Below are 114,029 nucleotides of genomic sequence, written 5' to 3'. Positions count from 1 at the left end.
GGCCGACCGCAACGGCGGGAACAGCGCGAAGACGAGCAGCGTGCCGTCGGGGGCGCTGACCGCGTCGTACAGGCGGGCCGCTTTCGGATCGGCCGTCAGGCCCGTCTCCTCGAACAGCTCGCGGGCGGCGGCGTCCTGCCAGGACTCGCCGTAGTCGATGAAACCGCCCGGCAGCGCGAGCGTGCCGGCCGCGGGCGGGATCGCGCGGCGCACCACGAGAAGGCCGCGGCCGACCGGCTGGACGGCCACCGCGACCGGCGTCGGGTTGCGATAGGACGTCTCGCCGCAGGCGCCGCAGCGGCGCGGCCAGAGCTGGGCCGGCGCGAACCGGGCCCCGCAGAACGTGCAGTGCTGGAAGAGGTCACGCATGGAGCGGCGAGTTGCAGGCCGCGACCAGGGCCTGCCGGCACGCGTTGAGCAGCGGGCGCAGGGCCGCGTCGCGCTGCTGGGCCTCGTAACCGTTGATGGCGCCGCCCGGCGCGTTCGTCTCGGCCAGCGCGAGCACCTGGTCGAGAATCGACGCGCGGGCGAACAGGCGGCGGGCGCGCGGATCGAACCCGGCGGGCAGGGTGGCCGTGCTCTCCGGGCGGCGCAACTGTTGCAGGGCGCCGGCCAGCTCCGGTTTCCACTGGGCCACGTCCAGCTTGGTCAGCTGGGTGGTCGTCTCGCCGAGGGCCACGGTCAGCTCGCTCTCGGCCTCGGCCGCGCCCATCTGGAACACCGGCCGGTAGTCCTCCACCGGGAAATAGCGCCACAGCACCGTCTCGAACTCCACGCCGGAGCCGGACACGTGGCGGCGCACCTCGGGCACGACGCCGAACGTGGGCGTCATGACGGCCTCGCCCGAGAGCATGGCCGCGCCGGTCAGCGGGCCCGGGCCGGGCAGGCCGCGCGGGTCGCCGGGGGCGGGCAGCACCAGGCGGATGTCGTCGGGATGCACCTTGGCGAACACCGGCAGGCCCTGCGGCAGCGGCACGTCGGTCCACGTGCCGGGCGCGTCGGCGACCAGGTGCTCCTCGTCACGGGCGATCTCGTCGGGCAGCTCGTCGAAGGGCACGAGACCGGCACGCCAGGCACGCACCCAGGCCACGAACCTGGTCGAGCGCCGCGCGACCAGGGTGGCGGCATCGGCTGCTGGGGACATGCGAGCAAGGGTACGTGCCCATCGGGAAGTCTGTCTCGGCCGGAGAGTCAGAAAGGCCGTGTCCCTACGCACGGGTTACCGTGCCTTGCATGTATGGGGAGGACGTGCTCAAGGGAGACTGGCGCCGCCGCCGCGTGGTGCCGGAGGTGGACGCCGAACGCGACCTGGTGGTCGAGGACGCCGGCTCCGGGTTCTGCGGGGCGGTGGTCGGGTTCGAGCTCGGCGCGGTCGTGCTCGAGGACCGGCACGGCAAGCGGCGCAACTTCCCGCTCGAGCCGGCCGGGTTCCTGCTCGAGGGCAAGCCGGTGACGCTGCGCCGGCCCACGGCCACCCCGCAGCAGGCCAAGCGGGTCACCGCCTCCGGGTCGGTCGCCGTCGACGGCGTGCGGGCCCAGGTCGCCAAGGCCAGCCGCATCTGGGTCGAGGGCATCCACGACGCCGCCCTGGTCGAGCGCATCTGGGGCGACGACCTGCGCATCGAGGGCATCGTGGTCGAGCCGCTGGACGGCATCGACGACCTGGCCGGTGCGGTCAAGTCGTTCCAGCCGGGACGGCAGCGCCGGCTGGGTGTGCTCGTCGACCACCTCGTGCCCGGCAGCAAGGAGAGCCGCATCGTGGCCGCCGTGACCCATCCCGACGTCCTGGTCACCGGTCATCCGTACGTGGACATCTGGCAGGCCGTCAAGCCCGAGCGGGTCGGGCTGTCGAAGTGGCCGGTCATCCCGCCCGGCCGGCCCTGGAAGGAGGGCATTTGCGCGGCCGTGGGCGTGCGCGAGCCCGCCGACATGTGGCGGCGCATCCTCAAGTCGGTCAACAGCTACAAGGACGTCGAGACCCCGCTGATCAACTCGATGGAACGGCTGATCGACTTCGTGACCGTCATGGACGACTGAGCGCCTTCCCCAGCCTCTTCGCGGCTTCGGCCAGCCGGTCCGGCGGATGGGCGGCGTAGCCCAGGATCAGCCCCGGCGGTCCAGGGGAGTGCCGGTGCCAGCTGAGCGGATGCACGAGCACGCCGCAGGCCGCCGCCTTCTCCGCCAGCACCGTGTCCGGTTCGCCGCCGTCCAGCAGGATCAGCAGGTGCAGGCCCGCCGCCACCCCGGTGACCTCGGCCCCCGGCAGATGGCGGCGCAGCGCCTCGATGAGCGCGTCACGGCGCCGGCGCTGACGGGTGCGGACGTTGCGCAGATGCCGCTCGTAGTCGCCGGTGGCCAGCAGCCGGGCCAGCACCAGCTGCGGCAGCGCCGGATTGCCGAGATCGCTGTCGTGCTTGGCCGTCAGCAGGTCGGTCTGCAGCCGGCGCGGCGCGATCAGCCATCCGAGCCGCATCCCCGGAGCCAGAGACTTCGAGACGCTTCCCGCGTACGCCACCTGGTCCGGCGCCGTGCCCTGCAGAGCGGCCACCGGAGCGCGGTCGTAGCGGTGCTCGGCGTCGTAGTCGTCCTCGACGACCAGGTTGCGCCCGGCCACGGCCCAGGCCAGCAACGCGCGCCGCCGGGCCGGGCTGAGCACGACGCCGGTCGGATACTGATGCGCCGGGGTGAGAACGGCCGCGTCCTGCGTCAGCCGGTCGACCACGAGCCCCTCGGCGTCGACCGGGACGGGCTCCGGGCGTACGCCCCAATGCGCCAGCTGATCCCGCGCCCCTCGCGAACCCGGATCCTCGACGGCGATGCGGTCCCGGCCCGCCGCGTGCAGCGTCTGGGCCAGCAGGGCCAGGGCCTGGGCGACACCGCCGACCACGATCACGTCGTCCGGTTCGGCCCGTACGCCCCGGGTGCGGGCCAGCCAGCCGGCCAGCTCGGCGCGCAGCCACGGCGTGCCGCCCGGGTCGCCGTAGCCCAGATCGGCCGCGGTGATCCCGTCGAGCACCGCGCGTTCGGCGCGCAGCCACGCCGTACGGGGAAAGGCCGAAAGGTCGGGAACGCCCGGAGAGAGATCGAAGTCGATGCCGTCGGCGGGCGGAAGCGGCAGCCGCAGCGTGTCGAGCGAGCGGCGGCGGTCCGAGGGCGAATCCCGGACGTGCGGAGCAGCGATGATCGTCGTCCCGGCACCGGTGCGGGCGGCGGCCAGCCCCTCGTCGATCAGCCGCTGATAGGCGTCGACGACCACACCCCGCGAGACCTGCAACTCGGCCGCGAGCAGCCGGGTGGCGGGCAGACGCGTGCCGGTCCGCAGCCGCCCGGAGGCCACGGCCGCCCGCAGCCCGTCGGTCAGCCAGGTGGTCAGGCCCTTGGCGGGCGCGTCGCCGGGCCGCAGCTGCAGGAAGTCCGAGCCGGGAATTGGTCCCCCTGAGAGCCGATGGATTGGTCCTTCCGACCGGACCATATCGCGGACAGCATCGAAGTCGTGAAGATGAGCATCCTGGCCGGGGCGACCGGCATGGTCTTCGTCGGCGGAAGCGTGGCCGTCTCCGGCTTCCTGGCCGACGCGCCGTCCCTGACCATCCAGTCCCTCCGGTACGCGGTGGCCTGCGCCCTGCTGCTGGCGTTCGCACGCTGGACGGGCCGCCGCCCGCTCCGCCCGCGCGGCGCCGAATGGCTCTGGCTGGCCGGCGTCGTCGTGACCGGCATGCTGATCTTCAACGTGGCCCTCGTGCAGGGCTCGCGGCACGCCGAACCGGCCGTGATCGGGGTGGCTGTCGCCTGCGTGCCGTTGCTGCTCGCCGTGGCCGGCCCTCTGCTGGAGGGCCGCACCCCCGCCGCCCGCCTGATCGTCGCCGCGCTGGTCGTGACCCTCGGCGCCGGGCTCGTGCAGGGCTTGGGCCGGACCGACGGCATCGGCCTGTTGTGGGCGCTGGTGACGTTCGCCTGCGAGGCCGGTTTCACGCTGCTGGCCGTGCCGGTGCTGGGCCGCCACGGCCCGCTCGGCGTCTCGGTCCACTCGACGTGGATGGCCGCCGCGGGCTTCGGCGCCGGTGGGCTGCTGCTGGAGGGCCCCGGGGCGGTCGCGCGGGTGCGGCTCGACGATGCGCTGGCCGGGGTGTACCTGGCCGTCGCCGTCACGGCCGTCGCCTTCGTCCTCTGGTACACGTGCGTGCAGCGGCTGGGGTCGGCCCGGGCCGGGCTGCTGACCGGTGTGGCTCCCGTCTCGGCCGCCGCCGTGGGGGTGGCCGTGGGCGGCCCGATGCCCGGCCTGCCGGTCTGGCTGGGCATCGCCGTGGTCGCGGCCGGGTTGGCCCTCGGTTTCCGCTCGCCCCGACCGGCGAACGCTCCCACTCCGCAGCCCGCAGCACCCCTGCCCGCAGCACCCCTGCCCGCTGCACCCCTGCCCGCAGCACTCGCGCCCGCAACCGTGCCCGTGCCCGCAGCGCCCGCACACGTGCCCGCAGCAGCCGCGCCCGCTGAGGCCCGGACGTAGGGCGCCGACCAATCGATCTTTCTGGGAGCAGCCGCCGCCTCCCCCACCCACCCGAGGGAAATGGCGGGGACGCTACCGCTTGTCAAGCGGCCGGCCCGGGTTGTCCACAGCGCTATGCGAGATGTTGCGGATCGCGCTTGAAAACGAAAGTGGCGATGTCCAGGCCCTCCACCGACCCGTCCTCGTCCCGCAGGATCTGCAGCACCTCGCCCTCGTTGTCGCCCTCGACGCCGCGCCAGCGGTCCGGGGCCTCGCGGACGAAGCGGGTCCGGTGGTTCGGCCCGGTCATCACGACCGCGTCCCCGGCCGGGGTGATCTCGTGCTCCCGGCCCATCCACCACCAGCGCCCGACCAGGGCGGCCGCCTCGCCGGTCGGCGGGACCGGGGGCTGCCACGGCGCGACCGGCGCCGGTTCGGCGTCCACCGCGGCGGCCAGCGCCGACAGGGCCACCTCCTTGATCGTGGTGCCGGTCAGCCCGTACGAGTTGGCGAAGACGATCACGCCGAGCCGGCTGCGGCGGTGGACCGCCAGCTGGGCGACGTAGCCGGGCATCGAGCCGCCGTGGCCGACGAAGATCCGCTCGCCGACCCGGAACAGCTGCGGGCCCAGCCCGTGCCCGCCGGTCCACGACTCGAGGTCGCTGATGACGACGGGCGCGCACATCTCGTCGACGGTCTCGCGGGCCAGCACGGCCGGGGCGGGGTCGGTCCAGAACGCGGCCCACTTGGCCATGTCGGTGATCGTCGACCAGAGCTGGCCGGCCGGGGCCATCGCCCCCGCGTCCAGGCGCGGCTCCTCGTGCAGCGAGCGGTCGAGGGCATGCACGACGTAGCCGCGGGCGAACGGCTCGACCGGCGCGTACGTCGTCCGCTTCATGCCCAGCGGATCGAGCACCCGCTTGCCCGCCAGCGCCTGCCACTCCTCGCCGGTGACCTTCTCGAGCACGGCCCCGAGCAGCCCGTACGCGAGATTGGAGTACCGGTAACGGCGGAACGGCGGGCCGACGGCCTTGTCGTAGCCGAGCTCGGCCAGCAGCTTGTCGACGTCCCCGCCCTCGGTGCGCTCCCACCACGCCCCGTCCGGCTCGCGCTGCAGCCCGGACACGTGGCCGAGCAGCTGGCGCAGCGTCACGCCGCCGATCGGGGTGCCGGGCAGGTGCCGGTAGAGCAGGTCGTCCAGCGCGAAGAACCCCTCGTCGCGCAGCTGCATGACCAGCGTGGCGGTGATCGTCTTGGTGATCGAACCCAGCCGGTACTGCGTCTTCGCGTCGGGCCGCGGGTGCTCGCCCGCGAACACCTGGTGCAGCACCGCGCGGTCCCGCACGATCGCCAGGGCCAGGGACGGCGTACGCCCCTCGGCCTGCGCACGAACGGCGATCTCCTCGACCCGTCGGCCGGTCTCCGGCAACAACGACGGCAGCAGCGACACGGTGGACCCTCTCGATATACGACTGATGGGTATAACTGCGCTCGGCCGATATGGCTACGCGGCCGGGGGCCCCGGCTTGCATGGCAGTTCGATGACATTTTCCGTGAGGGCGCACGCAGCGTCGCCGGACGTGCGCGGGCATGTCACGATCGATACGTGGAAGCGGTTCTGTGGATTGTGCTTGGCATCGCCTTGGCGATCGCCGAGGCCTTCACGGCCACGTTCTTGATCATTTTCTTCGGCATCGGCGCCTTCGCCGCGGCCGGCGCGGCCGCCCTGGGCGCGCCCCTGCTGCTCCAGGTCATCGTCTTTGCCCTGGTCTCCGGCCTGTCGGTGACCGCGCTGCGCCCGATCGTCCTCAAGCACGCCCGGCCCGCGCTCGAGTCGGGTGACACGCCGTTCGGCGTCGAGGCGCTCGAGGGCGGCCACGCGACCGTGCTGGAAGAGATCGACGGCGCACACGGCATGATCAAGATCGACGGCGAGCACTGGCAGGCCCGTTCCTTCGACGGCCAGGAGAAATACCTGCCCGGTGAGCGGGTTCGCATCATCAAGGTCGACGGCGCCACGGCCATCGTGTGGCGCGACGACATTTCGAACCTTTAACGCAAGACATGCCTCAGAACCCATAGAGAGGGTTGCCATGGAAGCTGTGATCGGCGTCCTCATCATCGTGATCGTGGTGTTCGCCATCGTCACGCTGCTCCGAAGCGTCCGCATCGTCCCGCAGCAGCGCATGGACGTGGTCGAGCGACTCGGCAAGTACAAGCGGACCCTGAGCCCGGGCCTCAACCTGCTGGTGCCGTTCGTCGATTCGGTGCGCAGCAAGGTCGACATGCGCGAGCAGGTGGTCTCGTTCCCGCCGCAGCCCGTGATCACGTCCGACAACCTGGTCGTCTCGATCGACACGGTCCTGTATTTCAAGGTCGTCGACCCGGTACGGGCCACGTACGAGATCTCCAACTTCCTGCAGGCCATCGAGCAGCTGACGGTCACGACCCTGCGTAACGTCATCGGCTCGCTCGACCTCGAGCGTGCCCTGACCAGCCGCGAGGAGATCAACCGGCACCTGTCGACGGTGCTCGACGAGACCACCGGCCGCTGGGGCATCAAGGTCACCCGCGTCGAGATCAAGGCGATCGAGCCGCCGCCCAGCATCCGCGACTCCATGGAGAAGCAGATGCGCGCCGAGCGGGAACGACGCGCCACGATCCTCAACGCCGAGGGTCACAAGCAGGCCCAGATCCTCACCGCCGAGGGTGAGAAGCAGGCCGCGGTGCTGCGCGCCGACGGTGACCGCCAGTCGCGGATCCTGCAGGCCGAGGGTCAGGCCAAGGCCATCCGTACGGTGTTCGACGCGATCCACACGGCCAACCCGTCGCAGAAGGTCCTGGCCTACCAGTACCTCCAGGCCCTGCCGCAGATCGCCAACGGCACGGCCAACAAGGTCTGGATCGTGCCGACCGAGCTGACCCGGGCCCTCGAGGGCATGGGTGGCGCGCTCGGTGGCCTGGCCAACATGGTCGGCGACGTCCCGAAGGCCGGCGTCAACTCGGCCGCGGTCGAGGAGGAGGCCGTCGCGGCCGCCGAGGCTGCCGCCGCCGAGGCGCAGAAGGTCAACGACCAGGTGCGCGAGGCGGAGCAGCAGGTCAGCGGCGACCCGGACAAGACGGCGGCGCTGCCGGCCCCCGAGCGGATTCCGCCGTCCGCGGCGCTCGGCGGCGCCGACTACAACGGCGTCGTGGACCGCGAACGCGCGTAACTCGCAGGCAAAAGGGCCGGCCCTCTTCGGGGGCCGGCCCTTTCACGTCTCCGGGTCGTCGCGGCCCAGCTCCCAGAAGGCGACCGCGGCCGCGGCGGCCACGTTGAGCGAGTCGACCCCGCGCCGCATCGGGATCTTGACCGGGATGTCGCTCGCGGACAGCGCGTTCTTCGACAGGCCGGGCCCCTCGGCCCCGAGCAGCAGCGCCGACCGATCGCGCCGGGCGACCTTCTGCAACGGCACGGCATCGGGCGCGGGCGTCAGGGCCAGTACGGTGAAACCGGCGTCGCGGAGTTGCTGCAGGGCATCCGGCCAGGGCTCCAGCCGCGCGTACGGCACCGCGAAGACCTCGCCCATGCTGACCCGCACGCTGCGCCGATAGAGCGGGTCGGCGCACGTCGGGGACAGCAGCACCGCGTCGATGCCGAGCGCGGCGGCGCCCCGGAACACGGCTCCGATGTTGGTGTGGTTGTTGACGTCCTCCAGCACGGCCACGCGCCTCGCCGGGGCGATCACTTCCGCGGCCGTACGCAGGGGAACGCGGTGGAACGAGGCGAGCACCCCCCGGTGCACGTGGAAGCCGGTGGCCTTCTCGAGCACGGCCGGCGTGGCGGCATAGATGGGGGCGTCACCGGGCAGGTCGAGAATCTGATCGGTGCGCTTCTCGTCGACCAGATAGGACCGGGCCCGATAGCCCGCCCGCAGGGCACGCCGCAGCACCAGCTCGCCCTCGGCGATGAACAGACCGTTGGGCGGCTCCCACTTCGTGCGGAGCTCCAGATCGGTCAGGGCGCGATAGTCACCGAGGCGGTCGTCGCCGGGGTCGGTGATCAGGTGAACCTCGGGCACGGTCATGGAGCATGCCACCAGAGCCGGTCGGGCCGGTGCGCGGGGACGAGCCGCCCAGTCCGGATCTGTGCCGCCCGGGGACGAGCCGGTCAGTGCTTGGGGATGAGCCGTCCGGCCGTCCAGGCCAGGCCGGTGCCCGCGGCGAGCAGCAGCAGCGCGCCGACGGTGGGCAGCGGGCGCTGGGCGTGGGCGCCGGCGCCGATCGCGGCCGCGGCCAGCATCAGCAGGACGCCGTCGGCCGGGTTGACCAGCCGGGAGCGGAAGACGGCCCAGCCCAGCAGCACCCAGCCCGCCCCGACCGCGGCCGAAGCGACCACCTCGGCCAGGCGCAGCTGGTCGATCGTGAGCGGGGAACCGGCGGCGGTGGCACCCTCCGGCAGGGCAGCCAGCGGAAGGGTGAGAACCGTGCCGGCCAGGCCGACGAGCAGGCCGGCGACCGCGGAACGGCGGGTGCGGGTGCCGGCCAGCAGACCGGCGAGGGCGATCATCGCGACGGCCGACAGCCAGGTCGCGGCCAGCGTGACCAGGAGCGGACCGGGCAGGGTGTCGATGCCCAGGGTGGTCCAGCCGTAGAGCAGGGCGGCGGCGGGCAGAGCCCAGAGGGCCATCCGCGCATACCTCCGGACGCTCCAGACCCAGACTGCTTCCCGTACGGGAAGAAGGTGTTCATGTTGTGCCGACCCGGCCCCGCCGACCCACGCCGGGGAAACCCGCAACGGCCGTCCGCTGGCCGTGTGGTGGTGGCTGATGCTCATGGCTCCGCCTCGTGTGGGCTCAAGCCGAGCGGCCCGGGGGCAACCGTCGGAATCCTGGTTGCAGCCTTCCAAACCCGACCCCGAATCGCAGCAAATTGCCAGAAAAGGCGTCTTCCGGGCACCCGCGAAAATGTCGGTGGGGGCGGGCAGGATGGGGACATGAACGCGGAACTGGTCGTCCCCCCGCTGGCCGAGCTGCGACTGCGGCGCAGCGTGAAATGGCGTGCCTTCCCCGAAGACGTGCTGCCGTTGTTCGTCGCCGAGATGGACTACGAACCCGCGCCACCTGTGTCCGAGGTGCTGCATGACGCCGTCCGCCGGGGTGACCTGGGCTATTACGCGCCGGGGCCCGAGCTGGGCAAGGCGTTCTCCGGGTTCGCGGGCCGGCAGTGGGGGTGGGAGGTCGACCCCGCCCGCGTCAGCCCGGTGACCGACGTCGGCGTCGGGGTGGTCGAGGTGCTGCGGCAGCTCATCCGGCACGGCGAGCCGGTGGTGATCAGCCCGCCGGTCTATCAGCCGTTCTTCGACTGGGTGCCCGAGGCCGGCGGCCGGGTGCTCGAGGTTCCGCTGACCGGCAACCGGCTCGACCTCGCGGGGCTCGAGGCGGCGTTCGCGACCCACCCGGCGGCGTACGTGTTGTGCAACCCGCACAATCCGGTCGGCCGCGTCCACACCGCCGACGAGCTGGCCGAGCTGGTGCGCCTGGCCCGGCTCTACCACGTCCCGATCATCAGCGACGAGATCCACGCCGCGCTGGTGCTGCCCGGGGCCACGTTCACGCCGCTGCTCACCGTGCCCGGCGCGGCCGGGGTCGCGATCACCGCGGTGTCCGCGAGCAAGGCGTTCAACCTGGCCGGCCTCAAGTGCGCCGCGCTGGTCACGGCCGCGCCCACGATGACCCGCGTGGTCGACGGCCTGGTCACCGAGGTCGGCGAGCGTACGGGGCATCTCGGCGCCCTGGCCTCGATCGCGGCGTTCACCGACGGCGACCCGTGGCTGGCGTCCCTGATCGGCACGCTGGCCGCGCGGCGCGACCAGCTGAGCGCGCTGATGGCCGCCGAGCTGCCCGAGCTGAGCTGGAGCCCGCCCGAGGCGACCTACCTGGCCTGGCTCGACGCCTCGGCGCTGGGGCGCGACGCCGAACCCCGCGACCGCTTCCTCACCGAGGCCAGGGTCGCCCTCGAGCCCGGCACCCGATACGGCGCCGCCGGCTCCGGACATGTCCGGCTCAACTACGCCACCAGCCCCGAGATCCTCACGGAGGCGGTGAGGCGCATGTCGGCTGTCGCGGCCGTCTAGCGGTAGAGCGACGAGGCGGCCCTGTCCGGCAGTACGGTTGTACTGCTCGGCCGATCTGCGAAGCGGGGGTGTTCCAGTGTCGTCCGGATCCGGTTCCGGGGCGGATCAGCATCTGCTCGCCCTGCTGCGGGCGATCCGCCTGAGGCAGGCCGCCCCCGACGCGGTGGCCGCCGGCATCGCCGACACGGTCGAGGCCCTGCGCGACCAGGAGGAAGCCGCCGCCCGCGCCCAGGCGTACCCCGCGCTGCCGCCCTCGGAGTCGCACGAGGCCTTGCCCCCACCCGGCCCGCATGAGGCCCTGCCACCCGCCGGGCCGCACGAGGCCCTGCCACCGCCGGCCACCCGTCCGGGCTTGCCCGCCGCGCCGCCACACACGGCGTCTCCGCACGCCGGGCCGCCATTTGCCGCGTCTCCGTATGCCTCGCCGCCGCACTCCGCCGATGACGCCGGCCAGTCGCTGCGGCCGCGCTGGGCCTCGGCGATGCCGGGTCGTCCGGGCGCCGGCGACGGCTCGGGACAGCCCGGCGACGGACCGCATCGGCAGGGCGAGGCCGGCGAGGAAGCTCGTCGGCCCGGGGTGGCCGGCGATGAAGTTCGTCGGCCCGGGGCGGCCGGCGGCGGACTTCGCGCGCGGGGATCGGCCGGCGATGAACTGCGTGGGCCAGGGTCGGCGGGCGATCAACAGCTGGGGACGGGCGCGGCCGGCGAGGCCGGGCTCAGGCCCGGAACGGCTGGTAGCCGGCGTTCGGTTGCCGGCGGTGCCGGCGGACCGGATCGGCCTGCCACGCTGCCGGAACCGCACGAGGCCGGCGGGCCGACGCCGGGGCGGTCCTTCTGGGATCGGAGCCCGATCAGGCCGGTGACGCCGACCGGCAAGAGGGACCGGCCGGGAACCGAGGGCCTCGGCCCCGGCGCCGGAACCGGCCAAGTCGGTGCGGAGATCGAGCCGCTGCCGGAGCGGGCCGGTCCAGGTCCGATTCGCCGGGGTGCGGGCGTCGGTGGGGTGGCGCGCGGAAGCGTCGTGCCGGGCGGCGAAGATGCGTACGCGCTGGAGGTTCCTGAGCACGGGCCTCTCCTGCGACCGGCCGGGCTGCCTCCGATCGACCCGGCGCCGGGCGCGGCGAAAGATCCGAGGCCTCCGGTGTGGACGCCCTTGATCGATCCGACGAGGTCGGTCGCGCGGCGAGAGGCGGATGAAGCGGCCGCTCGGTCCACTTCCGACTACACAGACGTTGAGCCCGCGCCGCCGGGGTCCGGGCCGTTCTTTGCGCGGGGACGCCGTGGCATCGCACGCCGCCCGGCCGGGCCGGGAGCTTCTGCCGGTTCCGTTACGCCCTCCGGCTCGGTGACGTCTGGTGGCTTCGGCGCGCCTGCCGGACCGGACGCTCCGGCCGGGTCGGGCACGTCTGCCGGCTCTGTCTCGTCCGCGGGCACCTTTGAGGGGGCCGACACGGCTGGGCTCGGCGACGCTGCCGGAGATGTGGCGGATGCGGCGGGGCGCGGTGGTGAAAGTGGGGCGCAGCCGGGTAAGGCATTGATGACGCCCGACGAAGCCGGGCGCTACGCGGATGTGGAAGCCGTGGGGCGGCCCAACCGGAACCAGTTCGCCGGGCTTCCGGGGCGGCGCGGGCCGGGTGAGGTGCGGCCGGTGGTCCGGCCTCATCGGCCGGAGGGTCACGAAGTGGAGGGCGGCGCCCGGCCCGAGTGGGCTTTGGGTGGCGGTCACCGCGTACGGGATGAGGGTGGGTCTTTGCACGGAGAGCCGCAGACGGAGACGGGAGCGCGGACGCCGGCGCCCCGGCTGCCGGGGTTCGACATGCCGCACGTCATGCCGCCGATGGTCTCGCGGGCGCGGGGCACGGCGGGGGACGGGATGGATCCGGCCGATGACGCGCTGCTGCGGGAGACGCAGCGGCTGCTGAGCACCAGCCTGACGTTCGCGGGTGGGCCCGACGAGGTGGCCGAGCGGCTGCGGGCGGCGTTGTTGCAGGCGCATCCGTCCTTGCTCACGGCTATTCCGGGCGGGGCCGCGACCCAGTCGGCGCAGTTGGCCCGGGCGCTGACCTGGCTCGTCCACCACCTCGACCGGCCGCCGGTCCTGGTCGAGGGGACCGGGCGGCTCGGGGCGGCGCTGGCCGCGTGCGGGGTCGAGCCCGGGCATCTTCAGCTGGTGGGGGCGGCCCTGGCCGAGGCGATGCGGGCGGGCATGGCGCCGGGGCAGTGGCGGCAGGATTTCGACCTCGCGTGGCGGTCGACGTGGCAGCACGCGTACGAGTGGATCGCCCACGGCTGGGCCCGTGCGGGCTACGAGCCGCCGGTCTGGGACGCGACCGTCGTCTCGCACGAGCTGCGCCGGCCCGACCTGGCCGTGGTGCGGTTGCGGCCGTCGCTGCCGATGCCGTGGCGGCCCGGGCAGTACGCGCGGATCCAGATGCCGGAGCTGCCCGCGATCTGGCGGCCCTACTCGCTGGCCGGTGCCCCCCGCCGCAACGACCTGATCGAACTGCACGTGCGGGCCAAGACGACGACCGGCGTGAGCGGCACGCTGGTGCACGGCACTCAGGCCGGTGATCCGGTACGCCTGAGCCGGGCCGAAGGCGCGATGACCCTGCCCCCGGCCCCGGGGCGCAACCTGCTGATGATCGCCGGGGACACCGGTGTCGCGCCCTTGAAGGCCCTGCTTACCGAGCTGGCCGACACCGGCGATCCCCGGTCGGCGGTCCTGTTCTGGGGCGTCCGCAACCTGGACGAGCTCTACGACATCGACGAGATCGCCGCGGTCGCCCGGTCGGCACGCCGGGCCACGGTCGTGCCGGTCGTTTCCGAGGGCGACCCCGGCCCGTACGCGTCCGGCCTGGTCACCGACGCGGTCGCGGCGTACGGGGAGTGGTCCGACCACGAGGTCTATCTGGCCGGCCCGCCCCTGATGCTGGCCGCCACGAGTCTCGCGCTGCAGCAACTGGGCGTGACCCTCGACCGCATCCACCACGACCCACCCGAATAGGCGGGCGCTCCTATTCGGGCAGGGGCACCTTGTAGCCGGCGACCGAGGGCCAGCGGACGGTCAGCACCACCGACTCCTGTTCGGCCAGCCACGAGTGGTCGACGCCTTTGCCCCAGACCACGTAGTCGCCGGGCTCGGTCAGCACGACCGTGCGGTCCGGCAGCTCGACGTGGAAGCGGCCGCTGATCAGGATCAGCAGGGCGGTGCGTTGCTCGCCGGTCACCCAGCGGGCGCGGCGCTCGCCTTTCGGGTGGCGGCCCCACTTGATCTCGACTTCGCTGCTGTGCCGGGGGTCGCCGGGCGGCCGGAAGTGCCCGAGCAGCCAGCCGTGCTCCTCGGGCGCGTCGAGATCGGCCTTCCCGACGTAGACGGCCGCGTCAAGGTCGGCCGCGGCGGTCAAGAGCGCCGCGTCGGGGTCAGCCGCACCGGACGAGAGCGCCGCGCGGGGGTCGGCCGCATCGGACGAGAGCGCCGCGCGGGGGTCGGCCGCATCGGACGAGAGCGCCGCGCGCGGGTCGGCCGCACTGGACGAGAGGGCTGCGGGGAGCGTTGGGCCGCGGTCGGCGGCGTGCGGGTCGGCGGGCATTTGGCTCAGAGGGCGTCGGTGAGGATCTTGGCGTAGGCGGGGGGCACGAAGGTCGGGCCGCCGGGGGTGAGGACGTCGTCGCGGGAGGCGGCCGACCAGGCCTCGGCCGGGACCGCCTCGCGCAGGGCGACCAGCACCGGCGCGTCGTCGTCGAGCATGGACAGGGCGACCAGCGACTCCTCGACCTCGCCGACGCACTCGAACGGCTTGTGGGCGTCGATGCCGAGCAGTTCGAGGAAGCCGGGCAGCTGGCCCAGGTCGGCGAACAGGTCGTGGCCGAAGATCTTGTTGAGGCGGGGACGGGGCATGGCGGGGGCCATGGCCAGATAGACGAAGCGGCACTTGGGGCAGTCGCCGCACCACCGGGCCGTCGGATCGTGCAGCTTGAAGGCCTTGTTACAGCTGGTCACGACGTCGTCGTACTGGGTGTGACGGGCGAACAGCTGCGCGATGTGCAGCTCGGAGAGGGACCGCAGCAGCGAGAAGTACGGCTCGGTCAGCCCGGCGTGTGCGGTCACCGCTGCCCGCAGCAGCCCCTCGGCCTCGACGCCCTTGGACCACTGGTGGTTGACCTCGTGACCGTTCCAGATCAGGTTGGGGTCGGAGGCCGAGCGCTCGTTGGACATCACGACCGGGCCCAGGCCGTGCGCGACGGCGGTGGCGATGGCGATCAGCGAGTTGATCGCGGTGACCGGGATGTGGCCGTTGAGCGCGCCCGCCTTGTTCAGCTCGAAGAGCCGCGGGTCGAGGCGGCGGCGCGCGGCCAGGGCGGGCAGGCCGGACGCGGCGTTGACGTTGACGATCACCGGGTTGGGGTTGACCGAGAACGGCACCGGGTCGAGCCCGGCGGCGCGCAGGATCTCCAGGGTGACGATCGAGTCCTTGCCGCCGCCGACCGCCGACAGGGGCCGGCCCTGGCTGTTGTCGACCGGGGTGGCCGCGGCCGGCGTGCCCTCCGGGATCTCGACCGTCAGCTCCAGGACGTGCGGCCGCTGATTGCGGTACGCGTACTCGGCCATGCCCTTGGTGTAGACCGCGGTGAAGAACGCGGCCACCTCGGGCGCGACCGGCTTGGGCGCGATCACGCGGGCGGGCGCGCCGACCTTGAAGTAGCTGACCCCGGCCACGACGTGCAGCAGGTCGAGCACGCGCGGCAGGGCCTCGGGCACCGGGCCGTCGAACACCGGCAGGGTGATCGTCTCGGTGAAGTGCAGCGGTGACGGGCCGTCCAGCACATAGTCGAACGTCGCCACCCCGGTCGTGGGATCGAAAGCGTACGAGGGGAAGCGCATGACGTCGAACTGCACCCGGGAACTCCTGTCATAAGGCCGACGGGCAATACTAGTGCGACTCGACGAGGAGGGGCGATCGTGCGTCTGGCAGACCTGAAGGGCCGGTCCGTGGCGGTCTGGGGCACGGGCCGCGAGGGCCGGGCCGCGGTGACGGCCATCGCCGCGCACGCGCCGTCGCGGCTGATCGCCGTGGACGACAGCGCGAACTTCCTCTCGGTGTCGTGGGAGGGCGAGCTGGCCGAGCGGGCGCCGCTGGCCGGCGGTGACCACGCGTTCCCGGCCCTGGTCACAGCCGATGTTGTGGTGCGCTCGCCGGGCGTGCCGCAGACCCACCCGTGGATGAAGGAGCTGCGCGACCGCGGTGTCACGGTCACCGGGGGCAGCGCTCTCTGGATGGCCGATCACGCCGCGCGCACGATCGGCGTCACCGGCAGCAAGGGCAAGAGCACCACGTCCAGCCTGATCAGCCATCTGCTGGCGGCGGTCGGGCGGCCCAACGTGTTCGGCGGCAACATCGGCGTCCCGCTGCTCGACATGCCCGGCGACGCCCCGCTCTATGTGCTCGAGCTGTCGAGCTATCAGTGCGCCGATCTGACCGATTCGCCCCGGGTCGCGGTGGTGACGTCGCTGTTCCCGGAGCATCTCGACGCGCACGGCGGCGAGAAGGAGTACTACCGCGACAAGCTCAACCTGCTCCGCCACGGACCGGAAATGATCGTGGTGAACGGCACCGACGAGCGGTTGCGCGACGAGATCCGGGGCGTGACCGATGCCAACGGGTTCCCGCCGATCCCGGCGGCCGCCGACGACTCGCGGTTCCGGGTCGAGGACGACATGGTCTTCTGCTCCGACGATGCGTTGTTCCCGCGCTCGACGCTCAAGCTCAAGGGCGCGCACAACGGCCGCAACCTGTGTGTCGCGCTGGCCGTGCTCGACGGGCTGGGCATCGACGTGCCCAGTTCGGCGTCGCAGCTCGCGGAGGCGGTGGCCTCGTTCGAGGGGCTGCCGCACCGGCTGACCGAGATCGCCGACCCGTCCGGGCTGACGTTCGTCGACGACACCCTCTCCACGAGCCCGTACGCGACGATGCACGCGATCGACGCCTACGCCGGCCAGCCACTCACCGTGCTGCTCGGGGGCACCGACCGCGGCCTGGACTACTCGGTGTTGCGCGACTTCCTGACCGGCCGTGAGCTCACCGTGATCGGCCTGCCCGACAGCGGCCCGCGGATCCTGGCCGCGCTGGCCGGGCTGCCCGGCATCCGGACCGTGCCGTCGGAAGATCTTTCCCACGCCGTACGCCTCTCGCGCGAGCTGACCCCGGCCGGTGGCGTGGTGCTGTTGTCGCCGGCCGCCCCGAGCTACGGGCAGTTCCGCAACTTCGAGCACCGTTCCGAGGCGTTCGCGGAGGCGATCCGCGCGACGGCCTAGATGTGCGGCGACGGCGTGGACGCGCGGTCTGTGCGTAGGAGGAAACAAAGCACCGCGGCGAGCGGGTCGTCGGTGACCGCCGGATCGAGGCCGGAAGCCGCCTGATCGGCTCTCGGGGCACACGCGTCTGCGCAGCCCAGAGAGCGGCCCCGGTGCGTCGTGGGAGTGGCCCGGGCGTACGGGATAAATATCTTGATCTTGTTTCGCCGGTAAAAACGGTGTTTCAAAGCCGCCAGGAGATCGCCCGTTCGGCCCATGGTGGCTAGTTCGAACGGGCAGTCCGACATGGGAAAAAGTGCCACGACAAATACGGGCAAACCCGGTCACGTGATGGCGGTCACGTCGTAAAGAACATTTCCGGATCGATGACCGTCAAGTGGTGCCGGCGTAACACGCGTTCATCGGCGCAGGTCAGGTAACGGTTTGAAAACTTCGCCCAACTCCTTGACACGGAGGGGCGGTTAGTAAGAACTTTTACCGCGACAGTAAACACTCCTTCCTGAAAAGGTGGCCCATGAACGAGCCGGAGATGGACGGCGCCGCGGGAACCGCGGTGGTCGACTCCCTGGTTCGTGGCGACCAGGCCACCACGGACCTGCACGTCGCGAACCACCAGGGCGTTCTGGCCCGGGTGCGCTCGTTGCTGCCGGAATTCACGGGGGCGCTGCGCCGGGTCGCCGAACAGGTTCTGACCGACCCGGCCGCCGCCTCGCGGGCCACCATCGTCGAGCTCGCCGAACGCAGCGGCACGTCGCCGGCGACCATCACCCGGTTCTGCCGGGCGCTCGGTTTCGACGGTTACGCGGATCTGCGGCTCGGCATCGCGGCGGAGACCGGGCGCGCCCGTTCCGCCGGGTGGACGGTCGACATCGGCCGCGAGATCCAGCCGAACGACCCGCTCGAGCGGGTTCTCGGCCAGATCATGGCGGCCGACACGCAGGCCATGCACGACACGGCCGAGCTGCTCGACCTGGCCGAGGTGGAGCGGGCGGCGGTCGCGATCGCCGCCGCGCCCCGGGTGAACATCTTCGGCGCCAGCGGATCCGCGCTGGTCGGCGAGGAGATGCAGTTCAGCCTGCACCGCATCGGGGTGCCGGTCTGGGCCTGGACCGACGTGCACAACGGTCTGGCCAGCGCCGCGCTCTCCCGGCCCGGCGACGTCGCGCTCGGAATCTCGCACAGCGGGGAGACCGGCGAGACGATCGAGCTGCTCGCGGAGGCGAGCAGCCGGGGCGCCACCACCATCGCCCTGACCAGCTTCCCGCGCTCGCCGCTGGCCGAGCTGGCCGACATCACCCTGGTTACCGCGACCCAAGCGACCACTTTCCGTCCGGACGCGCTCAGCGCCCGGCACCCGCAACTGGTCGTCCTTGATCTTCTCTATGTCGCCGTCGCGCAGCGGACCCACGAACGTTCGCACGCTGCGTTCCAGCGCACCGCACAGGCCGTACACGGCCACAAGGCGGCCAAGGACGGCAGCACCACCTGAGTTCCATCCGCACACACACCATCCCCAGCAAATAACTCCCCAGGAGGAAGCGTGAAGCGCAAGATTGCCGCCGTCGCGGCTATCGCGGCGACGCTGCTCGGCGCCGCGGCCTGCGGCTCCAACGACGAAGACGCCCCTACCACCTCGGCTTCCGGCAAGGTCGACGGCACCGGCAAGACCCTCAAGGTCTGGCTGATGGTCGACGCGCAGAGCGCGTGGAAGAACGTTGTCGACGACGCCAGCAAGCGGTTCACCGACGCCACCGGCGCCCAGGTCAACGTCGAGTACCAGCAGTGGGCCAACCACCTCACCAAGCTGGACGCCACCCTGGCCGGCAGCGACGTTCCCGACGTCGTGGAGCTGGGCAACACCGAGTTCCCGAAGTACGTCTTCTCGGGCGCGTTCGGTGCGATCAACCCGGCCGACTACGAGAACTCGGGCTCCTGGCTGCAGGGCCTCAAGGGCGCCTGTGACTTCGAGGGCCAGACCTACTGCGTGCCCTACTACGCCGGTGCCCGCGTGCTGATCTACCGCACCGACCTGTTCAAGAAGGCCGGTATCAACGAGGCGCCCAAGTCGTACGCCGACTTCCTGTCGGCCGCCGACAAGCTGCAGGCGGCCGAGAAGGCCAACAGCAAGTTCGGCGCCGTCTACATGCCGGGCCAGTACTGGTACGCGGCGATGAGCTGGGTCAAGTCGACCGGTGGCGACATCGCCAAGCAGGAGGGCGACAAGTGGGTCGGCCAGCTCTCGCAGCCGGCCTCGATCGAGGGCCTGCAGCGCTGGGTCGACCTGGCCAAGAAGTACTCGAAGGCCGACCCCACCAAGAACGAGAACGACCAGGCCAACACGTTCGCCCAGGGCACCGCGGGCATGTTCTACGGCAACGCCTGGGAGCAGGGTGCGGCCGAGGAGACCAAGAAGGACCCGAACAACCCGGACTCCCCGCTGGTCGCCACCAAGGTCAAGGGCAAGCTGGCCGCCGCGCCGATGCCCGAGGTTCCCTCGTTCCTCGGTGGCTCGAACCTCGGCATCACCGAGAAGAGCCAGAACAAGGAGCTCGCCGCCCAGTGGGTCAAGGCGTTCACCGACAGCACCTCGATGGCCGGGCTGGTCAAGGCCAACGCGCTGCCGAACGCGACCGCGCTGCTGGACAAGGCCGCCGCGGACAACCCGAAGATCGCGCCGGCCGCGCTGGCCGCGAAGAACAGCTGGTTCCCGCCGAACGCCGAGAAGTGGGCCGACGTCGAGAAGAGCGCGGTCCTGCAGACCATGCTGACCGACGTCCTGACCGGCAAGAAGTCGGTGGCTGACGGCGCCAAGTGGGCCGACGACCAGATCAACACCACGCTCAACGAGAGCTGACATCCGCCGAGCTGTCCGCCTCTTCGGGGGCGGGCAGCTCGCCCGCCCCCTTAGAGAGGGAAACGCCGATGTCCGTCGTCGACTCCCCGGCGACCCGACGGCCCCGCGATCCCGGCGGGCCGCAGCAGAACCGGGTCCCCGGTCACGCCGCCCCCAAGCGCCGCAAGCGCGACAGCGGCCGTACCCCGTGGCTGCTTGCCCTGCCCGCACTCCTGTTGATCGCCGGCCTGCTGGGTTACCCGCTGGTCCGGATGGTCATCCTGTCCTTCCAGAACATGCGCCTGCGCGAGCTGCTCAGCGGCCGCACACCCCCGTGGGTCGGCTTCGACCAGTACACCCGGGTGCTCACCGACGGGGTCTTCTGGTCGGTGGTCGGCCGGACGGTCGCCTTCACCTTCGTCTCCGTGCTGATCTCGGTGCTGGTCGGCCTGAGCATCGCGCTGCTGATGCGCCGGGTCAGCCGCGGCGTCCGGCTCTTCATGATCGTCGCCATGATGTTCGTCTGGGCCCTGCCGCAGCTGGTCGCGGCCCAGATCTTCCGGTGGATGACCGATTCCGACTTCGGCGTCGTGAACTACCTGATCGACCTGCTCCCCGGCGTGAACTACCAGAACCACAGCTGGTTCGTGAACCCGTGGCAGGGCTGGAGCGTCATCACCACGCTGGTGGTCTGGGCGGGCATCCCGTTCCTGGCGATCACGCTCAACGCGGGCCTGACCCAGGTGCCCAAGGAGCTGCTCGAGGCGGCAACGGTGGACGGGGCGACGCCCTGGCAGTCGCTGCGCAACATCACCCTGCCGATCCTGAAGCCGCTCATCATGATCGTCACGACGCTGTCGGTGATCTGGAACTTCGGCCTCTTCACGCAGGCCTGGGTGCTCCGTGACGGCCACCCCGAGCCCCAGTTCCAGACGCTCGCCACGTACTCGTACACGCAGGCCTTCGGTCAGTCGCGGTACAGCCTGGGCTCGGCCATCGCGGTGATCACCGTGATTCTCATGCTCGGCGTAATGATCTTCTATATCCGGCAGATGTTCAGGATCGGAGAGGTGGACTGATGGTCGCCCCCGCAGCGAGTCCCGCCCCCGCTTCCACCGTCCCGGTCCGGCGCCGCCGGGCCAAGCCCGACGACGGTGTCGTCACCGTCGGGCGCAGCCGGTCCGGCACCATCGCGGCCAACGCCATCGGCATCGTCTTCGGCGTGCTCATGCTCTTCCCGGTCTACTGGGTGCTGAACACGGCGTTCAAGCCGGCCGACGAGGTGCTCGCGCTGGAGCCGGGGTTCTGGCCCAGCAACCCCACGTTCGACAACTTCATCTCCGCCTTCAAGGCTCCGCTGTTCCTCAAGGACATGCTGAACGGCGTCATCGTCACGCTCCTGGCGGTGGCCGGCGCCCTGGTGGTGGGCTTCCTCGGGGCGTTGTCGATCGCGCGGTTCTCGTTCTACGGCCGCAAGGCGATCATCCTGGTCGTCCTGGTGGTTCAGCTCATCCCGTTCCTGTCGTTGCTCATCCCGCTGTTCCTCATGCTGCAGAGCGCGGATTTGACCAACAGTTTGATCGGTGTGAGCATCACCTACCTCGTGCTGATCCTGCCCTACACCGTCTGGACGCTTCGCGGCTTCATCTCCGGCATCCCCCGGGAACTCGACGAAGCCGCCATGATCGACGGCTGTACGCGGGCTCAGGTGTTCTGGCGCATCATCCTGCCGCTGACCGGTCCCGGTCTGGTCGCCACGAGCGTTTACGGCTTCATCCAGGCCTGGAACGAGTTCATCATCATCAACACCCTGAACAGCCCGGACAAGCAGAACCTGATGGCCTGGCTGTTGCAGAACCAGACAACGCGCGGTACCGCCTGGGGGCCCCTCATGGCCGGTGCGATCATCACCTCCATCCCGGTGGTGATCTTCTTCCTGATCATCCAGCGAAATATCGCCACAGGCCTCACGGCCGGTGCCGTCAAGGGATGATTCGGCAACACCAGTACCAAACAGCAAGCACTGAGGAGATGCTGTGACCGACATATTCACCAAGCCCGAGTTGGACCGCCGTACGCTGCTGCGTCGTGCGGCCGCCGTCGGTCTGCTGGCCACCCCCGCCGTGAGCATGCTCAGCGCGTGCGTCGGCAGCTCCGACGAGGGCACCCAGGATCAGGCGACCGGCACGAAGTCCGCGGACAACCCGCTGGGCATCGACCCCAAGTCCGGCGTCGAGATCGTGATCTTCAACGGTGGTCTCGGCACCAAGTACGCGACCGACGTCGACACCCCGCTGTTCAACAAGAAGTGGCCGGAAGCCAAGGTCACGTACTCGCAGACCGAAGAGATCTCCACGATCATCCAGCCCCGGATCAACGCCGGTAACCCGCCGGACATGATCAACAACTCGGGCTCGAAGCTGATGGACTTCGGCGCGATCGTGAAGGCCGGCCAGGCGGCCGACCTGACCGACCTGTTCGCCGCGCCGTCGCTCGACATCGCGGGCAAGACCGTGGCCGACACCCTGGTGCCGGGCGCGGTCGAGCAGGGCAGCTACGACGGCAAGCCGTTCGCGGTGAACTACTCGTACACGGTCTTCGGTCTCTGGTACAACGCGGCCCTGTTCAAGAAGAACAACTGGACCCCGCCGACCACCTGGGCCGAGTTCACCGCCCTGTGCGACAAGATCAAGGCCGCGGGCATCACGCCGTTCGGCTTCGCCGGCGCCAACGCGTCGTACTACATGGTCCGCGCCCTGCTGACCAGCGCCGGCAAGATCGGCACCGAGCAGGTTCTCAAGGACATCGACAACCTGAAGCCGGGCGCCTGGACCAACGACGCCATCAAGCAGGCGGCCGAGGCGTGGGCCGGGATCGGCAAGAACTACATCAACAAGACGTTCCTCGGCCTGCGTCACACCGAGGTTCAGCTCCAGCAGAACCAGGACAAGGTCGCGTTCTACCCGTGCGGCTCCTGGCTCGAGAACGAGCAGGCCAAGGACACCCCGTCCGGCTTCGAGTACGCGATCGCGCCGTACCCGAGCGTCACCGCGTCGGACAAGCTCCCGGCCACGGCCATCAACGCCGCCGCCGGCGAGATCTACTTCGCGGCCGCCAAGAGCAAGAACCCGCAGGGTGGCAAGGAATACCTGCGGACCATGCTCTCGAAGGAAGCCGCGCTGGAGTTCACGAAGCTCACCAAGTCCCTTACGGTGGTGGCGGGCGCCTCCGACGGCGTGACGATCTCGCCCGGTCTGACCAGCGCCAACGACGCTGTCACCAAGGCCGGCAAGGACGTCTTCATGGGCTACCTGTTCGACACCTGGTACAAGAAGCTCGACGACGAGTCGCGTGCGGCCGCCAACGACCTGATGTTCAAGGACTACGACGCCGCGAAGTTCTGCGACCGGATGGAGAAGGCCTCGCAGGCTGTGGCCAAGGACTCCTCCGCCACCAAGTTCACCCGCAGCTGATCAACTCGTAAGGCAGGACGGTAGGCGCCATGCGGCACGGCAAGTATCCCTTCATCATCGGCTTTCTTGTCGTGCCGGTGGCGCTCTACGCGGTCTTCGTGGTCTGGGCGTACATCCAGGCCTTCTACCTCTCGGTCTACGAATGGTCGGGGCTGGGGCCGGTCTCCGACTTCGTCGGCCTCGGCAACTTCCAGAAGATGTGGGACGACTCGACCTTCTGGCAGTCGATCAAACACAACATCTTCCTGCTGATCTTCCTGCCGATCATCACGGTGATCCTGGCGCTGGTCTTCGCGTTCCTGCTCAACGTGGGCGGCGGGTCGAAGGGCGGCGTGACCCGGGGCGTCTGGGGCTCCAAGGTCTACCGGATCATCTTCTTCTTCCCGCAGTTGCTCGCCCTGGCCATCGTCGCGGTGATCTTCGGACGGGTGTTCGGGCCGGACAAGAGCGGCATGATCAACGGCTTGCTCCCCGAGTCGTGGTCGCCGTGGCTGTTCCTGGCCGACGAGCGCTACGCCATGGGCTGCATCCTCGTGGTGCTGGTCTGGCAGGCGGTCGGCTTCTACGTCGTCCTGTTCTCGGCCGGCATGGGCAACATCCCGACCGAGGTGTACGAGGCGGCCGCTATCGACGGCGCCACCCGCATGACCCTGTTCTTCCGGATCACGATCCCGCTGCTCTGGAACACGATCCAGGTGGCCTGGGTCTACCTCGGCATCGCCGCCTTCGACGCGTTCGCGCTGGTCAACATCATGACCGTGGACCGCGGCGGCCCCGACGGCGCGACCTCGGTGCTCAGCCTCATGATCTATCGCAACGCCTTCGAGTTCTCGCAGGCCGGCTACGCCTCCGCGCTGGGCGTGGTGCTCTTCTTCCTGACCCTGACCTTCGCCTGGGTGACCCTCTCGGCCACCAAGCGCGAATCCGTCGAAGCCTGATCGGCGAGAGGCGAGACGATGACCAACCTGACAAGCACTCCCGGCACGGACGCCGTACCCGTGCCGCCCGCCGCTCCCAAGAGCGCCGGACGCAAGCCGGACACCAAGCGTGAATTCAAGATCGCCAACGGTCTCTCGCACGTCGCCCTGGTGGCCTGGGCCCTGATCACGGCCGGCCCGCTGCTGTGGGTCCTGCTCGCGTCGTTCAAGAGCAACACCGAGATCTTCCTCGGCAAGCCGTTCGCGCTGCCCGCGCAGTTCTCGCTGGACACCTACGTCAACGCGTGGAGCGACGCGCACATCGGGCGCTACTTCCTCAACAGCGTGTTCGTCGTGCTGATCAGCACGGCCGGCACCATGCTGTTCGGCGCGATGGCCGCGTACGTGCTGGCCCGCTACAGGTTCCCCGGCAACCGGGCGCTCTACTACCTGTTCGTCTCGGGCCTGGCGTTCCCGACGTTCATGGCGCTCGCGCCGCTGTTCTACATCCTCAAGGGCCTCGGCCTGCTGGGTTCGTTCACCGGCCTGATCCTGGTCTACATCGCGTACTCGCTGCCCTTCACGATCTTCTTCCTGGCCGCCTTCTTCAAATCTCTCCCGTACGAGATCGAGGAGGCCGCGACCGTCGACGGCGCGTCGCACGTCCGGAAGTTCTTCCAGATCATGATGCCGATGGCGCGCTCCGGCCTGGTCAGCATCACCATCTTCAACATCGTCGGCCAGTGGAACCAGTACCTGCTGCCGGTCGTCATCATGAGCGGCCCCGGCGCCGACCAGAAGCTGCTGCTGACCCAGGGCATCGCGCAGATCAGCGTGTCCGCGGGCTACCAGGCCGAGTGGTCCACGCTGTTCGCCGCCCTCGTCCTGACGATCCTGCCCATGATCATCGTGTACGCCATCTTCCAGCGTCAGATCCAGTCGGGCCTCACGGCCGGCGCCGTGAAGTAACTCTCCGGACTTCCCTCTGACGAAGCTCCTCCTCGCGGTCCGTCCCGCGGCGAGGAGCTTCGTCGTCTCCGGGTTTCGTGGCCCGGCGGCGCCACTCGGCCGGCGGGATCCCGACCACGCGGCGAAACGTAGCCGCGAAGGCCACGTCCGAGGTGTAGCCCACCCGGGCCGCCACCACCGCGACGGTCAGCCGCTCGTCGCGCAGCAGCCGGCGGGCGTGGTGCAGCCGCAGCGATTGCAGGTAGCGCATCGGCGCCTCGCCCACCGCCGCGCTGAAGCGGGCGGAGAACGCCGTCCGGGACAGTCCCGCCGTCGCGGCCAGCTCGGCGAGCGTCCACGGCCGGGCCAGATCGGCGTGCAGCGCGCCCAGCACGACGGCCAGATGCGGATCGCGCAGTCCCGCCAGCCAGCCCGGATGCTCGGTCGCCGTGCCGGTCTCACGCAACGCCCGGGCGATCAGCGCGTCGGACAGCCGGGCCATCACCACGTCACTGCCCGGCCCGGCGTCGAACGCCTCCTGCCGCAACACCTCGACGTAGGGCGCGAGCCAGGCCGGCGGCTGCCCACCCATCCCGGGCACGTGGATCACCCGGGGCAGGCCGAGCAACGCGGGATGTCCTGGCTCGCCGGCGATGAACGCCCCACAGACGATGGTCGTCCTCTCCGAGTTCACCGGCGGTGGCCGGTCCGCGCCCGCCCTCACCGAGCCCGAGAGACCGTCCCGCAGTTGTGCGTTCGAGTCGCCGTCCGGCAGTTGTGTGTTCGGGCCGCCGTCCCGTCGCTGTGCGTCCGAGCCGGGGTCCCGCAGTTGTGTATTCGGGTCGCCGTCCCGCAGCTGTGCGCCCGGGTCGCCGTCCCGCAGCTGTGCGCCCGGGCCGCCGTCCCGTAGCTGTGCGCCCGGGCCGCCGTCCCGCAGCTGTGCGTCCGCGCCGCCGCCCCGCAGCCGTGCGCCCGGGGTGCGGGCCGCCAGTTCGAAGCCGGAGGTGGCCGTAGCCGCGTGGCCCCGGCGCAGCTCGTGGTCGTCGCCTCGCGGCAGGATCACGGTGTCTCCGGCCGCGAGCGGTGTCACTTTTCCGTCGGCCAGCACCAGCTCACAGACGCCGTCGGCGATCAGGTGGACGCCGCGCAGCCCCGGCCGGTCGAAGACCAGGCGGAACGGCGTTGCCATCTCGATCCACCGGTAGGCCGCACTGGCGAAGCTGATCTCACGCAGCACCAGTCCCAGGACGTCCGGTGTGCTCTGCGGGACGGACACACATGGATTGTCCCGCCGCCCGTTCCTAGCGTCGAGAGCATGAATGACGTACTGGTAACCGGATCGACCGGAATCGGCGGCGCAGTGACGGCCGCGTTGGGGGAGCGGGCGCTGACCGTGGGCCGCGGCGGCATGATCCGCGCCGATTTGAGCCTGTTGAGCGAAACCGCCCGCGCGGCCGACGAGGTGGCCGCCCGCCAACCGTCCCTCGCGGCGATCGTCTGCTGCGCCGGAGTGTTCACTTTGCGCGCCTCGCACACGGCCGAGGGGATGGAACGAGCGTTCGCGCTAAACTATCTGTCGCGCTATCTGCTCGTACGCCGTCTGCTCCCGCTCCTGGAGCCGGGCAGCCGCGTAGTGCTGGTGGCCAACGCCGGCCGCTACAAGGACACGCTAGGCCCGATGGACGACTTGAACCTCCGTGCCGGCGGCCGGGGCCTTCGAATCGCCGGCCGCACCCAGTTCGCTTGCGACCTGTTCGCCGTCGAGCTGGCCACCCGTTCGCCCGGCGTGTCCGTGAGCTGCGTCTTCCCCGGCCTGGTGGCCACCCGCGTGTTCCGCGACGCCCCAGGCGTGCCCGCACCCCTGCGCTACCTGCTCGACGCCGTCCAGAACCGCATCGGCGCCACCCCCGCCCAGGCCGCCGCCACCCCGGTCACGCTGGCGACCACCCCGGCCAGCCCGGCCAGCCCGACCAGCCCGACCACCGCGACCGTCCGGGCCACAGAGGCCACCGCGGCCAGCCCGGGTGCGGCCGGCTTCTACGGCCCCGGCTGCGCGCCTCTACCCATACCCGGGCGCGTCCTCTCCGGCCGCCGGCGCGAGCTCTGGGAGGCCAGCGAGACTCTCGTCAAGACTTGGCTCTAGCCCCACACCTCCTCGGCCGTCTCGACGATCAGGGCGAGCTTCGCGACTTCCTCGTCGTACGTCAGGGTGTTGCCTTCCACAGTGGACGAGAAGCCGCACTGCGGTGACAGGCACAGCTGCTCGAGCGGCACGTAGCGGGCGGCCTCGTCGATGCGCCGCTTCAGCGAGTCCTTCGATTCGAGGGCGCCGCGCTTGGTGGTGACCAGACCGAGCACGACCATCTTGCCGGGCGGTACGAAACGCAGGGGAGCGAAGTCGCCGGACCGGTCGTCGTCGTACTCCAGGAAGAAGCCGTCGACGGCCAGCTCGCTGAACAGCGCCTCGGCCACGAAGTCGTAGCCGCCCTCGGCCGTCCACGACGAGCGGAAGTTGCCCCGGCACATGTGCGTGGTGACCGACAGCCCCGCCGGCCGGTCGGCGATGGCCGCGTTGATCTGGCGGATGTACCGCAGATGCTGGTGCTCGGCGTCGTCGCCCCGGTCGGTGAGCAGGCGGCGCTGGGCCGGATCGTTGAGATAGGCCAGGCTCGTGTCGTCGAGCTGCAGATAGCGGCAGCCCAGCTCGGCCACCCGGCGCACCTGCTCGGCATAGGCCGCGCTGAGGTCGGCCCAGAACTGGTCCTCCTCCGGATAGACGGCCGGATCGATCGCCGCCCGGCCGCCGCGGTAGTGGACCATGCTCGGCGACGGGATGGTCAGCTTGGCCGTGACCGACGGGTCCACGATGGACTGCAGGAACGCGAAATCGTCACCGAAGATGGTTTCGGTCAAGCGGATCGGCGCGTCGATGGCGAGCGCCGCCGACTCGAAGTCGAGCTGGCCCTCCGCGTTGCGGAAATGCACCTGGATCTTCTCGTCGGTCGGATGCACGCCGCCGAGGCGATAGATGAAATCCATGTGCCAGGACGTGCGGCGGAACTCGCCGTCGGTGGCCGAGCGCAGGCCGGCGTCGCGTTGCATGCGCACGACGTCGCGGATCGCGGCGTCCTCGGCGGCTCGCAACTCGTCGGCCCCGATCTCGCCGGTGGCGCGGCGCTCGCGCGCTTCGAGCAGAGCGGCCGGGCGGAGCAGGCTGCCGACATGGTCGGCCCGGAACGGTGGCGTCTCACGGATCGTCATCGGCTCACCGTAACTCCGGAAACGCGCCGCCACCGTTAAGGCTATCGATGAGACTCAATGCGGCATGCGGTCCGCCGTTCGCGTCGAGCCACCGCTGCACCCGGCACCCGGCCCGGGAATAGACCTGCTGATCGGCGCCGGCCGCCTCGAGCCAGGCCGGCAGCGTCTCGGGCAGCGGGCCGTCGTAGGGCCGGCAGTGCTCGCCCAGATAGCGCGGGTCACCCGAGACGACCACGGCCAGCCCCTCGTCGAACCACTGCGGCACCGCACCGTCGAGCCGCTGGTGCAGCTCGACGTGGGCCATCTCGTGCGACGCGATCACGGCGTCGAGCCCGCGCGGCGACAGCATGACCGCCCGGTTGAGCACCGCGATGCCCTTCTCACCGCCGCCGCCGATGCGGTCGTAGCAGTCGTCGGTGAAGCAGGCGACCAGCCGCGGGTCGGACTCGCGGCCGCCGTAGAAAGCCTCGACCCGCCGGCGCGCCTCGGCCGCCAAGCCCTCCAGCTGCTGTTTCTGTGCCGCGCTGAGGTCGCGTTCGCTGTAAAGGCCGTCGCCGACAGGGGCCAGCCCGTAGCAGCGGGGGCACGTCGTCGCGGCGGCCGACGGATAGGCGAACGCGAGCCCGCCGACCACCGCCACCACCAGGGCGGCGAGGCCGATCAGAATCCACCGGAGTCGTAATCTCACGTCGGCAAGTCTGCCGAGGGCGCTGCCTGGCCGCGTCAACCCGTGGTTTGATTTTGCGGGAGCCGGGAGCCGGGAGCCGGGAGCCGGGAGCAGGGAGCCGGGAGCAGGGAGCCGGGAGCCGGGAGCCGGCGGCGACGGAGCTGGCCGTTCCGTTGGACACGGCAACTTTCCCGTACGAGGGTGGAGGCGTGTCTACCAACTACACCGCCGACGCTGACCGTTACGCATCCATGGAATATCGCCGCACCGGGCGCTCGGGCCTCAAACTGCCGGCCGTGTCACTCGGCCTCTGGCACAACTTCGGGGACGACCGGCCGCTCGAGACGCAGCGCGCGATCCTGCGGCGGGCGTTCGACCTCGGCATCACGCACTTCGACCTGGCCAACAACTACGGCCCGCCGTACGGGTCGGCCGAGAGCAACTTCGGCCGCATTCTGGCCACGGATTTCGCGGGTTACCGGGACGAACTGGTCATCTCCTCGAAGGCGGGCTACGACATGTGGCCCGGCCCGTACGGCGACTGGGGCTCCCGCAAATACCTGACCGCGTCGCTCGACCAGTCGCTCAAGCGGATGGGCCTGGACTACGTCGACATCTTCTATTCGCACCGGCACGACCCGGAGACGCCGCTCGAGGAGACGATGGGCGCGCTCGACGCCGCCGTCCGGGCGGGCAAGGCCCTGTACGTGGGCATCTCGTCCTACTCGCCCGAGAAGACCGCGGAGGCGGCGGCCATCCTGCGCGACCTCGGCACGCCCCTGCTGATCTCCCAGCCGTCGTACTCGATGCTGAACCGCTGGATCGAGGAGGGCCTGCTCGACGAGCTCGAACGCGTGGGCGCCGGCTGCATCGCGTTCTCACCGCTGGCCCAGGGCATGCTGACCGACCGCTACCTCGACGGCGTGCCCCAGGGCTCACGCGCGACCGAGGACAAGTCGCTCACCCCGGACTGGCTGAACGACGACAACCTGGCCAAGATCCGCGCCCTGAACGACATCGCCCGGCGGCGCGGTCAGACCCTGGCCCAGATGGCGATCGCCTGGGCCCTGCGCGACCCGCGGATGACGTCGGTCGTGCTGGGCGCGAGCAGCGTGGCCCAGCTCGAGAACAACGTGGCTGCCCTCAACAACACCAAGTTCAGCCCGGACGAGCTGGCCGACATCGACAAGCACGCCACCGAATCGGGCATCAACCTCTGGGCCCGCTCCAGCGAGAGCTGAGCGATCCGGCCCGCGTGGGGCGCTGCTTCAGGCCAGCAGCGCCTCGCGCATCTCCTTGCCCGGGTTGAAGCCGCCGACCACCTGCGGGGTCTGCGGGTCGTACACGTTGATGGTGTTGTTGCGGCGCATCAGCTCGCGCACGGGGTCGGGCAGCGGGGGCTCGTCGCTCATCGCGGCCCGCAGGTCACGGGCGGTCCCGATCAGCCGGTGGGCCAGGCCGGCCATGTCGGTGTCGGGGCGGACCCGGGCGAACTCCCAGCCGACCACGGTGAGGTCGAGGATCTCGAAGACCTGGGCCGTCAAGGGGACGGGATCGGTGCGCCGCGCGGCCCGTTTGGCCTGCTCGCCGAGCACCGTGACGGCCGCGCTGACCTGGACGTAGGGGTGCAGGCGACAGGGCAGGGCGAACAGGTTCCACCGGGGGCCGCCGCGCGCGTCGCGCCATAGGGGGCGGTAGTTGCGGCGATCGACGGCGTAGCCGGCCTGCGCGCTCAGATCCCGGTGGGCGTCGTCGGCGAACTCGCGCACGATCGTCGCCGCGGCGACCAGCCCGTCCTCGTCGGCGGCGGCCAGCTGCGCGGCGCACGCGGTGGCCTGCTCGTGGAACGTCGCGTGCAGATGGGCCCCGTAACGCGCGCGGACGTCGTCGACCAGCGCCCGCGCCTCGGTGCTGTCTTTCTGCTGACTGGCCCCGCGCCGAAACCACCGCATGATGCCACGTCCTCGCTGCAGTCCATCGAATCGCGGCCATGCTAGTGCCTCCGGGTGGCGATTTCCTACCGGCTGGTCGATCTAGAAGCCGCGCTACTGGTTCCCAGCTCTTTTCTCTGTTGGACTCGCCCGCCCCGGGGTACCAGGGTGGTGTCGGGGACGATCTGGTCCCCGTACGCGAGGGAAGGTTTTTGATCATGCAGAGTCGCCGCATCGGTGACGTGACGGTGAGCGCGATCGGTCTCGGCGGCATGCCGATGTCGATCGAGGGGCGACCGGACGAAGAGCGTTCCATCCGTACGATCCACGCCGCGCTCGATGCCGGCGTGACCCTGTTCGACACCGCCGACGCCTATCACATCGGCGCCGACGAGGTCGGGCACAACGAGTCGCTGATCGCCCGGGGCCTGGCCTCCTACGGTGGCGACACGTCCGGCGTGCTGGTCGCGACCAAGGGCGGCCACCTGCGCCCCGGCGACGGCAGCTGGACCAAGAACGGTTCGCCCAACTACCTGGCGCAGGCGTGCGAGGCGTCCCTCAAGCGGCTCGGCGTCGAGGCGATCGGGCTCTACCAGTTCCACCGGCCCGACCCCGAGATCCCGTACGCGGAGTCCGTGGGCGCGATCCGCGACCTGCTCGACGCCGGCAAGATCCGCATGGCCGGCATCTCGAACGCCGACCCGTCCCAGATCCGCGAGGCTCAAGAGATCCTGGGCGGGCGGCTGGTGTCGGTGCAGAACCAGTTCTCGCCGTCGTTCCGTTCGTCCGAGCCCGAGCTGAACCTGTGCGACGAGCTGGGCATCGCGTTCCTGCCGTGGTCCCCGCTGGGCGGCATCGGCAAGGCCTCGGAGCTCAACGGCGAAGCCGGCAAGTTCGCCGCGGTGGCCGAGCGGCACGGCGTGAGCCCGCAGCAGGTCTGCCTGGCCTGGCACCTGGCCAAGTCGCCGGTGGTCATCCCGATCCCCGGTTCGAGCCGCCCCGAGACGATCCGCGACTCGGCCGCGGCCGCCGACCTGAAGCTGACCCCGGAGGACCTGGCCGACCTGCCCTGATCCCGCAGCGCCCGGCGATAAGCAGCGCGGCGCCCGGCGGCACGGCGACCCGCAGTCAGGCGCCCGGCGACGCGGCGGTCCGCAGTCGGGCGCCCCGCGGCGCGTCGATCCGCAGTCGGGCGCCTGGTAGCGCGGCGACCAGCAGCCCGGCGACCGGCAGCCCGGCGACCGGCAGCCCGGCATCCTGGGGCCGGGCTGCTGGTCGGAGCCGGCTACTTGTCGAAGCTGGCGTAGTAGGACGCGGCCATGTCCTTGTCGCCGTAGCCCTGCTCGGTGGCGCGGCGGAAGCGTTCGGCCCCGGCCTCGGCCAGGTCGAGCCGGACGCCGTGCTGCCGCCCGGCCTCGGCGATGAGACGCGCGTCCTTCTCGGCGGTGTTCACGGCGAAGCTGGCGGGCGACAGCTTGTCCCCCCGCACCAGGCCGACCTTGAGGCGCAGATAGGCGTTGTCGAGCGGCCCTCCCTCGATGAGCTCGAGGAACTTGTCCGGTTCCACGCCGAGCGCCTCGGCCAGCGAGAGGGTCTCGGCCCCGGCGTGGGTCAGGGCCAGCACCCAGCTGTTGGCGACGAGCTTGAGCCGGGTCGCCTCGCCGGGCCGGTCGAGCCAGACGGTCCGGCTGCCGACGGCCTCGAACACCGGCTGGACGGCGTCGCGACGGTCGGCCGGCCCGGCCGCCAGCACGGTCAGCTGCCCGGCCTCGGCGGGCTGCCGAGTGCCCAGCACGGGCGCGTCGAAGAAGCTCAGACCGTGCTGCCCGGCCTCCTCGGCCAGCCGATCGACGTCCTCGAGGCTGACCGTTGTCGACTGCACCCAGAGGGCGCCGCTCTTGACCGCCGGGTAGGCCTCGGCCATCACGTCCCGCACGGCCGCGCCGTCGTAGAGCATGGTGATCACCACGTCGGCGTCCCGGACCGCCCCGGCGACGCTGTCGGCCACCGTGGCCCCGTCCGCGGCCAGGGGAGCGGCCTTTTCCGCGCTGCGATTCCACACCCGGACGGCGTGCCCGGCCTTGATCAGGTTGCGCGCCATGGCGGCCCCCATGATTCCGGTGCCCAGAACCCCCACAACAAGTTTCTCGCTCATGCCCCCATCCTTCCCCGCCGGCTCCCCGGCCGCCCACGCCGCCGGACGGCCGGTGGGATCGGCCGTGCCGTTTGCGGGCGGGCGGTGTGATCGGCCACGCCATTCCTGCACGGCCGGTGCCACCGGCGGAAAAGTGTCGTACCCGCCAGCGAGAATCAGGGGGTGCTGACGGCGGTGGCGGTTGACGCGGACGGGCTGGGTGGCCGTCTGCAGGATCTGCACGCCGACGGGAGCCCGGCGGGCGACGTCCGGCATGTGCGGGATCTCGCCGCGGCCGTGGCGGAGCGGGAGGCCTCCGATCACCCGCGGTGGGTCTGGGCGGCCACCGCCGATCTCTACCCCGCGCTGCTCAGGGCGGGCGTCCGGGTGGCGCGCGGCCACGATCTCGAGCTCACCGAGGCCCTGCTGATGGGGCATGCGGGGTGGTGGGGGTCGCCTCGGGCGCTGCCGGCGGCCCGCGCGCGGCTGCGGGGTCTTCCGGTGCCGGCCGATCCACCGCCCCGCCACGCCGAGCCGCCGGGCTATGCGCAGGTGGCTCTGTTCGACACCGCCGCGGCCCCGCCCGGCAACCACGGGTTCGACGTGCTCGATGCGGTCCGCGAGGTTTACGCCGATCAGCTCCGTCGCATCGGGCAGACCGAGCATCCGGGGCGGTTCCGTCTGCTGGTGGCGGCCGAGTCGGCCGGGGCCCTGGTCGGGGCCGAGATGGGGCACACGGGGCTGCCGTGGCGGGCCGACCTGCACGATCAGTTGCTGCGGGAGCTGCTCGGGCCGCCGCAACCGGTGGGGCCGCCGCGGCGGCTGGCCGAGTTGTCGGCCGAGATCAATGCCGCGTTCGGCGCCTGGGGGCTGCATCCCGATTCGCCGGCCGAGGTGGTGCGGGCGTTCGCCCGGGCCGGCATCGACGTGCCCAACACGCGGGCCTGGGTGCTGCGCAAGGTCGAGCATCCCGCGGTAAAACCGCTGCTCGAATACAAGGAGCTTTACCGCATCTGGACGGCTCACGGCTGGTCCTGGTGCGACGCCTGGGTCATCGACGGGCGCTTCCGCCCCGAATACGTTCCGGGCGGCGTCGTCTCGGGGCGCTGGGCCACCCGGGGCGGTGGGGCGCTGCAGGTGCCCAAGGCCGTGCGCCGGGCCGTCGTCGCCGACCCGGGGTGGACGTTCGTGGTGGCCGACGCCGGACAGCTCGAGCCGCGGGTGCTGGCCGCCATTTCCGGTGACCGCCGGTTCGCGTCCGCGGCGGCCGAGGGTGATCTCTATGCCGCGCTGGCCGCCGACTCGTTCGACGGCGACCGGTCCAAGGCCAAGCTGGCCCTGCTCGGGGCCATGTACGGGCAGACCGGCGGGTCCGCGATCCCGGCGCTGGCCGTGCTGCGCAAGAGCTACCCGACCGCGTTCGAGTTCGTCGAGCAGGCGGCCCGGATAGGCGAGGCCGGTGGGCTGGTCCGTTCGTGGCTGGGCCGCACCTGCCCGCCCTCGTCGGGGGCCTGGCGCGACGCCGGCCTCGATCCGCCGGAGGAGGCGGGCACGGCCGAGCCGCAGGGCGGAGCGTCGGGCCGGGCCCGGGGCCGGTTCACCCGCAACTTCGTCGTGCAGGCGACCGCGGCCGAGTGGGCGCTCGTGCTGCTCGCGACCCTGCGCACGGCCTTGAGCGGCAGCTCGGCGGAAATGGTGCTTTTCGTCCACGACGAGGTCGTGGTGCACTGCCCGGTCGAGGAGGCCGAGCGGGTCGTCGCGGCCGTGCAGGAGAGCGCCGCGCAGGCCGGGCGGCTGCTGTTCGGGGACACGACCGTGCGCTTCCCGCTCGACGTCTCAGTAGTTGGCGCATACGCCGACGCGAAGTGAGAATCGGGTACCTTGGAGGGTCCGAAGCGAGAGGCGCTGCAACGGGGTGACACCCGCCACGCTCGCTCGGTGGAAACCGACCAAGGGCGCCTCCGTTGAACCGGAGGTGGTCGGTATGGGAAGAACTGAAGAGCTGAAGCGCCTGCTCGACGAGCGCGTCGTGGTGCTCGACGGCGCGTGGGGCACGATGCTGCAGGGCGCCAAGCTGACGCCGGAGGACTACCGCGGCGACCTGATCGGTCCCGATCATCCGCAGGACGTCACGGGCGACCCCGACCTGCTCATCCTCACCCGCCCCGACGTGATCCTCGACGTGCACCGGCAATACCTGGCCGCCGGGGCCGACATCACGACCACCAACACGTTCACCGCGACCAGCATCGCCCAGGCCGACTACGGTCTGCAGGCGTACGTGCGCGAGATGAACGTGCGCGGCGCGCAGCTGGCCCGGCAGGCGGCCGACGAGGCGGGCGGCAAGTTCGTGGCCGGCTCGATCGGCCCGCTCAACGTCACCCTGTCGCTCTCGCCCAAGGTCGACGACCCGGCCTATCGGGCGGTCACGTTCGACCAGGTCAAGGCGGCGTACGCGGAACAGATCTCGGCCCTGGCCGAGGGCGGCGTCGACATTCTGCTGATCGAGACGATCTTCGACACGCTGAACGCGAAGGCGGCCGTCGCCGCGGCCCGCGAGGTGGCGCCCGAGCTGCCGCTGTGGATCTCGGTGACGATCGTCGACCTGTCCGGGCGCACGCTCAGCGGCCAGACCGTCGAGGCCTTCTGGCGCTCGATCGAACGGGCCGAGCCGCTGATCGTCGGGGTCAACTGCGCGCTCGGCGCGACCGAGGCCCGCCCGCACGTGGCCGAACTGGCCCGGCTGGCCAACGTCTACGTCGCCGCCCACCCCAACGCGGGCCTGCCCAACGCGTTCGGCGGCTACGACGAGACCCCCGACCAGACCGCGGCGCTGCTCGAGGAGTTCGCCGACGCCGGCCTGGTCAACATCGTCGGCGGCTGCTGCGGCACCTCGCCCGCGCACATCGGGCAGATCGCCAAGGCGGCGGCCGGTAAGAAGCCCCGCGTGATCGACCCGCCGGCCGAGACCACCCGCTTCAGCGGCCTGGAGCCGTTCGCCATCGGGCCCGACACCGGGTTCGTCATGATCGGCGAGCGCACCAACGTCACCGGCTCGGCCAAGTTCCGCCGGCTCATCGAGGCCGACGACTACCAGGGCGCGGTCGACGTCGCGCTCGACCAGGTGCGCGGCGGGGCCAACCTGCTCGACGTAAACATGGACGCCGATCTGCTCGACAGCGAGTCGGCGATGACCACCTTCCTCAACCTGATCGCCACCGAGCCCGAGGTCGCCCGCATCCCGGTGATGATCGACAGCTCGAAGTGGACCGTGCTCGAGGCCGGCCTCAAGTGCGTGCAGGGCAAGGGCGTGGTCAACTCGATCAGCCTGAAGGAGGGCGAGGGGCCGTTCCTCGAGCAGGCCCGCCGCATCCGTGACTTCGGCGCCGGCGTGGTGGTCATGGCGTTCGACGAGCAGGGCCAGGCCGACACCCGTGATCGCAAGGTCCAGATCTGCGGGCGGGCGTACGACCTGCTGGTCAACGAGGCCGGATTCGCGCCCGGCGACATCATCTTCGACCCGAACGTCCTCGCCGTGGCCACCGGCATCAGCGAGCACAACGGGTACGCGAAAGCCTTCATCGAGGCCCTGCCGCTGATCAAGGAACGCTGCCCGGGCGCGCGCACCAGCGGCGGCATCTCGAACCTGTCGTTCTCGTTCCGCGGCAACGACGTGGTTCGCGAGGCGATGCACTCGGCGTTCCTGTACTACGCGGTCCAGGCCGGTCTCGACATGGGCATCGTCAACGCCGGCCAGCTCGCCGTCTATCAGGACATCCCGGCCGATCTGCTCGAGCTGGTCGAGGACGTGCTCTTCGACCGCCGCGAGGACGCCACCGACCGCCTGGTGACCTTTGCCAGCACCGTCACCGGCAAGGGCAAGCAGCGCGAGGTCGACCTGTCGTGGCGGGACGCCCCGGTGTCCGAGCGCCTGTCGTACGCGCTGGTCCACGGCATCGTCGACTACATCGAGGCCGACACCGAGGAGTCCCGGCAGGAGAAGGACCGGCCGCTCGAGGTGATCGAGGGCCCGCTGATGGACGGCATGAAGATCGTCGGCGACCTGTTCGGCTCGGGCAAGATGTTCCTGCCCCAGGTGGTCAAGAGCGCCCGCGTCATGAAGCGCTCGGTGGCCTACCTCGAGCCGTACATGGAGGCGGAGAAGGCGGCCAGCGGCAACACCCGCGGGCAGGGCAAGGTCGTGCTGGCCACGGTCAAGGGCGACGTCCACGACATCGGCAAGAACATCGTCGGCGTGGTGCTGGGCTGCAACAACTACGAGGTGATCGACCTCGGCGTGATGGTGCCGGCCGCCAGGATCCTGGACACGGCGATCAGCGAGGGCGCCGACGTGATCGGGCTGTCCGGCCTGATCACGCCGTCGCTCGACGAGATGGTGGCGGTCGGGGCCGAGATGCAGCGCCGCGGTCTCAAACTGCCGCTGCTGATCGGCGGCGCCACCACGTCCAAGCAGCACACGGCCGTACGCATCGCTCCCGCGTACGAGGGCTCGACGGTGCACGTGCTCGACGCGTCGCGCGTGGTCGGGGTGGTCAGCGACCTGCTCGAGCCGGCCCGCGCCGAGCGGCTCGACGTCGCCAACCGGGCCGACCAGGAGCGCCTGCGCGAGCAGCACGCCAACCGGCACGCCCAGCCGCTGCTGACGCTCGAGCAGGCCCGGGCCAACCCGGAGCGGGTCGACTTCGACGAGATCCCGGCTCCGGCCTTCACGGGCGTACGGGAGGTCCGGCCGACGATCGCCGAACTGCGCGAGATGGTCGACTGGCAGTTCCTGTTCCTGGCCTGGGAGCTCAAGGGCAAATATCCGGCGATCCTGGAGCAGCCGGTCGCGCGGGAACTGTTCGACGACGCCAACGAGCTGCTCGACCAGATCATCGCGGACGGGTCGTTCGAGGCCCGCGGCAAGTACGCGTTGTGGCCGGCCCACAGCGACGGCGACGACATCGTGCTGGACAACGGGGTGCGGTTCCCGATGCTGCGCCAGCAGACCGAGAAGCCGGCCGGCCGGGCGAACCGCTGCCTGGCCGACTACATTGCCCCGGCCGGAAAGGGCGACCACCTGGGCGGGTTCGCGGTGGCGATCCACGGCGCCGAGGAGCTGGCCGGCAAGTACGAGGCCGACAACGACGACTACCGCGCGATCATGGTGAAGGCCCTGGCCGACCGGCTGGCCGAGGCGTTCGCCGAGTTCCTGCACCTGCGGGTGCGCCGCGAGTGGTTCGAGCCCGACGCGCAGCCCGAGCTGGCCGACCTGCACGCCGAGCGGTTCCGCGGCATCCGGCCGGCGCTGGGCTATCCGGCCAGCCCCGACCACAGCGAGAAGAAGGACCTGTTCGAGCTGCTGGGCACGGACGAGATCGGCGTCGAGCTCACCGAGTCGTTCGCGATGATGCCGGCCGCCGCGGTGAGCGGTCTGATCTTCGCCCACCCGGAGGCGCGCTACTTCACGGTAGGCCGTCTCGCCAAGGACCAGATCACCGACTACGCCCGCCGCCGGGGCATGCCGCTCGACGAGGTCGAGCGCTGGCTGCGCCCCAACCTGGCGTACGAGATCGGCTGATCGGGCAAGATCGTCGGGTGACCACAGTCGACGACCTCCTCACCCGCGCCCGCGACGGCATGCGACGGCTCGACCCGGAACAGACCCGGGCGGCCGTCGCGGCCGGAGCACTGCTGATCGACACCCGTACGGACGTGCAACGCCGGTCCCAGGGCTCGCTGCCCGGCGCCATCGTCATCGACCGCACGGTGCTGGAATGGCGTCTCGATCCGGCCTCGCCGAACCGCATCCCCGAGGCGACCGGCCACGACGTGACCGTGATCGTGGTGTGCCGGCAGGGCTACAGCTCCAGCCTGGCCGCGGCCAGCCTGCGCGCCCTCGGCCTGGTCAACGCGACCGACCTGGCCGGCGGCGTCGAGGCCTGGCTCGCCGCGGGCCTGCCCACCGGCACCGGCCCCGAGGACGTCCGCTTCTGAGTGACCGGCGTTTGCCTCCCGGCACGGCGGGTAGCCGGACAGCCCGGCAACCCGTCGTCAATCGGGAGGTTTCGTGCAAGCCATGGTCTATCGCGGTCCCTACCGCGTACGCCTGGAGGAGAAGGACCGCCCGTCGATCGAGCATCCCAACGATGCCGTCGTCCGGGTCACCCGCGCCGCGATCTGCGGCTCCGACCTGCATCTTTATCACGGGATGATGCCCGACACGCGGGTCGGCATGACGTTCGGGCACGAGTTCGTCGGGGTGGTCGACGAGGTCGGATCCTCGGTCCGGAACCTCAAGGTGGGCGACCGGGTGATGGTGCCGTTCAACATCTTCTGCGGCACCTGCTACTTCTGTGCCCGCGGCCTGTATTCGAACTGCCACAACGTCAACCCCAACGCCACCGCGGTCGGCGGCATCTACGGCTACTCGCACACGTGCGGAGGCTACGACGGCGGCCAGGCCGAGTTCGTCCGGGTGCCGTTCGCCGACGTCGGCCCCAGCGTCATCCCGGACTGGATGGACGAGGACGACGCCGTGCTGCTCACCGACGCCCTGGCCACCGGCTATTTCGGGGCCCAGCTGGGCGACATCGCCGAGGGTGACGTGGTGGTCGTCTTCGGCGCCGGCCCGGTCGGGTTGTTCGCCGCGAAGTCGGCCTGGCTGATGGGGGCGGGACGCGTCATCGTCATCGACCACCTCGACTACCGGCTCGAGAAGGCCGCGTCCTTCGCCCACGCCGAGACGATCAACTTCACCGAGTACGACGACATCGTCGTGCACATGAAGAAGATCACCGACTACCTGGGCGCCGACGTGGCCATCGACGCGGTGGGCGCGGAGGCCGACGGCAACTTCCTCCAGCACGTGACCGCGGCCAAGCTCAAGCTGCAGGGCGGCTCCCCGGTCGCGCTGAACTGGGCGATCGACTCGGTTCGCAAGGGCGGCACGATCTCGGTGATGGGCGCGTACGGCCCGATGTTCAGCGCGATCAAGTTCGGCGACGCCATGAACAAGGGGCTCACGCTGCGGATGAACCAGTGCCCGGTCAAGCGGCAGTGGCCGCGCCTGTTCGAGCACATCCGCAACGGCTACCTCAAGCCGAGCGACATCGTCACGCACCGGATCCCGCTCGAGCACATCGCCGAGGGCTACCACATGTTCTCGGCCAAGCTCGACGGCTGCATCAAGCCGCTCATCATCCCGAACGCCGCGTAGGGGGACGCCATGGCCTACACGCCCGACAAGCCGAAGCTGCCCGAGACCAGCGATGAACTGCGCGCCCGCATCCCCGGGTGGGGCGCGGACCTCGACCCGCAGGACCGGCCGGCCGTGCCGCGGGAGCAGTTCGACCCGACCTTCAGCGGCGCCCACTGGGAGTTCCCGGAACGCCAGCCGGAGCTGTGGCCCCGCGAACGCTCGATCGAACACGCCTTCCTGACGCCGGTCTTCGGCACGTCCTGCCCGCCCAAGGGCCTGTCCGGGAAGATCCGCCGCCTCGCCTACGCCCGTTACAGCGAGGGCCGCGCGGCGCACTGGCTCCTGCTGCTGGCGTCGGACCGGGTCGACGCGGTGGAGAGCACGCTGCGGTCGTTCGTCTCGACCCGGCCGGACAACCCGATCACCGAGACCGGTGTGCTCGCCGAACGACCCCGCGGCCCCCGGCGGGCCGACACGAACCACCAGTGGCTGGACCCGATCATCGTGGCGGCGCCCTGGGTGGCGGGCGCCGGGCTCACGTACGCGGTGGTCCGGCGGCTGGCCCGCCGGAGGGGTCAGTAGTAGGAGCGGTAGCGGCGTCGCCGGCGGCGGTGTGGGTCGCTCCACAGGTTGCGGGTCAGGAACAGCGCTATGCCGGCGATCGCCGCCACCAGCACGCCGATGACCGGCAGGTTCAGTGACGAGCCGGCCGAGTTCTGCTCGGCCGAGGACAGCACCGTGCCGCCACCACCGGCCGCGCCGCCCGCGGCGGGAGCGCCCGCGGCGGGAGCGCCCGCGGCGGGAGCGCCCGCCGTGGTGGGCGGGGGAGCGGTGGGCAGCCCGGCGAAGTCGACCAGGTTGCTGCTCTCCAGCAGCGTCAGGTGAGTCATGACGAACTGGTTGGCCCGCTGGGCCAGCTTGCGGATCGTGTCGTTGCGGGTGCTCGTCCGGATCGTGGCGATGGCCGGGAAAATCTTGCCGTGGGCGGCCCGCAGCCGGTCGATGTAGATCTGGTCGAACTCGGCGCCCTGGGCGTTGCGCATCTCGGCCAGCCAGCCCTGCTGGTCCTCGTTGGGCTTGTCGGGCAGCTCGATGTCCAGCTTGGCCGCGGCGTCGCGCACCATCTCGTCGAGCACGACGTGCTGGCTAGCGATGTCCTGGCCGATCTTTTTGATGCGGGCGTTGGACGACCGTTCCTGGGCCATCTCGCCGGCCGGGATCTCCCACAGACCGGCCAGCCGCACTTTGACCGCGAAGTCGCGGTCAGCCTCGGCCACCTTGCCCTTGCCGGTGTCGGTGATCAGCTGGTTGGGCGGCAGCGGCACTCCCGGTTCGGCCGCCCGGGCGGCGCTCGGCTCGATCACGAGCAGGGCCACGGCGGCGGCCACGGCCGCCCCGATCAGCCGACTGCGCCGGCGGAACACACGAGCGACGGTGGACACGTCGGCCTCCCATTGCGATCTCCCTGGCCCTGACGTGCAGCAGTACGGAAGGGGACCCATGATCGGATCAAAGGAAATGCCCAGGAAATATTCGACGCGCATGAAAACAGCCCGCCGGGCGCGTCGGGAACGCGCCCGGCGGGCCGGGGATCGAAGGGTCAGAGGGGCAGCCAGAGGGCCAGAACGTTCGGCGGCTCCCAGCCCGGCAGCGAGGTGTGGGCCTGGCGGCACTGGTAGCGCCGGCCGTTGTAGGTCACGATCTGACCCACCGCGTACGGGGTGTTGGCCGCCCAGGTCGTCGTGCCGGCCGGCGGCTGCGTGGTCGGCGGGGTCGTCGGCGGCCGCGTGACCGGCGGCGCGGTCGTGGGCGGCGTCGTGGCCGGGGGTGTCGTGGGAGGCGGATTGCCACCGGCGCCGAACGGGCTCAGGATGATGCCGGCCCGCTGCGGGTCACCGTCGTTGACCAGCGACTCGAAACCGCCGACGTCGTCGTACGCGAACCCGTACGCCTTCCCGTCGGCCATGTTGGCGTGGATGATCCGCGAATAGTGGTTGGCCGCGCTGTTCTTGTAGAACGCGTTCCCGTCGAGCACCGGCTCCTGCGTCGAGGTGCCGAGCGTGCCCCGCACCAGCGCCGTGCAGATCGTGCGCCGCACCTCGCTCTGGATGAACGGCGCGACGTTGGGCGCGTTGAACACGCCGTCGCAGCCCCACACGTTGGACGTCGAGGGCTTGTCGACCGTCGCGACCTCGGCGCCCGAGCTGTCGGTGAAGCGCATCGTGTTGCCGACCGTACGGCCGATGAACTTGCGGTTCGGCTCGGCCGATCGGGGAACCACGGTCAGCGTGCGGCTCGTGTAGGCGGCGAAGGCCGAGTTGATGTACGAGTCCAGGTAGTTCGCGGGGAACAGCCCGGCGTCGGTGGCCTTGCCCGGCGCGAGCACCCGCAGCACCGTGCCGTCGGAGCGGGTGATGACCGACCGCTCCCAGCCCGGCTGCGCCTTGATCGCGTTGATCACCCGGTTGCGGCCGTCGTTGACCACATCGCCCGTACGCTTGGTCTGCCCGGCGCCGTTGGTGACGGTGACCGCGTGCGGGATGCCGAAGAAGTCGACCTGGGAGCTGTTGAGCCACAGCCCGGAGTCGTTGAAGGTGAACTCGCTGGTGTCGAACAGGGTGTTGAAGTTGGGGTCGCCGGGCGCCCAGGGCGCGGGCTGCACGAAGCCGTCCGGCGTGATGAAGAACTTGATCTTGTCGCGCAGGGCCATGTAGACGCGGCCGGACAGACCCTTGGGGATGCGGATCGTCGCGCTGCCGCCGTTGCCGGGGCCGGGGATGGACACGTCGGGCGCGGGGGTCGGCGGGAGGCCGCCGGCGGGCCACGGCGAGAACGTGCCGGCGCTGTTCACGGAGCCCCAGCGGCCGTTCATGATGCCGATGACGTAGAGGTGGACCGCGTCGCCGCGACCGGTGTTGTTGGTGACGGTGACCGGGAGGATCGATGGTGACGCCGCCGAGGCGGGCAGCGTCACGGCCGCTACGGGCGCGGCGACGGCCAGGGCCGCCACCGCGCTCAGCCATGCGGTTCGCTTACGCAAGTCGGCTCCTCAACTTCTCTGGGCCCCAAGGGGGAAAGGGGCTTCAGAAGAATGTTTTGGAAAGTTAACAGTTGTCAATGGAGCCGATCGAACGCTGCCTCTTTATTCGAAGAACTTGAGCCCGAACCCCGTGTTGGACGTCGCGCCGGGCACGTTGGCCCGCGTGTAAGTGGTGTTGCCCCACCAGGCGAAGGAACCCGTGTACCAGGAGCGGTTGGCCCACGAGTACGGCGTGCCCTTGGGAACCGCGTGATACAGCATCGGGAACCGTGGGCCGGCCGGCGGGCTCGTCGCGATATCGCCGTTGAGCAGCACGAACGTGTGGTGGCCGGGCCCGTTGGCGTACAGCGTGGGATCCCAGCCGGCCATCATGGTCGCGCGGTTGGAGCCGAAGATGCACCCGTTGCTCTTGTACCAGTCCCACACGTACGCGGGATCGCCACCGGCCCGCAGCCGCAGGTCGGCCAGGCAGTACTGGTCGCTCCAGCTGCCGTTGGCCGAGTACACGATGTGCAGTTGCCCGTTCGGGTCGCGGATCGGCTCCGGGCCCTCGTTGATGAACGGGTTGCCGACCACGCGCTCCCAGCCCTCGCGCGGCTGCGAGATGACGAACCGCCCGCCGGTGGTCGCGGTCGGGCTGCTCATCCGAGCCAGGTAAAGGTTCTGCTCGACGTTCGTGTCGCCGGCCCAGCCCGACCACACGAACCAGCGCTGCGAGTTGAAGACGAACATGGCGCCGTCGACGGCCCACTTGTCGTCGGGCAGGGCCATCCGCGTCTCCGACGTGTACCCGGAGTCGGGCGAGGCCGAGCTGATCACGTACATCCGGTGCGCGGCGCCGCGACCGGCCGAGAAGTAGATGTAGTAGCGGCCGGCGTCGGTGGCGATCTCGGGCGCCCACACCTCGCCGAGGTTGCGGGTGTCGTTCCAGACCTGCCGCTGGGGCGCGGCGGCCAGCCCGTCGGTCGACGCCGCCTGCCGTACGGCGATGCCGCCGCCGGTCGACTGCACCGAGATGTACGTGCCGCCGACCCGCAGCACGCTGGGGTCGGCGGCGCGCATGGACGTCAGCCCGGCCTCGGCCGGAGCGGCACTGAGCACGCCGGCCAGCGCGAGCACGGCCGCGACGGCCGTCCCGCGTTTGGTGAAGATCTTCATGAGAACCCCTCGGGGATGGGGGAATGGGGATTCTCCCGAGGATCGGCCGCGTTTTACATCGTTGTCAATGCGCGAACGGGCACCGAGGGGTGAAAACCGGTCAGACCGGTTCGTGCGTCGCCTCCGGCACCAGGACGGCCTGAGACGTACGGCTCAGGGCAATATTGGCGGCATGCAGGTACGCGCGGTTTCCGCTCGCAACGTACTCGGCACGGAGAAGGGCGGCGATCTCGTTCGCGGTGGTGATCGAACGGGCCTCGGCGTCGACGGTTCGGAACATGGCTCACGCTTTCTCGCTCAGCAACGAAAAATATGATGCGCCGACACGAGCCCGAAATCATCAACCGAAACGGTGTTGACTCCACCGTGCCCCAGATGATCACAAGAACGCCTACTGTCACCGCTGTGACCAGTGCGCTACGAGAGGTGATCCGGTGGCCCCGGCTCAAGTCCGGCGACCGCGTACGGATGGTGTCGCCGGCCAGCTTCCCCGAGGACGAGGGCTGGCGCGGCTGGGCCACCGAGCAACTCGGGCGATGGGGGCTCGAGGTCGAATTCGGGCGGCATGCCGGCGATCGGTTCGGGTTCATGGCCGGGCGGGACGACGACCGGCTGGCCGACCTCGAGGAGGCGTTCCGCGACCCGGGCGTACGGGCGATCATCACGACCCGGGGTGGCGCGGGCGCCTATCGCATCGCGTCGCGGGTCGATCCGGCGCTGGTGCTGGCCGATCCCAAGCCGATCGTCGGGTTCAGCGACATCACGTACGTGCATCTGGCGCTGCTCGGGCGGACCGGGCTGGCCGGGATCCACGGGTGGTTCGGGGCCACGGGATGCCGGGACCTGCTGTTCACCGGCGAGGCGGCCGTGCTGCGGTCCGACCCGTCGGCGCTGTCGGCCCAGGTCACTGTGGCGGGCCGGGCGACCGGGCGGCTCGTGGGCGGGCACGTCGGCGCGGTGGCGGGCATGATCGGGGCGGGCCTGCCGTCGCTGGCCGGGGCGATTCTGTGCCTCGAGGGCTCACACCAGCCGGGTTACGACCAGTTCCTGTGGCAGTTGCAACGATCCGGGCTGCTTGACGGCGTACGGGGAATCGCGGTCGGTGATCTGGAGGGGCAGAACGTGCCGACGGACGAGCCGGTCGTGGAGGTGCTGCGGACCCGGCTGGGGGCGCTCGGGGTGCCGGTGCTGGGCGGGCTGCCGTTCGGGCATCTGGAGGCGCAGGTGTGCATGCCGCTCGGCCCGGCCGCGACGATCGACACCGCGGCCGGAACGCTGACCGTCGAGCCGGGAGCGCTGTGAACGTCAACGAGGCCTTCCGCGACCCGGCGGTGCGGGCGATCACCGCCGAAACCGGTCATCGGGAGCTCGACGACCTCGACCTGGACGCCGTCCGGGCCGATCCGAAGCCGGTCGTGGGCATCGGCGCGACGACGCTGCTGCAGCTCGAACTGTGGCGGCTGTGCGGCCTGGAAAGCGTGCACGGCACGTCGCTGCCCACAGGGCTCCCGGTGCGGCGCGAGGCCGGCGACGCCGTCACGGTGCCCGGCCGGGCCGAAGGGGTGCTGCTGGGCGGCAGCCTGACCTCGCTGCGGGCCATGGTGGGCGCGGGCCTGCCCAGCCTGGCCGGCGCGATCGTGCTCCTCGACGACGTGCGGGCCCAGGGACTCGGCCTCGGCCAGGTCGACCGCCAGCTCACCCACCTGCGGGTGGCGGGCGCTTTCGACGGCGTACGGGGAATCGCGGTCGGTCGTTTCCTCGGTTTCGACGGCTACGTGGACCGCGGCTGGACGCTGCTCGACGTGCTGCGCGACCAGCTGCCCGCGCTGGGCGTGCCGGTGCTGGGCGGCCTGCCCCTGGGACCCGGACCGGGAGCGATGCCGGTCTGGCTGGGCCGCCCGGCCGAGATCGACGTGGCGGCGGGAACGCTCACGCAGGCGGGCTAGCCGTCACGGCTTGCCGGCGGGCCAGCAGACGGGACACGTCGTCGGCGGTCATCGGCTCGGCCAGGTGGTAGCCCTGGCCCAGGGTGTAGCCGAGCTCGCGCAGGGCGACCACCTGCTCGTGGCTCTCGATTCCCTCGGCCACCGTGTCCAGGCCGAGCGCGTGCGCGAGCTGGATCACCGCGCGGGCCACCGCCTGCCGGGCGTCGGCCGCGGCCGGATGGCCGTCGTCGATCTCGATGCCGTCCACGAACGACTTGTCGAGCTTGACGATCGCGGCCGGGAAAGCGCGCAGCAGGCTCAGCGACGACTCGCCGGTGCCGAAGTCGTCCAGCGCCAGCCGGATGCCCATCCGGTCGAGCTCGTACAGGGCCCGGGAAACCTGCTGGCCGCGGAGCACTGCCGACTCGGTCACCTCGAGAACCAGCCGCTCACAGGGCAGCCCGCTGTCGGCCAGCGCGCTCGCCACGTCGGAGACGAAGTCGGGGTCGTGCAGCTGCCGCGCCGAGACGTTCAGCCCGGCCTCCCGCAGCGCCTCGGGGCCGAACTCGGCCAGCCACGCGGCGGCCTGCCGGCAGGTCTCGCGCAACACGAACCGGCCCAGCGGCACGATCAGGCCGGTCCGTTCGGCGGCCGGGATGAACTCGCCCGGCCCGACCACGCCGCGGGTCGGATGGTGCCAGCGGACCAGCGCCTCGACCCCGAACAGGCGGTTGTCGTCCAGCCGCATGATCGGCTGGTAGAGGACCCGGAACTCGTCGTTGTCGAGGGCCCGCCGCAGCTCGCCGCCGAGTTGCATGTGCGCCAGGACGGGCTCGCCCATGCCGTCCACGTAGCGTACGGAACCGGCCTTGCCCTGCTGTTTGGCCGTGTACATGGCGACGTCGGCATTCCGCAGAACCTCGTCGACGCCTGCGCCGGGCGTGGAGGTGGCGATGCCGATGCTGGCCTGCACCAGCAGCCGGTGCTCACTGATCGGATGCGAGAGCACGGCCAGCAGCCGCTCGGCCAGATCGCCGGGATCGGCGTCCGGCCCGACCAGGACGACCGCGAACTCGTCGCCGCCCACCCGAGCCGGCAGCCCCGCGCCCTTCACCTCGGCCTCGAGCAGCCGCCCCACCGACACCAGCAGCCGGTCGCCGACCCCGTGCCCGAGCAGATCGTTGACCGTCTTGAAATCGTCCAGGTCGATCAGCAGCACCGACGCCGGACCGGGGCCGGCCAGCGCGGCCGTGAGCCGCTCACGGAACAGGACCCGGTTGGCCAGCCCGGTCAGACCGTCGTGGCTGACCTCGTACTGCAGCCGCTTCTCCTGGACGCGTGAGGTCCGGAGCAGGCGCGCGTTCTCGCGGTAGGCCAGATATTGCCGGACCATGACCAGCGCCGTGACCACCACCGCGGCGATCAGGACGACCCGGACCGGCAGGCGCAAAGGCGCCCCGAACGCCACCGCGATCAGCGGCACGTCGACCAGCACCATCGCCAGGTAGGGCAACAGCACCCCGACGCGGGCCGGGCGGCGCAGTCCCCGGTCGGCGCGGTGCTGGGCCACGACGCCGAAAGTGATCAGCATCGGCGCCGACGGCAGGATGATCGCCTGCGCCGGCACGGTGGCGAGCAGGCCGAACTGCACCGACAGCACGGCACAGACCGCGGCCGGAAGACCCCCGGCGGCCGCGATGAACCGGATCGCGACCCGGTCGACCGGGCCGCCGGCGATGTACGACACCTTCGTCGCGGCCCCCACGGCGACCAGGAAACCCAGCGCGACCAGCAGCATCGCCTGCCGGCTCCACGGCTCGCGGGCGGACAGCATCGGGGCCAGCCCGAGATACCAGACGACGGCCGCGCAGCCGAGAAACGCGATCATCCGGTCGAGCGTCATGCGCCACCGCTCGGACCCGCCGGCCGCGACGACCGGCACCCGGGCCAGCGCCCAGATGGCGATCAGAAACCCGAGGGCGGCCAGCGCGGCCGCGGGCGCGGGCATGTTGCGGGTGCGAACCTCGTCCACGTGGGCGAACATGTCCACGGCCAGCCAGCCGTACCCCACCGTGTTCAACGCGACGGCCACCAGGACGGCCCGCCAGAACCGCCGGGCGACCGGATCGAGGCGGGCGTTCCCCCGGAGCAGGTCGAAGACGGCCGCGGTGGCGATCGCGGCACCGACCGGAACGAAGACGTAGGCGACTGCTTCGGTGCCCGCGCCGGCTCCCAGATAGGCCGCACACCAGACGGCCCCGATCACGACAACGGCGGCGCAGGCCCACCCGAAAAGCCGGGCCGTTCCACCCTCGTCAGTCCCGGCCGCCCGCGTCACGGCCCGACACTAACCGGTCCGAAGTGGAGACGATCTCCCCCGAACGTTCGACCTTCAACGATGTAAGTCCGTGATCCGCGGTCTGTGCGACACTCGCACCCACCCGTCGATGTCGATGGACAGGAGCCCCGAGATGAGCCGACCGCCCGGCAATCGAGTAACCCTGACCACCATCGCGCGGGCGGCGGGCGTCTCGGTGCCGACCGTGTCCCGGGTGGTGAAAGGGGACGGCCGGGTCGCCGAGGGCACCCGGGTTCGGATCGAGCGCCTGCTGAGCCAGTACGAATATCGGCCGCGGTCCGCAGCCGCCGAGCCCCCCGGATCGGTCCACGTCATCTATCCGCGCCTGGACACCTCGTGGCAGCTGGAGCACATCCGGGGGATGGAGGCGGTGACGCAGGAAGCCGGCGTGGGGCTGGTGGTGTCGGTCCTGGACAGCGGCGCCGCGGGCCTTCTGCGGCGCGCCGGAGCCGGACAGGCGACCGGGGCGATCCTGGCCGCCGCCAGCGCGGAGTCCCCGCTCGGCACCATGCTCGACCAGCTGGACACCCCGGTGCTCGCCCTCGACCCGGGCGTGAAGGCTTCGGCGAAGCTGCCGACGATCGGCGCGGCCAACTGGCTGGGCGCCCGCACCGCGACCAACCATCTCATCGCGCTCGGCCACCGGCGCATCGGCGTGATCACCGGGTCGAAGGGCGGATTGCTGTGCAGCCGGGCCCGGCTCGACGGTCATCGGGCCGCCCTCGAAGGGGCCGGCATACCCGACGACCCCACTTTGATCAGGCACGGCGAGTTCGAGTACGGGTCGGGCGTCAGCGCCGCCCTGGAACTCCTCGACCACGCCGACCGGCCCACGGCGATCTTCGCCTTCAGCGACCACATCGCGCTCGGAGCCTACGAGGCCGCCCGCCGTCGTGGCCTGTCCATACCGGGCCAGCTCAGTGTGGTTGGCTTCGACGACCTTCCCGCCGCCCGCTGGGCTTCGCCCCCGCTGACCACGGTGCGGCAGCCGCTGGAGGAGATGGGCGGGCTGGCCGCCCGCACGATTCTGAACCTGGCGGGTCACAAGACGCTCGAGTCACCGCACATCGAGCTGGGCACGCGACTGGTCGAGCGGGGAAGCACAGCGGCCCCTGATCGCCGCCACCGGCGGTGAGGCAACCGACCGAGCCGTCCACCCAGTTCGCGAAGTGACTACCCGGCGGTGGCGGTGAAGCGGCGGCGGTATTCGGCCGGGCTTACGCCGAGGTGACGTTTGAACAGGGCCCGCATGTTGGCTCCGGTGCCCAGGCCGGAATGCCGCGCGACGGATTCGAGGCCGGGGGCGCCCTGCTCGATCAGGCGGCAGGCCAGGGTGACGCGTTCGACGGTCAGCCAGGCCAAGGGGGTCGTGCCGAGCTCGGCCCGGAAGCGGCGGTGCAGGCTTCCGGTGCTCATTCCGGCCTGGCGGGCCAAGTCGGCGACGGTGATCGGCTCGTTCAGGCGGTGCTGGGCCCAGGCCACCATCGGGGCGAGGGACTGGACCGCGGCCGGTGGCATCGGGCGCTCGACGAACTGGCGCTGGCCGCCGTCGCGGTAGGCGGCGAAGACCAGGCGGCGGCTGACGTGGCCGGCGACCTCCGCGCCGTGGTCGCGGCGGACGATGTGCAGCCCGAGGTCGAGCGCGGCGGCGCTGCCGGCCGAGGTCAGCAGGTCGCCGTCGTCGACGAACAGGACGTCGGGTTCCAGTTTCACGGCGGGGAAGCGCAGCCGGAACTCGTCGGCCAGGTTCCAGTGGACCGTGGCCCGGCGCCCGTCGAGCAGACCGGCCTCGGCCAAGGTGAACGCGCCCGTGCAGAGGCCGACCAGGCGGGCGCCCCGGTCGTGGGCCCGGCGCAGGGCGGCGAGCAGGGCCGGGCGGGTCGGCGTCTCGACGTACGGGCGGTTCGGCACGATGACGGTGTCGGCCCGGTCGATCTCGTCGAGGCGCCCGACCGCCCCCACGCTGAACAGCGCGTCCCGCATGGGGGTCGACTTGCGGGGAGCGACCACCCGCAGGTCGTACAGGGGGAAGCCGATCTCGGGCCGCAGCGGGCCGCCGAAGATCTCGCAGGCGCAGCCGACCTCGAAGGGGTTGGACTGCTCGTCGACGACGAGGACGACCCGGTGTGAGGATCCTTGCGGCATTGGTCATTTCTACCAGGGCCGCGCGCCCCGGTCACCGGGTCAGGATCGGTGCATGCTCACGAAATTCGCCCTGGCCGGGGAAGCGGCCGGCCTCACCGAGTTCTGGTCCCAGCGGGTGCTCACCACGGCCAACGGCAACCTGTTCAAGGTGGCCAAGGGAACGCGATCGACGAACTGGCACGCCCACGACGACCAGGACGAGACTTTCCTGCTGCTGTCCGGCGAGATGACGATCCAGCTGCGCGACGGGGACGTACGCCTGGCTCCGGGCGACCTGCTGGTCATTCCGCGCGGCGTCGAGCACTGCCCCCGGGTCGAGGGCGACGAGGCGCACTTCCTGCTGATCGGGCCGGACGTCACCTCGAACGCGGCCGGCGGCAAGCCCGACTGGAGCCACGAGGGCTGAGGGTCAGCGGCGGAAACCGTCGGCCCAGGTGTCGAGTTCGAAGCGCTGCAGCAGGCCCGGCGCGAAGATGCCCGCGATGGCGATCAGCGAGATCGTGACCATTGCCGTACGCAGAACGACGGTTTCGACCTTGCCGCCGACCTTGATCGCCATGCTGTTGGGGACGCCGATCATCCGCCACAGCCGGCGGCCCAGGGGTATCGGCCACAGGATCGGGACACCCGCCGACGTGATGATGTCGCCGAACAAATGGACTATGCAGCCCACGGCCACGGCGAAGCCCAGCATCGGGTAGCCGCGGTCGCCGGGCAGGTTGGCGGCGGTGAACCAGGCGATCACGGCCGAGCACAGCGTCACGATGACCCAGCCCGCGCGTTCGGCCCACTTGTCGAACAGGCCGCGCAGGGCCAGACCGGCCATGAAGAAGACGATCCCGACCACGGCCCACTTGCCGTACTGACCGGCCAGGGCGGTCGTGCCCCAGCCGACCAGCGCCGCGAAGGGCAGGGTGTGGGTGAACGTACGGTGGCCGTTGGTTCGTCTCGGATCGCGGGAGAGCCGGGTCGCCGTGTAGATGCCGAGCGACACCTTCTCGATGACCTCGGCCGCGAAGAGCGAGAACACCCCGAACGTACGGGCGACGGTCGCGCCGCCCTGATTGCGGGTCACCTTGCCGGACAGGTCGAGGTCGGGGAGCAGCGCGCCGCCCGCGCAGACGAGCGTGCCTACAGTCACCGCGAGCGGCGACTGCTCATACCCGGCGAAATGGTCCAGCGCCCAGGTGCCGGCCAGCCATGCGGTCGCCCCCGAAAGGGCGTGCGACGGACCCATCATGTGAAGTTGTTCCTCCCCGCTTGAACCAGTCAACTCTGGCAAAGCGGGGAGAGACGATCAACAACCCCGGTGTCCACTGTGGAACTGACGAGGGCCGTCCCAGCCGGGGCCGTTCCAGGGCGCGACCCGGTGACTGAAGCTGTACTCGTACCGGTACTGGCGATAGCGAGCGTGCCTCACGAACCCCATGACCAGGAAGATGAGCGGGATCGCGGGCCAGAAGAAGTGCGCGCCCGAGATGATCCACAGACCTGTCAGGATCATGCCGATCGACAGGATGATCGAGCCGTGCCGGCGCAGGGCCCGGCGTGTCGCGACCCGGGCGTCGGGGGTGTCGGCCAGCGCGGCCAGCCCCCCGAACGGAAGGTCGGCGGTCAGCGGGCCCAGCTCGTCGCGGTACTTGGAGGCGTACACCTTGGCCAGGCGCTCCTCACCCTCGGTCAGGTCCAGCCGGCCCTCGGCCATCGCGGCCCGCAGGATCTCGGCGACGTGCTCACGTTCCTGGTCGGAGGTCCGGATCCGCTTCGTGCTCGTGCCGGACCAGTTCGCGTCGTTGGGTTGCACCGTGTCCTCCTAGGGCGTCGTGCAACAAGCGTCGGCTTTTCGCGGACCGAACACGTCGCCCCGGCGGAGCATCTTCCGGGCGGCCTCCGGGAGGGTCTTCCGCTTCGCCCGTACGCCCTCAGGAGCACAACACCCTTGCGGCGTACGCCCGGGGGAGTACACGGGTCCGCTCCGGCGCACCGATGCCCGGGCGGGAGCGCGTGCCGTAGCTTCGGCAGGGTGAGACACATGCAGGGGCCGCCGCAGCCGCCCTGGGCGCGCGAGAACCGGGGCCGCTACGGCCGGCACCCGGTTCCCGGCTCGTTCCGGGGCCGCCGCGACCCGGGACTGGGCGCGGCCGTCGGCGCCGCCCTGTTCCAGCTCATCGGGGCCAAGAACCTGGCCGGCGAGGGCCGCGTGTTCGTCTCGCTGAGCCCGTGGGTGTGGGCGCTCCTGCTCGTGGGGCCGCTCGCGCTGCTGGTCCGGCGGCGCTACCCGGTCACCGTCTTCGCCGTCGCCGCGGCCGCCTCGATCGGGTTCGCCACGATGGCCGAGCCGCACTGGTTCTGGGCCGTCACCCCGATGATCGCGCTGTTCCACCTGGCCTGCTCCGGGCGGCGCACCGCCTCGGTGATCAGCGCTTCGGTGGCGTACGGGACCTATCTGTTGATCTTCTGGGTTCTGAACGGCCCGCTCGGGCTGGACGAACGCGTGCTCCCGGGGGTGCGGGAGGCCCTGCTGGTCGGCATCGCGCTGGCCACGGCGATCTTCCTGGGCGGCCTTGCCAAGATCAAGGGCGAGCAGATGGCCCAGATGATGAAGGTGCGGGCCGAACGCGAACGGGCCGAGCAGGAACAGCAGCGGCGGCAGGCGTCCGAGGAGAGGCTGCGGATCGCCCGCGAGCTGCACGACGTGATCGGTCACCACCTGTCGCTGATCAACGTGCAGGCGGGCGTGGGCCTGCACCTGATGGACAACCGCCCCGAGCAGGCCCGCGAGGCCCTGTCGGCGATCAAGACGGCCAGTTCGGAGGCGCTGCGCGAGGTGCGTTCGGTGCTGGGCGCGCTGCGCACCGAGGACGAGGCGGCGCCCCGGCAGCCCGCGCTGGGCCTGAGCCGGCTCGACGACCTGACCGCCGGCGCCGGGCTGCCGGTGGAGACCAAGGTGACCGGCGAGGTGCGTACGCTGCCGGCCGAGGTGGACCGGGCGGCGTACCGGATCGTGCAGGAAGCCCTGACCAATGTGCGCCGCCACGCCGGCCCCGGCGCGACGGCCTCGGTCTGCGTCGACTACCTGCCGACGGTCCTGCATTTGGCGATCCGCAACGACACGGCCGACGCCGTCGTGTCCGCCGACGGTGGCTCGTCCGGCACCGGCATCGCGGGCATGCGCGCACGAGCACAGAGCTTGGACGGCACCCTCGAGGCGGGCCCGGTTGACGGCGGTTTCCTGGTGTCGGTTCTGCTACCCACAGGAGAAGGCGAATGATCTCGGTGCTGCTGGCGGACGACCAGCTTCTCGTACGGGCCGGCTTCCGCGCGCTGCTCGGCGCGGAACCCGACATCGAGGTGGTGGCCGAGGCGGGCGACGGCCTGGAGGCGGTGGCCAAGGCCCAGCAGACCAGGCCCGACGTCGTGCTGATGGACATCCGCATGCCCGGCGTCGACGGCCTGGAAGCCACCCGCCGGATAGCCGCCGACCCGTCCCTGTCCGGCACGCGCGTGGTCATCCTGACAACGTTCGAGCTGGACGAATACGTTTTCGAGGCCTTGCGTACGGGCGCCTCGGGCTTCCTCGTCAAGGACACCGAGCCGGTCGAACTGATCCGAGGCGTCCGAGCCGTAGCCGCCGGCGACGGCCTGCTGTCCCCGAGCGTCACCCGGCGCGTGATCGGCGAGTTCGCGGGCGGCGGCACGGGCCGCTCCGCGACCCCACCGGCCACGCTGGACCAGCTGACCGACCGCGAGCGCGAGGTGCTGGTGCTGGTGGCCGAGGGCCTCTCCAACGACCAGATCGCCGCCCGCCTGGTCATCAGCCCCGCAACGGCCAAGACCCACGTCAGCCGCACCATGATCAAGCTGGCCGCCCGCGACCGGGCCCAGCTGGTCGTCTACGCCTACGAGGCCGGCCTGATCCGCCCGGGCTGGCTGGCCTGATCCGGCTGATCGGCCCAGCTTGGCCCGGTTCGAGTCTCGCTCGGCCCACCAACGCTCTGACCTGCGATCATCTCGACCAGGCTTTTGGCATTGCGCGAACCGGTTGTCCTGACGTGCCCTGGTATAGCATCGCTGCTATGCCTTGGGGTGTCGTCGAGCTTGAGCCAGAGGTGGAGAAGTGGCTGGAGAGTCTGCCGACCGCTCAGTTCGCTCACGCCGCGTTCTACGTCGACCTACTCGCTGAGCAAGGTCCGCTGCTGGGTGAGCCGTACACGAAGCAGCTCGATCGGAAGCTGCGCGAGCTGCGGTTTCACCTGGAACGGCGGTCAGTCCGGATCACCTACTGGATTGCGACTGACCGGAGGATCATTCTGTTGACGGTCTTTCACAAGACGCGCATGCGGGACGAGCGGGAGATCGAACGGGCGCGCCGGGCGTTGGCGCGGTGTGTCGACGAGGTGCACAAGGTTGAGGATGAGGAGGCTGGGTCATGAGCGAGAGTGGTGGCTGGGCCGCGATGCGCGAACGGCGGATGGCCGAGCCGGGTGCCGCAGAGGCGTACGACGCTGCGCGCTTGGCCTTTGAACTCGGCCGTTCTGTTCGAGAACTTCGTGAGCGCCGGGGCTGGAGCCAAACGCAGCTGGCGAAGGCATCGGGGATGACGCAGTCCGCGGTGGCTCGGTTCGAGGCCGGCGGAACTGTTCCTACGCTGTCGGTGCTGGAACGGCTGGCGACGGCGTTGGACGTGCGACTCCGAGTGGGTTTCGAGGCCGCTTGAACCACGGCGAACTGTCGCTGCGGCTGCCGCGGCACTCAGCGCCCATCGCGGCGGGTCTGTGACCTGGCCAAACGTCCTGACATCGGGATGCCGGGAACGACTGTAGTTCGGTTCGCATGGTGCAACGTTCGGCGCACCTATCCGCTTACCTGCGGGGACGGTCAGCTCGATTGAGGCGTTGCGCGAACCGCGCTGGGCGGGTAGCCGGGTTTGTGCTGCGTTTACGAGACTCGAGCTGGGGACGTCAGGCGGTTGTCTACTGCCAGGGGTCGATGAGCGAGATCCCGGTGTCGACGAAGTCCTTGGTGTTGCGGGTGGCGAGGGTCGCGACCTGTGATCGGCAGATGGCGGCGATCTGGCCGTCGAATCCGCTGATCGGGTTGCCGTCGGCTTCGCGGCTGGCGACCACGTCGGCGTAGGCCGTCGCTGCGGCGAGGTCGAAGGGTAGAACCTGGCGGGGGAAGGCGGCGAAGATTTCGTTGGCCGCCTGGTGCAGGTCATGTTTGCGGCGGCCGTCCGACAACCGCGCGATGCCGTAGCGAATCTCGGCGACCGTGACCGACGTGGTGTAGAGGCCTGTGCTGGACGTCTGCTGGAGCCAGGCGAGCACCGCTGGAACTGGTGTGGCCCGCATGAGTTCGGAAACGACGATGGTGTCGAGGACGATCATCACTCGCCGAAGTCCGCTGCTCGAGCGGGAGTGGTCCGGGCCGGAACGTCGAGTTCGACCCCGCCCAGCTGCCCGAACCGTTCGGTCAGCGCGCTGAAAAGATCGGTTCTGGGGCGTTCGTCTTCGGCGGCGGCTGCGGTGAGGATGAGGCGGATCTCGGCCTCCATGGACCGGCCGTGCCGGGCCGCTCGGAGACGCAGTTTCTCTTTGACTGAGTCGTCCAGGTCTCGGATGCTGAGGGCGGCCATGGCGCATCTCCCCGTCGTACGGCGTTGATAGCAATGCTAGCGCAAGGCTGCGACAGGTGGTGCCCGGCCATCCTCTATTGATGCCGTGACCCGGCGAAGACTTCTTTCAGCCGTACGGGAAGACGCCTTTCGGTGTTGGGCGGCAACGTGTACGTCGAGGCGGGCGCCGAACCGACTGGCTGGGGGCCGTGTGGACGGTGCCGCTCGCGTTCACGGTGATGGTGGCGGGCTCGCTGCTGACCCGCGGCCGGGTGCCCGCGGACGGGAGCGCGACGATGCCGGCGGCTGCACGCCCCGGGAGTCTCGTTAAAGAAACTTTAAGGAACGCTTGCTCAGCGTCATGAACTGCTGCACATCGTTGCTCGTATCTCTCGGCACAAGCAGTACTGAGACTAAGAGGAGCCGTGCATGTATCGACGCGGAGGCAGCAGCCGGACGCGCAAGCTGGTGATTGGAGGTGCCGCCGCAGCGCTGCTCGGCTCGGCTCTCGCGGTCGGCACGGGGATGAGCCAGGCCGCCGAACAGGGCAACGCCGGAGCCGGCTCCGGTAACATCAACGCTTTGGTGCCGGCGCTGGGTTTCAGCCCGGGCGATCCGAACGCGACGGCCGACCGCGTGGGCCCCACCGGGGTAAAGGTTCCCGGTCGCTGCCCGCCCACTCAAGCCCAAGTGAACGCGCAGGTGGCGCTCAAGAATGGGAACCTTCCGAGTGGAACGGACCTTGAAAGCCGCATCCAACGTTTTGAAAAGACCTTGTCGGCGATTCAGGACTTGAAATGCCCCGCATCTTCCACGACTTTGCTGGGCCGCTTGAATTCTTTGACCGCGCTGCGCGGGAACGCGAACCGCGATGACGTCCTGCGTGGTTTGGGTGTGAACGAAACGCCAGCGGACAAAGCCGCCACAGGATCCGGTGACGCGGCCGGGAGTGGAGCGACGGGGAACGCCGGAGCCGGCTCCGGTAACATTGACGCTTTGGTGCCGGCGCTGGGTTTCAGTCCGGGCGATCCGAATGCGACGGCCGACCGCGTGGGCCCCACCGGGGTAAAGGTTCCCGGTCGCTGCCCGCCCACTCAAGCCCAAGTGAACGCGCAGGTGGCGCTCAAGAATGGGAACCTTCCGAGTGGAACGGACCTTGAAAGCCGCATCCAACGTTTTGAAAAGACCTTGTCGGCGATTCAGGACTTGAAATGCCCCGCATCTTCCACGACTTTGCTGGGCCGTTTGAATTCCTTGACCGCGCTGCGCGGGAACGCGAACCGTGATGACGTCGTGCGTGGTTTGGGCGTGAACGAAACGCCAGCGGGATAAAGCCGCAGGGAACGCGGCGCCGCGGACAATGGCAACCTGATCCTTCGCGGATCCCCGCCTCGCCGGAGGCCCTCGCACCACGGGGGGTCTCCCGCACCGCACCGGCGAGCTACTCGGCGGCTGCCGGCCACGGTTCTGGGAGGCGCTGGCCGGGAGCTTCGGCGAGCGCACCATCGGGGTCCACGGCGGGACGGAGAGCACGCTGAGGGCGGTGGCGCGTTCCTGCGGAGCGAACCCGTCATCCGTCCAGCTCCCCGTCGCGCTCGCGCATCACCGGAGCGGTCATGCCCGCCTACGCAAACCGCGGCACCCCGCGCTCGGCGTCCTGGCGGAACGCCGGCGGCGGGGGGTTCCGGATCGGCCTGCTGAGCGAATGCGGTGCCGAGCTGGCGGAGTACTGGGGCCCCACCGCGTTCGTCCCGCCCGGTCGGCATGGAGATCCACGTGCCTGAACTGTTGTTCCCGCTGACCTGGTCACCCGCACCGGAGAGCTGGGCCTACAAGGAGGGTGTGCTGACCCGTCGCCGCCGGCCTGCTAGCGCGTACCCGCGGGTTGCTGCCGTGGGCGACCGTCACTTATGGCGTGAGCTAGCGAACGTCCTGCCATCGAATTCCCCTGGTGCAGCAACCGTGCGGTTCGCATGGTGCAACGTTCGGCCCACGATGCCAGTTCCGGGGGCGATCCGCGGAACTGGCATCATGCGGTGGTCGCGTCCGCCGTGTCTCGCATCGCGTCGCGTCAGCCCTTGAATTTCCTCATCAAGCCGGACGTCGATGCCGCACGGCCCTTCTTAGCGGCAGCCGTTTCTCCGACGCTTCAATTGATCTACCGTCCCCGTTCCATGCGCCCTTCAAGGGCTGCCTTCCGTAGGTCATTCAGCGAGGTGCTGTCTTCCCTGATCTCCCGCATCACCTCAATGAGCCTCCACGCGAAGGTGAGCGGGTCGCCAACAGCACCGACATCGCTACCAGGTTCGAGGTGCAGGGTGATCGTTGCCTCGGCTGGGTCATAGGTGAACTGAAACCGTGCCTCGACCACCAGCTGGACGGCGTACTTGATATCAACCCCGAACGGGATCGGGCCGATCACCACAGCCGAATCCTTGATGCTGCACTTCACGTCTTTTGACACATCGGCTCCTCCAAGTCGTGGCTTCAACTCTTCGCTCATCATCGGTGAGCCGTGGCTTGTCGCGAGGCTGAATCGCTATCGGGAGGTTGTCTCACGGCGCGAGGACCATAATTGCCGTGTGAGCTGGCCAAACGTCCTGCCAGTGGGTCGCCGGTGACGGTGGTTGGGCGGTTCGCATGGTGCAACGTTCGGCCCACGCTTCCTTCTTGTGGTTCAAGCCGCATCTGCGGTCCGGTGGGGCAGCGTCGAGGCATGTACCGGCGGTGGTGCAGACTATTGCGGACTGATCAACCCGTCCCCGGCCTTTGGTCAAGACGGTCGACCATCTCGTCCACTTCGTCTTCGAGAGAGGTCGGCGTAGACAAGACGTCCAGGGTCATGGCCAGCGAGGCGTGATACCGCAGTCCGGGCGGCTTTGACATTGGCGGCTTCCGCCCCGGCGAGGCTGGCGGCGGTATGCCGGAGCTCACGCGGAGAGATGCCGTCGATGCCAGCCTCTACTCGGATGGTGGCACAGGATCCTGCTGATGCCGAGGCCGCAACCAGACAGACGTGCCGTACTCGCGAGGGGCAGTCGCCATGCTTCTGGAGTAGCCGTCGACGTGTGACATCGATGGCGGTCACGGTTCCGTCAGTCACCGACTGATGCACCTCGCACACTCAAGTGACTACAGCTGCCAGCAGTTCCTGCTGCCGGAGGACATTGCAAGGCTGGATGGCTGAACCACGAGTGCTGCCGCGCAGCTTCGCGGCTTGCCGCCGGGACCGGTGGCAAGCCGGTCCGTTGGTACACCGAATGTGGTGGCGCTGGGGAAGTCCGGCACTCCGGCGTCCATGCTAGCTGCTCACGTATGGGAGTCGGCTCCTCTTGGCCCGTCCATGAGCAGTTAAGCAAGCGCTTCCGGGCTGCGTCGCCGCCACCAGGCGGTGAACAACGTGCTGAATTGGGTTTTGACTTCGTCGGATACCAGCGTCAACGCGTCTTCCATCAACGGCTTGGCGGTGTACTTGTAGACCTCTGGATGCTGCTCCACAGAGGGGCAGGCGAAGAGGGCAAGCATCCGCAACACTCTGAGTGTGTCCGCCCCCAGCAGGGGGAAAGTGCGCTTCCAGCAGCCGGGCCAACGCCGACCAGACTCTGTCGATCACGATGCCGACGACGGCTTCGGCCAGCTTCCTGGGCAGGCCCGAGAGATGCTCGACCAAGAGATCCTTCACAAACTGTTTGGCCTTGTCGGTGAGGATCTGGACTGCCGCATCGACCTGTTCGATCCAGCGGATCAGTGCCACGAGTAGCCCGCACCACGTGTGGTCAGCCAGATGCTTCTTGACGTCGCGTGCGGTCTGCTGATTCTGCACTTGCTTGTCGATATCTGCGGAAATCTCATCCCAAGTCTCGGCCATGAGTGTGCCGCCCAGAGCCGAAAGTCGTCCGAGATCCGACGAGGACATCGCCGGATCAGAAAGGTCTATGGGACGTGCGTGCTGGTCCTCAACTGGCGTCTTCGGGCCGGTTGCCGATAGGTGGTCAGTGATGTCTAGGCGTGCGAGGTCGACCAGCGCCTGCCGATTCCGGGCGTTGAAACTCAGTGCACCGGTACGCCGGTTTCGTTCGATCTTGGCTTGGATCTGGTGCCGTCGGTCATCACGCATCGTCTGCACGCCACGAGCGAGTTCGGTCCAGCCTTGCCAGCCGTGGAGCGCGCCGCCACAGCCTGAGCAGACGCAGCCGGGATTTTGAGCATTAGCGCAGTTGGCCCTGTGTGTGTTCCCCACCATTCGCCACCACCGTTCGACCATGCATCGCTCTAGGTAAATGTATGATTACCGTAAGTGAGGCGAGGGATATTCCATAGAAGGCCCCTTCTAGGCCAACCACTAAAATTTCGCCATATCGGTCTCTGATCAGCGAAAGTTGGCAGCTCGCGGCCCCAACCCATACGCGCATCGCGCGACTCTGTCGGATTGCCGATAGGCCGTCGGAACGAGATCGGCTTCGCCCTGGGCGGTGAAGGACATGGAGAGCGACGATGAGCGGTCATGTGCCGTTGCATGCCAACAGGCCGCGCTACTCGGGCTCCGGTTCAGGCTGCCCGCAGGACGCGAGGGACCTGTTCACGGGAGTGACCGGAGGCGACCATCACCTTCACCTCATGAGCTCCGGCGAGGGGGGCTTGGGCTGGGTAGCTGGTTAAGGCACGAGCCGAAGGGTTCCCATCAACTGTCACCCAGCGGTCCGCATGGTGCAACGTTCGGCCCACTCGTTGACCTGCAGGTTCTCTCGCGCTGGTGGAGCATTGCGTGAACCAAACCCGTGGTAGCAGAGGAGGAGTCATGAGCCAGGCATCCAACTGGCGCGACGTGAAGGCCAAGGCTCGTGCCATTGACCCCACCTGGGACAACAGCGACCGCGTGGCCCGGCGACAGCAGATGCGGGAACAGATGCTCGCCGCCGTGAGCGGCGTGCAACTGGCCGAGATCCGCCAACAGCTCGGCCTGACGCAGGCACAGCTGGCCGAGGCGGCCGGATTGTCGCAGGCACGAATCAGCCAGATCGAGAACGGCGACGCCGTTGGCCTCGACACGTTGCGCGCTTATGTCGTCGGCCTGGGGGCCACCTCGATATCGTCGCGCGAATCGGAAACATCCAGCTCAACGTGGCGTAGCTTCGCCGTCCCGTGGCCGCGGCACATCAACGGTGCGGTGGTCGCCCTCGCTGCGGCGGCTGCTCTTCGTCGGGCGTGAGTCCCGCGACCGTCTCCTTCATTCCCGCGCAAGGAAACGGCCCTGGCCGGAAGGCCACTCGCCTATTTCAACGCCTCATCTGCCCCGGGCTCAGTGGCAGTGGTGCTTGCCGCCGGCGGCCTCGGTCGTGCCGAGGTCGTCGTTCCGGCCGGCGGCAAGGCGCGCCCACTGCGACGTGGGTCGCCCGTTGAGCCGGAACTGGTCGCCGTCCACACGGAAGCGTCGGGGCCAGTCTTCCGGCGAGTTCTCCCATTGCTCCTGACGGCCGTGCACAGTCATATCGAGCATCCCGTACGTGGGTGCCACCGGCTCGACGCCGCGACCGGTGGTCCAGTAGGTCTCGAAGACCCGGTCGCCGTCACGCAGGTAGCACGCCTTCATGCCGAACCCCCGGCCGGCCAGGAGCGGATCGACCGATTCCGCCGGCACCGAGTACCAGGGCGTCGGCCACCCCATGAATTCGCGGTAGCGCGAGCTCTCCTCGATCGGCCCCTGGCAGAGGACGGCGAACGTGACGTCCCGCGAGTGCAGGTAGGACAATTCGAGGATCTGGCCGTTGAAGAAGGTGCAACCCTCGCACTGATCGGCGGCGGACCGGCCGGTGTGCCACATGTGGTACGACGCGAACAGCTGTGTCCGGCCCTCGAAGACATCGATCAGCGGTACCGGCCCGTCCAGCCCGGTCAGCGGCGTGGACGGGTCGACCTCGACCATCGGCAGCCGCCGCCGCGCCGCGGCGATGGCGTCGCCCTCACGGGTGTGCGCCTTCTCCCGTACGCGCAGCTCGTCGAGCTGCTTCTGCCAGGTCTCGCGATCGGTGATCGGTGGCGTGGACATGGGCGCCTCCTCGTGTCGGATTCACACCGAGGTCGAAGGAGGCGGCCAGTTTTCGACATAGCGACGCCCGCACCTCATCCAGGCCGGTCGGTCCTCTCGCTCGCGTCTTCCGCCGCAATGCGGCGCTGGAGGGGGGCGGCGACCTCACGCGGCGTTACGCGTTCTCGGCGGGATGAGACTAATGCCCGGACCGCCATTTCCATCGGCGGATGGAACTACATTGCGGTATTCGACTGGACGCGTAACGTCACCGGCCATGGGAAATTTCATAGGCAGTCGTCTGTCTGCCCTCCTCGCCGGCAGCGCGGCGGTGCTCGTCGCGACCGCTGGGGTGGCCGCTCCCGCGTATGCGGGCGGCGGCGCTCCGGCGCCGGGCTCGGCCGGCCTCGGGGATCGGCTGTATCCCCTGCTCGGCAACGGTGGGTACGACGTGCAGGACTACAACCTCCGGGTGCTCTACCCCAAGAAGGATCCTAAGCAGACGGTGACCGGCACCGTGACCATCGCGGCCGTCGCCACCCAGAATCTCTCGCGCTTCAACCTCGACTTCGGCGGTGATTCCGTCGGCGCGGTCAAGGTGAACGGGGCCGCCGCCAAGTTCGCCCGCGACGGCGACGAACTGGTCATTACTCCGCAGCACTACCTGAAGCGGGGCAAGCGGTTCCTGGTTACGGTCAGTGACTACAAGTCGACGCCGATCGCGGCCAACGCCAGCTCGCCGGCCGGCTTCGTGACCACGGTGGACGGCACGTTCATGGCCGGGCAGCCGAATCAGTCGCACAACTACTTCCCGAGCAACGACCACCCGCGTGACATGGCCACCTACACGATCACGCTCACCGCCCCGGCGGGGTGGACCGCGGTGGCCAACGGCCGGCACCTCGGTGACCGGCGTAACGGCGGCTTCGTGTCGTCGGTCTACCGCGAGTCCAAGCCGATGGCCAGCGAGCTGATCCAGGCGGCCGTCGGCGACTTCGTCGTGCACACCCGGCCGCCGGTGAACGGCGTGCCGATCCGCGACGTCGTTCCGCGCCGTCTCGCCGCCGACCTGCTGCCCAAGGCCGAGGTCGAGCGTCCGCAGCTGTCCTGGATGATCGGCAAGGTCGGGCGTTACCCGTTCGAGAACTACGGCTCTCTCGTCGTCGACACCGACTTGGGCTTCGCCTTGGAGACCCAGACCATTTCCCTGTACGACACCAGCCTGTTCGGGGCGCCGAAGTTCGTGCTCGACCCGGTGATGGCGCACGAGTTGGCGCACATGTGGTTCGGCGACAGCGTGGCGCCGCGGTCGTGGAGCGACGTGTGGCAGAGCGAAGGCCACGCGACCTGGTACGAGCTGCTCTACGCCGAGGAGACCGGCGTCTTCCAGCAGTACACCGGCACCCCGGACCGGGAGGCGTACTTCAAGAGGGCCTACGCGCGGGGCGACATCTATCGCGCGCGCTACGGCCCGGTGGCTCAGCCGCTGCGGTCGGACTCGATCTGGGACGTGTTCAACCCCAACGTGTACGACGGCGGAGCGCTCGCCCTGTACGCCCTGCAGCAGCGGATCGGCGTCCGGAAGTTCGAGACGCTTGAGCGGGCCTGGGTGGCCCGGAACCGTGGCGAGTCGGCCTCGACCCAGGACTTCATCGCGCTGGCGTCCCGGGTCTCCGGGCAGAACCTGCACGGCTTCCTGAACGACTGGCTCTACGGCTCGAAGACACCGGCGATGCCCGGCCACCCGGACTGGACGGTGACGCCGCCCCCGGCGCCGTCGTCCGCCGCGGCGACCGCGTCGGAGCCGGCCGCCAGGTCACTGGTCGGCCATCGCTGACATGTGATTCCCGCCGGCCGGTCATCCGCGCAGAAGACCGGCCGGCGGGGCGCCCCGCCGACGAGGCTCAGAGCTCCTTGCGTTCGATGAGGATCTGGGTCTGCTGGAGGCCGGCACCGGCCAGGAACACCGGGCGAATGGTGCCGGTGGTCGGGTAGGTCAGGTACTTGCCGGAGGAGTGCTTGAGCCGATGGAAGCCGTTCACCGGTTCGAAGGTCCAGTTCTGACGCATCGCGCTGCTGTTGGGCAAACACAGCTCCTCGACCACCTGCGTGCCGGTGGCGGCCAGGCAGACGTCGGAGGCGCCGGACTCGGCCCAGAAGCGGCTGTGCAGGCGGAAACCGTTGATGGTGGCCTCCTTGCGCCAGTCGGCGCCGCCGAACTGGGAGTTGTATTTGACCATCGACGGCGGGCGAAAGCCGGCCTGGGCCGACAGGGCGAAGTCGGGCTGCAGGCCGGCCCGGTAGGACACGTGCGACGCGGCCGGTGCCGCTTGGGCGGCCGAGGCGGGGGCCGGTGCCACAGCCGCGGTGCCGAGGGCGCCGAGAAGGCCGATGGTCAGGCGGAGGCCGAGCTTGTTCATGACTGTTCTCCCGGGTCGGGGTGGTGGCGCCGCGGTTTCGGCGCCGGAACCCACACTGCGGGGAATCCGTGGTTTCTTCGGTGCCCGGCGACGGAAACTGCCGCCAACTGCCGGTGTGGTGAGGGTTCCGCTGTCGGCTTGGTGACGCCCGGAGCGCCGGTAGCGGTTCCGGGCCCTAGCGTCGAACTCCGTGGCCGTCGATTCCATCCCTCCGCCGCACCGCCTCGCCGATCTGCTGCACCGGCATCGCCGGGCCGTCGGGTTGAGTCAGCGTGAGCTGGCCCGGCGCTGCGGGATGAGCGAGCGCGCCCTCCGCGATCTGGAACGCGGTGCGACCGCCCGCCCGCGCCGCCGGACCCTGCTGGCGCTGGCGGACGCCCTGCGTCTGGCCGACGAGGATCGCTCGGCCTTCGTGGCCCCGGAGCGGGCCGCCTGGACCGCGGTGTCGCTCGTGGAACGCCCGGGTGAGCTGCTCGGGCGGTCCCGCGAGCTGGCCATGCTGGCCGATCTGGTGGCGGGCGGGCGGCACCGCGTCGTCACCGTCACCGGCCCGGGCGGCATCGGCAAGTCGCGGCTCGTGGCCGAGCTCGTCGGCGTTCTGCGCCGGCGCCGGCTGGACGTGCGGACGCTCGAGCTGTCGGCGGTCGACGACCCGGCGCTGGTTGCCGACCTCGTCGCCGAGACGTTCGACGCGGGCGGCGGATCCCGGCTGTCCGGCGTCGACCGGGTGGCCGCCGAGCTCCGCGACGAGCGCGCGGTGCTGGTCCTGGACGGCTTCGAGCGGCTGCTGCCGGCGGCCACCGAGGTGGCCGCGCTGGTCCGGCGTTGCCCGGGGCTCTCTGTGGTGATCACCAGCCAGCGTCCGGCCCGGCTCACCGGGGAACGCCTCGTGCGCCTGGAGCCGCTCGCGGCGCCGGCCGCGGTGGACCTCTTCGCCCGGCGGGCCGCCGCCGTGGTGCCGGGCTTCGTGGTCACCGACGCCGTCCAACCGGTGCTCACCGCGATCTGCCGGCGGCTCGGCAATCTGCCCCTCGCCGTCGAGCTGGCGGCGGCCCAGCTGCGCCTGCTGACCCCGGCCGAGATGGCCGCCCGCCTGGACCAGCCGTTGCGTCTGCTCACCGGCGGGGCCGTCGATGTTCCGTTCCGGCACCGCTCGCTGCGGGCGACGATCGAGGCCAGCCTGGCCGGAGCCGACGACGACGGCCGTACGTTGTTCGCCTGGCTGGCGGCGGCGCCGGCCGGTGCGGGCCTGGACGACCTGGAAGCGATCGCCGGCATCGCGGGGATGTCGCCCGGCCGCCTGCTCGGCGCGCTGACCGGCCTGGTCGACGCCGGCCTGATCCAGGTGCGCACCCGTCGCGGGCACTCGGTGTTCGTGCAGCTGGACGCCATGCGCGAGCTGGCCGGTGAGCGTCTGGCGCTGCGCGGGGACGCCGAGGCCGTACGGCGTGCGGCCGCCGTCACGTTCCTGCGGGGGCTGGCCGCCGCCGAGGCCCCGAACGTCCGGGCCGCGCTCGCCTGGGTGCGGGCGAACGAGCCGGGCCTGGCCGGCCGGGACGTCGTCGAATCGCTCTACCGCTATTACGAGCTGCGGGGGCGGCTCAACGAGGGCGGCCGGGAGCTCACGGCGCTGGCCGCAGCCGGAGCACCGGCGGCCGGGTGGGCCCTGCTGCGTGCCGCGAGCCTCAGCCAGCTCGCCGGGCGCGCCGCCGACGCCGAACGTGAGGCGACGCAGGCCCAGCAACGGCTCGACCCGGACGACCACCTGGCCCAGGCGACCGCGTGGCTGACCGCCGGGCGGCTCGCGGCGATGCGGGGTGACCTGGCGACGTCGGCCGAGCGCACCACCCTCGCGCTGCGGGCGGGGCGGGCGGCCGGGGACGACACCCTCGTCGGGCGGGCGTTGAACAACCTCGCGGCCGCCGCCGTCACCGGAGGCGACCCGCGGGCGGCGCTGCCGTTGCTGCAGGAGTCGCTGGCCGTCAAGCAGCGGGCCGGCGCCGACGAGGTCGACCTCGGCCGGACCATGATGAACATCTCCGAGGTGCTGCTCGGCACCGGCGACGGTCACGCCGCCGCCGCGTACGCCCTCCGCGCGGCGGAACTGCTGGAGCGCGGTGAACATCCGCGGCTCCGGGCGATGGCCCTTTCGGTGCACGCCCTGGCCCAGCTGGCGGCGGGCAATCTGGCGGCCGCGTCGGAGTCGGCCGCCGCGGCGGAGGGTCTGCTGGAGCAGTTCGGGGACGATCATGCGCTGCGCGGCGCGATCCAGGCCCGCGGCAGCCTCGTCCAGCACGCGACCGGTGATCTGCCCGCCGCCACGGCCGCCCTCCGCGCCGGGCTGGCCGCGATGGCCGGCGGCGACCCACGCGACGAGACGGCGCCGATCCTGGAGGCCCACGCGGCGCTGCGGGCACCGGCCGACCGGGTCGCCGCGGCCCGGCTGATCGGGCTGGCCCGGGCCGTCCGGGACAACACCGAGGCCAACCACCCGTCCGGTCTCTGGCCGGTCGAGTCCACTTTGGCCGAATGCCGCCGCGGCCTGGGCGCGGAAGACCTGGACGGGCACCTGGCCTACGGCGCCGCCCGCTATCCACTCGGGGTGGCGGCCGCCGCGGCCCTTCTGCTGGAACAGGAAAAGCGCTGACCGATCAGTCGACCGGCAGCTCGCGGCGGATCACCTTGCCGGTGGGGTTGCGCGGCAGCGCGTCCAGGAAGACCACGTCGCGCGGCACCTTGTAGCGGGCCAGGCTCGCCCGTACGTAATCCTTGATCTCCTGAGGGTCCCGGGCGGAGGAGCCGGTGGGCACGACGAAGGCGCGCAGCCGCTGCCCGAATTCCGGGTCGTCGACGCCGATCACCGCGGCCTCGAGCACGTCGTCGCGCTCGGCGAGCAGGTTCTCGACCTCCACCGGATACACGTTCTCGCCGCCGCAGATGACCATGTCGTCGTCGCGGCCGTCGATGAAGAGCAGTCCCTCGGCGTCGAAGTGTCCCTGGTCGCCGGTGGCCATGTAGCCGTCGATGATCTGTTTCTGCTGTCCGTCGGTGTAGCCCTCGAACGGAATTCCCGTACGCACGAAGACCCGCCCGTGCACGTCAGGCTCGGTGATCCGGTGGTTGTCGGCGTCGTAGAGGGCGATCCGCACGGTGACCGGTGGCCGGCCGACCGTGCCGGGCGCCCGGCGGGACTCGGCCGGCTGGGCCACCGCCGCGACGGCGACCTCGGTGGAGCCGTACACGTTGTAGATCACCTCGCCGAACGCCTCGTGGAACCGGGTCGTCAGCTCGGGGGCCAGGGCGGACCCGGCGACGAAGACGGACTTCAGCGACGACGTGTCGTACTTGCCGATGACCTCCGGGCCGAGGGCGAGGATCCGGGTGAGCATGGTGGGCACCGCGACCAGCATCTGCGCCCGGTGCTCGGCGATCGCCTGCAGGATGGTCTCGGGGTCGAAGCGGCGCAGCAGCACGGCGTGGTTGGCCAGCGACAGCCCGACGGTCCAGGCGCCGAAGCCGGTGCTGTGGAACAACGGCGACGCGAAGACCGCCGCGCCCTGCCGGGGAAACGGGATCCGGTCCGCGATCACCGCGCTGGCCAGCGGCGACACCTTCGTCCGGGGTGCGCCCTTGGGCAGTCCGGTGGTGCCGCTGGTCAGGATGATGAACCCGCCCGGCCGGTCGGGCAGCGGCAGCGGGGTGACCGGGTGCGCCGCGATCAGCTCGTCGATGTGCGTGCCGGGAGCCGGCCCCCAGGTCACGAATCGGGGGATGTCGTCCGGCAGGCCGTCGGTCAGGGCGGCGAACTCGCTGTCGTGGAGCACCACCCGCACCTTCTCGCGGGCCACCACCTCGGCCAGCTGCTGCTTGGCCAGGCCGGTGTTCATCAGCGCCAGCCGGAGCGTGGCCCGGGCCGTGCCGCTGATCGCCAGCACCAGACCGCGGTGGTCGCGGGCCAGGACCCCGACCACCGACCGGTCCGGCAGACCGAGCTGCTTGAGGGCGTGAGCCAGGGCGTTCGACTGCTCGTCGAGCTCCCGATAGGTCAGGGTGCCGTTCTCGTCGGTCACCGCCGGGGCGTCCGGATGCTCGGCGGCCGCCTTCATGATCAGGGCGGCCTGCGGGCCGAGCCGGGAGTTGTTGGCGGCTGCACGGAGCAGCCGGCGCGGGCGCAGCAGATTGACGATGCCGATCTGGTGCATCCGCAGGACGGCGTTCAGATGCTCGAGCATGGTCGGAGCCCTTGTTCGAGGGGCGGCAGTCGAGTGCGAACCTGGCGTGACCGTAAAGGAGTGAGCTAGGTCACGGCAAGGGCCGGCGTCTCAGCGCGGTCCGTTTTGTGACGGGCGGCTATCGAGCCGCGTCGCTCGGTGACATCATCTACAGGATGTTCTTCCGACGAGGCCGTGAAGACAAAGGACGGGGCCGTGAGGACAAAGGACGGCGCCGTGAAGGCCGAGCGAGTCCTCACTCGACGTTGCGGGAGCTGCGGCCCGACCAGGAGATCTGGAGTTCCTACCGGTCGGGTGCGGATGCCGCGGTGCGGGAACGGCTCGGTGAGTTCCGGGCCTTCTTCCGGGATCACGGCTTCCGGCTGACCTCGCTGAGCGACCCGCTCTGCGCGGCCTCGGTCGGCGCCTCCCTGAGCGCGCCCTTCATCTCGATCACCGACCTGATGGGGCTGCCCCGCGAGATCGTGCTGGACTCGGTGGCCGAGATGGGCACCCCGGATGCGCGTGCGGCGCTGCTGGCGCTGGCCGTGGCGACCGATGGGCAGCTCGAGGAACTCGCGGGCCGGGCGGCGGCCAAGATGGACCCGGCCGGGGAGCCGCCGTGGGTCCGGCAGGCCCGCACGCCGCTGAAGTTGCTCACCACCGACCGGCTGGCCGACCAGAACGACCACCGCATCAATGCGTTCGTGGTCGCGTTCGGGCAGGGGCGCAACCGCGCGTGCTTCTTCATGCGGTTCCATCCCGGCTCGCTGCTCACGGCAAAGATCAACTATTTTCCGGAGACCAGCCGGGAGGCGCTGCTGGCCGAGCTGACGTCCGGACAGGGGCCGGCCGCTCCCTATCGGTTCACCCGCAAGCTTCAGTTCACCGACGACCAGGACAGCATGGTCGCCCGGGTCGGCGCCCTGCTCGAGGAGAACGAGCTGAACCTGCGGATGGGCACGAGCCCGCCGCCCTATCCGCCCGACCTGGATCACCTGTCCCGCATCGGTGACGTCACGGTCGTGCCGGCGTTGCTCGTGCTGCTGCGCAAGTTCGTTCTTTCCGCGTACGGGATCGGGGACTGGAAAGACGTCGCCGGCCGCACGCCCGTCTGGAGCTGAGCGATGCCGTGGACGGCGGGGGAGATCGTTCTCGGCCAGTACGAGGTTCTCGGCGAGCCGCTGGGCGGCGGGATGGGCGTCGTGCATCGGGTCCGACACCTCGAGTGGGAGGTGGATCTGGCGGTGAAGACGCCGCGCGCCTCGGCCTCGTTCGCGCTGTTCGAGGCGGAGGCGGGCACGTGGATCGGTCTCGGACTGCATCCGCACACGGTCAACTGCGTCTACGTCCGCACGATCGACCGGATCCCGCGGGTCTTCGCCGAGTGGGTGGACGGCGGCAGCCTGGCCGACGCGATCCGCGGGAAACGCCTCGACCAGGCCGGCCGGCTCGACGTCGCCATCCAGACCGCCTGGGGCATCCAGCACGCGCACGACAGCGGCCTGGTGCATCAGGACATGAAACCGGCGAACGTGATGCTCGAGCCGGACGGCACGGCCAAGGTGACCGACTTCGGTCTGGCGGTGGCCGCCGAGGAGGGCACGTTCGGCGGCCGGACCCCGGCCTACTGCTCGCCCGAGCAGGCCGCCGCGGCCGCCGGTGATCGTCGCGTCCGGCTGACCGCGGCCACCGATGTCTGGTCGTGGGCGGTCACCGTGGCCGAGATGTTCGCCGGGCGCCGCATCACCCGTTTCGGGCAGGCCGCGGCCGAGGCTCTGGAGACCGTGCGCGCGGATCTGCCGCCCGGGGTCGCCGATCTGCTGGCCGGCTGCTTCGCCGATCGGCCGTCCGGTTTCGGCCCCCTGATCGACGATCTGATCAGCCTGTACGCCGATCTGACGGGCCAACCGTATCCGCGGCCCGCGCCCCGCCCGGCGCTGCTCCGCTCGGACGGCCTCTCCAACCAGGCACTGTCCCTTCTCGACCTGGGCCGCGTCGAGGAGGCCGAGAACCTGTGGCGGGACGCGGTCTCGGCCGACCCGCACCATCTGCCGTCGGTCTACAACTTCGGGCTGCACCGCTGGCGCACCGGCCAGGTCACCGACGAGGAGGTCGTCTCGGCGCTGGAGGCGGCCCGGGCGGCCGGCGGCGACAACGAGCCGGGCCGGGGCGCCCTGCTGCTCGGCAGCGTCGAGCTCGAGCGGCACGAGGACGAGCGGGCCGGCGAGTTGCTGCGCGAGGCGGCCGAGGCGGGCCCGGCCTCGGCCGAGGCGGTGGCCGCGCTGCGGGAACGGGCGGGCCGCGCCCCCGGGATCCGCGCCGAGACGGATTCGGGCGAGGCCCGCGTGGTGGCCGCCGGGCCGGCCGGCGAGCACGTGCTGTTCGCGACCCACGGCGGCGGCCTTCATCTCTGGACGCCGTCCGGCGGTGAGCCGCGGGAACTGGCTCGGGGGGCCGAGGTCACCGCCATCGCCCTGGACGGGAGCGGCCGGCTCGGGGCCGTCCTGCGCAAGGACGGCTCGATCACCCTGTGGGACCTGGCCCGCGGCGCGCGGTGGGTCCCGGGAAGGGACGTGCCCGATGCGATGTCCGTGGCGGTCAGCGGCGACGGCCGGTTCGTGGCGGCCGGGCTCCGGAACGGCCACATCCGGATCTGGGAGCCCGGCGAGTCCGGCGACGCCGTCGTCCTGACCGGCCACACCGCCCAGGTCACCTCGCTCGCCTTGAGCCGGACCGGCCGCCGGGTGCTGTCCGCCTCCTTCGACAACTTCGAGGGCGACGGCACGGTCCGGCACTGGCGGGTGAGCACCGGCGAGTGCGTCGCGGTGTGGATCGGGCCGCCGCGCGGCACTCTGGTCTCGGGGGAACCGTGGGTGCATTTCCCGGGGGACAAGGTGCTGGTGACGGCCGATGCCCGCTATGCGGTGGCCGTCTGGCAGGACGGGCCGCTCGCCACCTGGGACGCGCGACGGGCCGTGGTGGTCAGCGAGGCGCCGCACCGGCTGCGGTGGGAGGCCGTCCTGGCCCTCGCGCCGGGCGCCCGGGGCCTGCTCGTGGCCGGCACCTCCCGGTCGGCCCAGATCCTGCACCCGCGGGACGGCCGCACCCTGCGCACCCTCGACGACGACCTGCCGGAAGAGCTGTATTCGGTGGAGGCGGGCGCGTTCACCCCGGACGGCAGCGCGGTGGCGCTGGGCGGGATCGATCAGGTCGCGCTCCGGCCGATGCCGGGTTTCGGTTACCGGGCGCCCTGGTGTTACGCGCGTCCCCGTCCGGTGCCCGAGCTGCACCGGGCCGAGGAGTCGTTCGACGAGCTGCTCGCGCGGGCTCGCACCCTGTTCGAGGCCGGGCAGCCGGCCGAGGTCGCCGCGTTGCTGCGGTCGGCCCGGGACGTGCCCGGCTACACCCGGCATCCCGAGCTGCGGACCGCCTGGCGCTCGTTGCTGCCGCACGGGCGCCGGGCCGGTCTGATCGCCGCCTGGGAGCTTTACCACGCGGACGGCCGGGACGTGTTCGGCCAGCCGCCGGTCATCACGCTGCGCCGGGACGGGGTCGTCCTGGCGGCCGGGCGGTGGACCGGTCACGTCGACTTGTGGCACTTTCCCACGGCCGAGGTGGTGGACACCGCCGAACGCGGCGCCGGAGCCATCCGGGAGATGCGGTGGGGCCAGGGCGGCAACCTTCTCGTCGTGCTCTCGTGGGCCGGCACGCTGCAGCTGACCGACCTCCGTGACGGCCGTTCCGAGATCGTCGAGAGCGAGACCGGCAAGATCACCGCGATCGACCTGGACGCGGCGGGGGAGCGGATCCTGTACGGCGACGAGTCCGGCACGATGCGGATGCGGGGCCTGGCGACGGGTGTGCGGCTGACCTCGACCCAGGCCTGCGACGGCTCGATCCGGGCCGTGGCGATCAGCCCCGACGCGCTGCGCATGGCCTGCCTCGATGAGCGCGGCGAGGTCCGGATGTGGCGGCCCAACGCCCGGCGCCCGGAATGGAAGCGCCGGTTGACGATGGTGCACCCCACCGGCCTGCGTTTCACGCGGGACCAGTCGGCCGTGCTGGCCGACGACCTGATGTCGCTGACCGCGCTGGACGCGAGCCGCGGCAAGGAACGCTTCTCGTTCACCAACCGGCGGCCGGGCGGCACCGGCCGCACCAACGTGGCCTTCACCGCCGACGGGCGGCTGGCCGCCACGCCCGACGCCGGCAAGCTGGTGGTGTGGGAGGCCGCCACCGGGAAGGTGCGCCACGAGCTGGAGCTGCCGGAGGATCCGTACGTCTTCGCGCTGGGACCCGACGGGACGTTCGCGGTCGTGGGCGGCCCCAGCTACACGGTCGGGATCTGGGATGTGGCCACCGGGCGCTGCCTGCGGACGATGGAGGGCCACCGGATGACCCTGCACCTGATCGAGATCAGCGACGACGGCACGATGATGGTCACCGTCGACCTCGGCGGCCAGTTGCGGGCGTGGGAGCTGGCCTGGGAAGCCGACGTTGACTGACGTCGTGCTGGTGGCCGGCGGGTCGGAGCACGTCTTCACCGGCCGGGCCGACGTGCTGCTCGGCCGTGATGCGGAGTGCGACGTCCGGGTGAGCGACGACCGCCGCCGCGTGTCCCGCCGCCACTGCCGGCTGGTGATCCGGCCGCCGCACGTGGTGGTCCGCGACCTCGGCAGCCGCAACGGGACGTACGTGAACGGGATCCTGGTCGACGGGGAGACGGAGCTGCGCGACGGCGACGAGCTGAGGCTGGGCGACGCGGTCGTCCGGGTGCGAATGCGAGGTCACGGCCCCTTGGTGCTGCTGCGCGAGCTGGGCCGGGGCGCGCAGGGTGTGGTGCATCTGGCCCGTGAGCCCGACGGGACGCTGGTGGCGGTGAAGACCCTGACCGCCCCCGGCGCGACCGGCCTGTTCCGCCGCGAGCTCGACTGCACCGCCGCGCTGCGCCACCCCGGCATCGTGCGCTTCCACCGGAGCCTGGCCGAGCCGCTGGGCTTCGTGGCCGAGTATTGCGCCGGCGGCAGCGTCGCCGACCACGGCCCGTACGGGGTCGGGGAGGCCGTGGCCCTCACCCGTCAGGCGGTGGCCGCTCTGCGGTACGCGCACACCGCCGAGGTTCCGGTTCTGCGGGCCGACGGCACGACCGCCGTCGGGCGCGGGCTGGTGCACCGCGACATCAAGCCGCAGAACCTGCTGCTGACGGCGGACGGGCGGCTCAAGGTGGCCGACTTCGGCCTGGCCAAGGCCTACGACCAGGCGGGGCTCAGCGGCCGTACGCCGACCGGGGCGATCGCCGGCAGCGTGGCCTTCATGCCCCGGCGGCAGGTGATCGACTACAAGTACGCCCGCCCCGACGTCGACATGTGGGCCCTGGCCGCCTGCCTGTACTGGATGCTCACCGGCGCCACCCCGCGGGATTTCCCGGCGGGCGCCGACCCGGTCGCCATCGTGCTGCGCGAGCCCCCCGTCCCCGTACGGGAGAGGCTTCCGGCCCTGCCCGCCGGGCTCGCCGGCGTCATCGACGCGGCCCTGAACGAGACCGGCGACTTCGCGGCCGCCCTCGAACGTTTCTGAAGATTCGAGATCTGAGCAATTTCGATTTACTCCAAGATCAATTTTCGCGCGGAATTGAATCACCCTTTCGTGGCGTGTTTCCCGAGGGGGCTAATGCGACGACTTACCTAATATCTGCTGCATCGGGCAAAGCTCGGTGAACAGAGAGAAAGGCGTTGTCATGAACAAGGTCACGCGCATGTTGACGATGACCGGCATCGCGGTTGGTGTCGGCCTCACGATGGGCGTCGGCCCGGCTTCCGCGGCTCCGGCCGCTCCGGCCGCCGGTGGCCACGCCACGCAGGTCCAGGCGCAGTCCCCCAGGTTCAAGACCCGGGACCGGATTGTCGGCTACTACCGCTCGAAGCAGGCCTGCGAGCGGGCCGGCAAGATCGGTGAGTTCCGGAAGAAGTGGGACGACTTCGACTGCGACCGGGTGCAGCGCGGCCCGAAGCGCGGCTGGGTCGCCCTCGAGGCCCAGTGGAACGTCCGCGGCCAGTGGGGTCAGCCGCAGCGCCCGGGTCACGGCCACGGCCCGCAGGGTCCCGGCCACGGCCACGGCCCGCAGGGTCACCGCTGAGCTGATCGGCTCTGAATAAAGCGAAGGGCGCACCCGGTCACGGGAGCGCCCTTCGCTTTTTGTTTTACATTTCACAGTCAATTCACAGGAAATCGTCGAGGGCGGCCGATAGAAAGTGACAGCGAATAGCGCCTTTCTTTCCACAAATTCGCGGGCCGGGCCGGCCACTCGTACTTTCGTCTGATCTTTGCGGCCCGGATGTTTGCCCGCCGCAAGTCCTCAACTGAGGCCGGACGGAACCGATAACTGCTCCGTGCTGACCTCATCGGATACGTCGACGCGGAACCCGGGACGCCTCCGGGCGCTGCGGGCCACCGGTCTGCTCGAAGCGGATCGCGTCGACGCGCTCGACCGGCTGACCAAGCTGGCCGCCCGCATCCTGGCCGCGCCCACCGCGCTCGTGTCGCTCGTCGACGCGGACCGGCAGCGCTTCGCGAGCGCCTACGGGCTCTCCGGCGAGATGGACGCCATCCGCCAGACGCCGCTGACCCACTCGTACTGCAAGTACGTCGTCGAGGACCGGGCGCCCCTGGCCATCGCCGACGCGCGGCTCGACGACCGTCTGCGCGACAGCCCGGCCATCGCCGACTACCAGGCGATCGCCTACGCCGGCATGCCGCTGCGCTCGCCCGACGGCCACGTGCTGGGATCCTTCTGCGTGGTCGACTCCGAGCCGCGGGTCTGGACCAAGGACGACCTCGCCCTGCTGCGTGACCTGGCCGAGGCGGCCGAGTCGGAGGTCGCGCTCCGGCTGGCCCAGGCCGAGCAGTCGATCTCGTGGGCCCGGATGAACGCGGTGGTCAACGGCACCCACGACGCCTACATCTCGGCCGGCCCGGACGGCGTGGTGCTGGCCTGGAACGCCGCCGCCGAGCGGATGTTCGGCTACCGTGCCGCCGAGGCGATCGGCCGCACCGTCGTCGACCTGATCATCCCGGAGCGGTCCCGCGCCGGATATCTGGCCGGGATGCGGCAGGCCCGCGCCGAGGGCCTCTCCGAGATCTCCGGCCGGCGCCTGCGCCTCTCCGCCGCCACCACCAGCTCCGGCAAGGAGTTCCCGGCCGAGATCACCGTGCAGATCGTCGAAGAGCCCGGCGGCACGGTGTGCCACGCCTTCGTGCACGACATCACCGGCCGGCTGGTCGCCGCGGCCGAGATGGAGAAGCAGCGGCAGAAGGCCGACGACGAGCACGCCTTCCTCGAGGCCGTGCTGGACAGCGTCGATGTCGGCATCGCCGCCTGCGACGCCGAGGGCCGGCTGACGTTCCTCAACCGCGCCGCGCGCGAGGTGACCGGACGCGAGGCCTCGCCGAACACGTTCAGCGAGGACTGGCCGGAGATGTACCCGGTCTACGAGCCGGACGGTCGGACCCGCATGACCAACATGCCGCTGAACCGCGCCTTCGCCGGAGAGGCGGTCCAGGGCCAGCACATGCTGATCAAGGCGCAGGACTCGTGGCGCCGGTTCGTGACCAACGGCCGCCGCGTGGAGACCCAGGACCACCGGCAGCTGGGCGCCGTGGTGGCGTTCCACGACATCACCGTGGCGCACCGGGCCGAGGAGCTGCGCCGCGCCCGGCACGCCCTCGCCCACGTGCTGTCCGACGCCACCAACGCCACCGAGGCCGGCATCGAGGCGGTCACCGCCATCACCAAGGCGCTGGGCTGGACCGTCGGCGAATACTGGCAGCTCACCGAGGACCGGCAGTCCATCGTGCGGCACAGCTCGTACAACGCGGGCGACCGTGACCTGTCCGCCTTCAGCAACGACCTTCCGCTCACGTTCGAGCGCGGCGAGGGCCTGCCCGGCCTGGTGTGGGCGCGTAACGGCGAGGTGTGGTGGAACACCGGCGAGATGCCGACCGACATGAAGGACCTGGGCCGTGCCACCCTGCACGAGGTCGGCATCCGGGTCGCCGTCGGCGTGCCCGTGCACTCCGGCCGCCGCGTGCTCGGCGTGCTCGCCTTCTACACCGACCAGGACCTCCCGTACGACCCGGACCTCGCGGGCATGCTCGACGCGGCCGGCGCCCACCTGGGCCGTTTCGTCGAACGGCGCTGGGCCGAGGACATGTCGCTGATGCTGGCCGACGCGCGCCGCAACTTCGACCGGATCGTCGCCCAGGTCAACGACTACGTCTGGACCGTCGAGGCGGTGCCGGGCGAGGAGGCCCGGCTCGTCTACGGCAGCCCCAACGGCCGGGCCGTCTTCGGCCGGGAAGTCACCGTCGAGGCGCCCGCCACCCTCGGCGAGCGCGTCCACCCGGACGACGCCGCCATCCTCGACGACTTCAAGATCAAGCTCGCCGCGGGGGAGCACGCCGAGGTGGAATGCCGGGTGGTCGGCTTCGACGGCGTGGTCCGGTGGGTCTGGACCAGGGCCGCGGCCCGGCGGGACGGCGACCGCTTCTTCGTGGACGGGATCTCCACCGACGTCACCGAACGCCACGAGCTCTCCGACCAGCGCGAGCGGCTGCTCGACCAGGAACGCGACCAGGTCGAGAAGCTGCGCGAGCTCGACCGCATGAAGGACGAGCTGTCCGCCCTGGTCATCCACGAGCTGCGGAACCCGGTCGGCGTCATCCGGGCGTACACGGAAATCCTCTTGGAAAGCCCGGTGCTGGACGGGACCGAACGCAAACACGCCACGGTCGTCGACCGCACCACCCGCCACCTGCAGCACCTGGTGGACGACCTGCTGGACCTGGCCCGTCTGGACGCCGGGCACATCAGCATCGACCCGGTGCCGATGCCGGCCGACGCGATGCTGCACGACGTCGTGGACGCCCACCAGCCGAGCGCGGCCGCCAAGAACCTGACCGTGCACGCGTCGATCAAGCCGGACCTGTCCGTCTTCGCCGACCCGCAGCGCCTGCGGCAGGCCTTGGACAACCTGCTGTCGAACGCGATCAAATACACGCCCGAGGGCGGCTCGGTGTTCCTGACGGCCGGCCAGGACGGCGACGCCGTGGCCATCACGATCAGCGACACCGGCATCGGCATCCCGGCCGAGCAGTACCCGCACCTGTTCAGCCGGTTCTTCCGCGCCTCGAACGCCACGAAGGCCGGCATCAAGGGCACCGGGCTGGGGCTGGCCGTGACCAAGGCGATCATCGACGCCCACAGCGGCACGCTGGCCGCGCGCCCGGCCCGCGACGGCGGGACGGAGTTCACCCTCACCCTGCCGGCGCCGGTGGTCGAGTTCGAGGCCGATCCGAGGTAGTCGCCGGTCAGAGACGGCTCGCCCGGAGGACTTCGGCCACCGACCAGGCCTGGAACGGGCAACCGCTGCCCGCGTGCGGAGCGTCGCCGTCGGCGGTCTCGGAGACGGAGCCCAGGCCGTGGTCGTCGAAGTGGGCGTCGATGTCGGCGGTCACCTCGACGCCCAGGCGGTGCCACGCGGTGACGTACGGGCCCAGCAGCCAGGGCCAGACCGTGCCCGTGTGATACGCCGTGTCGCGTTCGGCCGGGGTGCCGCGGTGCGCGCCGTGGTAGCCCGGCGTGCCCGGGGCCTGACTGCGCAGGCCCAGCGGGGTGAGCAGGGCCGCGCCGATCAGCCGGAGGACGGCCGGGCCGGGACGCAGCGGGGCGTGCGGCAGCGAGAAGGCGAGCAGCTGGTTGGGGCGCAGCGTGGGGTCGTCGCCGCCCGGGCCGTCGACCACGTCGTGCAGCCAGCCGGTGGGCGCCGGGAAACGGCGGGCGAAGCTGGTGCGGGCGGACTCGTGCAGACGGGCCGCCTCGGGCAACGCGGCCAGGGCGTTGATCCACAAGGCGTTGACCTCCACCGCCTTGCCGGCCCGGGGAGTGACCGGCGCCCCGTCCACGCGGGCGTCCATCCAGGTGAGCGCCTCGCCGTCGGCGCCCTGGGTCAGCAGGCCGTCGGCCGGGTCGGCGGCGATGCCGTAGCGGGTGCCGCGCACATGCTGGTCGATCACCCCGAGCAGGGCCGGGCGCAGCTCGGCGGCCAGGTCGGTGTCGCCCGTCGTGGTCACGTGCCGGTCCACCGCGTGCAGGAACCAGAGCGTGCCGTCGGCCGTGTTGTACTCGGGCGTGCCGGTGTCGGCCGTGTTGGCCAGCATCCCCTCGGAGAGCGTTCGCGCGTACGCCCGCAGCAGCTCCCGGCCCTCCTCGGCCCGCCCGGTGGTGAGGAACAGGCCCTCGTAGCTCAGCATCGTGTCGCGCGACCACGCCCCGAACCAGGGGTAGCCGGCCACCACGTCGGGGCCGCGGGGAGTGCGGACGACGAAAGTGTCCGCGGCCCGGGCGAGCGGGGAGAAACGCCGGTTCCGGCGGTGCGCCGCCTCGACGACCGCGGCCGCCGGGGGTGGGACGTCGCTCAGGTCGCCGGCCCAGCCCGACACCTCGGCCGTGTCGCCCGGCTCCCGCAGCTCGGCGTGGAAGCTCCCGGCGTACCAGAGGTCCTCGGTGGCGGTGAGCCCCCGCTCCGCCTCCTCGCGGTGCCGCACCCCGCGCCACCACGCACCGGCCCGGCGGAAACCCGGACCCCGCAGCCGGTACGCCCGCTCGACCGTGACGCCGCCCTCGACCGCCTCGACCACCGGCGCCGGACCGCCCGCGGTGCGCTCGCCGTGCCCGTCCCGCCAGGTGCAGATGGCCTCCAGCGACAACCCGACCGGCCCGCCGCTGAGCAGCCGGTGCACCACCGCCACGGACGCCCGCCCGTGCACCATGGCCAGCTCGCGTTCCAGCACGACGTCGCCGATCCGCCAGCGCCAGCGCGGCAGACCGTCGGCCAGGGTGAACCCGGCGAGACGTTCGTGCCCGCGCGGGGCGATCGTCCCGTCCGCCCACTCGTGCGTGGCCAGCCGCACGGAGACGCCGGAGGGCAACGTCAGCACCGGGTCGAGCGAGGCCAGGCCCAGGTGGCGGCGGGCCGGGTTGTCCCCGGCGACGACCAGCAGCCCGTGGTAGCGCCGGGTGCGCAGGCCGCTGACGGTGCCCATCGCGTAGCCACCGAGGCCGTCCGGGACCAGCCACTCGCGGTTCGCGCCCTCGTCGAGGCGCCCGCACGTCTGGGGACCGAACGTAGCCATCCGATGACCTCTCGTTGTCGGGCAGAATCAGACGGTGTCATCACATGTAACACCGGGCAGTGAGACTCTGAGAGTCGTCGCGATTATCTAGGGGTGAGGCACCGCGTGGGGGAGCGCTTCCGGCTGGCGCAGGCGGACTCGGGCGAGCAGCCGTGGCGGGCCTGGGGGCCCTACCTGGCCGAGCGTGCCTGGGGAACGGTCCGGGAGGACTACAGCGAACACGGCACGGCCTGGGATTACTTCCCGCACGACCACGCGCGTTCCCGGGCGTACCGGTGGAACGACGACGGCATGGCCGGGGTCTGCGACGAGCGGCAGACCTTCTGCTTCGGGCTGGCCCTGTGGAACGGCCGCGACCCGATCCTCAAGGAGCGCATGTTCGGCCTCGGCGGCGACGGCGGCAACCACGGCGAGGACGCGAAAGAATACTGGTGGTACCAGGACTCCACGCCCACCCACTCGTGGATGAGCTGGCGCTATCACTATCCGCAGGAGCCTTTCCCGTACGACCAGCTGGTGCGCGTCAACGGGCAGCGTTCCCGCGAGGAGTCCGAGTACGAGCTGGTCGACACCGGCATCTTCGACGGCGACCGGTTCTGGGTGGTCACCGCCGACTACGCCAAGGCGTCCCCGCGCGACATGTGCATCGCCGTCACCGTGTCCAACCGCGGGCCCGAGACCGCGACCCTGCACGTGCTGCCGACCCTGTGGTTCCGCAACACCTGGTCGTGGGGCCTGCCCAACCGTCCCGTCCCCAGCATCCAGGGCAGCCCCGGCCGCCTGACCGGCCGGCACCGCACGCTCGGCCACATCGTGCTCGAGGGCGAGGGCGGAGCCACCCCGCTGCTGTGCGACAACGAGACCAACGCGCAGCGGCTGTGGGGCCAGCCCGGCAAGAGCATGTATCCCAAGGACGGCATCAACGACTACCTGATCACCGGTGCGCCGACCATCAACCCGGCCGGCGAGGGCACCAAGGGGTCGCTGCACTACCTGCTGACGCTGGCGCCGGGGGAGAGCCAGACCATCCGGCTGCGCCTCACCCAGGACGACGACGAGCCGGCCCCGCTCGATCTGGGCGACGGCTGGTCCGGGGTGATGCGCGAGCGGCGTACGGAAGCCGACGAGTTCTTCGCCGGGCTGATCCCGGCCGAGGCCTCGCCCGAGGAGACGGCCGTCGCCCGGCAGGGCATCGCCGGGCTGATGTGGGGCAAGCAGTTCTACCACTTCGACGTGAAGCAGTGGCTCACCGGCGATCCCGGCTCGGCGCCTCCGCCACCCGGCCGCCGGTACGGGCGCAACAACGCCTGGTGGCACATGAACAGCTTCGACGTCGTCTCGATGCCCGACCCGTGGGAGTACCCGTGGTACGCGGCCTGGGACCTGGCGTTCCACTGCGTCTCGATCGCCCGGGTCGACCCCGGCTTCGCCAAGTCGCAGCTGATCCTGCTGCTGCGCGAGTGGTACATGCATCCCAACGGGCAGATCCCGGCCTACGAGTGGGCCTTCGGCGACGTCAACCCGCCCGTGCACGCCTGGGCCGCGCTGCGCGTCTTCGAGATCGACGGCGGGCGCGACCACGACTTCCTGGCCCGGGTCATGCACAAGCTGCTGCTCAACTTCACCTGGTGGGTCAACCGCAAGGACGTGGGCGGCAACAACGTGTTCGAGGGTGGCTTCCTCGGGCTCGACAACGTGGGACCGTTCGACCGTTCGGCCGCGCTGCCCGTGGCCGGGGTGCTCGAGCAGTCCGACGGCACCGGCTGGATGGCCATGTACGCCCTCAACCTGCTCGACATGGCGATCCGGCTGGCCCTGCACGACCGCGCCTACGAGGACATGGCGACGAAGTTCTTCGAGCACTTCGCGTACATCGCCGAGGCCGCGTACCGGCAGGGCCTGTGGGACGACGAGGACTGCTTCTTCTACGACCAGCTGCGGCTGCCCGACGGCCACAAGCTGCCGCTCAAGGTCCGCTCGATCGTCGGCCTGCTGCCGCTCGCGGCCACCACCCGGCTCTCGGCCGGAACCCTCAACCGGCTGCCCGAGCTGAACGCCCGGCTGCGCTGGCTGCAGGCGTCGCAGGGCGAGTACGCCGACATCATCAGCGCCCGGCGCATCTCCCCCGAGGGCCGCCAGCAACGCCTGCTGTCGATGGTCGGGCAGGACCAGCTGATGCGCGTCCTGGCCCGCATGCTCGATCCGGAGGAGTTCCTTTCCTCGTACGGGATCAGGACCTTGTCCCGCAGTCACCTGGAGAAGCCGTTCACCGTCTCGCTCGGCGGCTCCGACTTCACCGTCGGCTACGAGCCGGCCGAATCGACGAGCGGGCTCTTCGGGGGCAACTCGAACTGGCGCGGCCCGGTCTGGATGCCGGTCAACTATCTGCTCATCGAGGCCCTGCGCGAGTACGCCGACTTCTTCGGCGACGACATGAAGGCGGAATATCCGACCGGGTCGCAGCGCAAGGTGCCGCTGGCCGAGGTGGCCGACGACATCTCGCGGCGGCTCATCTCGCTGTTCCTGCCGGACGAGTCGGGGAAGCGGCCGATCTACGGCGCCAACCACATTTTGCAGACCCACCCGGATTGGAAGGACCTCATCGTCTTCCCGGAGTACTTCCACGGCGACAACGGCGCCGGACTGGGCGCGTGGCACCAGACGGGCTGGACCGCGCTGGTCGTCGACCTGATCCTGACCCTGCGCCGCCGATAACGCTTTCTCGGCAAGCTTGCCCGTAGTGCTCGTGTTTGCTTAGCGGCGTTTTAAGGCGCTTCGGAACCACGCCCGGTCGCGGTTACGGTCGCCGCATGTCTCGGAAAACGCTCGCGATCCTCGTCTCCGGCCTGGTGGTCGGAGGGCTCGGCGTCCTCGGTGTCACGACCGCCACCGCGGCCACCGCCGGCCCCATCACCGGCGGCGGCAAGTGCGTGGACGTGGCCGGCGCCAACCCGGCCAACGGCACCGCCGTGCAACTGTGGGACTGCAACGGCACAGCGGCCCAGCAGTGGACGCCCGACGGGGACAGCCTGCGGGCGCTGGGCAAGTGCCTCGACGTGGCCGCGGCCTCCACGGCCGACGGCGCCCGGGTGCAGATCTACGACTGCAACGGCACGGGCGCGCAGAAGTGGACGTCCTCGGCCGGCCGCCTGATCAACATCGGCTCCGGCAAGTGCCTCGACGCCGACGGCGTACGGCTGCGGATCTGGGCCTGTAACGGCGGAGCCGGTCAGCAGTTCGCGCTCGGGTCCGATCCGGCCACGACGACGCCCCCGCCTCCGGCGGCGGCGGCGAAGAAGGGCGTCAGCACCTGGCAGTTCACCGGGCTGTCCGGGGCCGTGAAGGACGTGCGCGCGAACTGGTACTACAACTGGGGCACGAACAACGACGCCATGCCGGCCGACGCCGAGTTCGTGCCGATGATCTGGGATGAGAACGTGGTGACCGCGGCCAACCTGGCCAAGGTGAAGACCGAGGGCCGCACGCTGCTCGGCTTCAACGAGCCCGACCTGGCCGGCCAGGCCGAGATGACCGTCGAGCAGGCCCTCGACCTGTGGCCCCAGCTGCAGGCGACTGGCATGCGGCTGGGCGCCCCGGCGGTGGCCTTCGGCGGCAACACCCCCGGCGGCTGGCTCGACCGCTTCATGACCGGCGCCAAGGCCCGCGGGCTGCGCGTCGACTTCATCCCGCTGCACTGGTACGGCTCCGACTTCAGCTCGGCCGCCGCGGGCCAGTTCATGGGTTACGTGAAGGCCGTGCACGACCGCTACCAGCTGCCGGTCTGGGTGACCGAGTACGGCCTGATGAACTTCACCGGCACGCCGCGCTACCCGAACACCCAGCAGATCACGTCGTTCATCACCGAGTCGACGCGCCAGCTGCAGGCGGCCGCGTACGTGGAGCGCTACGCCTGGTTCTCCCTGCCCGCGGTGGGCGACTCGGTCGACTACGGCCTCTACCGCGACGCCACCACCCCGACCGAGGCCGGCAAGGCCTACCGCGCCGCGGGTTAGCGGACCGACGTCCCCCGTCCGAGCGTTCGGCTTTACCGGCTGAACGGCTGAGCGTGGGCGACCGCGTACGGGCCGGGAAGTTCTTATGATCTTGCGGTGCAACCTGCTGTTTCTCCCGTGCCGGCCGCCGGGGCGCCGAAGCGGAACTCGACGTGGTGGTGGTTCCTCGTTCCGACGCTGACGTGCGGCTTCGGGGCGTTCGTGATGGTTTTCACCGGTGGCTGGAAGCTCAATTCGCGGCTGCATATGGCCGCGGCGGGCGGCTACCTGCTCGCTACGGTCGTCTACGTCTGCGGATCCGGTGTCACCGCGCCGGCCGACCCGGACGCCGCCCGCGGGTCGGGGTTCGATCTGGCGACGGCCGCGTTCCTCCTGGTCGTCTGGCTCGGCGGAACGCTGCACACCGTCTTCCTGCAGCTGCTCGTGGGTCGCAAGGCGACCGCGGCGCCCGCGGCCAACGAGCCGGCCGTCGCGGCCGCGGCCTGGCGGGCGCAGCGGCGGGCCGAAGCCCGGGAGCTGGTGCGGACCAACCCGGGCATGGCCTGGGAGCTGCGCATCGGGCGGCCCGACTTTCCGGGACGGCAGTACGACGACGGCGGGCTGGTCGACATCAACCACGTGCCGGCCGAGTGGCTGGCCTACACCCTCGAGCTGCCGCAACCGCTCGCCGACGAGATCGCCGGCGGCCGCGCGCGTCAGCACGGCTTCACCAGCCCGGAGGAGCTTGTCGTCTACTGCACCGGGATGACGTCCGAACGGCTGGCCATGATCAGGGACTTTCTGGTGTTCCGGCCGCTCTGAGCGGCGCCCGGCGGGGTGGCCGGCGGGCAGATCGGGCATTCGCGGGTCACACCGCAGCGGCCGCAGAACTGGTTCGTCCGCTTGAAGCACAGGAAGCCGGTCAGGAAGCCGGTCAGCAGGGCGGCTGCGATGGCTAGGCCGAAGATCATGGGACTTCTCCCTCCGCGCTTTTCTCCCACACGGCGTGCGGGGCCGCCGGGTTCATAGGATCGGGTCATGGAATTCGGTGTTGGCTACTTTCCTACGCACGACGGCATGCGGCCCGGTCAGATCGCCCGGCGGGTCGAGGAGCGCGGACACTCGGCGCTGTTCTTCGCCGAGCACACGCACATCCCGGCCAGCCGGGACACGCCCTGGCCGGGCGGGGCGCAGCTTCCGCAGAAGTACTGGCACACGTACGACCTGTTCGTGGCGCTGACCGCGGCGGCCGAGGCGACCAGCCGGCTTCGCATCGGCAGCGGCGTCTGCCTGGTCACCGAGCGCGACCCGATCACCACCGCGAAGGAGGTCGCGAGCGTCGACCACCTCAGCGGCGGGCGGTTCGAGTTCGGGGTCGGGCTGGGCTGGAACCGCGAGGAGATGCGGAACCACGGCACCGATCCCCGCGTCCGGGTCGCGGTCATGAACGAACGCGTCCGGGCCATGCGGGAGATCTGGCGGCACGACGAGGCCAGCTTCCACGGCCAGTACGTCACTTTCGACCGGATCTGGTCGTGGCCCAAGCCGGCCCAGCGTCCGCACCCGCCCATCCTGATCGGGGGCGGCGGGCCGACCGTGCTCGACCGGGTGCTCGAGTACGGCGACGGCTGGTTCCCGCAGTGGCGCGACGAGAACGTGTTCGAGCGGATCGCCGAGCTGCGCGCCCGCGCCGACCGCTACCTGCAGGTGCAGATGCTGGGCCTGCCGCCCGACCCCAAGGCCCTGGAGCGCTGCGAGCAGGCCGGGATCGACCGGGTGTCGATGTGGCTGCCGTCCGGGCCGTGGAGCACGGTCGAGCCCGTCCTCGAGAAATGGGAGGCGGCCATCGGCGAGCTGACCGGCCGGTGACGCCGGCCGAGCGGTTCGCCTCGGTCCCCGTGGCCCGGCTGGCGACGGCCGGGCCGGGCGGGGCGCCGCACCTCGTGCCGATCGTGTTCGCGCTGGTCGAGGACAGGATCGTGTTCGCCGTCGACCATAAGCCGAAGCGCACCCGGGCCCTGCGGCGGCTGGCCAACATCGCGGCCGACCCCCGGGTCAGTGTGCTCGCCGACCACTACGAGCCGGACTGGTCCCGGCTGTGGTGGGTGCGCGCCGACGGGACGGCGCGCGTGCTCGAGGCGTACGGGCAAGCGGTCGAGGCTCTGCGGAACCGCTATCCGCAGTATCGGGAGACGCCACCGGCCGGGCCGTTCGTCGAGATCACCGTCGAGCGCTGGTCGGAATGGGTCAGCTCGGCGTGACGGCGCGCAGCTTGTCGGGGTTGGCCACGTTGTAGATCGCCCGGATCAGCCCGTCCTCGCCCAGGTCGAACGTCAGGGTGGCGACCACGCGGCCGGCCCCGGTGAAGACCACGCCGACCGTGCCGTTGATCTCGGCCACCTCGGCCCGCATGTCGGAAGGGTCGATTCCCTCGTACGGGACTTTGGACACCCCGGCCATCCACGCGGCCACCCGCTCGGCGCCCGAGACCGGCCGCCGGGCCTGCCGGACCTTGCCGCCGCCGTCGGTCCACAGCGTGACGTCCGGCGCCAGCAGCTGCATCAGCCCGTTGATGTCGCCGCCGGTCGCCGCGGCCAGGAACCGTTCGGTGACGTCGCGCTGCCGGCGGCGGTCGGTGACGAACCGGGGCCGCCGTGCCCGCACATGCTCGCGGGCCCGGTGCGCGGCCTGGCGTACGGCCTCCTCGCTCCGGTCGACGGCGGCCGCGATCTCCCCGTACGGGAAATCGAAGACCTCCTTGAGGACGAACACCGCGCGTTCGAGCGGGCTGAGCGTCTCGAGCACCACGAGCATCGCCATCGAGACGTCGTCGCCGGCGGCCGGCTCGGAGGTGAACACCGGCTCGGGCAGCCACGGGCCGACGTACGTCTCGCGCCGGCGCCGGACCGACCGGAGCTGATCCATCGCCTGGTGGGTGATCATGCGGGCCAGGTACGCCTTGGGGTCGTCGACCCCGGAACGGTCCGCCGCCGACCACTTCAGCCACGTCTCCTGAACCGCGTCCTCGGCGTCGGTGGCCGAACCGAGAATGCGGTAGGCGATCGCGAACAACAGCCGCCGATGCTGATCGAAGACGGTCATCGGGTGAACCGGCCCCCGTGCGGCCACCACGACGCCACCCCCGGCTGCTTGATCATCCGGGTGAAGACCGGCCATGGGGACGCGCTCACCGTCTCCTTGTACCAGACGGCCGCCCGGCCGGTCAGACAGCCGCGGCGCGGGCTGTCGTCGGGATGGGTGAACTGGACGACGGCGTCGCGGCGGCCCAGGCTGATCGGCGCGTGGTAGTAGCCGAACCGGAACGGCCGGGGCTCCTCGCCGTTCAGCTCGCGGGCGATCGACACCGCGGCGTGCACCCCGGTCGGCATCCCGCCCTGGCACGTGCCGTGCATGGTGCCGTAGCGCTGACGGACGGCGGCGGCGTCCCCGACCGCGTACACGTGCGGGTGCGAGACCGACCGCAGATCGGGGCCGGTGACGATGCGGCCGCGTTCGTCGACGGTCAGGCCCGCCGCGGCGGCCAGCGGCGAGACCCGGGTGCCGGCCGTCCAGACGACCACGTCGGCGGCGCCGGGGAGCACCTTGCTGATTTCGGCGCCGGTTTCCACCCGTACGCGTAAACGGGTCAAAGAAGCCATGAGATAGGACTGGGCCCGGGGCGTGAGCGTGTGGCCCGGCTCGTCGCGGCCCCGCAGGTGCACCGTCAGGCCCGGGTAGCGCTCGGCGATCTCGGCCGCCGTCTCGACACCGGTCAGGCCCGTGCCGCAGACGAGAACCGTGCCGTTGCTCAGGGTCTCCAGGCGCGCGGCCAGGGCTTGGGCGTCGGCGAAGCTGTCGAGGGTGTATGCGTGCTCGGCTGCCCCGGGGACGTTCGTGGTGTCGGCGGTGCTGCCCAGGGCCCAGATCAGCTTGTCGAACCGCAGGGTGCGCTCGTCGTCGACGCGCGCCGTGCGTGCGGCGGCGTCCACGGCGCTGATCCAGCCGGGGACGAAGGTGATGCCGGCCTTGGCGGTCAGGTCACGAAGGTCGAAGTCGGTGGTGGGGTGACCGGCCGCGGTCGAATGCAGGCGGAGGCGTTCGGTGAAGCGGGCGGAGCCGTTGACCAGGGTGATGCGGACGTCTTTGTGCTTGCGGGTGCGGCCGGCGAGGTTGGCGGCGGCGGCCAGGCCCGCGTAGCCGGCGCCGAGAACGAGGATGTCAGTCATGCCCGCGGGACGGCGACGGGCCGGGACATTGTGACGGCCAGTGGCCCAGGTCACACCGGCCGGAGAAAGGGGTTCAGCTATCCAGGGGCCTGCGGCGGACGGACCAGGTGGTTCTGGTAGGCCACGACGATGGCTTGAGCGCGGTCATGGACGCCGAGTTTCATCAGGATCCGGCTGACGTGGGTACGGACGGTCGCCTCGGACAGGAACAACCGCACGGCGATCTCGCCGTTGCCCAGGCCGTAAGCCATGTGGCGGAGAATCTCGCGTTCGCGCGGGGTGAGCCGGTCCAGAATGCCCGGCAGCGGCTGTCCGGCAGTGGGCTGGGCGGCAATGCTGGCGATGACGCCGCCGGTGACCACCGGATGCAGATAGTGGTGTCCGGCGGCGACGGTGCGGATCCCGGCGGGCAGTTCGCCGGGGGAACCGTCCTTGATGAGGAAACCGGCAGCCCCTGCCCGGAGCGCTTCGTGCACATTGTCGTTGTCGTGGAAGTTGGTCAGGACCAGGATCCGCGGCCGGTAGGCGTCGCCGGCAGCGGGACTGAGAAGGCGCCGGGTGGCCTCGATGCCGTTCATCACCGGCATTTGCAGATCCATCACCACGACGTCCGGGCGGTGCACGGCGCACAGGCTCACGGCCTGCCGGCCGTCGTCGGCTTCGGCCACCACGTCGAGGTCGGGCTGCTGGGTGAGCAGCATCGCGATGCCGGCCCGGATGAGTGGCTGGTCGTCGGCGAGCAGCACGGTGATCATGAGGTGGGTCTTCCGGTGGAGGCGGGGGCCGCAGCCGCGTCACGGTGGTGCCGGTCCAGCGGGAGCCGGGCCTCCAGGACGAAGCCGTCGTCGGACGGATGGGCCCGCAGCGTTCCGCCTACCACGGTGATCCTTTCGTGGAGGCCCAGCAGACCGTGCCCGCTGTTGAACCGGCTGCGACCGGGGCTGCGACGCCCGGACGGCCGGTCCTCGAGCCGGATGTCGAGGTGCTCGTCGCCCCACCGCAGAAGCAGCTCGACGGCGGCCCCGGGCCCGGCGTGCTTGAGGGTGTTGGTCAGGGCTTCCTGGACAAGCCGATAAGCGGCCAGGCTCGTGAACTCGTCCAGCCGGCCGGGTTCGCCCTGCACCGTGGTTGCCGGAGTCAGCCCATTGGCCCGGGCCCAGTCGAGCAGCTCGCCGATGTCCTGCAGTCCGGGTTGCCGGTCGAGATCGGGCGTGACGTCGCCGCCGGCCGACCGCAGCAGCCCGAGCAGGCGGCGCAGCTCGTCCATGGCCCGGACACTGGTCGTCTCGATCGCATCGAGGGCTCGGATGGCCCGATCCGGATCGTCGGCGATCACGGCCCGGGCGCCTGCGGCTTGCAGCACGATCGCGCTGATCGCGTGCGTGACGATGTCATGCAGGTCGCGGGCCAGCCGCAGTCTTTCGGTGCGCAACGCGTCGCCGGCCGCCGCATCCTGCGCGGCGGCCGCGGCATAACGCCGGTAGCCGAGGGTCCACGCCGTGGCGGTGATGACGAAGGAGGCCAGCATTTCGAGCCACGAGAACGACTTCGGAAATTCCACCTGGAAGAAGAACACGATCGTGGTGGCGGCCAGCCCACCGCAGGAGATCACCGGCGGCCGTCGCGCCGCGAGCGCCGCGAGCGCCACCAGCGACCCGGCCAGGGGAAAGGCGACTCCCAGCCACGGGTCCAGCCACGACCAGGCGCTGGCCGACCAGAACAGCTGCACCACCAGCACCAGGACCGGCCATCTTCCCCGCACAAAGAGGGTGGCGAACACCAGGGCGCTCACCGCCAGGCTCTGTGCGCGAAAGTCGGGGTGGCCCCACTCGTGGGCAACGTCGATCGTCCAGGCTATGACCGGCACGAGCAGGCTTGTCGTGCGGCTGAGGCCGGTTCTCGTGGGTGTGCGCATGGCTACTTGTCCTGTCCCAGCCACCTGCGCAGGCAGGCCATCCAGGTCGGTTTCGGGCGACGGTGGCTGAACCCAGGATCCGGCTCCGGCGCCCGATTCGGTAGCCACCCGAAAGTGACCGGGTACGGGCGGGGAACCGGCCCGAACCCGGTCCGGGCCTTGGCCGCGTATTCGAACCAGGCGGGCGACGGCGGATCGCAGCGTGCCAGGACCTGGTCGGCCAGGGCCGCTGCCCGGGCGTCGAAGCTGTCGGCCTTCCCGGGGCGCCACACCTCGATTCGGGAAAGCTCCCAGTCCGCCAGGCCCGCCTGCACCACCAGATAAGAGCGGCCGTCCGGCACTGTCAGGTGCAGCACGCGCGCGATGGACGCCTCCAGCAGCGAATCCGGGAGGGGCTGCGCGGGCCCGGCCAGCAACCGCAGCGTCCCGGGCCACGACCGAGTGCCCTGCTCGGACTCCACGGTGCTGAGCAGCGCCAGCCCCGGGTCGATCAGCGTCCCCCACGCCACGCTGCTGTGCTGCAGGTCGTCCAGGCCGGCCACCGGATGCAACGACACAAAAATCGGTGAATCAGATAGTTTCGCATCTTTAGGTGCCATAGCGGAATTATCGCCTAGGCCAAGCGGTGCGCCGGTCCGCTGCTGTGTCGGCCGGCGGTGTCGTAACGCATCAGGCTCACGCTGTCAGCGCCGTACCGCACCAGCGGTAGCTGCGCATCACCAGCAGCCGACGGATGACCGCGACGTCGGGGCGCCGCCACCATCGACATCACCAGCCAGGCCACTCCGGGCCTGAGCGCTGAAGAAGTGGCAGGAGTCAGCATGACGTTTCGTAGGCTTGCCGTCGCGGTAGGACTGGCAATGGCGGTAGGTGCCGGTTCGGCGCCCGCCGCATTCGCGGCGGGATCGGATCCAAGGGGACCCGTTGCCCTCACCGAGCCCGGGTTCGACTTCGTCGTCAACGCGACGACCCGAGGCACCGACTGCCGCACCGGCGCGCGTGACTCGAAGGACTCGAAGTGGGTGAAGGTGACCGCCCCTCCGGGGTACCGGGTCAACCCCGCCGAGGTGAACGTCGCCTGGCAGAACCGGCAGGGTTCGGAGAACTGGCACAAGGTGGGCTACGGCGACTGGATCCAGCCCTTCTCCCAGGCTCCGGACGTCAAGGCCCCCAAGACCGTGGGGGTGATGGTGCACGCTCGCAGCTCCAGGGGCCGCTGTGCGGGATGGGGCGTGTCGGAGGTCCACGTGTGGGGCCAGTTCTATCGGACCGGTGGTGACCAGGAAGTGCCGACCACGCCCCCGCCAGGCACCGAGCCCCTCCCGTAAGGACGCTGCCCGGGCCGGATGAGGAGATCGACGTTGCACCCTGCCGCCTTTCCGTCACCTCGTATCAAGTGACGAAAAGGCGGCAGAGGTGCAGCTGACCTAGTCGGTGAGGTCGCGGCGGATGCTCCAGACCGCCAGAGCCAGGGCGGCGGCGGTCCAGCCGGCGAAGAACAGCAGGCCCCGCGGGCTGTTGCCGCCGGCGGCGCTCATGAAGGTCGTGAACGGCAACGGCTGTTTGAAGCGGAACGCCAGCCCCTCGACGAAGACGAACCAGGTGCCGTAGCCCAGGAACAGCGGCACCGGGCGGCGCAGCACGGTCGCGCTGGACACTCCGAAGACGGCCAGGAGCGGCACCGCGGCCATGGTGCCCGCGAACTGCCCGAGGTCACCCGACAGGATCGTGGTTATGCCGCTCACGGCCGCCACCACCAGGCCGACCAGGGTGGCGGTCACGCACTGGGCGGCCAGTGCCACCCAGCGCCGGGGCTGCCCGAGGAACAGCAGCATCGCCGTACGGTGCTGGTAGTGCTGCGAGGTGGTGACGACCGCGATGCCGAACACGCCGAGCGCGGCGAACAGCGACCAGAAGTCGACGCTGACCAGCGCGAACGACATGCCGAGGAGCACCGCGGCGCCGATCGAGATCCAGCTCGACGGGACGGTCAGGGTGCGGTGCAGTTCGCTGCGCAGCACGGCGATCATGCGGTCGCCGCCAGGTCGAGGAAGAGCTTCTCCAGGCTCGGCGTCTCGACCGTCAGCTCGTACAGCGGCACCTGCACGTACAGCGCGATCTCGCCCGCGTCCTCGGGGCTGAGGCCGGTCACGAACAGCACGTCCCCGTCGGCGGTCAACCCGGCGCCCGCTTGCTCGAACGCCTCCCACAGCCGCTGCGGGTCGCGCCCGCGGACCCGCAGCCGCGACTCGAACGAGAGCGGCTCGGCCAGCCGGACCTGGCCGTTGGCGATGATCACCACGTCGTCGATGAGCAGTTCGAGCTCGGCCAGCAGGTGGCTGGAGATCAGCACCGTGCCGCCCGCCCCGGCGTGGTCGCGCAGCAGCCCGCGCAGCCAGGCCATGCCGGACGGGTCGAGGCCGTTGGCCGGCTCGTCGAGCACCAGGATCTGCGGCTCGCCGAGCAGCGCGGTGGCCACCGCGAGCCGCTGCCGCATGCCGAGGGAATAGTCGCCGGTGCGCTGGGTCGCGGCGTCGGCCAGTCCGACGTACTCCAGAAGGTCCTCGGTTCGTTGCCGACCGGCCCCGCAGAGCAGGGCCTGGGTGCGCAGATGGCCCCGGCCGGTCTGCCCGGGATGCATCAGGCCCTGTTCGAGCACCGCGCCGACCTGCCGCAACGGATGCGTCAGATCGCGGTAGGCCTGCCCGTTGACGAGGGCGCTGCCCGAGGTCGGCCGGGTGAGCCCGAGAAGCATCCGCAAGGTGGTGGTCTTGCCCGAGCCGTTCATGCCGAGGAAACCGGTCACCCGCCCCGGGGCGGCCGTGAAGGTCACATCCCGTACGGCGTCGGCCTTGCCGAACCTCTTCGTCAGCGCCCTGGTCTCGATCATTGCCGAGCATTATGGCGACCCGCGTCAAGGAAAATCAGCCCGGTTGAGTACGTGAGCTCAGTCGTTCCCGGAGGCCGGGGACAAGGATCGGATCCATGACGTACCCCTGCCCGCAGTGCGGAACGCCGGCCTCGCCGGAGAGCGGCTGCCCGTCCTGCGGCCGCGGCCCCGACCCGGACGCCCTCGAGGTGGTCCGGGCCGACGCCGAGATCGCCGACCTGAACCGGCAACTGGTCGCGGCCCGTCAGGCGGTCACCGGGCTCGAGGCGGCGCTCCGCCAGGTCTGGGGCCGGCGCGAGGCCGCCGCGACGCGGGTGCGGGGCAAGGTGGCCGCGCCGCCGGTGAAGGAAGCCTCGAACCGCCTCGTGCAGACGGTGCTGTTCCTGCTCGGCGGCCTGCTGCTGGCCGTGGCCGCGATCGTCTTCACCGCGGTGGCCTGGGCCCAGTTCGGGGTGGGCGGGCGTGCGCTGGTGCTGGCCGCGGTCACCGGGGCCGCGCTCGCCGTGCCGTTCCTCGCCCTGCGCCGCCGTCTGACGGCCACGGCCGAGACCTTCGCCGCGATCGGGATTCTGCTCCTGCTGCTCGACGGGTACGCCGCCTGGTACGTGGACCTGTTCGGGGTGGCCGCCGGGTCCGGCTGGGGTTACGCGGGCGCGGTCTTCGCCGTCACGGCCGCCGTCGCGGTCGGCTACGAGCACGTCACCGGTCTGGCCGGCCCCCGTTTCGCCGCCCTGCTGGCCGCCCAGCCGGTGATCCCCCTGTTGGTCGCGGCGGCCTCGCCCGGCCCGGCGGTCTGGGGTTTCACGTTCGCCGCCGTGGCCGCCCTGAACGTCGCCGTTCTGGCCGTCCGCCGCGGCGGCCTGGGTTTCACCGCCGTGCTCGCGGGCAGCCTGGCCGCCTTGACCGCGGTCGTGATCGTCCTGGCCCCTCTGTTCGACACCGAGGACCCGGCCCTGGCCGCCGCCCGCGGTTCGGCGCTCGTGGCCGCCGCGCTGGTCGTGCTGGCCGGAGCCTTGGTGGCCGCCGCGCCGGTGGCCCGCGAGATCGCGAGCGGCCTGCTGATCGTGGCGCTGGCCGTCGCCGGCGGCCGGGTGGCCGTGCTGTCGGCTCCGGCCGAAGTGAACTGGCTGCCCGTGGTGGCCCTGGTCGTCCTGGTGCTCGCCGTCCTGGTCGCGGTCGTGCCGGGAACCGGCTCGGGCGCTCGCCTCGGGGCGGCGGCCGCGGTCGTGGCGCCCGCCGCGTTCGCCGTCGGCTGGACCATGGTCGAGGCATTCCGGACGCTGCTGGTCGCCCACTTCGGCGAGCCTCAGCCGCGCGAGGGCTGGTACCTGCCAATCACGCTGGCCCTGCTCGGCGCGGCCGTGGTCAGCTTGATCCCCGCGGCCTGGCGCGTTCTGGCGGCCCTGGTCACGGTGGCCCTGATCGCCCTGACCGGCCTGCAGCTGCCCTGGTGGGGCACCCCGATCCTGGAGCTGGCGGTGGTCGCGGTGGCCCTGGCGGTGGCGCTGCGGATCAGCCGTCCCGCCGTGTTCGTCGCTGTCGGGCTCGTCGTGCACGCGATCGCGACCGGCCTGGCCCGGCCGGGGGTGGCCGCGGCCGTCTTCGCCGCTGTGGCCGTGCTCGGCTGCGCCACCGCCGTCCTGTCCCGCGGCAAGTTGCGTACCGGGACCCTGCTGGCCGGACTGCTCGCCGTGCCCGCCGCCGCCGGAGCCGGCACGGCCGCGCTCACCCACGACCACCTCCCGCAGATGTTCGCCGTCCTGGCCGCCTCGGCCCTGGTCATCGTGGTGCGGACAACGACGGCCAAGGTCGCCGCGCACACCGGCGCGGCCTTCGCGCTGCTGCTGGCCGCGAGCGGTGAGGGCGCGAGCGCCGAGCGAGCCGCGATCGTGCTCGGGCTGTGGGGCCTGGTGCTGGCGGTCCCGCCGAGGCGCCGAGGTCGTCTGCTGGCCGCGGTGGCCGCCGAGGTGGTGGCGGGGCTGCTGGTGATGGCCGGCAACGGCGTCACGACGCTGGAGGCGTACACCGTTCCCGCCGCCGCCGTTGCCCTGCTGGCCGGTCTGCTCTTCGGACGCGGGAACTCGAGCTGGGTCGCCTACGGCCCGGCGCTCGCCGCCGCGCTGCTGCCCAGCCTGGCCTCGGTGCTCGTCGCCGACGGCCAGCACCTGCGGCGTCTGGTGCTCGGGGTCGCCTGTGTGGCGGTCGTGGTCGCCGGGGCGGCGTTCCGGCTGCGGGCGCCCGTGCTGATCGGCGGCGGTGTCCTGGCCGCGCTGGCGCTGCACGAGCTGGCCCAGTTCTGGGATCTGATCCCGCGCTGGATTCCGTTCGCCGTGGCCGGTCTCGTGCTGGTCATGATCGCCACCACACTCGAGCGCCGCCGCCGTGACCTGCACCGATTCCGCAACGCGATTCAGAAGATGAGCTGACGCGCGGTCCTCAACAAGCGCGGTCGGGTGCCGATCAGTGGGGCTCAGTCGAAGTCCCACTACCAGATCGGAGCACGAATGCCGGCCAAGCGCATACAGGCGTGCTTCGGCGCGTGGATCGTCGCCCTCACCGTCGTCTTCTACGCCCTGCCTCAGTACGCGATGTACACCTGGGCGACGATCGGTCTGTCGGCGGCGGCCATGGTGCTGGTCGGCATCCGGGTGCACCAGCCCTCGCGGCGGCTGCCCTGGTACCTGCTGTCGGCCGTGGTCGCCAGCTTCACGCTCGGCGACACGACCTACAACGTGCTCACCGACTTCCTCGGCGTCGCCAACCCGTTCCCCTCGCTGGCCGACGTCTTCTATCTGATCGTCTATCCGATGACCGCGGCCGCGCTGCTGATCTTCATCCGCGCCCGCTCGGGCACCGGCAACCGCGCCGCCCTGCTCGACGCGCTGGTGCCCACGGCCGGCATGGGCCTGCTCTCGTGGGTCTTCCTGATTTCCCCGTACGTGCGTGACACCGACCTGACGTTCCTGGAGAAGGCGGTCTCGGTCGGTTACCCGCTGGGTGACGTGCTGGCGCTGGCCATGTTCGCCCGCCTGCTGACCGCGGGCGGCCGCAAGCCGGTCGCGCTGACCGTCCTGGTCGTCGGCGTCTCGAGCCTGCTGGTCACCGACGTGCTCTACGGCCTGCGGCAGCTCGACGGCACGTGGCAGGTCGGCGGCCCGGTCGACGCCGGCTGGGTGCTGTTCTACACCGCCATCGCCATGTCGGCCCTGCACCCGTCGATGCGCGAGCTGACCGTCACCGAGCGAGCGACCGCGGGCCTCGCCGGCGGGCACCGGCTCGCCCTGATGTCGGTCGCCGCGCTGATCGCTCCCGCGGTGCTTTTGATCGAGGATCTGGGCCACGGCGTCAAGGACGCCCCGATGATCGCCACCGCGTCCGGGGTGATGTTCCTGCTCGTGATGGCCCGGGTCGCCGGACTGATGCAGTCGCAGCGCGAGACCGCCGCCCGCGAGCGCACCCTGCGTCTCACCGGCGCCGATCTGGTCGCGGCGAGCAGCGTCCTGCAGGCCGGCGACGCCCTGCGGCGGGCGATCGGCGAGATCGTCCCGGACGGCGCCGACTACCGCTTCCACATGCGTGGCGTCGACGCCGACCCGGGCACAACGGCCGGCGTGATGTCGACCAGCCTGGTCCGGGTGGCCGACGTGACCGCCGAGGTCCGCGCCGAGCTGGGCGACTTCGACCTGGCCCTGTACGCCGAGTCGATCGCGGCCGGCCGCACCGCCGACGGCCCGTCCCGCCGGCACCAGGTCTTCCTGGCCGGTCCCGAGGAGCTGCTGATCGCGCTCGAGCCGTCCTTCGAGGCGTTGATGGCCCAGGGCACCATGGCCGTCGAGCGCATCAACCTGACCGACGAGGTCAACCGGCGCAGCAGCGAGGACTACTTCCGCGCGCTGATCCAGAGCGCCTCCGACGTGATCCTGATCGTCGGCGACGACGAGACCATCCGGTACGCCACCCCGTCCGCGCTGCCCGTCTTCGGGCGGACCGACCTGGTCGGCATGCCGCTGTCCCGCCTCATCGCCGCCACCGACCACGCTGAGCTGCGTCACCTGCTCGACCAGGTGCGCGACGGCCGCGGCCCGCGCGACGGCATCGACCTGACCGCGATCTCGGGCGACGACCTGCTGCTGCAGGTCGAGTGCACCTGCCGCGACCTGCGCGACGAGCCGGCCGTGGACGGCCTGGTCGTCACCATCCGCGACGTCACCGAGCGGCGCCGGCTCGAGAACGACCTGGCCCACCAGGCGTTCCACGACGCGCTGACCGGTCTGGCCAACCGGGCCCTGTTCCAGAACCGGCTCGAGCACGCGGCGGCCTACGCCACCGACCGCCGGCACGAGGTGGCCGTCCTGTTCGTCGACCTCGACGACTTCAAGGAGGTCAACGACTCCCTCGGCCACGCCGCCGGCGACCAGCTGCTGACCGTCGCGGGCCGGCGCATCGCCGAGGTCGTCGGACCGCTGAACACCGTGGCCCGCACCGGCGGGGACGAGTTCGCGGTGCTGATCGACCACGTCGGCGGCAGCTACGAGCCCGAGCGGATCGCCGAGCTGATCGTGGCCGTGCTGGCTCAGCCGATCGAGGTCACCGACGCCACCGGCGCGACCCACCTGGTCAACGGGGCGGCCAGCGTCGGCCTGGCGACCAGCGCCGAGGCGGCCGGGATCAGCGAGCTGCTGCGCCGCGCCGACGTGGCGATGTACGGCGCCAAAACCGAGGGCAAGAACACCTGGCAGCGCTACGAGGACCAGATGCACGAGGCGATGCTGCGCCGGCTCGAGATGCGCTCCGCGCTCAACGAGGCGGTCGAGGGCGGCCAGATGCGCCTGCGGTTCCAGCCCATCGTCGACCTGCCCACCGGCGAGGTGGCCGGCCTGGAGGCGCTGGTGCGCTGGCAGCACCCGGCCCGCGGCCTGCTCGGCCCGAACGAGTTCATCGAGCTCTCCGAGGAGAACGGCTCGGTCGTCGCGATCGGCGGCTGGGTGCTGCGGGAGGCGCTGCGCACCTTCGCCGAGTGGCGGCAGACCGAGTACGGCAGCCACATGCGCTACGTCAGCGTGAACGTCTCGGCCCGCCAGTTCCGCACGCCCGGGTTCGTCGACGAGGTGCGCTCGGTGCTGGCCCAGACCGGCGCGCGGCCGGAGTGGCTGCTGCTGGAGGTCACCGAGAGCCTGGTGCTGCACGACGCCGACCAGGTCTGGCGCGACCTCGGCGAGCTGCGGTCGATGGGCGTGCGGATCGCCATCGACGACTTCGGCACCGGCTACTCCTCGCTCAGCTACCTGAGCCAGATGCCGGTGGACGTTCTGAAGATCGACAAGTCGTTCATCGACGACATCCTCGACAACCAGCAGCAGATGGCGCTGGTCGAGACCATCGTCAGCCTGGCCCGCACGCTCGACCTGGCCGTCGTGGCCGAGGGCATCGAGCTCGACGGGCACCGGGCCGCCCTCAAGGAGATGGGCTGCTCGTACGGGCAGGGCTATCTGTTCTCCAAGCCGATCACCTCCGACGAGTTCCAGGAGCTCCTGCGCTCCCGGCACGCCGCGCTTTCGCACTGAAGCTCCACCCACCACCCGGTAACACCGTGAAAGGACCATCATGAACGACGCTCCCCTCGCCGGTGACGGCCTCGAGTTCGTCAAGCGCGACGGACGCTGGGCCGACCTCGAGCGGCTGCGCAGCGGCAACCCGATGTACGACGCCACGATCGAGGAGGTCAAGGGCCGCCGCATCCGCGTGGGCGACCACTGGCTGGCCGACTTCGCGTCGTGCAACTACCTCGGCTTCGACCTGGAGCCCGAGATCATGGACGCGATCGCCCCCGAGGTCGCGCGCTGGGGCACCCACCCGAGCTGGTCCCGTCTGCTCGGCAACCCCTCGATCTATCCCCAGATCGAGGAGAAGCTGACCGCGCTGCTCGACGCGCCCGACACGCTCGTGCTGCCGACCATCACGCACATCCACATGTCGGTGCTGCCGATCCTGGCCGGCAAGGGCATGGTCTTCCTCGACTCGCAGGCCCACAAGACGATCTACGACGGCTCGATGTACGCCCGCGGGCTCGGCGCCACCGTGCAGCGGTTCCGCGCCAACGACCACGAGCACCTGCGCGAGCTGCTCAAGGCGGCCCCGGCCGGCGTGTCGAAGATCGTGGCGATGGACGGCGTCAACAGCATGACCGGCAACGCGCCCGACCTGAAGGCGTTCGCCGCCGTGGCCCGCGAGTACGGCGCCCTGCTCTACGTCGACGACGCGCACGGCTTCGGTGTCATCGGCGAGCGGGCGGCCAACGAGAAGAGCCCGTACGGCCTCAAGGGCAACGCGATCGTCAAGTACTCGGGCGAGACGTACGACAACGTCGTGCTCGTGGGTGGCTTCTCCAAGTCGTACTCGTCGCTGCTGGCCTTCCTGGCCCTGCCGACCTGGCTCAAGAACCACCTCAAGGTCTCGGCGCCGCCGTACCTGTACTCGGGCCCGGCCCCGACCGCGTCGCTGGCCACCGTGCTGGCCGGTCTGGACCTCAACGAGAAGCGCGGCGACGACATCCGGGCCGACCTCTACCGCAAGACCATGAAGGTGCTCGACCACGTACGCGGCCTGGGCGTCTTCACCCCGAACACCGGCAGCACGCCGGTGATCGAGCTGCCGCTGGCCGAGGGCGAGGACATCGACGCCGTCGGCAAGCTGCTGTGGGACCGCGGCATTTATGTCACGCTCGCCGCCTACCCGCTGGTGCCCCGCGACCAGGTGGGCTTCCGGGCCCAGGTCACGGCGGCCAACAGCGACGAGGAGATCGACGAGCTGAACGCCGTGATCACCGAGCTCGCCGCAGCCGGCAAGCTGCGCCGCGTCGAGCAGTGATCTTCCGCGGTCCACTGGCGCCGCTCCGGCACCGCCAGTTCCGGCTCCTGTGGACCGGGATGAGTGCTTCGCTGGTGGGCGACGGGGTCCTGCTCGTCGCCCTCGCGTGGCAGGTCTACGACCTGTTCGGGACGCCCGCCGCCATGTCGGCGGTGGGCGTCGCCCTCTCCCTGCCGCAGGTGGTGACGCTGCTGTTCGGCGGCGTGATCAGCGATCGGCTCGACCCTCGCAAGGTCATGCTGTTCTCCGACCTGATCCGCCTCGTGGTGATGGCCGTGCTGGCGATGCTGAGCCTGACCGGCCAGCTGACCTCGCTCTGGCAGATCCTCGCGCTGACCGCGGTCTACGGCGCGGCGGCGGGCTTCTTCGGCCCGGCGTTCGACGCGACCGTGCCCAAGCTGGTGCCGGCGGCCGACCTGGTCGCGGCCAACTCGCTCGACCAGTTCGTGCGGCCGGCCGGGGCGCAGATCTTCGGGCCCATGCTGGCCGGCGCGGTCATCGCGATCGGCGGGTCCGGGTGGGCGTTCGCGGTCGACGCGGCCACGTTCGCGCTGTCGGTCGGCTGTCTGCTGCTGATGCGGCAGCTGCCGCTGGGCGAGGACAAGGACGACGGGCCGGCCGAGTCGATCTGGCAGGAGATGAGGTCGGGCATCCAGTTCGTGCGCAGCCAGGTGTGGCTGTGGGGCACGTTCCTCTCCGCCACGTTCACGTACCTGCTGTTCGTGGGACCGACCGAGGTGCTTCTCCCGTACGTGGTCAAGCACGAGCTCGGCCTGAGCGCGTCGGCGCTGAGCCTGATCCTCACCTCGGGTGGCATCGGCGCGATCGCCGCGGCCGTCACCGTCGGCTGGATCGGCATCCCGCGCCGGTTCATGTCCTACACGTTCGGCGTCTGGGCGGTCGCCACGCTGGCCGTGGCCGGCTACGGCGCGGCCAGTCAGACGTGGCAGCTCGCCGCGGCCTGCGTGGTGGTCAACGGGCTGGAGGCGGCCGGGACGGTGGCCTGGGCGACGACCAAGCAGCGGTTCGTGCCCGAGTCGATGCTGGGCCGGGTGTCCAGCGTCGACTGGTTCGTCTCGACCGCGCTGCTGCCGCTGTCGTACGCGCTGGCCGCTCCGATCGCGCACTGGATCGGGGTCCGGCAGACCCTGATCGGCGCGGGCGTGCTGGGCGCCGTCGTGACGTTCGCGTTCCTGTTCCTGCCGGGCATGCGGCGGCTGGAGGAGAACGCCATGTACGAGCCGCGGCACATGTCGGACGACGAGCCCGCGCCCGTGCCGGTCGACTACGAGCCCCGGCATCTGGTGTACATCGAACATCCCTCGAAGCAACGGGAGGCGGTTCCGGTATGACCGACGGACCGGCCCAGGCCGTACGCGACCTGAGCGAGGCGTTCGCCGCCCGCGACCTGAACGCGGCGCTGGCCTGCTTCGCTTCCGGCGACGACATCGGCTACACCGGCTCGGAACTCGGGGAGAGCGCCGTGGGCCGCGCGGCGCTGACCGCCCTGCTCGGTGAGGTCTTCCTCCGGCCGGAGGCGTACGCGTGGCAGGCGCGCGACGTCACGGTCCACTCGCGGGGCGACTCGGCGTACGTCTTCGCCGAGGCCCGCGGTTCGGTACGCCCCGACGACGACGCCGAGCAGAACTTCCCCTACCGGGTGTCGGGCCTGGTGGAGCAGGCGGGCGGCCGCTGGCTCTGGCGTCACTGCCAGGGCAGCGAACCGTCCGCCTGAGACCCGGCACCCCCGGGGCGGGGGATCGGGGGAACGGCCGGCCGGTGGGGCTCTCACCGGCCGGCCGGCGGCGTGTTCAGAGCATCTTCTCGACCAGGTCGGCGGCCCGGGCGGCGCCGCCCTCGGCCCGCACCCGCTGCTTGATCTCGGCGCAGCGGGCGAGCACGACGGGGTCGGCGGTCAGGGTCAGCAGATGGTCGCGCAGCTCGCCGGCAGTAACGGTGGCCAGGTCGATGACCCGCCCGACGCCCAGGGCGGCGAGCTGCTCGGCGTTGCCGAACTGGTCGGCCGCCTGGGGCGCGGCGATCATCGGGACGCCGCAGTAGAGACCTTCGCTGCTGCCGCCCATGCCGGCGTGGGTCAGGAACGCGTCGGCCTGTTCCAGGACGGCCAGCTGCGGAACCCAGGAGCGCACCTCGACCGAGGCCGGCACCGGGCCCAGCCCGGCCGGATCGACGCGGTCGCCGATCTGCAGCACGGTATGCCAGCCGGGCAGCGAGCCGAACGCCTCGACGCAGCGGCGGTAGAAGCCGGGATGGTTGGTGAAAGCCGAGCCGAGCGAGACGAGCAGCACCTTGTCCGCGGTGGCCGGGCGGGTCCACGAGCCCTGCTCGGAGCGGTCGCCGAACACCGGGCCGACGAAGTCGAAGACCTCCGGGTCCACCCGGTCGGCGTTCGGCTGCAGGGCACGGGGGATGAGCACCAGCGCCCGGCCGGGACGGCCCTGGAACGAGACGCTGTCCCGGGTGGACGAGTTCTCCGAGGCCAGCCACTCGGCGAACCGGGTGTAGTAGGCCGCGCCGCGCGGGTCCGCCTTCATGGCCTCGATCATCGGGGCCATCTCCTGCTCGTAGCCGTCCCAGGCGACGTACGTGGGGGAGAGCTGGACGGCGGGGATGCCCCACTGCTCGCCCAGCAGCCGGGCGGGCGCGCCGGCGATGTCGTAGAGGAACAGGTCGGGCCGGTCGTTCCCGTACGCGTCCCGCAGTTGCGGCAGCATCGCGATCGCGTCGTCCAGGAAGAGCGTGAGCTGGTCGATCGCGTCGCCGTCCCACTCGTCGTCGTTGGTCGGCAGCTTCGACGCGTACGGCTTGAGCTCGGCGCCGGTGCCGGCGACGAGCTCGGCGAACCGGGGGTCGTTGGCGTAGGTGACCCGGTGCCCGCGGGCGACGAGAGTGCGGATGATCTCGGCGCTCGGGTTGACGTGACCGTGGAACGGGATGCTGACCATCGCGATGTGAGCCATAAGCGAGACGCTACGTCTCGTCTCGTCAGTTCGTCAAGACGAGACGTATCGTCTCGCTTGAGATAGGGTGATCGCGTGCCCGCTGCCGCCCGCCGCAACGAACAGTCCCGCCGCGCCATCCTCGACGCGGCGCTGGCCCTGCTGGCCGAGACCGACTACGCCAAGGTCACGATCGAGGCGATCGCCGCTCGCGCCGGCGTCGGCAAGCAGACGATCTATCGCTGGTGGCGCCGCAAGGGCGAGGTCGTGCTCGAAGCGCTGGCCGAGCAGGCGACGCCGACCGTGCTGCCCGACACCGGGGACCTCGCGGCCGACCTGCGCGAGGTGGTGCGGGCGACGGTGGCCGAGTTCGCCGACCCGCGGCTGTCCGCGACCACGCGGGCCCTCACCGTCGAGATGCTCTCCGACGACGACCTCGCCGCCCAGGTGCGCGACCGGCTGCTGCGGCCCCAGCTCGACGCCGTACGCGACCGGCTCGCCTCGGCCCGCGACCAGGGCCAGATCCGTCCCGGCGCCGACCTCACCCTGGCCGTCGAGCTGATCTTCGGACCGGTCTTCCACCGCTGGCAGCTGCACAACGGACCGCTCACCCCCGACTATGCGGACGGGCTGGTCGATCACGTGCTGGCGGCACTCCGGCCCTGACTGGCAGGGTGGGAGTCATGCGACTCTCCATCTGGCCCGGGGCCGGGCAGAACTTCGCCGGCGTTCTCGAACCGGCCCGGCACGCCGAACAGACCGGATGGGACGGCGTCTGGTTCGCCGACCACTTCATGCCGAACGTGGAGCCGGGCGAGGACGACACCGCCCCGGTGCTCGAATGCGGCTCAGTGGTGGCGGCGCTGGCGGCGGCCGTGCCCCGGATCCGGGTCGGCACGCTCGTCTACGGCATCACCTACCGGCACCCGGCCGTGCTCGCGAAGATGGCCGCGACCGTCGACCAGATCAGCGGCGGCCGGTTCGTGCTGGGTGTCGGCGCCGGCTGGCAGATCAACGAGCACGAGCAGTACGGCATCGATCTGGGCCCGCTCAAGGTGCGCATCGACCGGTTCGAGGAGGCGCTGGCCGTCCTCCACGGGCTGCTGCGCAGACCCCGGACGACGGTGCACGGCAACCACTACCGGGTGACCGGCGCGGTCGGCGAGCCCAAACCGGTGCAGCAGCCGCTTCCGATCCTGATCGGGGCCAAGGGTGAGAAGCGGATGCTGCGGATCGTCGCCGAGCGGGCCGACGAGTGGAACTGCTGGGGCCGGCCGGAACTGATCGCGCACAAGTCGGCCGTGCTCGACGAGCACTGCGCCGCCGTGGGGCGCGACCCCCGGGCGATCGCGCGGACCGCTCAGGCGCTGACCGTCGTGAACGGGCCGCTGCCCGCGAACTTCCCCAACGCCATCGGCGGGTCGCCGGCCAAGCTGGCCGACGAGATCGCGGCGTACGCGGAAAACGGTCTCGACGAGCTGATCATCCCGGACCGTGGCCTCGGCGAGGGCGCCGCCCGTCTCAAGGCGATGGACGCGATCCGGTCGATCGTCAGTGACCTGTGACGATGGCCTCGGCCACCTGACGCAGCTGGGCCGGGTCGGGCTGGAAGCCGGCGGCGATGTCCGGGTGCAGGCCCGCCTTGGTCCGCTCGAACAGCTGCTGCGTCACCTCGTCGACGCTTTCCCCGGCGTACGTGTGCCGGGTCTTTTCGGTGGCCGCCTGCAGCGCGGAGGTGAGCTGATCCTCCAGCGGTCCGCGTAGCTTCTGCTCCACCCCGGTGAGCGTCCGCGGATCCAGCGTGACCTCGGGCTCGGACATGACTTCCCCCAGTGTTGATCGGCGTGACGGCGATACCCGTCCCCGTCACGCCGTCAAACGCGCGCTCCGCACGAATGCATTTCTGGTTTGTTTCGTCACCCCGCGGGGCAGGACAACCACTGGCCGTCGAGTGATCACGATCACTCGACGCGTTTTCCGGCCGGATGGAGGGTCAATGGCGACAATCGACCGACATCCGCAACGGCGCACTCCGGTGGCACGGGCACTCGCGGCGGGGGCCGCGATCGTCCTGCTCGCACCGATGGCGGCCTGCGGATCAGACGATGGGGGCGTACCCGTCCTCAACTTCTACAACTCGCCCGTGGAAAACATGCAGAGCGTCGTCGACCGGTGCAACCAGGAGGCGGCGGGCAAGTACAAGATCTCGTATCAGGTGCTGCCGCGGCAGGCCGACGACCAGCGGGTGCAGATGGTTCGCCGGCTGGCCGCCAAGGACGACAGCATGGACATCCTCGGCATGGACGTGACCTGGACCCAGGAGTTCGCCAGCGCGAACTGGATCCAGGAGATCACCGGGGACCTCAAGTCCGAGGTGGAGAGCGAGACCCTCGAGCCCGCGGTCGCCTCCGCCCAGTACAACGGCAAGCTGTACGCCGCACCGAACAACACCAACGTGCAGCTGCTCTGGTACCGCAAGGACCTGGTGCCGACCCCGCCCAAGACCTGGGACGAAATGATCAAGATGTCCCAGCAGCTCAAGAACGAGGGCAAGACCTACCAGGTGATGACCATGGGGGCCCAGTACGAGGGTCTGGTCGTCCTCTACAACAGCCTGGTCGCCAGCGCCGGCGGGAACGTCGTCGACGAGAGCGGCAAGAAGGCCGTGATGGACGAGGGCGCCCTCAAGGGGCTGGAAACCCTCAAGTCGTTCGCGACCGCGGGCGTGACCAGCCCGTCGTTCTCCAACGCGGTCGAGGACGACGTCCGCCGCGCGTTCCAGTCCGGGGGCGGCGCCTTCCAGCTCAACTGGCCGTTCGTCTGGGCCTCGATGGTGCAGGAGGCGCCCGACCTGGCCAAGAACGTCGGGTGGGCCCGCTATCCGGCGATCGACGCCGGCACCCCGAGCAAGACCACCATCGGCGGCTCCGAACAGGCCGTCAGCAGGTACAGCAAGCACCCGGAACTGGCCTTCGAGGCGATCAAGTGCCTGCGCGGCCCGGAGAGCCAGCTGTTCCTCGCGGTCAAGTCGGGTCAGGCGCCGTCGATCGAGGCGGTCTACAACGACCCGTCGATGAACGAGGCCTACCCGATGAAGGACGTGCTGCTCGAGGAGCTGAAGACGTCGGCGCCGCGGCCGCGGACCCCGGCGTACCAGAACCTCTCGACCGTGGTGTCGGCCGAGCTGTCCCCGCCGGCGTCGATCGAGCCGCAGCAGACCGCGGACTCGCTCCGCAAATCGATCCAGGCCGCCATCGAATCGAAGGGGGTGCTGCCGTGAGCGTTTCCACACGTCGCGCATCGGTTTCTTCCGAGGTCGAGGTCACACGGCAGCGTGGCCGCCGGGGCCGCGTCGCACTCAGTGAGGGCAAGAAGCAGGAGCGCAAACTCGGCTGGCTGCTCTGCGCCCCCGCCGCGTTCGTCATGGTGGCGGTGACGGCGTACCCGATCCTGTATTCGATCTGGTTGTCGCTGCAGCGCTACGACCTCAAGTTCCCGGAGAACCGGGAGTTCATCGGCCTGGCCAACTACGTGACGGTGCTGTCCAACAACTACTGGTGGACGGCCTTCGGCGTGACCATGCTGATCACGGTCATCTCGGTCTCGGTCGAGCTGGTGCTGGGCATGGGGCTCGCCTTGATCATGCACCGGACCATCATCGGGCGGGGCCTGGTGCGGACCAGCGCGCTCATCCCGTACGGGATCGTGACCGTGGTGGCCGCCTTCAGCTGGCGCTACGCCTGGACGCCGGGCACCGGCTATCTGGCCAACCTGGTCTCGCCGGACGGGGCGCCGCTCACCGAACGGGCCAGCGCGCTGGCGATCATCATCTTCGCCGAGATCTGGAAGACCACCCCGTTCATGGCCCTGCTGCTGATGGCCGGCCTGGCCCTGGTGCCGGACGACCTGCTCAAGGCCGCCTCGATGGACGGCGCGTCCTGGTGGCAGCGGTTCACCAAGGTCATGCTGCCCGTGATGAAGCCGGCCATCCTGGTCGCGCTGCTGTTCCGCACGCTCGACGCGTTCCGGATCTTCGACAACATCTACGTGCTCTCGGCCGGCGCGAACGAGACGTCATCGGTCTCGATGATCGCCTACAACAACCTGATGAGGGGTCTCAACCTGGGCATCGGCTCGACGATGTCGGTTCTGATCTTCCTCACCGTGGCGATCATCGCGTTCATCTTCGTCAAGCTCTTCGGCACGGCCGCACCCGGTAGCAGCGACGAGGGGAGGCGCTGATGGCCGTCGAGACCACCTCCGCCAAGGTCAAGTGGGGTCTGCTGAACACGATCGTCGTCGTGTTCGCGCTGATCCCGGTGCTGTGGATCGTCTCGTTGTCGTTCAAGACGACCGCGACGCTCACCGACGGCAACTTCATCCCGCGCGAATGGACCTGGGACAACTACAAGCTGATCTTCCAGACCGACCAGTTCGTCCGGGCCCTGATCAACTCGATCGGCATCGCCCTGATCTCCACGCTGATCGCGGTGACCCTCGGAACCATGGCCGCGTACGCGATCAGCCGGCTCGACTTCCCGGGCAAGAAGGCGCTCGTCGGCGTCTCCCTGCTGATCGCCATGTTCCCGCAGGTGTCGCTGGTGTCGCCGCTGTTCAACATCGAACGCAACATCGGCATCTTCGACACCTGGCCCGGCCTGATCCTGCCCTACATCACCTTCGCCCTGCCGCTCGCGATCTACACCCTGTCCGCGTTCTTCAAGCAGATCCCGTGGGACCTGGAGAAGGCGGCCAAGATGGACGGCGCGACCCAGGGCGAGGCGTTCCGCAAGGTGATCGCGCCGCTGGCCGCGCCGGGCGTCTTCACCACCGCGATCCTGGTCTTCATCTTCTGCTGGAACGACTTCCTGTTCGCCATCTCGCTGACCTCGACCGAGCAGTCCCGCACGGTCCCGGTGGCGCTGTCGTTCTTCACCGGTGCCTCCCAGTTCGAGGACCCCACCGGCGCGATCTCCGCGGCCGCCGTGGTGATCACGATCCCGATCATCCTGTTCGTGCTGTTCTTCCAGAGGCGCATCGTCGCCGGTCTCACCTCCGGCGCCGTGAAGGGTTAGGTAGCGATGGCTGACATTGTTCTCGACAAGGTGACGAAGAAATACCCGGACGGGACCACGGCCGTGCACGAGATCGACCTGGAGATCGCCGACGGCGAGTTCCTCATCCTGGTCGGGCCCTCGGGCTGCGGGAAGTCGACCACGCTCAACATGATCGCCGGGCTGGAGGACATCTCGTCCGGGGAACTGCGGATCGGCGGGGAACGGGTCAACGACAAGGCGCCCAAGGATCGGGACATCGCAATGGTGTTCCAGTCGTACGCGCTCTACCCGAACATGACCGTGGGGGAGAACATGGCGTTCCCCCTCAAGCTGGCCAAACTGCCCAAGGACGAGATCGACAAGAAGGTGTCCGAGGCGGCCAAGGTCCTCGAGCTGACCGAATACCTGAACCGCAAGCCGGCGAACCTGTCCGGCGGCCAGCGCCAGCGGGTGGCCATGGGCCGGGCGATCGTCCGCTCGCCGAAGGCGTTCCTCATGGACGAGCCGCTCTCGAACCTCGACGCCAAGCTGCGGGTGCAGATGCGGACCCAGGTGTCGCGGCTGCAGAAACAACTGAACACGACCACGGTGTACGTGACCCACGACCAGACCGAGGCGATGACCCTCGGCGACCGGGTGGTGGTCATGCGGGGCGGATACATCCAGCAGGTCGGGGATCCGCAGACCCTGTACGACAACCCGCGGAACCTGTTCGTGGCCGGCTTCATCGGCTCCCCGTCGATGAATTTCCTGCCCGCCACCGTCGAGGAGTCGCAGCTGCGCACACCTCTGGGCGACTTGCCCCTCGGCGACCGTGTCCGGCGGGCGCTCAGCGGGGCGGACGCTCCCCGCGAGGTCATCCTGGGGATCCGGCCCGAGCACTTCGAGGACGCCGGCCTGATCGAGGAGCACCAGCGGGCCAAGGGCTTCGAGTTCACCGCCCCCGTCGACCTGGTCGAGTCGATGGGCTCCGACAAATACGTCTACTTCACCATCGAGGGCGAACACGCCGTGGCCGCCGACCTGGAAGACCTGGCTGCCGACGCGGGCGGCGCCGACCTGCCACCCCAGGACAACCTGGTGACCCGCCTCTCCGCCGAGTCCCGCGTACGCGACGGCGCTGACGCCCGCGTCTGGATGAACCTCGACAAAATCCACCTCTTCGACCCTCGCGACGGCCGCAACATAACCCTGCAGGAGGACAACACCGCAGACGTGCCCGCCGCCTGACCCCCGCATCGGAGCGCCCGGCCTCGTGCCGGGCGTTCCGCGCGTCCGTTCGCGTCGGCGCCCCCCGCGCTCCTGTCGCTCGGCCGGTCAGACCAGGCCGGCCTCGTGAATCAGCACGGCGACCTGCGCGCGGTTGTTCAGGCACAGCTTGCCCAGAACCCGCGACACATGCCCCTTCACGGTCGACACCCCCATGCCCAGCTCGGCGCCGATCTCCGAGTTGGACCACCCATGGCCGAGCCCGATCGCCACCTCCCTCTCCCGATAGGTAAGCGTCTCCAGCAGCCGGCCCGCCTCGGAGCGCCGTGACCCCTCGGCCGTACTCGCGATCAGCTGAACGAGCGGCCGCAGCATCCTCGGCGAGATCACACACTCACCCCGCGCCGCCGCCAGCACCCCATCCCGAAGCTCCTGCGGCGGTGTGTCCTTGAGCAGAAACCCGCAGGCCCCGTTCCTGATCGACTCCACCACCAGCTCATTGACGTCAAAGGTCGTCAAAATAACCACCTCCGGCGCGTTGGGCAGCCGACGAATGCGCCGAGTCGCCTCCACTCCGTCCACCCGCGGCATCCGAATGTCCATCAGAACCACATCAGGCCAGTGCGCCTGCACCGCCGTGACCGCCGCATCGCCGTCGTCAGCTTCCCCGACGACTTGGCATCCGCTGTCCCCGCCGAAAAGCAACCGCAGCCCGGTCCGCAACATCGGATCGTCATCCACGATCACAAGCCGAACCCGCCGCTTCCCGTCGTCCCCGGCCCCGTTCACCGCCGCAGCCCCGTTCACCGCCGCAGCCCCAGGCGCCGCCGCATGCCCAGGGACTGCCGCATGCCCAGGGACTGCCGCATGCCCAGGGACTGCCGCATGCCCTGGGACTGCCGCAGGCCCTGGGACTGCCGCAGGCCCAGGGACCGCCGCAGGCCCAGGCGCCGCCGCAGCCCCGCGCACCCCCGCAGCCGGCACCATCGAGTCTCCGGCCGGCAGAGTCGGCACCGTCCAGTCACTGGCGTGGTGCTTGGCCGGACTGGCTTTCGCTCTACCGGCGAGGCGGGGGATCACTCGTCGCAAGGCAGCCAGGCCTCCAAACGGAAACGGTCGCCCTCGGCGCCGTACTCCACTCGCCCCCCGGCAAGCGCCACCCGCTCGCCCACCCCGGTCAGCCCCGTGCCGGACCCCGGGACACCGTCGCGCAGCTCCTCGCCGACGGACTTGTGCCGCAGCGAGTTGGTGACCAGGATCCGCAGATCGCGGCCGCCTCCACCCTCGAGCAGAACTTCGACCTCGCCCTCGGGGGAGTGCTTCCGGGCGTTGGTCAGCCCCTCCTGCACCACCCGATAGGCCGTCCGCTCGAGCTCCTGCGACGGCACCGAACGCGGCACCAGCCAGACGAAGTCAATCTTCATGCCCGACGACCGCGCCTCGGTCAGCAGATCCGGCAGGTCCGAGAAGCGCGGCTGCGGCGGCTCGACCCGAACACTCCCACCACCCGCGTCAACACCGCCCAGGTCGCGCCCGTCGCCACCGGCCAGGCTGACAATCAGTTCCCGCATACTCGGCCTCGCCACAGACTGATCGCCATCCTCGTACGGACCGCCGCCGTTGTTCTTGCTGCTGCTGCTGTCGCCGTTGCTGTCGCTGTCGCTGCTGCTGCTGTTGCTGTCGCTTTTGTTGCTGGCGCTGGGCTGGCGCAGGACGCCGATCACCGAGCGCAGCTCCTCGAGCGCCAGGTGGGAACTGACACGGATGGCGCGGGCGGCCGTGGCGATCTCGGCAGGGTCGGCGTCCGTGCGGACCTCGAGCGCGCCCGCGTGCAGGCTCACCATCGACATGCGGTGGGCGAGCACGTCGTGCATCTCGCGAGCGATGCGGGTGCGTTCGGTGAGACGGGCCTGCTCCATTCTCATCTGCGCCTGGGCCTGCGCGTTGTCCGCCTCGGCCCGCAGCGACGACGTCAGGTGCCGATAGGCCTTGAGGAACAATCCCCAGCCCACGGCGGCCAGCCCCGTCACTGCTCGCAGAAGCAGGTCGACCCACAGATCGAATGGCGGGTCGTGCTGGAGCGCGTAATAGACGACGCCCGTGCCTATGTGGACCGCCGCCAGCGCCAGCACGAGTCTGGTCCGGTGCCGGATCGCGACCGTGAACAGCGCGACCAAAATCGGGCCGGTCGCCATCACCGAGATGACGCCGAAGGGAAGCAGGGCCAGGCACAGGGCGAGCGGCCGGCGGCGGCGCACCACGAGGGCCGCCGCGCACGCGACGCCGATCGCCACGTCGGCCTGCCAGGGGATCGCCGCGTGGACCGAGGTCGCGTCGCCGAGCGGCACCATGAGCGCGCCGTAGGCCAGGGCGGACAGCACGGCGATGACGTCGGCCACCCGGTCGCGCAGCGCCGCACGCCGGCCACCCGGCGGACCGGGCACCGGCAAGGCGAACAGAAGCGACGACATGCCGGAAGCCTACGAGGCCGGGGCTCGCTTGAGGACCTACCAAAGTACTGGGTCGACCCCCTACCGATGGCGGCTGTGCTTCCGGCCGCGGAGCGCGATCCTCAGCGGCATGAGATTCCTCCCGGTGCTCCTCTGGGTCCTGCCCGCTGCCGTCTGGGGCGCGGTCGCAGGCTGGTGGACACCCCGCGGCCCGCTCACCATCACCCAGGCGCTCGGCTCGGTCGCGGTCAGCGCGGCCCTCGGGTGGGCCGTCGGCCGGTTCGGCCGATCCCGCCTCGTGTGGCTGGTCGTTCCGGTGTCCTTCCTGCTGGCGATCGAGCTGGCCCGCCGGGGCGTGGCCGGCCCGTCCACCGGGCCGCCGCACGGCAGCCCGTTCGGCGTCGTCGCCCTGGTCACCGGGCGCGGAGTGCAGGCGTTACTGACGCTCCTGCCGATCCTGCTGGGCCTCGGGGCCGGTCGTGGAGTGAGACGCCGGGTCAGCCGCGCGCTCTACGCGATCCCCGCCGCCGGTCTCCTGCTCTTCACGGCGGCGGTGGCCGTCCCCGCTCGCACCGCCGAGATCCCGGGCGGCGTCGCCGAGCTGGCGCGGGTGGGCCGGCTCGGCGTCATGATCCGCGGGGTGCACGGCGATGCCCCGGTTCTGCTGTTCGTGCCGGGCGCGCCCGGCGGCTCGGAGCTCGGCAACGTCCGCACCCATCTGGCCGCCGTCGAGCAGCGGTTCGTGATGGCGACGCTCGACCGGCGGGGCGGTGGCTCGTCCTATCCGGCGCTCGATCCGACCTCGCGGGTCACCACCGACCGGCTGGTCGCCGACATCATCGAGGTCACCGACTACTTGCGCGAGCGTTTCCACCAAGACAAGATTTTCCTGTACGGGCATTCCGGCGGCTCGCTGCTGTCGGTGCTCGCCGTGCAGCGACATCCGGAGAAGTTCCGGGCCTACATCGGCTCCGGCCAGGGGGTGAATCTGCCGGCCAGCGACCGCGTCTTCTACGACGACATCCTCGCCTGGGCCCGGTCGAACGGTCGCGACGAGGTCGTCCGGCAGCTCACCGAGCGAGGTCCTCCACCGTATTCCGGCGTCTGGGATTACGAGCCGATCTTGACGTACGAGAACGAGGCGTACGGTCAGCGGCCGCTGTCTTTCGGGCTGGGCGTCCGCGAGTTCACGCTGCTACAGAAGATCCACGTGCTCAACGCCATCCTCGACACGTGGGACGTGCTCTATCCGCGGATGCAGGACATCGACCTCCGCCGCGACGTGCCGAGCCTGGCGGTGCCCGTCCGGTTCGTCATGGGCGCCGAGGAGATGCGCGGACTTCAGGTGCTCTTCGACGAGTGGTACGCCCTCTTGCGCGCACCGGAGAAGAAGCTGGTCGTCGTGCCCGATGCCGGCCATGCGGTGCCGTTCGAGCAGCCCGACCGCTTCGTCGCGGTGCTGGACGACGTGCTCGCCGGATGAATGGGGCCGGTGGCCCAAGCGGAGGCTCTCGATCCCCTTGAACCACCGGCAGTCCTTCGCTACCCGTTCGTGGCGGAGCTAATCACTCCGGAGAGGACTTCCGGCAAAATCTCTGCGAGCACAGTCAGCCCGTCGCGGCTCAGCACCGATTCTGGATGAAACTGCACCCCGGCGAATCCGGGTCCGCGCAGCGCATGCACGGTCGAGTCGGCCGGGTCCCGGCCAATTTCCACCCGCCCGTACGCAGTGTCCAGATCCGGGTCGGCGGAGAGCGCGGCGAAGCTGGAGTAGAAGCCGACCCGCCGCCGGGCGCCGAACAAGTCGATCTCGCGGGCCAGCCCCTGATAGGGCGAGTCCCGGCGGTGCAGCCCGAGCCCGAGCAGCGACGCCAGGATCTGATGGCCGAGGCAGACCGCGAGCAGCGGCTTCCGCGCGGCGAGCCGGCCCTCGATGAGCGCACGCATCGCGGCCATCTTCGGATCGGCGAGGTCGCCGGGATCGCCCGGTCCGGGCCCTGCGATGACGAGATCAGCCGCCATGACCTCAGCCGCGACCCGCCCGGCCGCAGACTCCGCGCCCGCGGCTGCGCTGGGGGAGGTGGCCTGCCGGTTTGC

General features: G+C 70.7%; 98 protein-coding genes (2 of these 98 cut by a window edge). 57 read left to right on the top strand and 41 right to left on the bottom strand.

Annotation, left to right across the window (positions count from 1 at the left end; genetic code table 11):
- A protein-coding gene (locus tag ACZ3I4_RS10880; RefSeq protein ID WP_465381683.1) for an NUDIX domain-containing protein crosses the window boundary here: on the bottom strand, positions 1–369 show its 5' portion. It extends 129 nt beyond the left edge of the window; the window shows 369 of its 498 coding nt (coding positions 1–369); the start codon lies at positions 367–369; its stop codon lies beyond the left edge, outside the window.
- The gene (locus tag ACZ3I4_RS10875) at positions 362–1,144 is read right to left on the bottom strand and encodes a hypothetical protein (RefSeq protein WP_465381682.1); all 783 of its coding nucleotides are present in this window, start codon (positions 1,142–1,144) and stop codon (positions 362–364) included. The genes ACZ3I4_RS10880 and ACZ3I4_RS10875 overlap by 8 nt, the downstream gene beginning before the upstream one ends.
- Positions 1,145–1,233: 89 nt before the next feature.
- Here ACZ3I4_RS10875 and ACZ3I4_RS10870 point away from each other — a divergent pair, with 89 nt between their 5' ends.
- Entirely contained in the window at positions 1,234–2,037 is an 804-nt protein-coding gene (locus ACZ3I4_RS10870; RefSeq protein WP_465381681.1) for a DUF3097 domain-containing protein, read from the top strand.
- Here the strand turns inward: ACZ3I4_RS10870 and pdxR are convergent.
- Positions 2,024–3,472 carry a MocR-like pyridoxine biosynthesis transcription factor PdxR gene (gene pdxR / locus ACZ3I4_RS10865; RefSeq protein ID WP_465381680.1) on the bottom strand — a complete coding sequence of 483 codons (1,449 nt, stop codon included), beginning with the start codon at positions 3,470–3,472 and terminating at the stop codon, positions 2,024–2,026. The two genes, ACZ3I4_RS10870 and pdxR, sit on opposite strands and share 14 nt — an antisense overlap.
- A 27-nt stretch (positions 3,473–3,499) precedes the next feature.
- Here pdxR and ACZ3I4_RS10860 point away from each other — a divergent pair, with 27 nt between their 5' ends.
- Positions 3,500–4,504, top strand: coding sequence for a DMT family transporter (locus ACZ3I4_RS10860; RefSeq protein WP_465381847.1), 1,005 nt, complete (start codon positions 3,500–3,502; stop codon positions 4,502–4,504).
- 112 nt (positions 4,505–4,616) lie between these two features.
- On the opposite strand, the gene ACZ3I4_RS10855 is transcribed toward ACZ3I4_RS10860, so the two are convergent.
- Positions 4,617–5,933, bottom strand: a complete 1,317-nt coding sequence (locus tag ACZ3I4_RS10855) for a serine hydrolase domain-containing protein (RefSeq protein ID WP_465381679.1) — start codon at positions 5,931–5,933, stop codon at positions 4,617–4,619.
- A gap of 156 nt (positions 5,934–6,089) precedes the next feature.
- Between ACZ3I4_RS10855 and ACZ3I4_RS10850 the strand changes: the two genes are divergently transcribed.
- Positions 6,090–6,539: an NfeD family protein gene (locus ACZ3I4_RS10850; RefSeq protein ID WP_465381678.1), complete on the top strand. Its 450-nt coding sequence runs from the start codon at positions 6,090–6,092 to the stop codon at positions 6,537–6,539.
- 37 nt (positions 6,540–6,576) lie between these two features.
- Positions 6,577–7,695 (top strand): SPFH domain-containing protein, encoded by a 1,119-nt coding sequence (locus ACZ3I4_RS10845; RefSeq protein WP_465381677.1) that lies wholly within the window; start codon positions 6,577–6,579, stop codon positions 7,693–7,695.
- A 42-nt stretch (positions 7,696–7,737) separates the two neighbouring features.
- Here the strand turns inward: ACZ3I4_RS10845 and ACZ3I4_RS10840 are convergent, their stop codons facing one another.
- Positions 7,738–8,544: a TrmH family RNA methyltransferase gene (locus tag ACZ3I4_RS10840; protein ID WP_465381676.1), complete on the bottom strand. Its 807-nt coding sequence runs from the start codon at positions 8,542–8,544 to the stop codon at positions 7,738–7,740.
- 89 nt (positions 8,545–8,633) lie between these two features.
- The gene (locus ACZ3I4_RS10835) at positions 8,634–9,299 is read right to left on the bottom strand and encodes a hypothetical protein (protein WP_465381675.1); all 666 of its coding nucleotides are present in this window, start codon (positions 9,297–9,299) and stop codon (positions 8,634–8,636) included.
- Positions 9,300–9,458: 159 nt separating this feature from the next.
- Between ACZ3I4_RS10835 and ACZ3I4_RS10830 the strand changes: the two genes are divergently transcribed.
- Both ACZ3I4_RS10830 and ACZ3I4_RS10825 read left to right on the top strand, forming a co-directional pair.
- Complete coding sequence (locus ACZ3I4_RS10830; protein WP_465381674.1) at positions 9,459–10,598, top strand: MalY/PatB family protein; 1,140 nt, start codon at positions 9,459–9,461, stop codon at positions 10,596–10,598.
- A 1,537-nt stretch (positions 10,599–12,135) separates the two neighbouring features.
- A complete protein-coding gene (locus ACZ3I4_RS10825; RefSeq protein WP_465381673.1) occupies positions 12,136–13,602 on the top strand; it encodes a globin in 1,467 nt (488 codons plus the stop codon).
- A gap of 10 nt (positions 13,603–13,612) precedes the next feature.
- Here ACZ3I4_RS10825 and ACZ3I4_RS10820 read toward each other — a convergent pair whose 3' ends face one another.
- On the bottom strand, positions 13,613–14,188 hold the full coding sequence (locus tag ACZ3I4_RS10820) for a cupin domain-containing protein (protein ID WP_465381672.1): 576 nt from the start codon (positions 14,186–14,188) through the stop codon (positions 13,613–13,615).
- Between the two features lie 5 nt (positions 14,189–14,193).
- The gene (locus ACZ3I4_RS10815; protein WP_465381671.1) at positions 14,194–15,495 is read right to left on the bottom strand and encodes a MurL-like N-terminal domain-containing; all 1,302 of its coding nucleotides are present in this window, start codon (positions 15,493–15,495) and stop codon (positions 14,194–14,196) included.
- Positions 15,496–15,558: 63 nt separating this feature from the next.
- Between ACZ3I4_RS10815 and murD the strand changes: the two genes are divergently transcribed.
- From murD to ACZ3I4_RS10775, 8 genes are all read left to right on the top strand, one after another.
- Entirely contained in the window at positions 15,559–16,911 is a 1,353-nt protein-coding gene (murD, locus tag ACZ3I4_RS10810; protein ID WP_465381670.1) for a UDP-N-acetylmuramoyl-L-alanine--D-glutamate ligase, read from the top strand.
- A 514-nt stretch (positions 16,912–17,425) separates the two neighbouring features.
- Positions 17,426–18,400 (top strand): MurR/RpiR family transcriptional regulator, encoded by a 975-nt coding sequence (locus ACZ3I4_RS10805; RefSeq protein WP_465381669.1) that lies wholly within the window; start codon positions 17,426–17,428, stop codon positions 18,398–18,400.
- 51 nt (positions 18,401–18,451) lie between these two features.
- On the top strand, positions 18,452–19,765 hold the full coding sequence (locus tag ACZ3I4_RS10800; protein ID WP_465381668.1) for an extracellular solute-binding protein: 1,314 nt from the start codon (positions 18,452–18,454) through the stop codon (positions 19,763–19,765).
- Between the two features lie 68 nt (positions 19,766–19,833).
- The gene (locus ACZ3I4_RS10795) at positions 19,834–20,823 is read left to right on the top strand and encodes a carbohydrate ABC transporter permease (RefSeq protein ID WP_465381667.1); all 990 of its coding nucleotides are present in this window, start codon (positions 19,834–19,836) and stop codon (positions 20,821–20,823) included.
- Complete coding sequence (locus tag ACZ3I4_RS10790) at positions 20,823–21,737, top strand: carbohydrate ABC transporter permease (protein ID WP_465381666.1); 915 nt, start codon at positions 20,823–20,825, stop codon at positions 21,735–21,737. Before ACZ3I4_RS10795 ends, ACZ3I4_RS10790 begins: the two co-directional genes overlap by 1 nt.
- A 43-nt stretch (positions 21,738–21,780) precedes the next feature.
- Entirely contained in the window at positions 21,781–23,217 is a 1,437-nt protein-coding gene (gene ngcE / locus ACZ3I4_RS10785) for an N-acetylglucosamine/diacetylchitobiose ABC transporter substrate-binding protein (protein WP_465381665.1), read from the top strand.
- A gap of 29 nt (positions 23,218–23,246) precedes the next feature.
- Entirely contained in the window at positions 23,247–24,155 is a 909-nt protein-coding gene (locus ACZ3I4_RS10780) for a carbohydrate ABC transporter permease (protein ID WP_465381664.1), read from the top strand.
- Positions 24,156–24,173: 18 nt separating this feature from the next.
- Positions 24,174–25,103 (top strand): carbohydrate ABC transporter permease, encoded by a 930-nt coding sequence (locus tag ACZ3I4_RS10775; protein ID WP_465381663.1) that lies wholly within the window; start codon positions 24,174–24,176, stop codon positions 25,101–25,103.
- Here ACZ3I4_RS10775 and ACZ3I4_RS10770 read toward each other — a convergent pair.
- A complete protein-coding gene (locus ACZ3I4_RS10770) occupies positions 25,081–26,358 on the bottom strand; it encodes an AraC family transcriptional regulator (protein ID WP_465381662.1) in 1,278 nt (425 codons plus the stop codon). The two genes, ACZ3I4_RS10775 and ACZ3I4_RS10770, sit on opposite strands and share 23 nt — an antisense overlap.
- A 39-nt stretch (positions 26,359–26,397) precedes the next feature.
- On the opposite strand from ACZ3I4_RS10770, the gene ACZ3I4_RS10765 reads away from it, so the two are divergent.
- Positions 26,398–27,225 (top strand): Rossmann-fold NAD(P)-binding domain-containing protein, encoded by an 828-nt coding sequence (locus ACZ3I4_RS10765; RefSeq protein WP_465381661.1) that lies wholly within the window; start codon positions 26,398–26,400, stop codon positions 27,223–27,225.
- Here the strand turns inward: ACZ3I4_RS10765 and ACZ3I4_RS10760 are convergent.
- Together ACZ3I4_RS10760 and ACZ3I4_RS10755 are read right to left on the bottom strand one after the other, a co-directional pair.
- Positions 27,222–28,343 (bottom strand): 5-methyltetrahydropteroyltriglutamate--homocysteine S-methyltransferase, encoded by a 1,122-nt coding sequence (locus ACZ3I4_RS10760; RefSeq protein WP_465381660.1) that lies wholly within the window; start codon positions 28,341–28,343, stop codon positions 27,222–27,224. The genes ACZ3I4_RS10765 and ACZ3I4_RS10760 overlap by 4 nt on opposite strands.
- 4 nt (positions 28,344–28,347) lie before the next feature.
- Complete coding sequence (locus ACZ3I4_RS10755) at positions 28,348–29,031, bottom strand: hypothetical protein (protein ID WP_465381659.1); 684 nt, start codon at positions 29,029–29,031, stop codon at positions 28,348–28,350.
- Positions 29,032–29,261: 230 nt separating this feature from the next.
- Between ACZ3I4_RS10755 and mgrA the strand changes: the two genes are divergently transcribed.
- Entirely contained in the window at positions 29,262–30,251 is a 990-nt protein-coding gene (gene mgrA / locus ACZ3I4_RS10750; RefSeq protein ID WP_465381846.1) for an L-glyceraldehyde 3-phosphate reductase, read from the top strand.
- Positions 30,252–30,278: 27 nt separating this feature from the next.
- Here mgrA and ACZ3I4_RS10745 read toward each other — a convergent pair whose 3' ends face one another.
- Positions 30,279–30,962: a hypothetical protein gene (locus ACZ3I4_RS10745; RefSeq protein ID WP_465381658.1), complete on the bottom strand. Its 684-nt coding sequence runs from the start codon at positions 30,960–30,962 to the stop codon at positions 30,279–30,281.
- 197 nt (positions 30,963–31,159) lie between these two features.
- Here ACZ3I4_RS10745 and ACZ3I4_RS10740 point away from each other — a divergent pair, with 197 nt between their 5' ends.
- Complete coding sequence (locus tag ACZ3I4_RS10740) at positions 31,160–32,014, top strand: aldo/keto reductase (protein ID WP_465381657.1); 855 nt, start codon at positions 31,160–31,162, stop codon at positions 32,012–32,014.
- A gap of 212 nt (positions 32,015–32,226) precedes the next feature.
- Here the strand turns inward: ACZ3I4_RS10740 and ACZ3I4_RS10735 are convergent, their stop codons facing one another.
- On the bottom strand, positions 32,227–33,096 hold the full coding sequence (locus tag ACZ3I4_RS10735; RefSeq protein ID WP_465381656.1) for an NAD(P)-dependent oxidoreductase: 870 nt from the start codon (positions 33,094–33,096) through the stop codon (positions 32,227–32,229).
- 162 nt (positions 33,097–33,258) lie between these two features.
- Between ACZ3I4_RS10735 and ACZ3I4_RS10730 the strand changes: the two genes are divergently transcribed.
- The 5 genes from ACZ3I4_RS10730 (at position 33,259) to ACZ3I4_RS10710 (ending at position 40,858) form a co-directional block, all read left to right on the top strand.
- The gene (locus tag ACZ3I4_RS10730) at positions 33,259–34,944 is read left to right on the top strand and encodes a bifunctional 3'-5' exonuclease/DNA polymerase (protein ID WP_465381655.1); all 1,686 of its coding nucleotides are present in this window, start codon (positions 33,259–33,261) and stop codon (positions 34,942–34,944) included.
- Positions 34,945–35,059: 115 nt separating this feature from the next.
- On the top strand, positions 35,060–38,656 hold the full coding sequence (gene metH / locus ACZ3I4_RS10725; RefSeq protein WP_465381654.1) for a methionine synthase: 3,597 nt from the start codon (positions 35,060–35,062) through the stop codon (positions 38,654–38,656).
- 59 nt (positions 38,657–38,715) lie between these two features.
- Positions 38,716–39,072: a rhodanese-like domain-containing protein gene (locus ACZ3I4_RS10720; protein ID WP_465381845.1), complete on the top strand. Its 357-nt coding sequence runs from the start codon at positions 38,716–38,718 to the stop codon at positions 39,070–39,072.
- A gap of 82 nt (positions 39,073–39,154) precedes the next feature.
- On the top strand, positions 39,155–40,294 hold the full coding sequence (locus ACZ3I4_RS10715) for a zinc-dependent alcohol dehydrogenase (protein WP_465381844.1): 1,140 nt from the start codon (positions 39,155–39,157) through the stop codon (positions 40,292–40,294).
- A 9-nt stretch (positions 40,295–40,303) separates the two neighbouring features.
- Positions 40,304–40,858 (top strand): hypothetical protein, encoded by a 555-nt coding sequence (locus ACZ3I4_RS10710; RefSeq protein WP_465381653.1) that lies wholly within the window; start codon positions 40,304–40,306, stop codon positions 40,856–40,858.
- Here the strand turns inward: ACZ3I4_RS10710 and ACZ3I4_RS10705 are convergent.
- The 4 genes from ACZ3I4_RS10705 to ACZ3I4_RS10690 form a co-directional block, all read right to left on the bottom strand.
- Entirely contained in the window at positions 40,852–41,718 is an 867-nt protein-coding gene (locus tag ACZ3I4_RS10705; protein WP_465381652.1) for a DUF4142 domain-containing protein, read from the bottom strand. The two genes, ACZ3I4_RS10710 and ACZ3I4_RS10705, sit on opposite strands and share 7 nt — an antisense overlap.
- A 158-nt stretch (positions 41,719–41,876) precedes the next feature.
- Complete coding sequence (locus tag ACZ3I4_RS10700) at positions 41,877–43,316, bottom strand: beta-1,3-glucanase family protein (protein WP_465381651.1); 1,440 nt, start codon at positions 43,314–43,316, stop codon at positions 41,877–41,879.
- A gap of 102 nt (positions 43,317–43,418) precedes the next feature.
- Positions 43,419–44,474, bottom strand: a complete 1,056-nt coding sequence (locus tag ACZ3I4_RS10695) for a glycoside hydrolase family 43 protein (RefSeq protein ID WP_465381650.1) — start codon at positions 44,472–44,474, stop codon at positions 43,419–43,421.
- 100 nt (positions 44,475–44,574) lie between these two features.
- Positions 44,575–44,754 (bottom strand): hypothetical protein, encoded by a 180-nt coding sequence (locus ACZ3I4_RS10690; protein WP_465381649.1) that lies wholly within the window; start codon positions 44,752–44,754, stop codon positions 44,575–44,577.
- Positions 44,755–44,879: 125 nt separating this feature from the next.
- Between ACZ3I4_RS10690 and ACZ3I4_RS10685 the strand changes: the two genes are divergently transcribed.
- Together ACZ3I4_RS10685 and ACZ3I4_RS10680 are read left to right on the top strand one after the other, a co-directional pair.
- The gene (locus tag ACZ3I4_RS10685) at positions 44,880–45,776 is read left to right on the top strand and encodes a S66 peptidase family protein (protein WP_465381648.1); all 897 of its coding nucleotides are present in this window, start codon (positions 44,880–44,882) and stop codon (positions 45,774–45,776) included.
- Entirely contained in the window at positions 45,701–46,420 is a 720-nt protein-coding gene (locus tag ACZ3I4_RS10680; protein WP_465381647.1) for an LD-carboxypeptidase, read from the top strand. Before ACZ3I4_RS10685 ends, ACZ3I4_RS10680 begins: the two co-directional genes overlap by 76 nt.
- On the opposite strand, the gene ACZ3I4_RS10675 is transcribed toward ACZ3I4_RS10680, so the two are convergent.
- Positions 46,404–48,737 (bottom strand): putative bifunctional diguanylate cyclase/phosphodiesterase, encoded by a 2,334-nt coding sequence (locus tag ACZ3I4_RS10675; RefSeq protein WP_465381646.1) that lies wholly within the window; start codon positions 48,735–48,737, stop codon positions 46,404–46,406. The two genes, ACZ3I4_RS10680 and ACZ3I4_RS10675, sit on opposite strands and share 17 nt — an antisense overlap.
- Before the next feature lie 133 nt (positions 48,738–48,870).
- Here ACZ3I4_RS10675 and ACZ3I4_RS10670 point away from each other — a divergent pair, with 133 nt between their 5' ends.
- Positions 48,871–49,893 carry a LacI family DNA-binding transcriptional regulator gene (locus ACZ3I4_RS10670; RefSeq protein ID WP_465381645.1) on the top strand — a complete coding sequence of 341 codons (1,023 nt, stop codon included), beginning with the start codon at positions 48,871–48,873 and terminating at the stop codon, positions 49,891–49,893.
- Between the two features lie 38 nt (positions 49,894–49,931).
- Here the strand turns inward: ACZ3I4_RS10670 and ACZ3I4_RS10665 are convergent, their stop codons facing one another.
- Positions 49,932–50,903: a GlxA family transcriptional regulator gene (locus tag ACZ3I4_RS10665; RefSeq protein ID WP_465381644.1), complete on the bottom strand. Its 972-nt coding sequence runs from the start codon at positions 50,901–50,903 to the stop codon at positions 49,932–49,934.
- A gap of 52 nt (positions 50,904–50,955) precedes the next feature.
- Between ACZ3I4_RS10665 and ACZ3I4_RS10660 the strand changes: the two genes are divergently transcribed.
- Positions 50,956–51,309: a cupin domain-containing protein gene (locus ACZ3I4_RS10660; RefSeq protein ID WP_465381643.1), complete on the top strand. Its 354-nt coding sequence runs from the start codon at positions 50,956–50,958 to the stop codon at positions 51,307–51,309.
- Between the two features lie 3 nt (positions 51,310–51,312).
- Here ACZ3I4_RS10660 and ACZ3I4_RS10655 read toward each other — a convergent pair whose 3' ends face one another.
- Complete coding sequence (locus ACZ3I4_RS10655) at positions 51,313–52,143, bottom strand: metal-dependent hydrolase (protein WP_465381642.1); 831 nt, start codon at positions 52,141–52,143, stop codon at positions 51,313–51,315.
- Between the two features lie 57 nt (positions 52,144–52,200).
- Positions 52,201–52,707: a DUF1707 SHOCT-like domain-containing protein gene (locus tag ACZ3I4_RS10650; protein ID WP_465381641.1), complete on the bottom strand. Its 507-nt coding sequence runs from the start codon at positions 52,705–52,707 to the stop codon at positions 52,201–52,203.
- Positions 52,708–52,935: 228 nt separating this feature from the next.
- Here ACZ3I4_RS10650 and ACZ3I4_RS10645 point away from each other — a divergent pair, with 228 nt between their 5' ends.
- The 4 genes from ACZ3I4_RS10645 to ACZ3I4_RS10630 all read left to right on the top strand — a co-directional run bounded on the left by ACZ3I4_RS10645 (position 52,936) and on the right by ACZ3I4_RS10630 (position 55,620).
- Positions 52,936–54,174, top strand: a complete 1,239-nt coding sequence (locus tag ACZ3I4_RS10645) for a sensor histidine kinase (protein WP_465381843.1) — start codon at positions 52,936–52,938, stop codon at positions 54,172–54,174.
- Entirely contained in the window at positions 54,171–54,842 is a 672-nt protein-coding gene (locus ACZ3I4_RS10640; RefSeq protein WP_465381640.1) for a response regulator, read from the top strand. The genes ACZ3I4_RS10645 and ACZ3I4_RS10640 overlap by 4 nt, the downstream gene beginning before the upstream one ends.
- 137 nt (positions 54,843–54,979) lie before the next feature.
- Positions 54,980–55,336, top strand: a complete 357-nt coding sequence (locus ACZ3I4_RS10635) for a type II toxin-antitoxin system RelE/ParE family toxin (protein WP_465381639.1) — start codon at positions 54,980–54,982, stop codon at positions 55,334–55,336.
- On the top strand, positions 55,333–55,620 hold the full coding sequence (locus tag ACZ3I4_RS10630) for a helix-turn-helix domain-containing protein (RefSeq protein WP_465381638.1): 288 nt from the start codon (positions 55,333–55,335) through the stop codon (positions 55,618–55,620). Before ACZ3I4_RS10635 ends, ACZ3I4_RS10630 begins: the two co-directional genes overlap by 4 nt.
- 256 nt (positions 55,621–55,876) lie before the next feature.
- Here ACZ3I4_RS10630 and ACZ3I4_RS10625 read toward each other — a convergent pair whose 3' ends face one another.
- The gene (locus tag ACZ3I4_RS10625) at positions 55,877–56,290 is read right to left on the bottom strand and encodes a PIN domain-containing protein (protein WP_465381637.1); all 414 of its coding nucleotides are present in this window, start codon (positions 56,288–56,290) and stop codon (positions 55,877–55,879) included.
- Positions 56,290–56,538 (bottom strand): FitA-like ribbon-helix-helix domain-containing protein, encoded by a 249-nt coding sequence (locus ACZ3I4_RS10620; protein WP_465381636.1) that lies wholly within the window; start codon positions 56,536–56,538, stop codon positions 56,290–56,292. Before ACZ3I4_RS10620 ends, ACZ3I4_RS10625 begins: the two co-directional genes overlap by 1 nt.
- A gap of 408 nt (positions 56,539–56,946) precedes the next feature.
- Here ACZ3I4_RS10620 and ACZ3I4_RS10615 point away from each other — a divergent pair, with 408 nt between their 5' ends.
- Positions 56,947–57,849 carry a hypothetical protein gene (locus tag ACZ3I4_RS10615; RefSeq protein WP_465381635.1) on the top strand — a complete coding sequence of 301 codons (903 nt, stop codon included), beginning with the start codon at positions 56,947–56,949 and terminating at the stop codon, positions 57,847–57,849.
- A gap of 826 nt (positions 57,850–58,675) precedes the next feature.
- Here the strand turns inward: ACZ3I4_RS10615 and ACZ3I4_RS10610 are convergent.
- Together ACZ3I4_RS10610 and ACZ3I4_RS10605 are read right to left on the bottom strand one after the other, a co-directional pair.
- Complete coding sequence (locus ACZ3I4_RS10610) at positions 58,676–58,981, bottom strand: hypothetical protein (RefSeq protein WP_465381634.1); 306 nt, start codon at positions 58,979–58,981, stop codon at positions 58,676–58,678.
- Positions 58,982–59,818: 837 nt separating this feature from the next.
- Positions 59,819–60,643: a hypothetical protein gene (locus tag ACZ3I4_RS10605; RefSeq protein WP_465381633.1), complete on the bottom strand. Its 825-nt coding sequence runs from the start codon at positions 60,641–60,643 to the stop codon at positions 59,819–59,821.
- Positions 60,644–61,315: 672 nt separating this feature from the next.
- On the opposite strand from ACZ3I4_RS10605, the gene ACZ3I4_RS10600 reads away from it, so the two are divergent.
- On the top strand, positions 61,316–61,726 hold the full coding sequence (locus ACZ3I4_RS10600; RefSeq protein ID WP_465381632.1) for a helix-turn-helix domain-containing protein: 411 nt from the start codon (positions 61,316–61,318) through the stop codon (positions 61,724–61,726).
- A 90-nt stretch (positions 61,727–61,816) separates the two neighbouring features.
- Here the strand turns inward: ACZ3I4_RS10600 and ACZ3I4_RS10595 are convergent, their stop codons facing one another.
- On the bottom strand, positions 61,817–62,563 hold the full coding sequence (locus ACZ3I4_RS10595) for a DUF899 family protein (RefSeq protein WP_465381631.1): 747 nt from the start codon (positions 62,561–62,563) through the stop codon (positions 61,817–61,819).
- A gap of 256 nt (positions 62,564–62,819) precedes the next feature.
- Between ACZ3I4_RS10595 and ACZ3I4_RS10590 the strand changes: the two genes are divergently transcribed.
- Positions 62,820–64,379, top strand: coding sequence for a M1 family metallopeptidase (locus ACZ3I4_RS10590; protein WP_465381630.1), 1,560 nt, complete (start codon positions 62,820–62,822; stop codon positions 64,377–64,379).
- Positions 64,380–64,446: 67 nt separating this feature from the next.
- Here ACZ3I4_RS10590 and ACZ3I4_RS10585 read toward each other — a convergent pair whose 3' ends face one another.
- Positions 64,447–64,962: a hypothetical protein gene (locus ACZ3I4_RS10585; protein WP_465381629.1), complete on the bottom strand. Its 516-nt coding sequence runs from the start codon at positions 64,960–64,962 to the stop codon at positions 64,447–64,449.
- Positions 64,963–65,152: 190 nt separating this feature from the next.
- Between ACZ3I4_RS10585 and ACZ3I4_RS10580 the strand changes: the two genes are divergently transcribed.
- Positions 65,153–67,609: an ATP-binding protein gene (locus ACZ3I4_RS10580; RefSeq protein ID WP_465381628.1), complete on the top strand. Its 2,457-nt coding sequence runs from the start codon at positions 65,153–65,155 to the stop codon at positions 67,607–67,609.
- Positions 67,610–67,613: 4 nt separating this feature from the next.
- On the opposite strand, the gene ACZ3I4_RS10575 is transcribed toward ACZ3I4_RS10580, so the two are convergent.
- The gene (locus tag ACZ3I4_RS10575; RefSeq protein ID WP_465381627.1) at positions 67,614–69,194 is read right to left on the bottom strand and encodes an AMP-binding protein; all 1,581 of its coding nucleotides are present in this window, start codon (positions 69,192–69,194) and stop codon (positions 67,614–67,616) included.
- Between the two features lie 245 nt (positions 69,195–69,439).
- Between ACZ3I4_RS10575 and ACZ3I4_RS10570 the strand changes: the two genes are divergently transcribed.
- The 5 genes from ACZ3I4_RS10570 to ACZ3I4_RS10550 all read left to right on the top strand — a co-directional run bounded on the left by ACZ3I4_RS10570 (position 69,440) and on the right by ACZ3I4_RS10550 (position 78,535).
- A complete protein-coding gene (locus tag ACZ3I4_RS10570; protein WP_465381626.1) occupies positions 69,440–70,297 on the top strand; it encodes a hypothetical protein in 858 nt (285 codons plus the stop codon).
- Between the two features lie 3 nt (positions 70,298–70,300).
- On the top strand, positions 70,301–73,681 hold the full coding sequence (locus ACZ3I4_RS10565) for a protein kinase domain-containing protein (RefSeq protein WP_465381625.1): 3,381 nt from the start codon (positions 70,301–70,303) through the stop codon (positions 73,679–73,681).
- On the top strand, positions 73,674–74,753 hold the full coding sequence (locus tag ACZ3I4_RS10560; protein WP_465381624.1) for a protein kinase domain-containing protein: 1,080 nt from the start codon (positions 73,674–73,676) through the stop codon (positions 74,751–74,753). Before ACZ3I4_RS10565 ends, ACZ3I4_RS10560 begins: the two co-directional genes overlap by 8 nt.
- Before the next feature lie 160 nt (positions 74,754–74,913).
- Complete coding sequence (locus ACZ3I4_RS10555; protein WP_465381623.1) at positions 74,914–75,312, top strand: hypothetical protein; 399 nt, start codon at positions 74,914–74,916, stop codon at positions 75,310–75,312.
- A 253-nt stretch (positions 75,313–75,565) separates the two neighbouring features.
- A complete protein-coding gene (locus ACZ3I4_RS10550) occupies positions 75,566–78,535 on the top strand; it encodes a sensor histidine kinase (RefSeq protein WP_465381622.1) in 2,970 nt (989 codons plus the stop codon).
- 7 nt (positions 78,536–78,542) lie between these two features.
- Here the strand turns inward: ACZ3I4_RS10550 and ACZ3I4_RS10545 are convergent, their stop codons facing one another.
- Positions 78,543–80,366: an amylo-alpha-1,6-glucosidase gene (locus ACZ3I4_RS10545; RefSeq protein WP_465381621.1), complete on the bottom strand. Its 1,824-nt coding sequence runs from the start codon at positions 80,364–80,366 to the stop codon at positions 78,543–78,545.
- 93 nt (positions 80,367–80,459) lie between these two features.
- Here ACZ3I4_RS10545 and ACZ3I4_RS10540 point away from each other — a divergent pair, with 93 nt between their 5' ends.
- The 5 genes from ACZ3I4_RS10540 (at position 80,460) to ACZ3I4_RS10520 (ending at position 86,619) form a co-directional block, all read left to right on the top strand.
- A complete protein-coding gene (locus tag ACZ3I4_RS10540) occupies positions 80,460–83,081 on the top strand; it encodes an MGH1-like glycoside hydrolase domain-containing protein (RefSeq protein WP_465381620.1) in 2,622 nt (873 codons plus the stop codon).
- 95 nt (positions 83,082–83,176) lie between these two features.
- Positions 83,177–84,379 carry a glycosyl hydrolase gene (locus ACZ3I4_RS10535; RefSeq protein ID WP_465381619.1) on the top strand — a complete coding sequence of 401 codons (1,203 nt, stop codon included), beginning with the start codon at positions 83,177–83,179 and terminating at the stop codon, positions 84,377–84,379.
- A 96-nt stretch (positions 84,380–84,475) separates the two neighbouring features.
- Positions 84,476–85,180 carry a ComEA family DNA-binding protein gene (locus ACZ3I4_RS10530; RefSeq protein WP_465381618.1) on the top strand — a complete coding sequence of 235 codons (705 nt, stop codon included), beginning with the start codon at positions 84,476–84,478 and terminating at the stop codon, positions 85,178–85,180.
- A gap of 216 nt (positions 85,181–85,396) precedes the next feature.
- Positions 85,397–86,227, top strand: a complete 831-nt coding sequence (locus ACZ3I4_RS10525; protein ID WP_465381617.1) for an LLM class F420-dependent oxidoreductase — start codon at positions 85,397–85,399, stop codon at positions 86,225–86,227.
- Entirely contained in the window at positions 86,224–86,619 is a 396-nt protein-coding gene (locus ACZ3I4_RS10520; protein ID WP_465381616.1) for a TIGR03668 family PPOX class F420-dependent oxidoreductase, read from the top strand. The genes ACZ3I4_RS10525 and ACZ3I4_RS10520 overlap by 4 nt, the downstream gene beginning before the upstream one ends.
- Here the strand turns inward: ACZ3I4_RS10520 and ACZ3I4_RS10515 are convergent.
- The 5 genes from ACZ3I4_RS10515 to ACZ3I4_RS10495 all read right to left on the bottom strand — a co-directional run bounded on the left by ACZ3I4_RS10515 (position 86,606) and on the right by ACZ3I4_RS10495 (position 91,056).
- The gene (locus ACZ3I4_RS10515; protein WP_465381615.1) at positions 86,606–87,460 is read right to left on the bottom strand and encodes an RNA polymerase sigma-70 factor; all 855 of its coding nucleotides are present in this window, start codon (positions 87,458–87,460) and stop codon (positions 86,606–86,608) included. The two genes, ACZ3I4_RS10520 and ACZ3I4_RS10515, sit on opposite strands and share 14 nt — an antisense overlap.
- Complete coding sequence (locus tag ACZ3I4_RS10510) at positions 87,457–88,584, bottom strand: NAD(P)/FAD-dependent oxidoreductase (RefSeq protein ID WP_465381614.1); 1,128 nt, start codon at positions 88,582–88,584, stop codon at positions 87,457–87,459. Before ACZ3I4_RS10510 ends, ACZ3I4_RS10515 begins: the two co-directional genes overlap by 4 nt.
- A 77-nt stretch (positions 88,585–88,661) precedes the next feature.
- Positions 88,662–89,339 (bottom strand): response regulator, encoded by a 678-nt coding sequence (locus tag ACZ3I4_RS10505; RefSeq protein WP_465381613.1) that lies wholly within the window; start codon positions 89,337–89,339, stop codon positions 88,662–88,664.
- On the bottom strand, positions 89,336–90,499 hold the full coding sequence (locus ACZ3I4_RS10500; RefSeq protein ID WP_465381612.1) for a sensor histidine kinase: 1,164 nt from the start codon (positions 90,497–90,499) through the stop codon (positions 89,336–89,338). The genes ACZ3I4_RS10505 and ACZ3I4_RS10500 overlap by 4 nt, the downstream gene beginning before the upstream one ends.
- A gap of 2 nt (positions 90,500–90,501) precedes the next feature.
- Complete coding sequence (locus ACZ3I4_RS10495; RefSeq protein ID WP_465381611.1) at positions 90,502–91,056, bottom strand: hypothetical protein; 555 nt, start codon at positions 91,054–91,056, stop codon at positions 90,502–90,504.
- Positions 91,057–91,359: 303 nt separating this feature from the next.
- Here ACZ3I4_RS10495 and ACZ3I4_RS10490 point away from each other — a divergent pair, with 303 nt between their 5' ends.
- Positions 91,360–91,827: a hypothetical protein gene (locus ACZ3I4_RS10490; RefSeq protein WP_465381610.1), complete on the top strand. Its 468-nt coding sequence runs from the start codon at positions 91,360–91,362 to the stop codon at positions 91,825–91,827.
- Between the two features lie 99 nt (positions 91,828–91,926).
- On the opposite strand, the gene ACZ3I4_RS10485 is transcribed toward ACZ3I4_RS10490, so the two are convergent.
- Positions 91,927–92,529 carry a hypothetical protein gene (locus ACZ3I4_RS10485; protein ID WP_465381609.1) on the bottom strand — a complete coding sequence of 201 codons (603 nt, stop codon included), beginning with the start codon at positions 92,527–92,529 and terminating at the stop codon, positions 91,927–91,929.
- Entirely contained in the window at positions 92,526–93,389 is an 864-nt protein-coding gene (locus tag ACZ3I4_RS10480; protein WP_465381608.1) for an ATP-binding cassette domain-containing protein, read from the bottom strand. Before ACZ3I4_RS10480 ends, ACZ3I4_RS10485 begins: the two co-directional genes overlap by 4 nt.
- Positions 93,390–93,484: 95 nt before the next feature.
- Between ACZ3I4_RS10480 and ACZ3I4_RS10475 the strand changes: the two genes are divergently transcribed.
- The 5 genes from ACZ3I4_RS10475 to ACZ3I4_RS10455 all read left to right on the top strand — a co-directional run bounded on the left by ACZ3I4_RS10475 (position 93,485) and on the right by ACZ3I4_RS10455 (position 101,991).
- Complete coding sequence (locus ACZ3I4_RS10475) at positions 93,485–95,815, top strand: SCO7613 C-terminal domain-containing membrane protein (protein WP_465381607.1); 2,331 nt, start codon at positions 93,485–93,487, stop codon at positions 95,813–95,815.
- A gap of 78 nt (positions 95,816–95,893) precedes the next feature.
- Positions 95,894–98,953 (top strand): putative bifunctional diguanylate cyclase/phosphodiesterase, encoded by a 3,060-nt coding sequence (locus tag ACZ3I4_RS10470; RefSeq protein ID WP_465381606.1) that lies wholly within the window; start codon positions 95,894–95,896, stop codon positions 98,951–98,953.
- A 40-nt stretch (positions 98,954–98,993) separates the two neighbouring features.
- Positions 98,994–100,256 (top strand): aminotransferase class I/II-fold pyridoxal phosphate-dependent enzyme, encoded by a 1,263-nt coding sequence (locus ACZ3I4_RS10465; RefSeq protein WP_465381605.1) that lies wholly within the window; start codon positions 98,994–98,996, stop codon positions 100,254–100,256.
- Positions 100,253–101,608 (top strand): MFS transporter, encoded by a 1,356-nt coding sequence (locus ACZ3I4_RS10460; protein WP_465381604.1) that lies wholly within the window; start codon positions 100,253–100,255, stop codon positions 101,606–101,608. The genes ACZ3I4_RS10465 and ACZ3I4_RS10460 overlap by 4 nt, the downstream gene beginning before the upstream one ends.
- Complete coding sequence (locus tag ACZ3I4_RS10455) at positions 101,605–101,991, top strand: YybH family protein (RefSeq protein WP_465381603.1); 387 nt, start codon at positions 101,605–101,607, stop codon at positions 101,989–101,991. Before ACZ3I4_RS10460 ends, ACZ3I4_RS10455 begins: the two co-directional genes overlap by 4 nt.
- 76 nt (positions 101,992–102,067) lie before the next feature.
- Here ACZ3I4_RS10455 and ACZ3I4_RS10450 read toward each other — a convergent pair whose 3' ends face one another.
- Positions 102,068–103,237, bottom strand: coding sequence for a macrolide family glycosyltransferase (locus ACZ3I4_RS10450; protein WP_465381602.1), 1,170 nt, complete (start codon positions 103,235–103,237; stop codon positions 102,068–102,070).
- A 75-nt stretch (positions 103,238–103,312) separates the two neighbouring features.
- Between ACZ3I4_RS10450 and ACZ3I4_RS10445 the strand changes: the two genes are divergently transcribed.
- Positions 103,313–103,882, top strand: coding sequence for a TetR/AcrR family transcriptional regulator (locus tag ACZ3I4_RS10445; protein ID WP_465381601.1), 570 nt, complete (start codon positions 103,313–103,315; stop codon positions 103,880–103,882).
- A 17-nt stretch (positions 103,883–103,899) separates the two neighbouring features.
- Complete coding sequence (locus ACZ3I4_RS10440) at positions 103,900–104,781, top strand: TIGR03560 family F420-dependent LLM class oxidoreductase (RefSeq protein WP_465381600.1); 882 nt, start codon at positions 103,900–103,902, stop codon at positions 104,779–104,781.
- Here the strand turns inward: ACZ3I4_RS10440 and ACZ3I4_RS10435 are convergent.
- The gene (locus ACZ3I4_RS10435) at positions 104,768–105,037 is read right to left on the bottom strand and encodes a hypothetical protein (protein ID WP_465381599.1); all 270 of its coding nucleotides are present in this window, start codon (positions 105,035–105,037) and stop codon (positions 104,768–104,770) included. The genes ACZ3I4_RS10440 and ACZ3I4_RS10435 overlap by 14 nt on opposite strands.
- Positions 105,038–105,212: 175 nt before the next feature.
- On the opposite strand from ACZ3I4_RS10435, the gene ACZ3I4_RS10430 reads away from it, so the two are divergent.
- Genes ACZ3I4_RS10430 through ACZ3I4_RS10415 form a run of 4 tightly spaced genes read left to right on the top strand, consistent with a single transcriptional unit; the run spans position 105,213 to position 109,503 of the window.
- Positions 105,213–106,496: an ABC transporter substrate-binding protein gene (locus tag ACZ3I4_RS10430; protein ID WP_465381598.1), complete on the top strand. Its 1,284-nt coding sequence runs from the start codon at positions 105,213–105,215 to the stop codon at positions 106,494–106,496.
- Complete coding sequence (locus ACZ3I4_RS10425; protein WP_465381597.1) at positions 106,493–107,458, top strand: carbohydrate ABC transporter permease; 966 nt, start codon at positions 106,493–106,495, stop codon at positions 107,456–107,458. The genes ACZ3I4_RS10430 and ACZ3I4_RS10425 overlap by 4 nt, the downstream gene beginning before the upstream one ends.
- On the top strand, positions 107,458–108,291 hold the full coding sequence (locus ACZ3I4_RS10420; RefSeq protein WP_465381596.1) for a carbohydrate ABC transporter permease: 834 nt from the start codon (positions 107,458–107,460) through the stop codon (positions 108,289–108,291). Before ACZ3I4_RS10425 ends, ACZ3I4_RS10420 begins: the two co-directional genes overlap by 1 nt.
- A 6-nt stretch (positions 108,292–108,297) precedes the next feature.
- Positions 108,298–109,503 carry an ABC transporter ATP-binding protein gene (locus tag ACZ3I4_RS10415; protein WP_465381595.1) on the top strand — a complete coding sequence of 402 codons (1,206 nt, stop codon included), beginning with the start codon at positions 108,298–108,300 and terminating at the stop codon, positions 109,501–109,503.
- 87 nt (positions 109,504–109,590) lie between these two features.
- Here ACZ3I4_RS10415 and ACZ3I4_RS10410 read toward each other — a convergent pair whose 3' ends face one another.
- Positions 109,591–110,289 (bottom strand): response regulator, encoded by a 699-nt coding sequence (locus ACZ3I4_RS10410; RefSeq protein ID WP_465381594.1) that lies wholly within the window; start codon positions 110,287–110,289, stop codon positions 109,591–109,593.
- A gap of 269 nt (positions 110,290–110,558) precedes the next feature.
- Positions 110,559–111,953: a sensor histidine kinase gene (locus tag ACZ3I4_RS10405; RefSeq protein ID WP_465381593.1), complete on the bottom strand. Its 1,395-nt coding sequence runs from the start codon at positions 111,951–111,953 to the stop codon at positions 110,559–110,561.
- Positions 111,954–112,062: 109 nt separating this feature from the next.
- Between ACZ3I4_RS10405 and ACZ3I4_RS10400 the strand changes: the two genes are divergently transcribed.
- Positions 112,063–113,415, top strand: a complete 1,353-nt coding sequence (locus ACZ3I4_RS10400) for an alpha/beta fold hydrolase (RefSeq protein ID WP_465381592.1) — start codon at positions 112,063–112,065, stop codon at positions 113,413–113,415.
- 59 nt (positions 113,416–113,474) lie between these two features.
- On the opposite strand, the gene ACZ3I4_RS10395 is transcribed toward ACZ3I4_RS10400, so the two are convergent.
- A protein-coding gene (locus tag ACZ3I4_RS10395) for an anthranilate synthase family protein (protein WP_465381591.1) crosses the window boundary here: on the bottom strand, positions 113,475–114,029 show its 3' portion. 1,515 nt of this gene lie beyond the right edge of the window; 555 of the gene's 2,070 nt are visible here — the last part of the coding sequence; the start codon falls outside the window, past its right edge; its stop codon occupies positions 113,475–113,477.

The organism is Actinoplanes sp. NPDC021490, from assembly GCF_055562135.1.
Note: the sequence above shows the minus strand (reverse complement) of the source record. Positions and strands in the feature narration are given on the sequence as shown.

Coding starts and splice junctions, on each gene's coding strand:
- ACZ3I4_RS10790 (WP_465381666.1), top strand. CDS start 20,823: ATGGTCGCCCCCGCAGCGAGTCCCGCCCCCGCTTCCACCGTCCCGGTC.
- ACZ3I4_RS10830 (WP_465381674.1), top strand. CDS start 9,459: ATGAACGCGGAACTGGTCGTCCCCCCGCTGGCCGAGCTGCGACTGCGG.
- ACZ3I4_RS10420 (WP_465381596.1), top strand. CDS start 107,458: ATGGCCGTCGAGACCACCTCCGCCAAGGTCAAGTGGGGTCTGCTGAAC.
- ACZ3I4_RS10845 (WP_465381677.1), top strand. CDS start 6,577: ATGGAAGCTGTGATCGGCGTCCTCATCATCGTGATCGTGGTGTTCGCC.
- ACZ3I4_RS10775 (WP_465381663.1), top strand. CDS start 24,174: ATGACCAACCTGACAAGCACTCCCGGCACGGACGCCGTACCCGTGCCG.
- ACZ3I4_RS10555 (WP_465381623.1), top strand. CDS start 74,914: ATGAACAAGGTCACGCGCATGTTGACGATGACCGGCATCGCGGTTGGT.
- ACZ3I4_RS10600 (WP_465381632.1), top strand. CDS start 61,316: ATGAGCCAGGCATCCAACTGGCGCGACGTGAAGGCCAAGGCTCGTGCC.
- ACZ3I4_RS10820 (WP_465381672.1), bottom strand. CDS start 14,188: ATGCCCGCCGACCCGCACGCCGCCGACCGCGGCCCAACGCTCCCCGCA.
- ACZ3I4_RS10415 (WP_465381595.1), top strand. CDS start 108,298: ATGGCTGACATTGTTCTCGACAAGGTGACGAAGAAATACCCGGACGGG.
- ACZ3I4_RS10825 (WP_465381673.1), top strand. CDS start 12,136: ATGACGCCCGACGAAGCCGGGCGCTACGCGGATGTGGAAGCCGTGGGG.
- ACZ3I4_RS10450 (WP_465381602.1), bottom strand. CDS start 103,237: ATGGCTCACATCGCGATGGTCAGCATCCCGTTCCACGGTCACGTCAAC.
- ACZ3I4_RS10695 (WP_465381650.1), bottom strand. CDS start 44,474: ATGAAGATCTTCACCAAACGCGGGACGGCCGTCGCGGCCGTGCTCGCG.
- ACZ3I4_RS10535 (WP_465381619.1), top strand. CDS start 83,177: ATGTCTCGGAAAACGCTCGCGATCCTCGTCTCCGGCCTGGTGGTCGGA.
- ACZ3I4_RS10735 (WP_465381656.1), bottom strand. CDS start 33,096: ATGAGCGAGAAACTTGTTGTGGGGGTTCTGGGCACCGGAATCATGGGG.
- ACZ3I4_RS10745 (WP_465381658.1), bottom strand. CDS start 30,962: ATGCGGTGGTTTCGGCGCGGGGCCAGTCAGCAGAAAGACAGCACCGAG.
- ACZ3I4_RS10590 (WP_465381630.1), top strand. CDS start 62,820: ATGGGAAATTTCATAGGCAGTCGTCTGTCTGCCCTCCTCGCCGGCAGC.
- ACZ3I4_RS10875 (WP_465381682.1), bottom strand. CDS start 1,144: ATGTCCCCAGCAGCCGATGCCGCCACCCTGGTCGCGCGGCGCTCGACC.
- ACZ3I4_RS10455 (WP_465381603.1), top strand. CDS start 101,605: ATGACCGACGGACCGGCCCAGGCCGTACGCGACCTGAGCGAGGCGTTC.
- ACZ3I4_RS10660 (WP_465381643.1), top strand. CDS start 50,956: ATGCTCACGAAATTCGCCCTGGCCGGGGAAGCGGCCGGCCTCACCGAG.
- ACZ3I4_RS10710 (WP_465381653.1), top strand. CDS start 40,304: ATGGCCTACACGCCCGACAAGCCGAAGCTGCCCGAGACCAGCGATGAA.
- ACZ3I4_RS10715 (WP_465381844.1), top strand. CDS start 39,155: ATGGTCTATCGCGGTCCCTACCGCGTACGCCTGGAGGAGAAGGACCGC.
- metH (WP_465381654.1), top strand. CDS start 35,060: ATGGGAAGAACTGAAGAGCTGAAGCGCCTGCTCGACGAGCGCGTCGTG.
- ACZ3I4_RS10860 (WP_465381847.1), top strand. CDS start 3,500: ATGAGCATCCTGGCCGGGGCGACCGGCATGGTCTTCGTCGGCGGAAGC.
- ACZ3I4_RS10400 (WP_465381592.1), top strand. CDS start 112,063: ATGAGATTCCTCCCGGTGCTCCTCTGGGTCCTGCCCGCTGCCGTCTGG.
- ACZ3I4_RS10765 (WP_465381661.1), top strand. CDS start 26,398: ATGAATGACGTACTGGTAACCGGATCGACCGGAATCGGCGGCGCAGTG.
- ACZ3I4_RS10515 (WP_465381615.1), bottom strand. CDS start 87,460: ATGACCGTCTTCGATCAGCATCGGCGGCTGTTGTTCGCGATCGCCTAC.
- ACZ3I4_RS10665 (WP_465381644.1), bottom strand. CDS start 50,903: ATGCCGCAAGGATCCTCACACCGGGTCGTCCTCGTCGTCGACGAGCAG.
- ACZ3I4_RS10585 (WP_465381629.1), bottom strand. CDS start 64,962: ATGAACAAGCTCGGCCTCCGCCTGACCATCGGCCTTCTCGGCGCCCTC.
- ACZ3I4_RS10615 (WP_465381635.1), top strand. CDS start 56,947: ATGTATCGACGCGGAGGCAGCAGCCGGACGCGCAAGCTGGTGATTGGA.
- pdxR (WP_465381680.1), bottom strand. CDS start 3,472: ATGGTCCGGTCGGAAGGACCAATCCATCGGCTCTCAGGGGGACCAATT.
- ACZ3I4_RS10645 (WP_465381843.1), top strand. CDS start 52,936: ATGCAGGGGCCGCCGCAGCCGCCCTGGGCGCGCGAGAACCGGGGCCGC.
- ACZ3I4_RS10575 (WP_465381627.1), bottom strand. CDS start 69,194: ATGCTCGAGCATCTGAACGCCGTCCTGCGGATGCACCAGATCGGCATC.
- ACZ3I4_RS10655 (WP_465381642.1), bottom strand. CDS start 52,143: ATGATGGGTCCGTCGCACGCCCTTTCGGGGGCGACCGCATGGCTGGCC.
- ACZ3I4_RS10795 (WP_465381667.1), top strand. CDS start 19,834: ATGTCCGTCGTCGACTCCCCGGCGACCCGACGGCCCCGCGATCCCGGC.
- ACZ3I4_RS10465 (WP_465381605.1), top strand. CDS start 98,994: ATGAACGACGCTCCCCTCGCCGGTGACGGCCTCGAGTTCGTCAAGCGC.
- ACZ3I4_RS10740 (WP_465381657.1), top strand. CDS start 31,160: ATGCAGAGTCGCCGCATCGGTGACGTGACGGTGAGCGCGATCGGTCTC.
- ACZ3I4_RS10480 (WP_465381608.1), bottom strand. CDS start 93,389: ATGATCGAGACCAGGGCGCTGACGAAGAGGTTCGGCAAGGCCGACGCC.
- ACZ3I4_RS10620 (WP_465381636.1), bottom strand. CDS start 56,538: ATGGCCGCCCTCAGCATCCGAGACCTGGACGACTCAGTCAAAGAGAAA.
- mgrA (WP_465381846.1), top strand. CDS start 29,262: ATGGAATATCGCCGCACCGGGCGCTCGGGCCTCAAACTGCCGGCCGTG.
- ACZ3I4_RS10405 (WP_465381593.1), bottom strand. CDS start 111,953: ATGTCGTCGCTTCTGTTCGCCTTGCCGGTGCCCGGTCCGCCGGGTGGC.
- ACZ3I4_RS10625 (WP_465381637.1), bottom strand. CDS start 56,290: ATGATCGTCCTCGACACCATCGTCGTTTCCGAACTCATGCGGGCCACA.
- ACZ3I4_RS10565 (WP_465381625.1), top strand. CDS start 70,301: ATGCCGTGGACGGCGGGGGAGATCGTTCTCGGCCAGTACGAGGTTCTC.
- ACZ3I4_RS10690 (WP_465381649.1), bottom strand. CDS start 44,754: ATGTTCCGAACCGTCGACGCCGAGGCCCGTTCGATCACCACCGCGAAC.
- ACZ3I4_RS10475 (WP_465381607.1), top strand. CDS start 93,485: ATGACGTACCCCTGCCCGCAGTGCGGAACGCCGGCCTCGCCGGAGAGC.
- ACZ3I4_RS10470 (WP_465381606.1), top strand. CDS start 95,894: ATGCCGGCCAAGCGCATACAGGCGTGCTTCGGCGCGTGGATCGTCGCC.
- ACZ3I4_RS10870 (WP_465381681.1), top strand. CDS start 1,234: ATGTATGGGGAGGACGTGCTCAAGGGAGACTGGCGCCGCCGCCGCGTG.
- ACZ3I4_RS10490 (WP_465381610.1), top strand. CDS start 91,360: ATGGCGGTAGGTGCCGGTTCGGCGCCCGCCGCATTCGCGGCGGGATCG.
- ACZ3I4_RS10640 (WP_465381640.1), top strand. CDS start 54,171: ATGATCTCGGTGCTGCTGGCGGACGACCAGCTTCTCGTACGGGCCGGC.
- ACZ3I4_RS10720 (WP_465381845.1), top strand. CDS start 38,716: ATGCGACGGCTCGACCCGGAACAGACCCGGGCGGCCGTCGCGGCCGGA.
- ACZ3I4_RS10440 (WP_465381600.1), top strand. CDS start 103,900: ATGCGACTCTCCATCTGGCCCGGGGCCGGGCAGAACTTCGCCGGCGTT.
- ACZ3I4_RS10500 (WP_465381612.1), bottom strand. CDS start 90,499: ATGCGCACACCCACGAGAACCGGCCTCAGCCGCACGACAAGCCTGCTC.
- ACZ3I4_RS10545 (WP_465381621.1), bottom strand. CDS start 80,366: ATGGCTACGTTCGGTCCCCAGACGTGCGGGCGCCTCGACGAGGGCGCG.
- ACZ3I4_RS10835 (WP_465381675.1), bottom strand. CDS start 9,299: ATGAGCATCAGCCACCACCACACGGCCAGCGGACGGCCGTTGCGGGTT.
- ACZ3I4_RS10635 (WP_465381639.1), top strand. CDS start 54,980: ATGCCTTGGGGTGTCGTCGAGCTTGAGCCAGAGGTGGAGAAGTGGCTG.
- ACZ3I4_RS10630 (WP_465381638.1), top strand. CDS start 55,333: ATGAGCGAGAGTGGTGGCTGGGCCGCGATGCGCGAACGGCGGATGGCC.
- ACZ3I4_RS10485 (WP_465381609.1), bottom strand. CDS start 92,529: ATGATCGCCGTGCTGCGCAGCGAACTGCACCGCACCCTGACCGTCCCG.
- ACZ3I4_RS10430 (WP_465381598.1), top strand. CDS start 105,213: ATGGCGACAATCGACCGACATCCGCAACGGCGCACTCCGGTGGCACGG.
- ACZ3I4_RS10780 (WP_465381664.1), top strand. CDS start 23,247: ATGCGGCACGGCAAGTATCCCTTCATCATCGGCTTTCTTGTCGTGCCG.
- ACZ3I4_RS10525 (WP_465381617.1), top strand. CDS start 85,397: ATGGAATTCGGTGTTGGCTACTTTCCTACGCACGACGGCATGCGGCCC.
- ACZ3I4_RS10595 (WP_465381631.1), bottom strand. CDS start 62,563: ATGTCCACGCCACCGATCACCGATCGCGAGACCTGGCAGAAGCAGCTC.
- ACZ3I4_RS10670 (WP_465381645.1), top strand. CDS start 48,871: ATGAGCCGACCGCCCGGCAATCGAGTAACCCTGACCACCATCGCGCGG.
- ACZ3I4_RS10435 (WP_465381599.1), bottom strand. CDS start 105,037: ATGTCCGAGCCCGAGGTCACGCTGGATCCGCGGACGCTCACCGGGGTG.
- ACZ3I4_RS10505 (WP_465381613.1), bottom strand. CDS start 89,339: ATGATCACCGTGCTGCTCGCCGACGACCAGCCACTCATCCGGGCCGGC.
- ACZ3I4_RS10805 (WP_465381669.1), top strand. CDS start 17,426: ATGAACGAGCCGGAGATGGACGGCGCCGCGGGAACCGCGGTGGTCGAC.
- ACZ3I4_RS10760 (WP_465381660.1), bottom strand. CDS start 28,343: ATGACGATCCGTGAGACGCCACCGTTCCGGGCCGACCATGTCGGCAGC.
- ACZ3I4_RS10510 (WP_465381614.1), bottom strand. CDS start 88,584: ATGACTGACATCCTCGTTCTCGGCGCCGGCTACGCGGGCCTGGCCGCC.